112 protein-coding genes (2 of these 112 only partly in view) are annotated in these 114,047 nt (G+C 51.9%); 59 read left to right on the top strand and 53 right to left on the bottom strand.

Going from position 1 to position 114,047, the window contains the following annotated elements; all coding sequences use genetic code 11:
* Positions 1-284, bottom strand: the 5' end (the start) of a protein-coding gene (locus ACTJI9_RS01725) for a sugar-binding transcriptional regulator (RefSeq protein WP_440805622.1). Its footprint begins 772 nt before the window's first position; only the first 284 of its 1,056 coding nucleotides appear in the window; its start codon is at positions 282-284; the stop codon falls past the left edge of the window.
* A gap of 132 nt (positions 285-416) precedes the next feature.
* Between ACTJI9_RS01725 and ACTJI9_RS01720 the strand changes: the two genes are divergently transcribed.
* A complete protein-coding gene (locus ACTJI9_RS01720; RefSeq protein WP_354344221.1) occupies positions 417-1,157 on the top strand; it encodes a hypothetical protein in 741 nt (246 codons plus the stop codon).
* 1 nt (position 1,158) lies between these two features.
* Here the strand turns inward: ACTJI9_RS01720 and ptsP are convergent, their stop codons facing one another.
* From ptsP to ACTJI9_RS01695, 5 genes are read right to left on the bottom strand one after another with little or no spacing between them, the layout of a single operon-like run.
* The gene (ptsP, locus tag ACTJI9_RS01715; protein WP_440805620.1) at positions 1,159-3,108 is read right to left on the bottom strand and encodes a phosphoenolpyruvate--protein phosphotransferase; all 1,950 of its coding nucleotides are present in this window, start codon (positions 3,106-3,108) and stop codon (positions 1,159-1,161) included.
* A gap of 38 nt (positions 3,109-3,146) precedes the next feature.
* The gene (locus ACTJI9_RS01710) at positions 3,147-3,524 is read right to left on the bottom strand and encodes a PTS glucitol/sorbitol transporter subunit IIA (protein WP_115052479.1); all 378 of its coding nucleotides are present in this window, start codon (positions 3,522-3,524) and stop codon (positions 3,147-3,149) included.
* A 29-nt stretch (positions 3,525-3,553) separates the two neighbouring features.
* Positions 3,554-4,576, bottom strand: a complete 1,023-nt coding sequence (srlE, locus tag ACTJI9_RS01705; RefSeq protein WP_115052478.1) for a PTS glucitol/sorbitol transporter subunit IIB — start codon at positions 4,574-4,576, stop codon at positions 3,554-3,556.
* A gap of 17 nt (positions 4,577-4,593) precedes the next feature.
* Entirely contained in the window at positions 4,594-5,352 is a 759-nt protein-coding gene (gene srlA / locus ACTJI9_RS01700; protein ID WP_115052477.1) for a PTS glucitol/sorbitol transporter subunit IIC, read from the bottom strand.
* A gap of 42 nt (positions 5,353-5,394) precedes the next feature.
* Complete coding sequence (locus ACTJI9_RS01695) at positions 5,395-5,829, bottom strand: transcriptional regulator GutM (protein WP_115052476.1); 435 nt, start codon at positions 5,827-5,829, stop codon at positions 5,395-5,397.
* 197 nt (positions 5,830-6,026) lie between these two features.
* Here ACTJI9_RS01695 and ACTJI9_RS01690 point away from each other — a divergent pair, with 197 nt between their 5' ends.
* A complete protein-coding gene (locus ACTJI9_RS01690; RefSeq protein WP_115052475.1) occupies positions 6,027-6,665 on the top strand; it encodes a hypothetical protein in 639 nt (212 codons plus the stop codon).
* On the opposite strand, the gene ACTJI9_RS01685 is transcribed toward ACTJI9_RS01690, so the two are convergent.
* From ACTJI9_RS01685 to ACTJI9_RS01670, 4 genes are all read right to left on the bottom strand, one after another.
* A complete protein-coding gene (locus ACTJI9_RS01685; protein ID WP_440805617.1) occupies positions 6,646-7,962 on the bottom strand; it encodes an acetoin dehydrogenase dihydrolipoyllysine-residue acetyltransferase subunit in 1,317 nt (438 codons plus the stop codon). The two genes, ACTJI9_RS01690 and ACTJI9_RS01685, sit on opposite strands and share 20 nt — an antisense overlap.
* A gap of 3 nt (positions 7,963-7,965) precedes the next feature.
* Positions 7,966-8,964, bottom strand: a complete 999-nt coding sequence (locus ACTJI9_RS01680) for an alpha-ketoacid dehydrogenase subunit beta (protein ID WP_337354487.1) — start codon at positions 8,962-8,964, stop codon at positions 7,966-7,968.
* Positions 8,965-8,968: 4 nt separating this feature from the next.
* Complete coding sequence (locus ACTJI9_RS01675; RefSeq protein WP_440805614.1) at positions 8,969-10,000, bottom strand: thiamine pyrophosphate-dependent dehydrogenase E1 component subunit alpha; 1,032 nt, start codon at positions 9,998-10,000, stop codon at positions 8,969-8,971.
* Between the two features lie 182 nt (positions 10,001-10,182).
* Positions 10,183-10,476 (bottom strand): hypothetical protein, encoded by a 294-nt coding sequence (locus tag ACTJI9_RS01670; RefSeq protein WP_440805612.1) that lies wholly within the window; start codon positions 10,474-10,476, stop codon positions 10,183-10,185.
* Between the two features lie 141 nt (positions 10,477-10,617).
* Here ACTJI9_RS01670 and ACTJI9_RS01665 point away from each other — a divergent pair, with 141 nt between their 5' ends.
* A complete protein-coding gene (locus ACTJI9_RS01665; RefSeq protein ID WP_440805609.1) occupies positions 10,618-11,346 on the top strand; it encodes an SIMPL domain-containing protein in 729 nt (242 codons plus the stop codon).
* A gap of 487 nt (positions 11,347-11,833) precedes the next feature.
* On the opposite strand, the gene ACTJI9_RS01660 is transcribed toward ACTJI9_RS01665, so the two are convergent.
* The gene (locus ACTJI9_RS01660; protein ID WP_307286183.1) at positions 11,834-12,286 is read right to left on the bottom strand and encodes a YcgN family cysteine cluster protein; all 453 of its coding nucleotides are present in this window, start codon (positions 12,284-12,286) and stop codon (positions 11,834-11,836) included.
* Between the two features lie 247 nt (positions 12,287-12,533).
* Between ACTJI9_RS01660 and ACTJI9_RS01655 the strand changes: the two genes are divergently transcribed.
* The 3 genes from ACTJI9_RS01655 (at position 12,534) to ACTJI9_RS01645 (ending at position 15,759) form a co-directional block, all read left to right on the top strand.
* Positions 12,534-14,654, top strand: a complete 2,121-nt coding sequence (locus tag ACTJI9_RS01655) for an OmpA family protein (protein WP_440805607.1) — start codon at positions 12,534-12,536, stop codon at positions 14,652-14,654.
* A 117-nt stretch (positions 14,655-14,771) separates the two neighbouring features.
* Positions 14,772-15,296 carry a TIGR00645 family protein gene (locus ACTJI9_RS01650; RefSeq protein ID WP_336439736.1) on the top strand — a complete coding sequence of 175 codons (525 nt, stop codon included), beginning with the start codon at positions 14,772-14,774 and terminating at the stop codon, positions 15,294-15,296.
* Positions 15,297-15,465: 169 nt separating this feature from the next.
* Positions 15,466-15,759, top strand: a complete 294-nt coding sequence (locus ACTJI9_RS01645) for a DUF2798 domain-containing protein (RefSeq protein ID WP_307279401.1) — start codon at positions 15,466-15,468, stop codon at positions 15,757-15,759.
* A 58-nt stretch (positions 15,760-15,817) separates the two neighbouring features.
* On the opposite strand, the gene rpoD is transcribed toward ACTJI9_RS01645, so the two are convergent.
* Together rpoD and dnaG are read right to left on the bottom strand one after the other, a co-directional pair.
* The gene (rpoD, locus tag ACTJI9_RS01640) at positions 15,818-17,845 is read right to left on the bottom strand and encodes an RNA polymerase sigma factor RpoD (RefSeq protein ID WP_115052466.1); all 2,028 of its coding nucleotides are present in this window, start codon (positions 17,843-17,845) and stop codon (positions 15,818-15,820) included.
* 304 nt (positions 17,846-18,149) lie between these two features.
* Positions 18,150-20,099: a DNA primase gene (dnaG, locus tag ACTJI9_RS01635; RefSeq protein ID WP_440805604.1), complete on the bottom strand. Its 1,950-nt coding sequence runs from the start codon at positions 20,097-20,099 to the stop codon at positions 18,150-18,152.
* A gap of 362 nt (positions 20,100-20,461) precedes the next feature.
* Between dnaG and ACTJI9_RS01630 the strand changes: the two genes are divergently transcribed.
* The gene (locus tag ACTJI9_RS01630; protein WP_115052464.1) at positions 20,462-22,132 is read left to right on the top strand and encodes a Na/Pi cotransporter family protein; all 1,671 of its coding nucleotides are present in this window, start codon (positions 20,462-20,464) and stop codon (positions 22,130-22,132) included.
* 14 nt (positions 22,133-22,146) lie between these two features.
* On the opposite strand, the gene ACTJI9_RS01625 is transcribed toward ACTJI9_RS01630, so the two are convergent.
* Positions 22,147-22,311, bottom strand: a complete 165-nt coding sequence (locus ACTJI9_RS01625; protein WP_162802461.1) for a hypothetical protein — start codon at positions 22,309-22,311, stop codon at positions 22,147-22,149.
* Positions 22,312-22,409: 98 nt separating this feature from the next.
* On the opposite strand from ACTJI9_RS01625, the gene ACTJI9_RS01620 reads away from it, so the two are divergent.
* The 3 genes from ACTJI9_RS01620 to cml all read left to right on the top strand — a co-directional run bounded on the left by ACTJI9_RS01620 (position 22,410) and on the right by cml (position 25,028).
* Entirely contained in the window at positions 22,410-22,913 is a 504-nt protein-coding gene (locus ACTJI9_RS01620) for a GNAT family N-acetyltransferase (RefSeq protein WP_440805601.1), read from the top strand.
* Positions 22,897-23,430, top strand: coding sequence for a DUF1003 domain-containing protein (locus tag ACTJI9_RS01615; RefSeq protein WP_115052462.1), 534 nt, complete (start codon positions 22,897-22,899; stop codon positions 23,428-23,430). The genes ACTJI9_RS01620 and ACTJI9_RS01615 overlap by 17 nt, the downstream gene beginning before the upstream one ends.
* A gap of 395 nt (positions 23,431-23,825) precedes the next feature.
* The gene (cml, locus tag ACTJI9_RS01610; protein WP_440805598.1) at positions 23,826-25,028 is read left to right on the top strand and encodes a CmlA/FloR family chloramphenicol efflux MFS transporter; all 1,203 of its coding nucleotides are present in this window, start codon (positions 23,826-23,828) and stop codon (positions 25,026-25,028) included.
* 73 nt (positions 25,029-25,101) lie between these two features.
* Here cml and ACTJI9_RS01605 read toward each other — a convergent pair whose 3' ends face one another.
* Positions 25,102-25,551: a GatB/YqeY domain-containing protein gene (locus ACTJI9_RS01605; RefSeq protein ID WP_115052460.1), complete on the bottom strand. Its 450-nt coding sequence runs from the start codon at positions 25,549-25,551 to the stop codon at positions 25,102-25,104.
* A 282-nt stretch (positions 25,552-25,833) separates the two neighbouring features.
* Here ACTJI9_RS01605 and carA point away from each other — a divergent pair, with 282 nt between their 5' ends.
* Entirely contained in the window at positions 25,834-27,075 is a 1,242-nt protein-coding gene (gene carA / locus ACTJI9_RS01600; RefSeq protein ID WP_115052459.1) for a glutamine-hydrolyzing carbamoyl-phosphate synthase small subunit, read from the top strand.
* Here the strand turns inward: carA and ACTJI9_RS01595 are convergent.
* Positions 27,072-27,986, bottom strand: coding sequence for an aldo/keto reductase (locus tag ACTJI9_RS01595; RefSeq protein WP_307279421.1), 915 nt, complete (start codon positions 27,984-27,986; stop codon positions 27,072-27,074). The two genes, carA and ACTJI9_RS01595, sit on opposite strands and share 4 nt — an antisense overlap.
* A 141-nt stretch (positions 27,987-28,127) precedes the next feature.
* On the opposite strand from ACTJI9_RS01595, the gene ACTJI9_RS01590 reads away from it, so the two are divergent.
* Complete coding sequence (locus ACTJI9_RS01590; protein WP_354344251.1) at positions 28,128-28,601, top strand: nuclear transport factor 2 family protein; 474 nt, start codon at positions 28,128-28,130, stop codon at positions 28,599-28,601.
* Between the two features lies 1 nt (position 28,602).
* Positions 28,603-29,160: a TetR/AcrR family transcriptional regulator gene (locus tag ACTJI9_RS01585; protein ID WP_354344253.1), complete on the top strand. Its 558-nt coding sequence runs from the start codon at positions 28,603-28,605 to the stop codon at positions 29,158-29,160.
* A 47-nt stretch (positions 29,161-29,207) separates the two neighbouring features.
* Here ACTJI9_RS01585 and ACTJI9_RS01580 read toward each other — a convergent pair whose 3' ends face one another.
* On the bottom strand, positions 29,208-29,672 hold the full coding sequence (locus tag ACTJI9_RS01580) for an Lrp/AsnC family transcriptional regulator (protein WP_307279428.1): 465 nt from the start codon (positions 29,670-29,672) through the stop codon (positions 29,208-29,210).
* 142 nt (positions 29,673-29,814) lie between these two features.
* On the opposite strand from ACTJI9_RS01580, the gene ACTJI9_RS01575 reads away from it, so the two are divergent.
* Entirely contained in the window at positions 29,815-30,537 is a 723-nt protein-coding gene (locus ACTJI9_RS01575; protein ID WP_440805591.1) for an aspartate/glutamate racemase family protein, read from the top strand.
* 16 nt (positions 30,538-30,553) lie between these two features.
* On the opposite strand, the gene ypfJ is transcribed toward ACTJI9_RS01575, so the two are convergent.
* Positions 30,554-31,465, bottom strand: coding sequence for a KPN_02809 family neutral zinc metallopeptidase (ypfJ, locus tag ACTJI9_RS01570; RefSeq protein WP_115052453.1), 912 nt, complete (start codon positions 31,463-31,465; stop codon positions 30,554-30,556).
* 335 nt (positions 31,466-31,800) lie between these two features.
* Here ypfJ and carB point away from each other — a divergent pair, with 335 nt between their 5' ends.
* Positions 31,801-35,286, top strand: coding sequence for a carbamoyl-phosphate synthase large subunit (carB, locus tag ACTJI9_RS01565; protein WP_115052452.1), 3,486 nt, complete (start codon positions 31,801-31,803; stop codon positions 35,284-35,286).
* 19 nt (positions 35,287-35,305) lie between these two features.
* Here carB and ACTJI9_RS01560 read toward each other — a convergent pair whose 3' ends face one another.
* Positions 35,306-37,090, bottom strand: coding sequence for an ABC transporter ATP-binding protein/permease (locus ACTJI9_RS01560; protein WP_115052451.1), 1,785 nt, complete (start codon positions 37,088-37,090; stop codon positions 35,306-35,308).
* Between the two features lie 335 nt (positions 37,091-37,425).
* Between ACTJI9_RS01560 and ACTJI9_RS01555 the strand changes: the two genes are divergently transcribed.
* Positions 37,426-37,638: a cold-shock protein gene (locus ACTJI9_RS01555; protein ID WP_008124164.1), complete on the top strand. Its 213-nt coding sequence runs from the start codon at positions 37,426-37,428 to the stop codon at positions 37,636-37,638.
* A gap of 84 nt (positions 37,639-37,722) precedes the next feature.
* Here the strand turns inward: ACTJI9_RS01555 and ACTJI9_RS01550 are convergent, their stop codons facing one another.
* Complete coding sequence (locus tag ACTJI9_RS01550; protein ID WP_440805586.1) at positions 37,723-38,397, bottom strand: type 1 glutamine amidotransferase domain-containing protein; 675 nt, start codon at positions 38,395-38,397, stop codon at positions 37,723-37,725.
* Between the two features lie 99 nt (positions 38,398-38,496).
* Complete coding sequence (locus ACTJI9_RS01545; RefSeq protein WP_307279451.1) at positions 38,497-39,528, bottom strand: zinc-dependent alcohol dehydrogenase family protein; 1,032 nt, start codon at positions 39,526-39,528, stop codon at positions 38,497-38,499.
* A 110-nt stretch (positions 39,529-39,638) separates the two neighbouring features.
* Between ACTJI9_RS01545 and ACTJI9_RS01540 the strand changes: the two genes are divergently transcribed.
* Entirely contained in the window at positions 39,639-40,556 is a 918-nt protein-coding gene (locus ACTJI9_RS01540; RefSeq protein ID WP_307279453.1) for a LysR family transcriptional regulator, read from the top strand.
* A 9-nt stretch (positions 40,557-40,565) separates the two neighbouring features.
* On the opposite strand, the gene ACTJI9_RS01535 is transcribed toward ACTJI9_RS01540, so the two are convergent.
* Positions 40,566-41,180 carry a glutathione S-transferase family protein gene (locus ACTJI9_RS01535; protein WP_336439726.1) on the bottom strand — a complete coding sequence of 205 codons (615 nt, stop codon included), beginning with the start codon at positions 41,178-41,180 and terminating at the stop codon, positions 40,566-40,568.
* Positions 41,181-41,422: 242 nt separating this feature from the next.
* On the opposite strand from ACTJI9_RS01535, the gene ACTJI9_RS01530 reads away from it, so the two are divergent.
* Positions 41,423-42,625, top strand: a complete 1,203-nt coding sequence (locus ACTJI9_RS01530; RefSeq protein WP_115052446.1) for a pyridoxal phosphate-dependent aminotransferase — start codon at positions 41,423-41,425, stop codon at positions 42,623-42,625.
* A 427-nt stretch (positions 42,626-43,052) separates the two neighbouring features.
* Here the strand turns inward: ACTJI9_RS01530 and ACTJI9_RS01525 are convergent, their stop codons facing one another.
* Positions 43,053-43,949 carry a LysR family transcriptional regulator gene (locus tag ACTJI9_RS01525; RefSeq protein WP_115052445.1) on the bottom strand — a complete coding sequence of 299 codons (897 nt, stop codon included), beginning with the start codon at positions 43,947-43,949 and terminating at the stop codon, positions 43,053-43,055.
* 57 nt (positions 43,950-44,006) lie between these two features.
* Entirely contained in the window at positions 44,007-44,981 is a 975-nt protein-coding gene (gene trxB / locus ACTJI9_RS01520) for a thioredoxin-disulfide reductase (protein WP_115052444.1), read from the bottom strand.
* 281 nt (positions 44,982-45,262) lie between these two features.
* Here trxB and ACTJI9_RS01515 point away from each other — a divergent pair, with 281 nt between their 5' ends.
* Together ACTJI9_RS01515 and ACTJI9_RS01510 are read left to right on the top strand one after the other, a co-directional pair.
* Complete coding sequence (locus ACTJI9_RS01515) at positions 45,263-46,663, top strand: TrkH family potassium uptake protein (RefSeq protein WP_115052443.1); 1,401 nt, start codon at positions 45,263-45,265, stop codon at positions 46,661-46,663.
* A 96-nt stretch (positions 46,664-46,759) separates the two neighbouring features.
* Positions 46,760-47,230 (top strand): Lrp/AsnC family transcriptional regulator, encoded by a 471-nt coding sequence (locus ACTJI9_RS01510; protein WP_307279461.1) that lies wholly within the window; start codon positions 46,760-46,762, stop codon positions 47,228-47,230.
* On the opposite strand, the gene ACTJI9_RS01505 is transcribed toward ACTJI9_RS01510, so the two are convergent.
* Together ACTJI9_RS01505 and greA are read right to left on the bottom strand one after the other, a co-directional pair.
* Complete coding sequence (locus tag ACTJI9_RS01505) at positions 47,227-48,288, bottom strand: glycosyltransferase family 4 protein (protein ID WP_115052441.1); 1,062 nt, start codon at positions 48,286-48,288, stop codon at positions 47,227-47,229. The genes ACTJI9_RS01510 and ACTJI9_RS01505 overlap by 4 nt on opposite strands.
* Positions 48,289-48,293: 5 nt before the next feature.
* A complete protein-coding gene (gene greA / locus ACTJI9_RS01500) occupies positions 48,294-48,767 on the bottom strand; it encodes a transcription elongation factor GreA (RefSeq protein WP_115052440.1) in 474 nt (157 codons plus the stop codon).
* A 285-nt stretch (positions 48,768-49,052) separates the two neighbouring features.
* On the opposite strand from greA, the gene ACTJI9_RS01495 reads away from it, so the two are divergent.
* The 3 genes from ACTJI9_RS01495 to ACTJI9_RS01485 all read left to right on the top strand — a co-directional run bounded on the left by ACTJI9_RS01495 (position 49,053) and on the right by ACTJI9_RS01485 (position 52,206).
* Positions 49,053-50,198, top strand: a complete 1,146-nt coding sequence (locus tag ACTJI9_RS01495; protein ID WP_440805578.1) for a PQQ-dependent sugar dehydrogenase — start codon at positions 49,053-49,055, stop codon at positions 50,196-50,198.
* A 74-nt stretch (positions 50,199-50,272) separates the two neighbouring features.
* Entirely contained in the window at positions 50,273-51,178 is a 906-nt protein-coding gene (locus ACTJI9_RS01490; RefSeq protein ID WP_440805576.1) for a DMT family transporter, read from the top strand.
* 179 nt (positions 51,179-51,357) lie between these two features.
* Positions 51,358-52,206 carry an extensin-like domain-containing protein gene (locus ACTJI9_RS01485; protein WP_370878726.1) on the top strand — a complete coding sequence of 283 codons (849 nt, stop codon included), beginning with the start codon at positions 51,358-51,360 and terminating at the stop codon, positions 52,204-52,206.
* On the opposite strand, the gene ACTJI9_RS01480 is transcribed toward ACTJI9_RS01485, so the two are convergent.
* Positions 52,203-53,387, bottom strand: coding sequence for a low temperature requirement protein A (locus ACTJI9_RS01480; protein ID WP_307279473.1), 1,185 nt, complete (start codon positions 53,385-53,387; stop codon positions 52,203-52,205). The genes ACTJI9_RS01485 and ACTJI9_RS01480 overlap by 4 nt on opposite strands.
* Before the next feature lie 259 nt (positions 53,388-53,646).
* Here ACTJI9_RS01480 and ACTJI9_RS01475 point away from each other — a divergent pair, with 259 nt between their 5' ends.
* Positions 53,647-54,069, top strand: coding sequence for a VOC family protein (locus ACTJI9_RS01475; RefSeq protein ID WP_307279477.1), 423 nt, complete (start codon positions 53,647-53,649; stop codon positions 54,067-54,069).
* Positions 54,070-54,129: 60 nt separating this feature from the next.
* Here ACTJI9_RS01475 and ACTJI9_RS01470 read toward each other — a convergent pair whose 3' ends face one another.
* Positions 54,130-54,519, bottom strand: a complete 390-nt coding sequence (locus ACTJI9_RS01470; RefSeq protein WP_115052435.1) for an acyl-CoA thioesterase — start codon at positions 54,517-54,519, stop codon at positions 54,130-54,132.
* Positions 54,520-54,679: 160 nt separating this feature from the next.
* On the opposite strand from ACTJI9_RS01470, the gene ACTJI9_RS01465 reads away from it, so the two are divergent.
* From ACTJI9_RS01465 to uvrB, 5 genes are all read left to right on the top strand, one after another.
* Entirely contained in the window at positions 54,680-55,876 is a 1,197-nt protein-coding gene (locus ACTJI9_RS01465; protein ID WP_440805571.1) for a mandelate racemase/muconate lactonizing enzyme family protein, read from the top strand.
* Between the two features lie 140 nt (positions 55,877-56,016).
* Positions 56,017-57,186, top strand: coding sequence for an alpha/beta hydrolase (locus ACTJI9_RS01460; protein WP_115052433.1), 1,170 nt, complete (start codon positions 56,017-56,019; stop codon positions 57,184-57,186).
* Positions 57,187-57,266: 80 nt separating this feature from the next.
* Positions 57,267-57,554, top strand: a complete 288-nt coding sequence (locus tag ACTJI9_RS01455) for a SemiSWEET family sugar transporter (protein WP_307279486.1) — start codon at positions 57,267-57,269, stop codon at positions 57,552-57,554.
* A 122-nt stretch (positions 57,555-57,676) separates the two neighbouring features.
* Positions 57,677-58,582 carry an HNH endonuclease gene (locus ACTJI9_RS01450; RefSeq protein ID WP_440805567.1) on the top strand — a complete coding sequence of 302 codons (906 nt, stop codon included), beginning with the start codon at positions 57,677-57,679 and terminating at the stop codon, positions 58,580-58,582.
* A gap of 116 nt (positions 58,583-58,698) precedes the next feature.
* Entirely contained in the window at positions 58,699-61,515 is a 2,817-nt protein-coding gene (gene uvrB / locus ACTJI9_RS01445) for an excinuclease ABC subunit UvrB (RefSeq protein ID WP_115053228.1), read from the top strand.
* 7 nt (positions 61,516-61,522) lie between these two features.
* On the opposite strand, the gene ACTJI9_RS01440 is transcribed toward uvrB, so the two are convergent.
* Positions 61,523-62,107, bottom strand: coding sequence for a TetR/AcrR family transcriptional regulator (locus ACTJI9_RS01440; protein ID WP_440805564.1), 585 nt, complete (start codon positions 62,105-62,107; stop codon positions 61,523-61,525).
* A gap of 119 nt (positions 62,108-62,226) precedes the next feature.
* On the opposite strand from ACTJI9_RS01440, the gene ACTJI9_RS01435 reads away from it, so the two are divergent.
* A complete protein-coding gene (locus tag ACTJI9_RS01435) occupies positions 62,227-63,531 on the top strand; it encodes an MFS transporter (RefSeq protein ID WP_440805562.1) in 1,305 nt (434 codons plus the stop codon).
* Positions 63,532-63,540: 9 nt separating this feature from the next.
* On the opposite strand, the gene ACTJI9_RS01430 is transcribed toward ACTJI9_RS01435, so the two are convergent.
* Positions 63,541-64,125 (bottom strand): TetR/AcrR family transcriptional regulator, encoded by a 585-nt coding sequence (locus ACTJI9_RS01430; protein ID WP_440805558.1) that lies wholly within the window; start codon positions 64,123-64,125, stop codon positions 63,541-63,543.
* Positions 64,126-64,281: 156 nt separating this feature from the next.
* Here ACTJI9_RS01430 and ACTJI9_RS01425 point away from each other — a divergent pair, with 156 nt between their 5' ends.
* Both ACTJI9_RS01425 and ACTJI9_RS01420 read left to right on the top strand, forming a co-directional pair.
* Complete coding sequence (locus ACTJI9_RS01425) at positions 64,282-65,310, top strand: NAD(P)-dependent oxidoreductase (protein WP_440805556.1); 1,029 nt, start codon at positions 64,282-64,284, stop codon at positions 65,308-65,310.
* A gap of 102 nt (positions 65,311-65,412) precedes the next feature.
* Complete coding sequence (locus tag ACTJI9_RS01420) at positions 65,413-66,930, top strand: helicase HerA domain-containing protein (RefSeq protein WP_440805555.1); 1,518 nt, start codon at positions 65,413-65,415, stop codon at positions 66,928-66,930.
* Here ACTJI9_RS01420 and ACTJI9_RS01415 read toward each other — a convergent pair whose 3' ends face one another.
* On the bottom strand, positions 66,931-67,632 hold the full coding sequence (locus tag ACTJI9_RS01415) for an HAD family hydrolase (RefSeq protein ID WP_115052427.1): 702 nt from the start codon (positions 67,630-67,632) through the stop codon (positions 66,931-66,933).
* A gap of 128 nt (positions 67,633-67,760) precedes the next feature.
* Here ACTJI9_RS01415 and ACTJI9_RS01410 point away from each other — a divergent pair, with 128 nt between their 5' ends.
* The 3 genes from ACTJI9_RS01410 to ACTJI9_RS01400 all read left to right on the top strand — a co-directional run bounded on the left by ACTJI9_RS01410 (position 67,761) and on the right by ACTJI9_RS01400 (position 70,092).
* The gene (locus ACTJI9_RS01410) at positions 67,761-68,630 is read left to right on the top strand and encodes a transglycosylase SLT domain-containing protein (RefSeq protein WP_440805550.1); all 870 of its coding nucleotides are present in this window, start codon (positions 67,761-67,763) and stop codon (positions 68,628-68,630) included.
* Between the two features lie 447 nt (positions 68,631-69,077).
* Entirely contained in the window at positions 69,078-69,293 is a 216-nt protein-coding gene (locus ACTJI9_RS01405) for a cold-shock protein (RefSeq protein WP_008124224.1), read from the top strand.
* Positions 69,294-69,666: 373 nt separating this feature from the next.
* Positions 69,667-70,092, top strand: coding sequence for a BA14K family protein (locus ACTJI9_RS01400; RefSeq protein ID WP_115052425.1), 426 nt, complete (start codon positions 69,667-69,669; stop codon positions 70,090-70,092).
* Positions 70,093-70,132: 40 nt separating this feature from the next.
* Here ACTJI9_RS01400 and ACTJI9_RS01395 read toward each other — a convergent pair whose 3' ends face one another.
* From ACTJI9_RS01395 to ACTJI9_RS01385, 3 genes are all read right to left on the bottom strand, one after another.
* Positions 70,133-70,777, bottom strand: coding sequence for an MBL fold metallo-hydrolase (locus ACTJI9_RS01395; protein WP_440805547.1), 645 nt, complete (start codon positions 70,775-70,777; stop codon positions 70,133-70,135).
* Between the two features lie 116 nt (positions 70,778-70,893).
* Entirely contained in the window at positions 70,894-71,205 is a 312-nt protein-coding gene (locus tag ACTJI9_RS01390; RefSeq protein ID WP_115052423.1) for a hypothetical protein, read from the bottom strand.
* Between the two features lie 137 nt (positions 71,206-71,342).
* Positions 71,343-72,233, bottom strand: a complete 891-nt coding sequence (locus tag ACTJI9_RS01385) for a branched-chain amino acid aminotransferase (protein WP_336439711.1) — start codon at positions 72,231-72,233, stop codon at positions 71,343-71,345.
* 245 nt (positions 72,234-72,478) lie between these two features.
* On the opposite strand from ACTJI9_RS01385, the gene ACTJI9_RS01380 reads away from it, so the two are divergent.
* From ACTJI9_RS01380 to ACTJI9_RS01370, 3 genes are all read left to right on the top strand, one after another.
* Entirely contained in the window at positions 72,479-72,982 is a 504-nt protein-coding gene (locus ACTJI9_RS01380) for a MarR family winged helix-turn-helix transcriptional regulator (RefSeq protein WP_440805543.1), read from the top strand.
* A gap of 31 nt (positions 72,983-73,013) precedes the next feature.
* Positions 73,014-73,742, top strand: a complete 729-nt coding sequence (locus ACTJI9_RS01375) for a response regulator (protein WP_115052420.1) — start codon at positions 73,014-73,016, stop codon at positions 73,740-73,742.
* Positions 73,743-73,899: 157 nt separating this feature from the next.
* Complete coding sequence (locus ACTJI9_RS01370; protein WP_370878832.1) at positions 73,900-75,195, top strand: sensor histidine kinase; 1,296 nt, start codon at positions 73,900-73,902, stop codon at positions 75,193-75,195.
* Positions 75,196-75,209: 14 nt separating this feature from the next.
* Here the strand turns inward: ACTJI9_RS01370 and ACTJI9_RS01365 are convergent, their stop codons facing one another.
* Together ACTJI9_RS01365 and ACTJI9_RS01360 are read right to left on the bottom strand one after the other, a co-directional pair.
* On the bottom strand, positions 75,210-75,545 hold the full coding sequence (locus tag ACTJI9_RS01365) for a tRNA-binding protein (RefSeq protein WP_115052419.1): 336 nt from the start codon (positions 75,543-75,545) through the stop codon (positions 75,210-75,212).
* A gap of 38 nt (positions 75,546-75,583) precedes the next feature.
* Positions 75,584-76,084: a YbjN domain-containing protein gene (locus ACTJI9_RS01360; RefSeq protein ID WP_115052418.1), complete on the bottom strand. Its 501-nt coding sequence runs from the start codon at positions 76,082-76,084 to the stop codon at positions 75,584-75,586.
* 549 nt (positions 76,085-76,633) lie between these two features.
* Here ACTJI9_RS01360 and ACTJI9_RS01355 point away from each other — a divergent pair.
* Positions 76,634-76,807 carry a hypothetical protein gene (locus ACTJI9_RS01355; RefSeq protein ID WP_162802460.1) on the top strand — a complete coding sequence of 58 codons (174 nt, stop codon included), beginning with the start codon at positions 76,634-76,636 and terminating at the stop codon, positions 76,805-76,807.
* Positions 76,808-76,824: 17 nt separating this feature from the next.
* Here ACTJI9_RS01355 and ACTJI9_RS01350 read toward each other — a convergent pair whose 3' ends face one another.
* The gene (locus ACTJI9_RS01350) at positions 76,825-77,121 is read right to left on the bottom strand and encodes an accessory factor UbiK family protein (protein ID WP_115053225.1); all 297 of its coding nucleotides are present in this window, start codon (positions 77,119-77,121) and stop codon (positions 76,825-76,827) included.
* Positions 77,122-77,290: 169 nt separating this feature from the next.
* Here ACTJI9_RS01350 and lgt point away from each other — a divergent pair, with 169 nt between their 5' ends.
* The 11 genes from lgt (at position 77,291) to ACTJI9_RS01295 (ending at position 86,637) form a co-directional block, all read left to right on the top strand.
* Positions 77,291-78,142: a prolipoprotein diacylglyceryl transferase gene (lgt, locus tag ACTJI9_RS01345; RefSeq protein WP_307279546.1), complete on the top strand. Its 852-nt coding sequence runs from the start codon at positions 77,291-77,293 to the stop codon at positions 78,140-78,142.
* Positions 78,139-79,221, top strand: a complete 1,083-nt coding sequence (locus tag ACTJI9_RS01340) for a class I SAM-dependent methyltransferase (RefSeq protein WP_336439709.1) — start codon at positions 78,139-78,141, stop codon at positions 79,219-79,221. Before lgt ends, ACTJI9_RS01340 begins: the two co-directional genes overlap by 4 nt.
* Before the next feature lie 67 nt (positions 79,222-79,288).
* Positions 79,289-80,080 (top strand): peptidoglycan editing factor PgeF, encoded by a 792-nt coding sequence (pgeF, locus tag ACTJI9_RS01335; protein WP_440805536.1) that lies wholly within the window; start codon positions 79,289-79,291, stop codon positions 80,078-80,080.
* 4 nt (positions 80,081-80,084) lie between these two features.
* Entirely contained in the window at positions 80,085-81,236 is a 1,152-nt protein-coding gene (locus ACTJI9_RS01330) for a M24 family metallopeptidase (protein ID WP_440805533.1), read from the top strand.
* A 62-nt stretch (positions 81,237-81,298) separates the two neighbouring features.
* Positions 81,299-81,904, top strand: a complete 606-nt coding sequence (locus ACTJI9_RS01325) for a hypothetical protein (protein WP_336439708.1) — start codon at positions 81,299-81,301, stop codon at positions 81,902-81,904.
* A 144-nt stretch (positions 81,905-82,048) separates the two neighbouring features.
* Entirely contained in the window at positions 82,049-82,981 is a 933-nt protein-coding gene (locus tag ACTJI9_RS01320) for a ribose-phosphate pyrophosphokinase (protein ID WP_008124277.1), read from the top strand.
* Positions 82,982-83,195: 214 nt separating this feature from the next.
* The gene (locus tag ACTJI9_RS01315) at positions 83,196-83,834 is read left to right on the top strand and encodes a 50S ribosomal protein L25/general stress protein Ctc (RefSeq protein ID WP_115052412.1); all 639 of its coding nucleotides are present in this window, start codon (positions 83,196-83,198) and stop codon (positions 83,832-83,834) included.
* 24 nt (positions 83,835-83,858) lie between these two features.
* Positions 83,859-84,578, top strand: coding sequence for an aminoacyl-tRNA hydrolase (gene pth, locus ACTJI9_RS01310; protein WP_307279560.1), 720 nt, complete (start codon positions 83,859-83,861; stop codon positions 84,576-84,578).
* A 12-nt stretch (positions 84,579-84,590) separates the two neighbouring features.
* Positions 84,591-85,694 carry a redox-regulated ATPase YchF gene (gene ychF, locus ACTJI9_RS01305; protein WP_115052410.1) on the top strand — a complete coding sequence of 368 codons (1,104 nt, stop codon included), beginning with the start codon at positions 84,591-84,593 and terminating at the stop codon, positions 85,692-85,694.
* Positions 85,695-85,702: 8 nt separating this feature from the next.
* Positions 85,703-86,167 (top strand): MaoC family dehydratase, encoded by a 465-nt coding sequence (locus ACTJI9_RS01300; RefSeq protein WP_336439706.1) that lies wholly within the window; start codon positions 85,703-85,705, stop codon positions 86,165-86,167.
* Positions 86,164-86,637, top strand: coding sequence for a MaoC family dehydratase (locus tag ACTJI9_RS01295; protein WP_440805526.1), 474 nt, complete (start codon positions 86,164-86,166; stop codon positions 86,635-86,637). Before ACTJI9_RS01300 ends, ACTJI9_RS01295 begins: the two co-directional genes overlap by 4 nt.
* Positions 86,638-86,661: 24 nt before the next feature.
* Here the strand turns inward: ACTJI9_RS01295 and ACTJI9_RS01290 are convergent, their stop codons facing one another.
* The 6 genes from ACTJI9_RS01290 to ACTJI9_RS01265 all read right to left on the bottom strand — a co-directional run bounded on the left by ACTJI9_RS01290 (position 86,662) and on the right by ACTJI9_RS01265 (position 94,239).
* A complete protein-coding gene (locus tag ACTJI9_RS01290) occupies positions 86,662-87,207 on the bottom strand; it encodes an adenine phosphoribosyltransferase (RefSeq protein WP_115052408.1) in 546 nt (181 codons plus the stop codon).
* An 83-nt stretch (positions 87,208-87,290) separates the two neighbouring features.
* On the bottom strand, positions 87,291-88,160 hold the full coding sequence (locus ACTJI9_RS01285) for a cytochrome c1 (RefSeq protein WP_115052407.1): 870 nt from the start codon (positions 88,158-88,160) through the stop codon (positions 87,291-87,293).
* Between the two features lie 20 nt (positions 88,161-88,180).
* Complete coding sequence (locus tag ACTJI9_RS01280) at positions 88,181-89,479, bottom strand: cytochrome b (RefSeq protein WP_115052406.1); 1,299 nt, start codon at positions 89,477-89,479, stop codon at positions 88,181-88,183.
* A 21-nt stretch (positions 89,480-89,500) separates the two neighbouring features.
* Positions 89,501-90,064 (bottom strand): ubiquinol-cytochrome c reductase iron-sulfur subunit, encoded by a 564-nt coding sequence (gene petA / locus ACTJI9_RS01275; RefSeq protein ID WP_115052405.1) that lies wholly within the window; start codon positions 90,062-90,064, stop codon positions 89,501-89,503.
* 345 nt (positions 90,065-90,409) lie between these two features.
* Positions 90,410-92,260, bottom strand: coding sequence for an ABC transporter ATP-binding protein (locus tag ACTJI9_RS01270; RefSeq protein WP_440805522.1), 1,851 nt, complete (start codon positions 92,258-92,260; stop codon positions 90,410-90,412).
* Positions 92,261-92,406: 146 nt separating this feature from the next.
* Positions 92,407-94,239 (bottom strand): ABC transporter ATP-binding protein, encoded by a 1,833-nt coding sequence (locus ACTJI9_RS01265; RefSeq protein WP_307279580.1) that lies wholly within the window; start codon positions 94,237-94,239, stop codon positions 92,407-92,409.
* Positions 94,240-94,592: 353 nt separating this feature from the next.
* Between ACTJI9_RS01265 and ACTJI9_RS01260 the strand changes: the two genes are divergently transcribed.
* Positions 94,593-95,069, top strand: a complete 477-nt coding sequence (locus tag ACTJI9_RS01260) for a tRNA (cytidine(34)-2'-O)-methyltransferase (protein WP_440806193.1) — start codon at positions 94,593-94,595, stop codon at positions 95,067-95,069.
* A 21-nt stretch (positions 95,070-95,090) separates the two neighbouring features.
* Here the strand turns inward: ACTJI9_RS01260 and ACTJI9_RS01255 are convergent, their stop codons facing one another.
* The gene (locus ACTJI9_RS01255; RefSeq protein ID WP_440805519.1) at positions 95,091-96,194 is read right to left on the bottom strand and encodes an ABC transporter substrate-binding protein; all 1,104 of its coding nucleotides are present in this window, start codon (positions 96,192-96,194) and stop codon (positions 95,091-95,093) included.
* Between the two features lie 223 nt (positions 96,195-96,417).
* A complete protein-coding gene (locus ACTJI9_RS01250; protein WP_115052401.1) occupies positions 96,418-96,690 on the bottom strand; it encodes a hypothetical protein in 273 nt (90 codons plus the stop codon).
* 155 nt (positions 96,691-96,845) lie between these two features.
* Here ACTJI9_RS01250 and hemF point away from each other — a divergent pair, with 155 nt between their 5' ends.
* Together hemF and ACTJI9_RS01240 are read left to right on the top strand one after the other, a co-directional pair.
* Entirely contained in the window at positions 96,846-97,757 is a 912-nt protein-coding gene (gene hemF, locus ACTJI9_RS01245; protein WP_115052400.1) for an oxygen-dependent coproporphyrinogen oxidase, read from the top strand.
* Between the two features lie 96 nt (positions 97,758-97,853).
* Positions 97,854-98,036: a DUF1059 domain-containing protein gene (locus ACTJI9_RS01240; protein ID WP_115052399.1), complete on the top strand. Its 183-nt coding sequence runs from the start codon at positions 97,854-97,856 to the stop codon at positions 98,034-98,036.
* Between the two features lie 9 nt (positions 98,037-98,045).
* Here the strand turns inward: ACTJI9_RS01240 and ACTJI9_RS01235 are convergent, their stop codons facing one another.
* From ACTJI9_RS01235 to ACTJI9_RS01225, 3 genes are read right to left on the bottom strand one after another with little or no spacing between them, the layout of a single operon-like run.
* Positions 98,046-99,317, bottom strand: coding sequence for a CCA tRNA nucleotidyltransferase (locus ACTJI9_RS01235; RefSeq protein WP_440805516.1), 1,272 nt, complete (start codon positions 99,315-99,317; stop codon positions 98,046-98,048).
* A complete protein-coding gene (locus ACTJI9_RS01230) occupies positions 99,314-99,955 on the bottom strand; it encodes a CoA pyrophosphatase (protein WP_115052397.1) in 642 nt (213 codons plus the stop codon). The genes ACTJI9_RS01235 and ACTJI9_RS01230 overlap by 4 nt, the downstream gene beginning before the upstream one ends.
* Positions 99,952-100,560 (bottom strand): DUF1285 domain-containing protein, encoded by a 609-nt coding sequence (locus ACTJI9_RS01225; RefSeq protein WP_336439700.1) that lies wholly within the window; start codon positions 100,558-100,560, stop codon positions 99,952-99,954. Before ACTJI9_RS01225 ends, ACTJI9_RS01230 begins: the two co-directional genes overlap by 4 nt.
* Positions 100,561-100,683: 123 nt before the next feature.
* Between ACTJI9_RS01225 and ACTJI9_RS01220 the strand changes: the two genes are divergently transcribed.
* The 4 genes from ACTJI9_RS01220 to ACTJI9_RS01205 are packed head-to-tail and all read left to right on the top strand — an operon-like array spanning position 100,684 to position 107,515.
* Positions 100,684-101,691 carry an AAA family ATPase gene (locus ACTJI9_RS01220; RefSeq protein ID WP_440805514.1) on the top strand — a complete coding sequence of 336 codons (1,008 nt, stop codon included), beginning with the start codon at positions 100,684-100,686 and terminating at the stop codon, positions 101,689-101,691.
* Complete coding sequence (locus ACTJI9_RS01215; protein WP_115052394.1) at positions 101,691-102,605, top strand: DUF58 domain-containing protein; 915 nt, start codon at positions 101,691-101,693, stop codon at positions 102,603-102,605. The genes ACTJI9_RS01220 and ACTJI9_RS01215 overlap by 1 nt, the downstream gene beginning before the upstream one ends.
* Entirely contained in the window at positions 102,602-105,430 is a 2,829-nt protein-coding gene (locus ACTJI9_RS01210; protein ID WP_115052393.1) for a DUF4159 domain-containing protein, read from the top strand. The genes ACTJI9_RS01215 and ACTJI9_RS01210 overlap by 4 nt, the downstream gene beginning before the upstream one ends.
* Positions 105,431-105,439: 9 nt before the next feature.
* A complete protein-coding gene (locus ACTJI9_RS01205; protein ID WP_440806192.1) occupies positions 105,440-107,515 on the top strand; it encodes a hypothetical protein in 2,076 nt (691 codons plus the stop codon).
* Positions 107,516-107,517: 2 nt separating this feature from the next.
* On the opposite strand, the gene ACTJI9_RS01200 is transcribed toward ACTJI9_RS01205, so the two are convergent.
* Positions 107,518-108,024: a GNAT family N-acetyltransferase gene (locus ACTJI9_RS01200; RefSeq protein WP_440805510.1), complete on the bottom strand. Its 507-nt coding sequence runs from the start codon at positions 108,022-108,024 to the stop codon at positions 107,518-107,520.
* Positions 108,025-108,396: 372 nt separating this feature from the next.
* Here ACTJI9_RS01200 and ACTJI9_RS01195 point away from each other — a divergent pair, with 372 nt between their 5' ends.
* Positions 108,397-109,377, top strand: coding sequence for a glutathione S-transferase family protein (locus ACTJI9_RS01195; RefSeq protein ID WP_440805508.1), 981 nt, complete (start codon positions 108,397-108,399; stop codon positions 109,375-109,377).
* A gap of 1 nt (position 109,378) precedes the next feature.
* Here ACTJI9_RS01195 and ACTJI9_RS01190 read toward each other — a convergent pair whose 3' ends face one another.
* Positions 109,379-109,849, bottom strand: a complete 471-nt coding sequence (locus ACTJI9_RS01190; RefSeq protein WP_440805506.1) for an NUDIX domain-containing protein — start codon at positions 109,847-109,849, stop codon at positions 109,379-109,381.
* Positions 109,850-109,934: 85 nt separating this feature from the next.
* On the opposite strand from ACTJI9_RS01190, the gene ACTJI9_RS01185 reads away from it, so the two are divergent.
* Positions 109,935-110,846 carry a metallophosphoesterase family protein gene (locus ACTJI9_RS01185; RefSeq protein WP_440806190.1) on the top strand — a complete coding sequence of 304 codons (912 nt, stop codon included), beginning with the start codon at positions 109,935-109,937 and terminating at the stop codon, positions 110,844-110,846.
* A gap of 26 nt (positions 110,847-110,872) precedes the next feature.
* Here the strand turns inward: ACTJI9_RS01185 and ACTJI9_RS01180 are convergent, their stop codons facing one another.
* The 3 genes from ACTJI9_RS01180 to ACTJI9_RS01170 form a co-directional block, all read right to left on the bottom strand.
* The gene (locus tag ACTJI9_RS01180; protein ID WP_337354456.1) at positions 110,873-111,487 is read right to left on the bottom strand and encodes a hypothetical protein; all 615 of its coding nucleotides are present in this window, start codon (positions 111,485-111,487) and stop codon (positions 110,873-110,875) included.
* Between the two features lie 178 nt (positions 111,488-111,665).
* Positions 111,666-113,369: a 2-isopropylmalate synthase gene (gene leuA / locus ACTJI9_RS01175; RefSeq protein WP_307279616.1), complete on the bottom strand. Its 1,704-nt coding sequence runs from the start codon at positions 113,367-113,369 to the stop codon at positions 111,666-111,668.
* Positions 113,370-113,670: 301 nt separating this feature from the next.
* Positions 113,671-114,047: the final stretch of an alpha/beta hydrolase gene (locus ACTJI9_RS01170; protein ID WP_307279618.1), read on the bottom strand. The gene runs 568 nt beyond the window's last position; only the last 377 of its 945 coding nucleotides appear in the window; the start codon falls outside the window, past its right edge — the gene reads right to left on this strand; its stop codon occupies positions 113,671-113,673.

Here is a 114,047-nt window from a genome sequence, read left to right as displayed (position 1 = left end):
TGCTGCTCTACTTCGCGCTCCAACGCGATGAGATCAGAAAGATAACCCTGGATACCGATTTTGACCTCATTGCGCGCCCTCGCCTCTGCCAGCATGCGCACAATTGTCACGCGTCCAACCCCGAGGACCTCGGCAATCTCGTTCTGCGTCATCTGTTCTATGTAATACATCCATGCAGCACGCATGCGCATCCGGCTGATTTTTGTATCAGGCTGGCCCACATCGAGCGCTGCTTTTTTCGGGCTGCCGGCAGCACTATTCGGTCGCTTGCGTCGATCGGTCAATCATCTCCCCCCTATACCTGCAGGCAAATCACCTGCGTGGTCATTATTATACAACTCCACCAGAATGTTATTTAGCAAGCCACGAAAAAAAGATACAAAGTCTTATCCACTTTCCTGCGCGGGATTGCCAATATGCTACGGGACATTCAAAACGATTTCGTCGTCAATCTTAAAGACAGGCTCCGAGATGTTCGCCATCTCATAAGAGCCAGCCGGCAAGATGTGAAATTGACGCCTCAAGAACTCCCGGAATTCATGCTCGATAAGGTCGCGCGCGTTTTGGATAAAGCGTTCACATCAGCAGAAACAGTGTCAATTTCGTTAATTTCACACGATCCGACTGCTCATTCGGGCGCTCCGGAGGCGCGTAGCTTGGCCGCCTACTTCTTTGAGAATGGCGACGCTGGCGAAGCATTGTTCTGCCGCGACGCTTATTACCTGACAAAATATCTTTTGAAGGCACTCCATGAATCCAATGCGCTCGTTCATGAAGCGGGCTTCGCATCCGTCCATGCCACCATGATTCGCCGGCATGCCACCTTGCTTTCCGCAACAAAAAGCGATGATCCGAAGGCGATTGCAAATGCATGCGCCGCATTGGCTATTGAACTGCACGCGCGCTACCGGAGCACCGCTCTGTTCACCCAGCAGGCGACGGATCAAACGAGATCACTTTTGTGCTTCTCTGCACTCGCTCTAGCTATAGGTCTGGCAACATATTCAAATCATCAACCCGACGGGGAGAAGTTGGTAGAAACAACCTTATTGGCCTTACAGGCTCGCCCCGAAAAACTCGAACAGGCTATAATGGCACGGGATAAGCTTCACGCATTATCCGACCTGTTCGCGTTTCTGATACCACACCTGCCTTAAGCTAACCAAAGTCCTGTATGCATTTTTTAGCCCTTTGTATCGACGCAGGACTCATACTCAGCTCGGTTAGGCCCATTTTAATGAAAGTCGGGATGAGATCAGGACGGCCTGCTGCTTCACCGCACATTCCGACCATTATGCCCGCCTGAACACCGGCGGTGGTTGTCATCTCAATTGCGGTCATGACAGCCGGATGGGTTACATCATTCAACTTGGCAACCGTGGGATTGAGACGGTCAGCAGCCATGATATATTGGGTCAGATCATTCGTCCCTATAGAGAAAAATGCCACTTCGCGTGCCAATGCCGGAGCGATCAATACGGCGGCTGGCGTCTCGATCATCACTCCCAAATCAAACAATGCATATTCCTGGCCCTCAGCTTTCAGTTCAGCGATGCACTCATCAATCAGCGCTCGCGTGGCATGCACCTCATCGATGCTTGAGACCATTGGCAACATGACTTTGATATTTCCCTTCGCGGAAGCCCGCAAAAGCGCACGCAGCTGGGGTTTAAACACATCGGGCCGATCAAGACACATGCGAATTCCGCGCCATCCTAAAAATGGATTATCCTCGTCAGGAAAATCAATGCCCGAAACGGCCTTGTCTCCGCCAATATCAAGTGTGCGGACAATAACCGGATAAGGTGCAAAAGCAGTGGCTAACGCTGCATAGGTTTCTGTCTGAAAATCTTCTGATGGCAGATGCATGTGCCGCATAAACAAAAGCTCGGTCCGGAAAAGCCCGACACCCATTGCACCGGCTTCCTGCGCTGCTTCAATTTCCTCAAGCGAGCCTATATTAGCCGCAATTTCGATAATCGTTCCATCTGCGCGTTTGGGAATGAAGTCTTTGAAGACGCTCAGCGCATGTTTCTCGGCTGTAGCTTCTGCGATTTTTCTTTGAAACCTTGCGACAATCTCCTGATCCGGATCTTCAAACACTTCGCCGCTATTACCATCGATTGCAACGGTGCCAATATTGCTTAGTCGTTGCACATCCGATCCAAGTCCGAGCACCGCAGGAACACCGTGAGCGCGCGCAATAATGGCCACATGCGAAGTAGCCCCTCCGCGGCCGCATACAATACCTGCAATGCGCTTCAAGGGCGCACGCGCCAAATCCCAGGCCCCTATATCTTCGGCTATCAGGATTGATCCCTCTGGAATTGCGTCCAAATTGACATCGTTTTGGCCAAGCAGAGCCAGGCATATCTGGCGGCCGACAGCGTTCATGTCGTCAGCGCGCGCGTTCAAATAGGGATCATCGATAGCAGCAAAATCTGAGGCTATTCTGGATGTCGTGCCAATCACGGCCGATATTGCATCCATTCCACTTTCAACAAGTGTTGTGGCACCGTCGACGAGATCTTGGTCACAAGCAATATCTTTTAGCGCCGCAATGATCCCTCTATCGCTTGCGGCAAGATTATCAATTTCAAGCGATGCATTCATGCGATCCTGCACTGTTGCAAAAGCCTGGTTCAACCGGGCGAGTTCGGCTGGTATGGCGTCTTTCGTGATTGTCCGGTTTTCCTGATCAATTACGGCCGGAAAAAAACCAAAGGCCTTCCCGATTGCCAAGCCTTCACTTGCCGCAACACCGCGCAGATGGCTGTGCGACACGGTGTTGTTTGCAACCGGCGCGACCTCAACCGATTTGATTTTTTCGGCTGTATTGATTTCAAATGTGCCTGAGTGTGGATTTTCGAGAAAGCCGATAAGCGCCTCAATGGCCTCGGCCGCATCTGCTCCAGTAGCACGAACAGTTATCTCGTCATTTTCCTTGACGCCAAGCAGCATCAACTTCACTGAGCTTTTCGCATTGATCGACTTGTCAGCCTTGATCAATTCGATATCGCATTCGAAACCTTTGGCAAGATTTACAAATCGAGTGGCTGGTCGGGCATGCAATCCATCATGCACCCGGACGATAGTCGAGCGTTCCATTCAATTCTCTCTTCGGTATTCGATGTGTTTTCCGGCAATCAACCGATGGTAATTACGGTTCCCACTTTCAGGGCGGCTACAAGCCTGTCAGCTGATATTTCAGCAGCACAAATTTCCCCAGGTCGCTCCACCTTGCTGGCGCCATTAAAAGTAATAACAACATGGCCAATTTCCTTGACCTTTTGCCATGCATAATCACCCATTCCGGTAATCTTGGCGGAGATATCGCCGATCTGAATGACTGAGCCGACGGGAGGACTGGAATCAGAAGCCTCTGTTTCCGCAAGATGGAGAACGGAGACCTCGGCAAGCTCGGGAGGAGCGCCGTCGGCAAAAAGAATGACGACGCCTCCTTCCGCAAGATCCGCCACTTCAGGCCCGACGGCTGTTATCCGTGTTTTGAATTGGACTGACATAATGGCGAACCTCTATCTCTTCTTCTGGTTTAAAATACGATCAGGCTGACGACCCAAGCGATCAGCACCGATACGGGTCCCATGATCTGGCGGCTGATCAGAACAGCGGGGACACCAATTTCAATGGTCTTTGGCTTGGCTTCACCCAGCGCCAGGCCAACCGGAACGAAGTCACAGCCAACTTGCGTATTATAGGCAAAGAGCGCTGGCAGAGCCATCGCAGGCGATATAGTGCCATTGGCGATCTGTGGACCGATAATTGCAACCCCGATAACCTGCGCGATTACGGCGCCCGGCCCTAATATTGGTGATAGGAACGGCAAACCGCAAATGGCGGAAAGTATCAGCAAGCCAACAATATTATTGGCAAGAGGGCCCATAGGCTGTGCCAGTACATCGCCAATACCGGTATAGAGGATGAAGCCGATGAGCATCGTAACGAACGCCATGAAAGGCAGAACATTACGAACGACCTGATCAATTGTACGGCGACCGGCATTAAAGAAAATGCCAACGACACGGCCCATCACACGACCGACAGCACTGATCAGGCCAATTAGACCGCCCTCGCTGGACTGTCCTGCATCAGAAGCCCCCATCGAAGCGGCAAGCTCTGCCGGCGTCGGAGGTGCTGATCGTGAAGCTGATGCGCCTGCAACCGTGCTAGACTGAGATCCGTCCGCAAGCTCGATATCGGCTTCTTTCACGCCCGATACATAAATGTCCTCGGTTATGAACTGTGCCAAAGGTCCAGCTTGCCCAACCGATGTCAGATTAACCGTCGGAATGCGCTTGCGAGGATAAACGCCGCAACGCGCCGTACCACCGCAATCGACAACAACAACACCCATTTCACCTTCAACGGGCGGGGCCTTGAAGCCGTCAACCGCCTCACCACCGGTAAGCTCGGCAATTCGCCTTGCGACTGGATGAATACCACCTCCGGTAACGGAAACAACTTTGTTCCGCTCCGGTGTCAGCTGGATCACGAGTGGGCCGCCCCATCCGTTCTTGCCGCGAGAGATTTTAACTGGCGTATAAGTTTTTGACATTATCTGTTCCCCCCAGACTAAAGCTCAATGCCCTGACGGCGCGCCATGATGGCCGTTATCCGCTCAGTCAGCATGCCCTTCAGCAAAATGACTACCAGTCCAACAATCGCGTACCAGATCGCGACGTTGATATGATAGCCGGCGGGGACAGCACCTTTTTTCTCAAGCTCCAGAAGCGCCACCAGAATACCACCCCAAACGAAATACTCGCCCGGGTTGATATGCGGGAAAAGCCCAAGAGGTGGATGCACATAAGAAACAGCCGCATCGTAGAATGCTGGCTTATGCTTTTCCTCAAGGAAGGAGCCGAACGTATAGGCCATTGGATTGGTAAGGAAAAACACCGAAAGGAGCGGCAGAATTGTGTAGCGTGTCAGTGCGATACGCCCAGCGCCACGTGCGATACCGTGGACTCGCTCTTCTCCTACTAGTTCCGTCAGAGCATAGAACGCCGTCATCAGCACGACCAGAGTAGGGATGATACCGGTCACGAAACCGGCGAAAACCTCACCACCCTTTTGAAAAATACCGATGAAATATTTACCGATACTTGTCAGCCAGCCAAGTTGCTCTTCTTGCTGTACATTCTGCAGCTTCTGCTTGAATTCTTCGACGGAAATGTCGCCGGTTGACTGTGCAAGAATGACAAGATCATTTCCCGCATGATCGATTGCATGTTTCCCATGCAAGGCCGCATCCGATACCATCGACCCGGCCACCGATATATGGTGGGCGGCGATATCCGCATGCTGTGCCAAAATTGTTAGAATTGACATGTTTCCCTCCTCCTTTTGGTCACCCCCTCGAAGTGACCATCCCTATGCGTTGACAGCCTTTATACCGGTAAGACCCTTACTCTTCGGCTCAGCCTTTGCTCTATCGATCTGAGCTATCGCAACTTCTGTCGCTTTTGCGAGCGCACGATCTTCCTCTGTCGTCATCAATGAACTTGTTCGCAAAGCCTCAATCGACATATTTTCAAATTCGGGGCGTCGCCTGAACTTCGCAAAAACCGAACGGCCACTCATGACCAGAAATCGTTGAATTGCCAGATCTGCATTTGTTACGATCAGTACGATCATGCCCTTGCCAAGGCGACCGCGAACATTGCCGGCTCCAACAAAACCATCATTATACTTCGACGTGATCCCCTTCATGACGTCGGTATAGTGGCGCATCTGGTACCAGACGCCCAGCGATTGCAAAGCCCACAAAAGACCGAGCGCGAGCAACCCCCATTGCCACATGACCATACCAACTCTCCTCCCTGTTTCACCGTACGATGTGTTATGATTAGCCTATAACCTGAAAAACCGTCACGGGTTTTTGAAAAGGGAATGGCGATGATCGAAAATACCGACAGTGAACAGAAAAAATAGAACATTTGTTCTTTAAAGTGTCAATATGTATAATACATAAGTCCAAGCTAAACGCAGGCAGGTGAACAGGAATGAGCTTTATTTTTAAGGATGAACTTGTCCATGTGCCGGACCTGCGGCATCGCTTGCGTCAATTGCGCTGGTTTCGCATGGCTTTTCGCAAAAACGCTGCGCTTATCACCCAGCATTTTGGCTATCACTTTTCGATCGACGATACCAAATTGACACGAGCCTTTCTCAACTGGATTGAAACCGTCGAATTGCAAAAATCATACGCTGATATCGATCGGAAAGACTTCATCATCTTCGCGGCAGGTATCGCACTTAAGGAACTGATTAAAGAGGAGCCTGCAAAGCTCACCGGAAAGACGAGCGAAAATGCCCTGTCACAACCGGAAATGCGCGAAATTGTTGCGTTTTGGCCGGAGGGCTTTCTCTACACAAACTATTGCGTGGGTGCGATTGCCGCCATCTGCCAACAGGAGTTTGGCACAGCACCGGAGACCAGCAAATGCGCCGAGGATTTACGGACTTGGTGGTCTTATCGCGAGAATGTTGCTGAAATACCCGATTACGCGATTGCTTTTCTCGACAAATTCATCGGCATCGAGCCCAATTGGATCACACCAAATCTCGCATCTGCACGGAGCGCCATCCGGCGCGCCACGCTCGGTAAAAGGACTGCCAATCTTATTTTACCGACTGGCTGACGTCCTTCAATATCCGCATAACAGCCTCACGGCGTTCCAGTTGCGGCATATGACCGGTTTGACCAAACATATGCAAAGCGATCTCGCCCGGTAGGCCAGCGCCATGGCTTGCCGGAATGATACGATCAGCAGCACCGAAAATAATGCGGACCGGAATAGAGAGACGATTCAAGGTCAGCCTTATGTCGAAAACCTGAGTGCCGTCGGCAAAAAAGCGGTCACTGATCAGCCTTTGCGCTTCACGCAGATCATGGTTCTCTGCCTGTTGCAAAGTTGCAGCAACAAAGGGCTTGGTTAGAAGGCTCTCATCTTCAACCAGTTGCTTCATCCACGCAGTCAAGCTGGCTTCAGTCCGGGCGCGTACGAAACCGGCAAGGAATGAACCATTGATCTCCGGGCCTAATCCAGCTGGCGCTATCAAGACCAAAGCTTGAACGTCCAAATTTCCGCGACCAGAAATCAGAGCAGCAATAGCTCCACCGAACGAATGCCCAACGAGTATGAGTGGTCCGGAATGTTGCGCGGCAATGGTCTGCTCAACCATTTCGGCAATCGCTTCAAGTTCGCCGGGAATAGAGCATGTGGACCCGCCATGACCAGGCAGATCGACGGCGAAAATTGCGTTATCAATACTCCCACCGCCGAGCATCGGTCGCCAGCTATTCATATCTGCGCCAAAGCCATGAAGTAGCACAACCGGCGCAAGCGACTTGTCTTTGCCCTCCCGCAACCAAGCGGCCTTGAGCATATCTCCATTGCTGGCTTGTGTCTTGGTGGCTTTAGGCATGGCAGCAGCCTTGACGCAGGTTTTCAGTTCAACGTCTTTCTTTTGCACTCGGCCTTTTGGTCCGGAACCGGCGATTGAGGCCAGATCGACACCTGCTTCGCGCGCAATGCGCCTGGCCAGAGGAGTTGCGCGGATACCGTCGTTTTCATGTGAGGCAGAGGCCACGTCCGTAAGTTTCGCCAGAACAACTTGCGACACTACCTCTGACTGCTGCGGCAACGTAGCTTGCACTTCCGTCTCTACAGGAGCAATGGCCGTGTCGTAGCTTTCATCTTCAGCGTATATCCAGCCAACAGCTTGTCCTACGGGAACGATAGATCCCTCCTCTGCCGTCACATTACGCAAAATACCGGATGCCGGCGCGTCAACTTCCATCGCTGCCTTGTCAGTCTCGATTTCAAAAAGCAATTGACCTTTTGTTATCGAGTCTCCCTCCTTCGCATACCATCGCGAAATTTGGCCGCTTTCCATATCCATATCGACCTTTGGCAGGATAACTTCGACTGGCATAACCTATCGCACCCCTTTTACGAGATCGCGCGCGCTCTGGATAATTCCGGGCACTTGAGGAACTGTCGCCCTCTCCAAATCGGGATTATAAGGAATGGGAGTTTCGGCGCCGCCAAGACGAACGATTGGCGCGTCCAAATAGTCAAATGCTTCACTTTCGGCAATCATGGCGCTCACCTCGGCACCTACGCCAAGTGTTTTCACACCCTCATATACGCACATGAGCTTCGACGTTTTCTTTACGCTGGCAATAATGGTGTCCTTGTCCATCGGACGCACAGTTCGTAAATCGACAACTTCAACGTTAATGCCTTCTTTGGCCAGTTCCTGGGCCGCTTCAAGCGCCTTGTGAACCATGATAGCCGACGCAACAATCGTAAGGTCAGTGCCTTCGCGCACAATAGCCGCCTTGCCTATAGGGACAATGTAATGACCCTCGGGAACCGGCCCCTTCATTTTGTAAAGAAGCTTATGTTCGAAGATCATGACAGGATCAGGATCCTCGATTGCAGCAAGAAGCATGCCCTTGGCATCATAGGGCGTCGAGGGTTGGATAACTTTCAATCCGGGGACATGCCCGAACCATGCTTCGAGGCTTTGGCTGTGTTGTGCTGCCGCTCCCGTGCCGGAGCCCGCAGGAAACCGCATGACCAGCGGAACTGATACCGCACCGCCGAGCATATAGCGCATTTTCGCTGCTTGATTGACGATCTGTTCCATCGCCAGAGCGGCAAAATCAGAAAACTGAAACTCGAATATGGGCCGCATACCTGTCAGAGCAGCGCCCACAGCAACACCCGCCCCACCCAGTTCTGAAATGGGTGTGTCCATGACGCGATCTTCGCCGAAACGTTGCACCAGATCACCGGTTACCTGAAAGGCGCCGCCATAGACGCCTATATCCTCCCCCATAAGGAACACCCGGTCATCAGCCTCCATGGCGATGGCCATCGCCTCCTGGATTGCCTGCGAATAGCTCAGTTCGCGCACTACTTCATTCATGTGATCAGTCCGTATATACGTCACGCGTGAGATTATTGAGGTCCGGTGATGGACTGTCCTTGGCAAATTCGATCGCGTCGGCGATCTCCTTTGCTACACTATCGCGAAGGTCAGCGATCTGGGTGTCATCAAGGAAACCAAACTCTTTCAATTGATCCTCAAATAGATGAATGGGGTCACGATTGCTGATCCACTCCTCGATTTCCTCTTTGGTACGATAGCGGTTGCGGTCACTTTTCGAATGTCCGCGATGCCGATAGGTCTTGCATTCGACAAGAGTGGGCCCTTCGCCGCGCCGCGCCCGCTCCACTGCATTGTGAGAGGCCTCGGCAACGTCTGAAAGATTATTACCGTCGACGATTACACCCGGCATGTTGTAGGCGACAGCCCGGTCCGCCACATTGGCGACGGCAGTAGAACGTGCGGTGGAAGTAGACATGCCATAACCATTATTCTCGCAGACGAAAACAACAGGAAGCTTCCATACCGAAGCCATGTTAAGGGCCTCATGAAAGGCACCCTCATTATTTGCACCATCGCCGAAATAGGAAACAATGACCTTACCGTTTTTCTGTTTCTTGGCTGACAGCGCTGCGCCCACGGCGATAGGAATGCCTCCGCCGACAATGCCATTTGCACCAAGATTGCCTTTGGAAACGTCCGCAATATGCATGGAGCCACCACGCCCCTTACAGTAACCGGTTTCTTTGCCAAAGAACTCAGCAAACATTTTTGCAACGTCCGCACCCTTGGCAATGCAATGACCATGACCACGATGTGTAGAGGTGATCATGTCATTTTCGGCAAGCGGCATGGATATACCGACGGCACTCGCCTCCTGACCGATTGAAAGGTGCATCGTACCGTGGATCAGCCCGCGTGTGTACGATTCCTCAGCGCCCTCTTCAAAACGGCGTATCAGATACATTTTGCGCAAGGCTTCCTTTAACTGATCTGGCGTGTAGTGCCGAAAGGCGAATGGAAGGTTGCTGCCGTCGTCCTTGAGCTTGGCATTTGACGTTCTGGCGGAAGCCATCCCGGGACTCCTTGACTGATTGTCGAATTACGCTGCTCGCGACCCGAAAGACATGGCAGCACTGCATATCGAGTAATGAACATTTGTATCTTAGTCAATACCTATGTCCAAAACTTGCGATGCTGTAGAAAAAGAAAACGCCCCTTAACGAGGCGTTGTCTTTCCAGCAAAGTTACTGCTGTTTAGTCACCAAACCGGCGACCCTCTCGCTCCGGATCAAATGCGATCTCAGCTTCCTCCTCGTCATCAGGCAGAGCTGCATCGCTTTCCTGATATGGATTATCATCGTCGTCTTCGGATAGATCGCCGGCGTCTTCGGATTCGGTTTGCCGCTCACCCAGTATTGCCAGCTCATCATCGGCCTGCACTTCAGCCACACCAACCTCATCCCAATCCTGGGTTTCGATTGGTATTCTGTCAGGCTTTTCCTGCTTTTCCGGCTGTTTGCCGCTAATTTTCTCTCTTTCGTCAGTCATAATGCACTCCTTTGGTTGTTCAGGAACGTCGAACAACGCTTTTGGATGCATTTTATGCAGTCGGAGATTTTTTGCTTTTTGCCCTAATCCACCCATAATGACCTGCGAGTCAGCAGCTTCACGTCATTTGGGGAGATATCCATGACATCTAAAATCCTGACCCTAGCCCTTGCAACGACTGCGATGATTGCTGTTCCTTTTGCTGCTCTTGCGGATGAAACTCCGCGCCCGCGCATCATCGTAACCGGCGAAGGCGAAGCTGCGATTGCACCTGACACAGCGGTTCTTTCGCTGGTTGTTATGGAGGAGAAACCAACGGCACGAGAAGCGCTGACTGCCAACAATGAATCAATGGCCAAGGTTCTGGACGGAATGAAGCAGGCAGGAATCGCAGATCGCGATCTCCAGACCTCCGGCTTCAACATTGAACCGCGTTATGTTTATCCGGAAAACAAGGACGGCAAACAACAGCCTGAAGCACCAAAAATCGTTGGCTATGCAGTGTCCAATTCGCTTTCTGTGCGCGTCCGCGATTTGAAGAAGGTTGGAGAAATTTTGGACCAATCTGTGTCACTTGGCGTTAATCAGGGTGGCAATCTCGTATTCACCAACGACAAGCCGGATGCGATCCTGGAAGAAGCACGAAAAAAAGCCGTTGCCAGTGCTATTTCAAAAGCGAAAACTCTCAGCACAGCTGCGGGCGTTGAACTTGGCAAAATTGTACAGATTAGCGAGCAATCGCGAAACCCTCGTCCCGTGCCAATGGCGCAAAGCAAGATGATGGCAATGGCTGCAGATTCTGTCCCGGTCGCTGCTGGCGAGAACACCTACAACGTAACTGTGGATGTTACTTTTGAACTAAAGAACTGATCAATCTACACAGCCAGCAATAAAAAGGGTGCTTCAAAGCACCCTTTTTATATTTTATCGCTGATCAGCGGATAATCGGGCATCCTCTGGCTCTCGCAAACACCACTGCGCTGCGATGGCCATATCTCCAGCCCGTTACTCGTAAAACGTTTCTGCGCACTGTTACCGTCGGGTTACGCAGCCCCATACGGCGTGCTTTACTTGCTGCTTGGCCAGCTGTGCAGGCGCGCCGATAACCCGGCCCCCAGTGTCCTGGCCGGTGATTGACATTGATGGTTTCCGAATTCGCAATTCCGAGTGTTTGGACCGAAGGCGTAGCAGACGCGACCCCAAGCCCAAATACGGAAGAGATACCAATCGCGGCACCGAGTGCCAGGATTCTTAATGAAACACGAGCCATTGAACGTTTCTCCCTGTCATTTAGTCCGTCAAACCGGACACACCATAAAGGTCCAACAAGTCCACTTTGTTCCCAGGTTACAAATAGTTAATTGCCGGCAACTCTTACCATATGTTCAAAGTAATCTTCGTCAGATTTCAGATCATGATCGAACGCCGTTACTTGGCCCCGAACAGAGATTCCGGCTTCATGGACAGTCTCGCTGGTACCGGAGACGAGGGGATGCCACCAATAGAGATCCTGGCCCTCATCTATTAACCGATAGCCACAGGTTTCAGGGAGCCAGTCGACAGTCCTGACAATTTCAGGCGTCAGAAACACGCAGTCGGGCACCTTCTTTTTCCGATCAACATAGTCGGAACATTGGCATGTGCCCGCATCAAGCAGCGTGCACGCCACTGTCGTGAAGTAGATTTCTTCCGTATCTTCATCTTCAAGTTTGTGAAGGCAACAACGGCCGCAACCGTCGCAGAGGCTTTCCCATTCAGCGCGATTAAGCTCATCAAGTGTTTTGGTTTTCCAGAATGGTTCGCTAGGCATACCATCAAATACAACGCTGATATGCTCCCGTCCATAGTAGCGACCGGTAGTTGTCCATGAATGCAAGATGAACAGCGCCTTCACACCGCATACAGGCGGGTAGTGGAATGCTGCATCTTTCGAATTCGGTCGCCATGGCCGGAAAAACGATGATCGCGCCACAAAAGGTTGCCATAAAATGGGAACAGGTTGCGGTTAAGAACATTTGACGTGTTTCAAGCTTTTGAAATGCGAGACAGGGATGGACATGAAACGGACAGCACTTTTTTTCGCCTCAACAGCAATTCTCTTTTCGTCGCCGCATGCGATGGCGGAGCAACCCGCTTTGAACAGGCCGTATATTTCATCGAACACCAATGATCCCCAAATGTTGCTCGCTCAAGTTGAAGAGCAACAGCCTGAAGCTGAAACAACTGAAGAGCCTGTCAAGAAAAAGCGCCCGGTTGAGGAACAAGTAGACGATGCCAAGCAGCGCGCGACCGAAGAGTCCGATGCAGCTGCCGAGTCACAAAAGCAGGCCGCAGAGCAGGCAAAAGAGCAAGCCGATCAGGCCGCAAAGGATGCCGAAGCGGAAGCCTCTGCCAAGGCAGAACAAGCCCAACGGGATGCCCAAGCCGAATCTGACAAAGCTGCGGAGAAGCAAAAGGCAATCGAATCGGAGGCTAAACAAAAGGCGGCTGATGAAGCTGCGGCCGTCGAATCTGCACAAAAGAAGGCTGCCAAGGATGCCGAACAGGCTAAGCGCGATGCTCAGGCCGAAGCTGATAAGGCGGCCGAAGAGCAGAAAGCTGTAGGAGAAGCTGCACGCGCGAAGGCGGCAGAAGAATCTGAAGCGGTCAAAGCAACTGAGAAAGAAACTGCCAAGGAAGCGGAAAAGGCTAAGAAAGCTGCTCAACAAGAAACTGACAAGGCAGCAGAAGCTCAAAAATTAGCTGAAGAAGAAGCACGGAAAAAAGCAGACAGTGCTCAGAAAGCTGCCGAGAAACAAACAGATCAGGCCGCCGAAGAAGCCAAGAAGGCTGCAGACAAAGCAGCCAAGGAAACGCCCGCCCAGCAAACCTCATCTGAAGCCGTCGAACAGAAATCTCCTGTTGAAACGACGCCTAGCCAGCCTACGGGCGAAACTCCGGCAGTACCCTCGCAGGAGGCTACGCCTGTAACGCCAGATCAAAATGCAAAGCCTGCCGATGGAACTACCGAAGCTCCTTCGGGACAGGCAGCTAAACCGGAACAACAGGAAGCATCACCGCTTCCAGAAAATGCCGCACCTGTGCTCGATAGCGATAAGCCTCGGAAGGGCGGTCGCGGAGAAAAGGGCAGCAAACAGGGCCAAGTGACAGGCGAAGCTTCACAGGAGCAGCCAGCCAGCCAAACACCGGAAACTGCTCCCGTCGCGCCGCCAAAAACTGACGCAGATGTTCAGCAAGAACTTGCTCCGGTCAAGATCGAGCCAGTACGAACAGAAAAAGGCGTACGCACCAAGGAACCTAGACGGGATGAACGTCCCGATGACGTACAGGTTATCAAGCAGTTTGATAATCGCACGATTGTCGAAGTGAATAATAATATCTTCGTTGAAAGTTCGGATCGCCCCCGCATGTCTCGGGACGCACAGGATGTGTATTACGAAGACTTGCCGCGCAATCGCACGCGAGAAACCATTATTCGTGAAAATGGCGTCCAAATCATAACGGTTCGCAATCGGTATGGAGATGTGATCCAACGCTCACGGCTGATGCCTGACGGGCGTGAGGTGGTTCTTAGCTACGCGCCCGACTATGATCGCGAAGAACGCCTCGTGTGGCGCGATCCGGGTGACGATCTGCCACCCCTGCGTCTCACGATCCCTGTACGCGAATACATTATGGACGCGGAAGAAGTGCCCGAGGAAGAAGTCTACGAATTCTTCACTCAGCCTCCGGTCGAACGTGTCGAGCGTCTCTATTCCATAGACGAGGTAAAGCGCTCTGCACGTATCCGCGACAAAGTACGCCGTGTTGATCTCGACACCATCACCTTTCCTTTCGGTTCTGCCGAAATCGGTGAAGATCAGATCGCGCGCATTGAAAGCGTCGCGAAGGCCATGGCCCAGATATTGAAGAAGAATCCTGCAGAGACATTCCTCATCGAAGGCCATACGGATGCCGTGGGTTCGGATCAGGCCAATCTCGTTCTGTCGGATAAACGGGCTGAATCAGTCGCACAGGCATTGACCAATGTCTTCGATATTCCGCCAGAGAACATGGCCACACAAGGTTATGGCGAGAACTATCTGAAGATTAAATCAGAGGGTCCTGAGCAACAGAATCGCCGTGTTGCAATCCGCAGGATCACGCCGTTGGTTGCCCCGATGGCAAGCAATAATTAATCCCTTTCGAAACAATCGGACCCGGGCAAAAGCCCGGGTTTTTTGCGTTTGCGCCTTGAGTTCACGCAGATGCTCGTTATTTGTTGTTTGAACCTGTACTTCTATCGGAATGAGCAAATGAAACGCATAGAAATCTTTATCGAAAACATCATCCTCGCTTCACGTTGGCTTCTGGTCGTCTTTTATCTCGGGCTGGCGATTGCACTGGCGATCTATGCTTTTTCTTTTGCCGGGAAGCTCGTCGATTTCGTCTCCAAAGTCATGATCCTGAACGAAACCGACACGATCCTCAAAATGCTCAGCCTTATCGATGCAGCCCTCGTTGCAAGTCTTGTGGTCATGGTCATCATTTCCGGTTACGAAAATTTCGTATCGCGGTTCGACCAAGCAGATGAAGTGCACTGGCTCGGTACAATCGACGCTGGATCACTTAAAATCAAAGTCGCATCGACCATCGTGGCGATTTCATCGATCCATCTGTTGCAGATATTCTTGAACCTGACGCAGTACAGCCACGAACAACTGATGTGGTTCACAATTATCCACCTTGCCTTCGTGTTTTCGGCCTTGTTCCTCGCCTATATCGACAAACTCATGGTCAAGGATAAAGGCGACAAAAAATCCCACGAGCCATCGCTCTGAACAAAAAAGCCCGGTCAGCCGGGCTTTTTTATTGCCAACACGTCTATGCCGCGTGTAAAGGACAAGCGTAGGTTGAACTTTCAGCCCTACCGTAAGCGTCTTACGTCAGGCAACGCATCTCCTCCGGTCTCTAACCGGCGTGGCTTTTATCGGCCAAGGATCGTTGCACATGAGACCGCATACTTACGGAAAAACCATGAACTATAATCAGAAACTGTCTTTTCGTCGCAAGTTGCCAGCGAAGTACATTGCTGTCATTACACCGCTTATTCTCTCGGTGCTCATGACTTTAGTGGTGTCATTCATTGCGACAGTAAAGAATCTCGGGCTTCACGCCGACCTGCCTTACAATTGGGTAACAGCTTGGGCCTTGTCGTGGGTTGTTGCATTTCCAACACTTTTAATGGTGCTGCCTGTCGTTCGTCGTATCGTCAGCATTATCTGTGACTCGCCCACCCGCTAATGCAAAACGGGATGGGTTTTCGCCCATCCCGTTCTCTATTTTTGCAGATAAGGATCGCTTAGCTGTCGAGGAAGCTGCGCAGCTTGCGCGAACGGCTCGGATGCTTGAGCTTGCGCAATGCTTTGGCCTCGATCTGACGAATGCGCTCACGCGTAACCGAAAACTGCTGTCCAACTTCTTCCAGCGTATGATCCGTATTCATGCCGATACCGAAACGCATACGCAGGACACGTTCTTCACGCGGTGTCAGTGATGCCAGCACCCGCGTAGTGGTATCGCGCAAGTTCGCCTGAATCGCAGCATCGATAGGCAGAAGCGCATTCTTATCCTCGATGAAATCACCGAGGTGCGAATCTTCTTCATCACCTACCGGTGTTTCGAGCGAGATTGGTTCCTTGGCAATCTTCAGGACCTTGCGCACCTTCTCAAGTGGCATAGCCAGCTTTTCAGCCAATTCTTCCGGTGTCGGTTCACGGCCGATTTCGTGCAGCATCTGGCGCGACGTACGAACGATCTTGTTGATCGTTTCAATCATGTGCACCGGAATACGGATTGTACGTGCCTGGTCGGCAATAGAACGGGTAATCGCCTGCCTGATCCACCATGTCGCATAGGTCGAGAACTTGTACCCACGGCGATACTCAAACTTATCGACCGCTTTCATCAAACCAATATTGCCTTCCTGAATAAGATCAAGGAACTGCAACCCGCGATTGGTGTACTTCTTGGCGATGGAAATGACGAGACGCAGATTTGCCTCAACCATTTCTTTCTTGGCAAGAGCGGCTTCGCGCTCACCCTTTTGCACCTGGTTGACGATGCGGCGGAACTCCGAAATGGAAATTGCAGTTTCCTGCGCCATATTCTGAATTTCGGTACGCAGATTTTTGATCGTCTCTTTTTCGTTCTTCGTGAACTCTTTCCAACCGCGTGTCGTCAGGTTGGAAACAGCTTTCAGCCAGTTCGGATCAAGTTCGTTGCCCTGATACTCTTTCAGAAAGTCTTCACGACGTACGCCATAGGACTCCGCAAGACGCAACAACCGGCCCTCGTTCTGCACGAGACGCTTGTTGATGTCATAAAGTTGAGCCACCAGAGCTTCAATACGATTCTGGTTCAGCGACAGCGATTTCACTGCCTTGATCAGCTGGTCCTTGAGCTCCTTATAACGGCGCTCCTGGCTTGGTGACAACGAACCCGATGCAGCAAGGCGATTTTCAACTTGCTGATCCTGAAGCTTGCGAAGCTTTTTGTAAGTGTCAGCAATAACGTCAAGGGTTTCCATGACCTGCGGACGCAATTCGGCTTCCATCGCTGCAAGCGACAGATTGGCCTCATCATCCTCATCATCGTCGTCTTCGACCTGCGTATCGCCACCAACATTTGTAATGTCGTCATCATCGCGGCGGCTGCGCGAACGATCATTTCCTGGAGCAGGTCTTTCTTCTTCGACGCGCTCAATTACCGGTGCCTGCTTGGCTTCAGGGCCAGCATAGGTCGTTTCCAGATCAATGATTTCGCGCAGAAGAATCTGCGATTCATTCAGCGCTTCGCGCCAGATGATGATCGCCTGAAACGTCAGCGGGCTTTCACATAGGCCTGAGATCATAGTCTCACGACCAGCCTCGATACGCTTGGCGATCGCAATCTCGCCTTCACGCGACAAGAGCTCAACAGTGCCCATTTCACGCAAATACATGCGAACAGGGTCATCTGTGCGGTCAGTTGGTTCTTTCTTGGTGACAGTCGGAGCGACAGCCGTACCGGTCGACTCGGCGAGCTCGCGCGCATCGCTTTCATCATCGGCGCTATTATCCGCCTCTTCGGCGTCCGCGTCTTGCTCGTCATCCTCAACAACATTGATGCCCATATCGCTGAGCATCGCCATTGTGTCTTCGATCTGTTCTGAAGTGACCTCTTCGGATGGCAGAACTGCATTGAGTTCGTCCATCGTCACATAGCCGCGCTTCTTAGCGAGCTTGATCATCTTCTTGACAGCGTCATCGGAAAGGTCGAGAAGCGGACCGTCTGGCGCGCCTTCGCGCTCGACTTCTACTTCTTCATTTTCCTTTGCCTTCGTTGCCATATTCTATATCTCCAAGCGACGTTCGCTTTTTTCATGCATGAGAACAACGAGTGCAGCAGCGCACCGGTTCCCCTACATCAATCAAGGTATTAAATGATCGACTAGCCGAAATCCTGTTAATGGCGGATTAACCCTGTTATTCCGGTGGCGAGCACGCTGCATATTTGTCGAATTTGCCGGTATTTCTGCAAAACCCACAAACATCAACGCAATATCTACAATTCTGCGCAATCTGATTCCGTCATTATTGACCCACGTCAACCCCGACTCAACTGATTCGGGTCAAAAAAGCGAATCAATTCGGTCAAAAACCCTTCGCGGAGCGTCCAGAGGGGATTCCAAACCCTTCGATCAGCGCCTCCGTAGCCTGCGCGTTACGGATATCGTTCTGTATATCGAGTAACCTGTTAAAGTTTTCCTCGGTCGCGTCAGCACCCAAAGCTACCCGAGCCAATTCTAGTTCTTTATGTAGTGCGCGAGCGCGCTGATGCAAGTGGATCGCCTGCCGCAAAGCTTCTCTGGCGTCCTCTTCTGCAGCTTCAGCAGAAGCAGACCATTCACGGTTGCGTCGGATAATAGCTTCAAGCGCCTCCACCAGCGTTGCCAATCCCTGATCCGCGATTGCCTTGCGCATCTCTGCTCCACTGGAGACATGATGCTCCGCCATCGCATCGAGCATAGCAGCATGAAAACGCTTCAGGTCCGGATGCTCCAATTCAAGATCAACAACCGTTTCAAAGTCATCTTCAATCAGACGGGGATGGTTGAACAAGGTCATCAGAATAGCTGTTTCTCTAACAGGAAGCTTTGATGACGAGCGAGCGCCCAATGCCGACTTTGTCAGATTATCACTGACAGCAAACCGCCCGGTGGCAGCACCTTTTCCGCGAGAACCATATCTGGGCTGACCATAGGCATTCTGATTGTTGCCGCGCTCACCATTGTTACGTTGGTTAGGCCCGAAAAACTGCTGGATTCGCTCACGTACATCCTGGCCATAATGACGCCGGACATTCTCATCGGCAATCAAAGCAGTCATCTGTTTTAAGCGAGATTCAAGCTCGGCCCGACGTTCAGGCGTATCAAAGACACCGCTTGATGTCTCACGACTCCATAGCATGTCCGCCAAGGGGCGGGCATCATTAAGGACTTCCTGAAAAGCCTGTGGCCCTGACGACTTAACGAGGTCATCGGGATCTTTGCCTTCTGGCAGCACAGCAAAACGGAGCGAATATCCCGGCTTCAAAACCGGCAAAGCCAAGTCGATTGCCCTATGCGCCGCCTTTATGCCGGCACTGTCGCCGTCAAAACAAAGTACGGGCTCGGGTGACATTCGCCAAAGAAGACCCAGCTGATCCTCCGTCAGCGCTGTACCCAACGGCGCAACCGCATGTGTGAACCCCGCCTGCGCCAAGGCGATAACATCCATATATCCTTCCACCGCAATGACAGCTTTGGCTGGCTGTCCCGCTTGCGGCTGTGCTGCCTTGCGGGCGCGCAATGCGTTGAACAGAATTTTTCCTTTGTGGAAAAGCTCGGTTTCATTGGAGTTCATATATTTTGCGATGGCATTGGGAGCCAGCGCTCGCCCGCCAAAGGCAATGATACGCCCCCGTAAATCTTCAATCGGAAACATGATGCGATCACGAAAACGATCAAAGGAAACTGGCTTGTCATCGCCATATACCACCAAGCCGCAGGCTTCTATCTGATCCTTTGTAGCCCCTTTGCTGGCCAGATGTTCTTTCAGGGCATTACGGCTTTCCGGTGCATAGCCGAGACGGTAAGAGTGCTGCGTTGCAGCGCTGAGCCCGCGATCGCGCAAATAAGCCCGCGCTTTTGCACCACCGGCCGTTTGCAACTGGTCCTCGAAAAACTTCGTTGCCATTTCCATGACATCATAGAGCGTGGCGCGCTTTGCCTCGCGTATCTCCATTTCGGCATCGCGCGCGGGCATGGGAACACCCGCCATATCCGCAACACGCTCGACCGCTTCCGGAAAGCTCAGGCCCTCAAGTTCAGTCAGAAAACGAAAATGATCGCCTGTGACCCCGCATCCGAAACAATGATACCGCCCTTTGCGATCCTCACAGTGAAAGCTGGGGGATTTCTCGCCGTGAAATGGACAGCAGGCCCAGAAATCGCCTTTCTGGGCATTTGTCTTCTTGCGATCAAACGAAACGCGTGTCCCGATGACGCTGGATATCGGCACACGCTCCCTGATCTCGTCGAGAAAAGATGGCGGAAATCGCATATGAATGTTCGTTCTAAATTAAACTCTGCTGCGGGATATGGAGTGCTCAACACTCACGTCTGAGGTCCAGGTTCATTGTGCCTTAAATAAGACTGCTATGAAAGGCCTTCAAGCACTTCATCCCCGACTCATACTGTTCGATCAAAGCATGAAGGGATTTGGTTTTTACAAAGCCGGCAAATTATCAGCGTGTCAGGTCTGAATTATCTTCTGCCAGCGTATTTGTGCTAAGAACGACATATTTTTTCTTAGCCGGAACATATTTTTTTCGCTTTTTGAGTGATATCTTATATTAATAAATTGCAATCAAACTTGGCATGGTTGCTATTCTCGCTTCTCTCAACACGACAGGATTGTAGCAAGTGAACGGTTCCGCAATTTTGTTGCATTTGGCAGGTGCTGTAGCGCTCCTGCTCTGGGCAACACGAATGGTTCGAACAGGCGTCGAGCGCGCCTATGGCGAGCGCATGCGTCAAAGTCTACGCGGCGTCCTTCACAATCCCATTCTTGCTGTTCTCTGGGGCTTGATGCTTTCAATCGCATTGCAGAGTTCGACAGCAGTCAGCCTCCTTGTCGGGTCTTTCGTCGGTTCAGGCTTTGTCAGTGGCGTTGCAGGATTGATGGCCGTTCGCGGCGCTGAGGTCGGATCCGCTCTGGTCGTAAAGATTCTCAGCTTTGACCTAACCTTGCTGGTACCGCTCTGCCTTGTCGCGGGCACTGTAATCTTCATGTCCACGGAGCGCAGCAATTGGCGGCAGATTGGCCGCATTCTTGTTGGCATTGGTCTTTTGGTGCTTTCGCTGGAAATGACAGGGCAAGCGACCGAACCGCTACGCAACAGCGACTTGCTGCCCGTTATTGTTGGTTATCTCAGCACCGATCCGGTTACAGCATTTCTGCTTGCGGCGATCATGACCTGGCTATTCCACTCCAGCATTGCTGCCGTGCTTTTGCTGGTCACCTTTGCCTCGCGGGGTCTTATCCAGCCTGAGCTCGGAATTGTGATGATCTTTGGCGTAAATCTCGGGTCATCGTTCATTGCCCCCCTCCTCACTCGATCAGCTGCCCCACAGGCTCGGATCGTGCCGATGGGAAACCTGCTGATGCGGGGCGCTGGATCAATCGTGATCCTCATTCTCTTCATGACATTCAAACCCTCTATTGCCTTCCTTGGCTCGTCACCAGCGGACCAAGTCATCAATGGTCATATCTTGTTCAACATCATCATTCTGCTAGCGGGTGTCCCGCTGTCAGCACTGGTTTTACGCGTAACCAAGGCGGTTGTTGCGTTGAACGCACCTGTCGAGCAAGCGCCCTCTCTTGTTCAAGCAGAGCTCAGTGCTTTGGATGAAAGCGTATTGGACACACCAAGCCTGGCACTGACAAATGCCACCCGGGAAACCGTGATGGTCTGCGAAACTGTGGAAATAATGCTTCGCGGCGTTATCGCGCTTTATGAAAACCCGGAACAGGATCGCATCAACGAACTATCGATGCTTGACGATAAGGTGGACCGCAAACATGCAGCCATCAAACTTTATCTGGCCAAACTAACAACGAGAAAACTGTCCGAATTTGAGGTGGCCCGTGCTCAGGAACTATTGGGTGCCTGCGTCAAGCTTGAACAGGTGGGCGACATCATTGTCCGCAATATGCTCGCCCTCGTTCAGAAAAAAATGGATCGCAAACTTAAATTTACTGATGAAGGCTGGCTGGAACTCAGCAACTTCCACGCAAAAGTATTAGTTAATGCCCGTATGGCTTTCAATGTGCTGGTATCTCGCGATCGGGAAACCGCACATCAGCTGGTTTTGGAAAAGGACCACCTGCGTGACCTGGAAAAGCAGAGCAGTCAACGCCACTTCAGTAGATTGCGTGAAGGGACAGTCCGCAGCCTGGAAACCAGCTCAATTCATCTCGACACCATACGAGACCTCAAGCAGATTAACTCGCTGCTCGCATCCATGGCCTATCCTGTCCTTGAAGAACAGGGTCTGTTGAACACAACACGTCTGCGGGCGTTGCACAGCTGAGCGAATGGAACTTGTTAATAATTACGATGAATGTGGGTATTTGAACCGATGAAAGCTCCCATTGCCGAGCCAATGAGGAGCCCAAGCAACATGTTGCCCATAACAGTTTCGCCAATGCCTGCGCCTATCGACAGGCCCGCAACTATTCCGATTATGGTAGACCAGCTATGTTCTTTCATATCAGCCTCCGTTTTTATTAACCATAAACGTAAGTGCGTCGTTTCGGTTCCATCCGCTTGCGCGCACAGCGCTTAGCACACGCAATAGGAAGCAGCCGATGCTTATGTTTAAACCAATGCGCGCGGACGACTATTCGGATTTTCTGGATTATTTCATCGCCGACTACGCGACGGAGATTGCGGCCAATTATGGCCTTGAGCATTCTGTTGCAAAAGATCGCGCTATCGATGAAATCAATCACGATTTGAAACAGGGCATTGATACGCCCGGGCACAGTTTGGTCTGTCTCGTCGATTTGCAAGCGAACACCGAACGTGTCGTGGGTTATCTTTGGTATAAAGTAGATACAAAAATGGGGGAGATTCATATTTGCGACTTCTACGTTTTTCCATCCGAGCAGGGCAAGGGGCACGGTAAACAAGCACTAAGCCTTCTCGAAAATGAGGCGGTAAAAGCGGGGGTTCGGCAAATCAAATTACGGGTTGCCGCCAATAATCCTCGTGCGAAAAATCTTTATGATGCCTGTGGGTTCTACGTGACAGGCATCAATATGAGCAAACAAATTGCCGCTTTGGAGAGAAGCGATGGCCGAAACGGATGATGTGACGAAGGGCCTTCATGATGCCGAGCGGAAGCTGCTCCAACAGCTACGCACGGTTCGCCGCAGAATACGAAGCCACAAACCGGCGGAAATAGAAGACCAGCTTACTCGTGGTCAAAGAATTGCGGATGCTGTTGCTGCGACCATGGGCTCATGGAAATTCATCATTATCCAGACCACAATATTGTTCTTTTGGATTGTGCTGAACGTTACTGCCTATGTGCGGGAGTGGGATCCTTACCCCTTTATCCTCCTCAATCTGGCTCTGTCATTTCAGGCAGCCTATGCTGCACCATTCATTATGATGAGCCAAAACAGGCAACAGGATATAGACCGGAAAGAAGCCGCCAACGACTATAAGATCAACATCAAGGCTGAGCTCGAAATTGAGCTTCTTCATGAGAAGATTGAACTAATGCACCAGAAAATAGATGAACTTTGCGAGCGGGAAGTCGTGCATTTGAGAAAAGCCGCAAGAGGCCTGCAACCTGGCAAACGCGATTCCGAAGAAGGCTAAAACAAAAAAGGACCGCTGCGGGAGGAGGTGCAGCGGTCCTGATTGTAAATGTACCGCGGGAGGAGGTGCAGTACATTCGACGTTGGGATATCTGGGAGGAAAGAGCCCAACAAGTTCAAGATAGCAAAGCCTAAAATTTTTGCTACCTTCAAATATGCATAATAGCTATGCAAATAGTTGCATACCATATCGCACCGGTTGCGCTTCACACCGCTGACTGCTAGTCAAATAGCGACTACCACGTCTCTTTTGGAGCAGCACAAATGGGTGCACAGAAAACCTCGGACAAGTAAGCCGCAGCAACCTTTCGTTGTTGCGGCGCATCTGTCAGACCATCCATCATTTTGATCGCAGGCAGACGCCGCCAAATGAATTCATTTAGCGGACATATAATCATGCCTATCAAACGACAAATCTGGGCTTACTCGCTCCCGGCTACCCTCCTGCTGATGGCGCCATTTGACATTCTGGCTTCACTTGGAATGGACATTTACCTTCCCGTCGTTCCTGCAATGCCAAGAAATTTGGGAACGACTTCAAACGTCATCCAGCTCTCCCTTAGTCTTTACATGGTTCTTTTAGGACTTGGACAAATCGTGTTCGGACCTTTATCCGACAGGATCGGCAGGCGGCCGATCCTGCTTACAGGTGCCCTGCTTTTTACCGGAGCATCATTTTGCCTCGCCCTCTCGTCCACGCCACTGCCCTTCCTGCTGTTTCGAACTCTACAGGCAATCGGCGCATCGGCGGTATTGGTCGCCACATTTGCCACGGTTCGAGATGTCTATGGTGAACGACCGGAAAGCACGATCATCTATGGGATGTTTACGTCAATGCTCGCATTCGTGCCGGCACTTGGTCCCATCGCAGGCGCCCTCATTGCGAACATGCTCGGCTGGAGGGCTATATTCTTGGCACTGGGTTGTATCGGAATATTTGCGGGCTTGAGGGCTGTTTTCATGTGGCACGAAACCAGCCCGCCTCAACGATCCTCAAAGGACAGGTCGATCTTACCCATCTTGGGCAGTTTGACATTCTGGACCTATACACTGGGATTCAGTGCAGCAATGGGAGCATTCTTTGTATTCTTCTCAACAGCGCCGAGAGTTCTGATCAACAATGCGAAGTATAGCGAAATTCATTTCAGCCTTATCTTCGCAACTGTTGCAGTCGTGATGATCATTACCGGCTATTTCGTTAAACACGTCGTCGCCAGATGGGGCATTGCGGGCTGTTTAATACGAGGAATGCTGACAATTATTACCGGAGCGATTGTGCTTTTTATCAGCCAGCTGTTTTTCCCCCTATCATTTGCGAGCTTTGTTTTGCCGATGTGGATTATCGCTGCTGGCATCGTGCTGACGGGATCGGTTACAGCGAATGGCGCCCTCGCCGATTTTGCTGATAGGGCTGGCTCCGCTGTAGCCTACTACTTCTGCATTCAAAGTCTGATCACGGGGCTTGTAGGAACCAGCGTGGTAGCTTTGTTTGACGGGGGCACCCCCCTGCCATTGGTGGTCTACTGCCTGCTGCTTCCCATAATCGTGCTGTCAGCACTCGTCTTACAGCGCCGTGCATTTCTAAAAAACACCATGTGACCGAAAATAAAAAGGGCGAAAGACCGAAGTCTTTCGCCCTTCATTGGGTCAAACCCAAGCGGTAACTCAATTGCTACTGCAATATTTCCTTCACGATGCCACTGGCTTTGCTGAAATCCATTTGCCCAGCATATTTCTCTTTAAGAGCGTTCATGCACTTACCCATATCGCGCAGCCCACCAGCGCCAATTTCGCCGATTACCTGCGTACAGGCATTGCGTATGTCAGACTCACAAAACTGCTTGGGCATGAAATCACGAATGATCTCGATTTCTTCACGCTCCTGTTCAGCCAGCTCAAGCCTGTTACCTTCTTCGTACATCTTCGCAGATTCTTCGCGCTGCTTGATCATCTTCGCCAGAATTACGCTGATTTCATCACCGCTAACCGGATCTTTCCCGATTCCGCGATTTACAATGTCACGATCTTTGATGGCTGCCATGATCAGGCGTAGCGTCGAGACGCGGCGTTTGTCCTGAGATTTGATGGCTGTATTCAGTGCCCCGGCGATTATATCGCGCATGGCCGTATTCTCCTGTTATGCGCCCACCCTAGTCGTCGCTTCGAGCGAAATCAACAATGGCGCCATGTCATCCACGACATGAATTACCACCAAGTGCTCGTCTTGCAATTGACCGAAGGCGTTGCTTTGTTTATGGACTGGGACTTAGCCAGACATTTTTATTGTTGCTGCGGTGGATGATTACCCAACCATCGCGCTCAGCCACGTCATATGGGATATTCGAGGACATTTTTCAATGGCCCCCTTTATCCAGTGCGACGCTAGCTCATTCAGGAGTACCGCATGACAGCCACATCAATAGAAGCAGGTACGCAAGCAAAAACTGCGGCTTGGTCCGAAGTAAAGCCCACAGCCTTGCTCGTGCTGGCTGACGGCACGGTTATTGAAGGCAAAGGTCTCGGCGCTACGGGCATTTGCGAAGCTGAAGTCTGCTTCAACACTGCTTTGACAGGCTACGAAGAAATCCTCACGGACCCCTCCTATGCCGGTCAGATTGTCACGTTTACGTTTCCGCATATTGGCAATGTCGGCGCAAACAATGAAGACATTGAAGACCTTACGCCGGCAAAGCGCGCCGGTGCTGTTGGAGCAGTATTCAAAGCCGATATCACTTCGCCATCAAGCTATCGATCGGTCGATCATCTGGATGCTTGGTTGAAAGCACGGGGTGTTATCGCCCTTGCCGGTGTCGATACGAGGGCCTTGACGGCGCTCATCCGCGAAAAGGGCATGCCCAACGCCGTAATTGCACATGATCCTGACGGCAAATTCGATATTCCGGCGCTCAAAGCGCGCGCTGCTTCGTGGCATGGATTGTTGGATCTCGATCTCGCCAAGGATGTTACATCTGGACAAAGCTCGGTTTGGACCGAAAAGCCATGGGTTTGGGATCAGGGCTTTGCTGAACAGTCCGCACCAGAGTTTCACGTCGTTGCCATTGATTACGGTATCAAGCGGAATATTCTGCGCCTAATCGCAGGACTTGGTGCAAAGATAACAATTCTCCCCGCGACAGCGACCTCCGAAGATGTCCTTGCCTATAATCCAGATGGAATTTTTCTCTCCAATGGTCCCGGCGATCCTGCGGCAACCGGAAAATACGCTGTCCCAACAATCAAAGAGCTGATTAAAACTGACATCCCGGTTTTTGGTATATGTCTTGGACATCAGATGCTGGCATTGGCGCTTGGTGGCGACACCAAGAAAATGCATCAAGGCCATCACGGGGCGAATCATCCAGTTCGCGATGACACAACCGGCAAGGTTGAGATTGTATCCATGAATCATGGTTTTGCTGTTGATGCAGCCTCCTTCCCCGACAATGTCGAAGAAACCCATGTCTCGCTCTTTGATGGCAGCAATTGCGGTCTGCGGCTAACTGGACGTCCTGTATTTTCGGTTCAGCACCATCCCGAAGCATCTCCCGGTCCCCAGGACTCACACTATCTTTTCCGCCGGTTTTTCAATCTGATCCGGCAGAAGAAGGGCATGGAGTTACTATCGGAGCGTGATCACGCCGCTTAGTCAACGTCCTCTCCGGTACTCGCCTTTAGAATTGCAAACCATTGTTGGCGACTGAGCTCGATATCCAGCGCAGTCGCCATTGTTTTTAGTCTATCAATCTTCAGGCTTCCAAGAACGGGGATTAAGCTGGCGGGGTGACGCAGCAGCCAAGCAATGGCAATTGCCGAAATATCTGTATTATCCAATTGCGAAGCAATATCTCTCAGAGCAGCGCGGAGTCGTACCTCTTGCACGCCCTCGCCTGTGAAAAGACTGCCGCCGCCAAGCGGTGACCAGATCATCGGCGCATATCTCAATCTTTGGGCGTGGTCGAGGCTTCCATCCGTCAAAGGCGAAACATATTTGACAGAAAATTCGATTTGGTTGGTGACCAGCGGGAATGGCAATCTTGATGCCAGAAGATCAAACTGATGCGGCAGAAAGTTTGATACGCCGACCGCACGGACTTTGCCAGCCTTGACTACATCTTCCAGACCCCGGGCTGTATCATCGGCATCCATCAAGGGATCGGGCCGATGCAGTAACAGCACGTCAATATAATCCGTATGTAAGTTTTTCAGCGACCGCTCCACGGAAGCCCGAATGTGCGCCGAGCTCGTATCATAGTGCTTAATGCGATTTTCAGGGCGGGCGCCCGATATCAGCATAATGTCGCATTTGGTAATCAGCTCAATTGTATCACGGCTGCCGCCCCACCTTTGTAATCCGGCACCAAAAGCCTCTTCCACACCATAATTCCCATAAATATCAGCGTGGTCGAAACTCGTAATACCGATGTCAATTGCACCATGAACCAGCCTGGCGACACTATCAGCATCAGATCGTTCAAGGTCGCTGAGCAACCTCCATGCGCCAAGGACCAATCGGGATAGGCTCAAACTACCCAACGAGATACGTGTTTCATAGGACATGCTGATTTCCTGCAAATGATTATGGCTCGTCTAGTTTAAAGCCTCACCACGGGAGGACAAGGGTACAGCGTCCCTTGACTAAGAGCTGATAATGTACCAATAGGTACACACCTTACCATTTGGTACAAAAGGAGAAATCAAATGTCAGAGCAACGTCCGCCTTTTCCACCCTTTACGCACAACACTGCGATCCAAAAGGTTCGGGCTGCGGAAGACGGCTGGAACGGACGCAATCCTGAGCGCGTGGCGCTGGCTTACACACAGGATAGCTATTGGCGGAACAGATCAACATTCTTATGTGGCCGCGCTGAAATCGTCGCCTTCCTGCAAGAAAAGTGGAAGCGAGAATTGGAATACCGCCTGATCAAAGAACTTTGGGCGTTTTCGGGCAACCGGATAGCAGTACGTTTTGCATATGAGTATCACAACGATTCCGGCAATTGGTTTCGCGCCTATGGCAATGAAAACTGGGAGTTTGACGAAAATGGCCTGATGCAGAAACGCTTTGCTTCCATCAATGATCTTGCAATCAAAGAGGCAGATCGGAAGTTCTTGTGGGATCAAACTGGTCCACGCCCGATTGGACATCCGGGATTATCGGAACTCGAGCTGTAATATGGTCAAAACTGTCTCCGAACGCTCTGACGTTGTTCCGGTGCTTGCCGAAATCTTTCGGGAACACGGCTTTGAAGGGGCAAGTCTTTCAATCATCACCGAAAAGACCGGGCTTGGAAAAGGTAGCCTTTACTACTTCTTTCCAGGCGGAAAAACCGAAATGGCACAGGCCGTCCTCGCGGAGATAGAAGGTTGGTTTGAAAAGCAGATTTACAGCCCATTGCGCGAAGCCACCGACTCTCAAACTGCGATACGGATGATGTGCGCCGCGGTAATTGAATACTTCAAGTCCGGTCGCCGCATCTGTCTCGTTGGTGCGCTTGCTCTCGACAATGTCCGTGATCGCTTCGCGTTACAGATCAATAATTACTTCGCGGCATGGATTGCTGCACTCAATAAGGCTTTGCAGAAGCTTGGGCACGATCCAGAAGTGGCCGCAGCTCTCGCTGAAGAAGCTATAATAGACATTCAGGGCGCCTTGGTAATAGCTCGCGCGCTTAACAACCCGTCCGTATTTGAGCGGGCCATGATCCGTATAGAAAAGCAGCTAACCACTTAAAGCAAGTTTGCTTATAGAGATCGGTCAAATTGATACCGCGACAGAAGTCACTTTATGTAATGCGTTGGAACTGCAGTAGTGGATTTCAACGTTTCCATTGAAACTGATGCTGAGATGTCAAAAAATTCCACCTTTTCGACCAATGACTTATATATTTCGTCATAAGCTTCCACACGTGGCAGAACGAGCTTTAATATATAATCGATAGTGCCGGTCATGCGATGCACCTCGACAATTTCCGGTATGTCGGAAATTGCCGCGCGAAACTGTTCCAGCCATTCCGCCGAGTGGCGCGCCGTACGAATGATAACAAACATGGTCGTTGGTAATCCGGCCAGAGGCCGATCTACCAGAGCAACGCGGCGCTGGATATACCCCTCCTCTTCCAGGCGCTGGATGCGACGGGAACACGCGGAAATGGAAAGGTTCACTCTGTTAGCGAGATCGGATACGCCCACAGAGGCATTTTCTTGCAGAATATCCAGAATCTTGCGATCGCGATCGTCGATCATCTATAAATCCCAACAAATTTATCGCGTGGTATTAGATATTTACGCGCAATATTTGCGCCAACATATCTGAATTTTAAAAACTATGCGAACACATTGTGCGCTGCAACCTCTATCCTCTGGCTAGGGAAATGAGGGATCCATCATGCGCACTATTGGACTGATCGGCGGGATGAGCTGGGAAAGCACTGCGGTTTATTATCGTCAGATCAATGAGGAAATCCGCGGACATCTTGGCGGATTGTCCTCTGCAAAAATCGCCCTCCAATCGCTGGATTTTTCCGAAGTTGTCGCCTTGCAAAAGAGCGACCGCTGGAATGATGCTGCTGCGCTTCTGTCGGATGCAGCCAGCCGCCTTGAAGCGGCAGGAGCAGATTGCATCCTAATCTGCACAAACACGATGCATCTTGTTGCCGACGCCGTTGCTGCTGCTGTCAGTATTCCGCTCATTGATATCAGGCACGAAACAGGCCGCACTTTATTCGCCGCAGGCAAGAAGCGCCCGCTTCTATTGGCTACACGCTATACGATGGAGCACGGCTTTTACGCGGATTATTTGCACAATAATTTCCAGATCGACCTCGCCGTCCCCAATGAAATTGACCGGGCCAAGATTCACTCCGTCATTTTTGACGAACTTTGCTGCGGCTTGGTCAAAGACGAGTCTCGCCATGCACTGGAGAAAATCGTTGCCCGTGGCAAAGAGGCTGGCGCTGATTGCGTAATTCTCGGTTGCACCGAAATTTGCTTATCGCTGACCGAAGATAATTTGGCGTTACCGGTCTACGATTCAACAACCATACACTCGCAGGCAGCCGTTGCTTATGCATTGGGCAACAACGTCAGGAACAGAAAGAACGCGATCTAATCGCGTTCTTATCTAATTAAATACTCCCGCTGAACGTATCGCAATTATCCAGCTTGCCGCTATCAAATCCACGCTTAAACCATTTGCTGCGCTGGGCAGACGTTCCATGATTAAAGCTCTCTGGAACGACATAACCTTGAGTCTTGCGTTGCATAGTGTCATCGCCGATCTGTTGCGCAGCATTGAGTGCCTCGTCCAGATCGCCAACGTCAAGAATACCTTTCTGCTCGGTAAAGTGTCCCCATATACCGGCAAAACAGTCTGCCTGCAGTTCAACACGCACTGACATGGCATTGGCTTCCGCTTCGCTCATGTTCTGCCGCATTTGATTGAACTTGGGCAACACGCCAATCAAATTCTGTACGTGATGCCCAACCTCATGCGCCAGCACATAGGCTTGCGCGAAATCGCCCGATGCCCCGAACTTCTTATCCAGCTCGTCATAGAAGCTTAAATCGATATAAAGCTTCCGGTCGCCCGGGCAGTAGAAGGGACCGGACGCTGCGCTGGCAAAGCCACATGCGGAACGCACTTGATCACTGAATAGCACCATCGTTGGCGCTGGATAGGTTTGACCCTCAGCCTTGAAGATACCGCTCCAGACATCTTCCGTCTCTGCAAGAACTGTCTTGGCAAATTGTGTCGTCTCGTCGTTGTTTTTGACCGAGGTATCGCTCTGGGTTTGGCCCGGCACCAATTGCCCGCCACCAGAATCAACCAGTATCTGCATCGGATCAATATTGGTGCAGAATTTCAAAAAAAGAAAAATTGCAGCGAGGATGAGAATGCCGGAAAATCCACCGCCGCCGGCCGTCCGCAATCCGGAACCGCCAGGAATACGAAATCTTCCGCCCCCTGGAAAACCGCCGCCGCCTTCGCCGCGTTGATCTTCAACATTGTCGCTCTGTCTACGCCCCTGCCAACGCATGTTCCGTCTCCCGATCGCTTGCCGATCCAAACCGGCTGATACGCTGTATGCACAACATCAATACGCGGCATTTGTTTCATGCGCGATGTTATTTTTCAACTTTTGCTTGCAGGAAGTGGCACATCAACTTTTGCGATGGAATGTTACGTTGTGGCCGTAATGCGAAACGAAACCCCAAAACCGCCTTAAAATGCGTTAACGTCGCTTTTTGGGGTTACGCAAAGCGTTTCCTTTGCCTATAAGGCAGCCTTAGCCTCGCATTTGAATTCAAGTAGCTACCCGTACGGTGAAACCGTGCGGTTTTTTGTGCAGACCGCTATGATAAGGACCCGAACATGCCAAAACGCACCGACATCAAATCTATTCTGATTATCGGCGCTGGCCCGATCATTATCGGTCAGGCATGCGAGTTCGACTATTCCGGCACCCAGGCCTGCAAGGCACTTAAAGAAGAGGGTTACCGGGTCATCCTCGTCAACTCCAACCCGGCAACGATAATGACTGACCCCGAATTGGCAGACGCGACCTATATTGAGCCAATCACGCCTGAAGTCGTTGCGAAGATCATCGCCAAGGAACGTCCCGACGCGTTGCTACCAACCATGGGTGGTCAGACTGCGCTGAACACCGCCCTTTCGCTGCGTCGCATGGGTGTACTGGATCGTTATAATGTCGAAATGATTGGCGCGAATGCTGAAGCGATCGACAAGGCGGAAGATCGCGCGTTATTCCGCGAGGCCATGGCAAAGATTGGTCTGGAAACACCAAAATCAATGCTCGCAAACGCTACCGAGGTAAAAGATCTCGACCGCAAATTACACCAGGAACAGCGCGAAGCGGTTAAAGCCCAATATTCCGGTGCAGAACTCGATGCGGCTTTAGACAAGCTGGAAACCGAGTGGCAGCTCGGCGAAGGTGACCGCAAGCAGCGCTATGTATCGCATGCCCTCGGCATGGCCGGTGCCGCATTAGACCATGTTGGTCTACCTGCCATCATCCGCCCCTCCTTCACCATGGGCGGTACAGGCGGCGGTATCGCGTATAACCGAACAGAATTTTACGAGATCATCGGCAGTGGTCTTGACGCATCGCCAACCACTGAAGTGCTGATTGAAGAATCCGTTCTCGGCTGGAAAGAATACGAGATGGAGGTCGTTCGCGACAAGGCGGATAATTGCATCATTATCTGCTCCATCGAAAATATAGATCCGATGGGTGTTCATACCGGCGACTCTATTACTGTTGCCCCAGCTTTGACGCTGACCGACAAGGAATACCAGATCATGCGCAACGCATCGATTGCGGTATTGCGCGAGATCGGCGTAGAGACCGGCGGATCGAATGTACAGTTTGCGGTCAATCCGGAAAATGGCCGCCTGATTGTTATCGAAATGAATCCCCGCGTGTCACGCTCATCTGCACTGGCATCGAAGGCCACTGGCTTCCCGATCGCAAAGATTGCAGCCAAGCTTGCTGTGGGCTACACGCTTGATGAACTCGACAATGATATTACCGGCGGCGCTACGCCAGCCTCGTTCGAGCCATCTATTGACTACGTCGTCACCAAAATACCGCGCTTTGCCTTTGAGAAGTTCCCCGGCGCAGAACCTACCCTAACGACAGCCATGAAATCGGTCGGTGAAGTTATGGCCATTGGCCGTACATTCAAAGAATCGCTTCAGAAAGCCTTGCGCGGACTGGAGACTGGCCTTACCGGACTTGATGAGATCACAATTCCAGGCATTGGCGAGGGCAATGACAACAATGCTATTCGCGCCGCTATTGGCACTCCTACCCCAGACCGGCTCCGTATGGTGGGGCAAGCACTAAGGCTTGGACTGACTGTCGAAGAAGTGCATGAAGGCTGCAAGATCGACCCGTGGTTCCTCGAACAAATGGCAGAGATCATTGGCACGGAAGAGCGCGTGCGCGAGCACGGGCTTCCTCAGGACGCGCAAAACCTGCGCGCATTGAAGGGCATGGGTTTTTCCGACGCACGCCTTGCAAGTCTGGCAAAAATCGAGCCCAGCGAAGTTACCAAGCTACGCAACAAGCTTGACGTTCATCCGGTGTTCAAGCGCATTGATACCTGCGCGGCTGAGTTTGCATCGCCAACGGCCTATATGTACTCCACTTATGAAGTTCCATTTGCAGGTGCTTTGGTTTCCGAGGCCCAGATTTCCGACCGCAAGAAGGTTGTGATTCTCGGCGGCGGACCCAATCGTATCGGCCAAGGCATTGAGTTCGATTATTGCTGCTGCCATGCTGCCTTTGCGCTGCGGGATGCTGGCTACGAAGCCATCATGATCAACTGCAACCCTGAAACAGTATCCACAGACTATGACACGTCAGACCGCTTGTACTTTGAGCCACTGACAGCCGAAGACGTGTTGGAAATCCTGCGGGCCGAACAAACGGCAGGAACCTTGCATGGCGTGATCGTGCAATTTGGCGGGCAAACACCGCTGAAACTCGCAGATGCGCTTGAAAAAGCTGGCATTCCTATCCTTGGAACTTCGCCGGACGCCATCGACCTTGCTGAAGACCGCGACCGCTTCCAGAAGTTGCTGATCAAGCTTGATCTCACGCAGCCTAAGAATGGCATTGCTTACTCGGTTGAGCAGGCACGCACCATAGCTGGAGAGCTTGGCTTCCCGCTGGTCGTACGTCCTTCCTATGTCTTGGGTGGTCGCGCGATGCAGATCATCCACAATGAGCGCGGCTTACAGGCCTACCTGCTTGATACGGTTCCTGAGCTCGTGCCGGAAGATATCAAGCAGAAATACCCGAACGACAAGACCGGACAAATCAACACGCTGCTTGGTAAAAATCCTCTGCTGTTTGATCGTTATCTGACCGAAGCCATCGAGGTCGATGTGGACTGCCTCTGCGATGGCAAGGACACTTGGGTCTCCGGCATCATGGAGCACATTGAAGAAGCTGGCATCCACTCCGGCGACAGTGCTTGTTCTTTGCCAGTTCATTCCCTTTCCGCCGAAACTGTATCCGATCTGGAAAAGGAAACCGCCGCGCTTGCCAAATCGCTTAACGTGGTTGGATTGATGAACGTCCAGTACGCCATCAAGGACGGCACGATCTATGTTCTTGAGGTCAATCCACGCGCCTCACGGACAGTACCCTTCGTTGCCAAAACCATAGGCACTCCGATTGCCAAAGTAGCGGCCCGTATCATGGCGGGAGAGACGCTGGAACAAGCTTTGTCGCATTATGGCGGCAAGCCTTCCGCTACAGGGCGCAAACATATTGCAGTCAAGGAGGCTGTGTTCCCGTTCGCTCGTTTCCCCGGTGTCGATACACTGCTCGGACCGGAAATGCGCTCGACGGGCGAAGTCATGGGACTGGATTATGACTACGCGCTGGCCTTTGCCAAAGCTCAGCTGGGCGCAGGTGTTGATCTTCCACGTGACGGTACTTTGTTCGTTTCCGTACGGGACGAAGACAAACAGCGCATTCTCGCGCCTGTAAAACGCCTGGCAGAATTGGGCTTCAAGATACTCGCTACTGGCGGAACTGCTCGCTTCCTTGGCGAAAACGGCGTAGCAGCGCAAAAGATCAACAAGGTGCAAGAGGGTCGTCCGCACGTTGAAGACGCAATCCGCAACCGTCAGGTTCAATTGGTTTTCAACACGACAGACAGTGCCAAGGCGATCTCGGATTCAAAATCGCTTCGCCGCGCGACCCTGATGCAAAAAGTGCCATACTACACCACGCTATCGGGTGCCGATGCTGTTGCAGAAGCAATTGCTGCGCTCAAGGCTGGATCACTGGAAGTACGGCCACTTCAGGATTATTTCGCTTAACTTCGTCTGGCGAAATTGTTTAAACACCTAGCAACCCCTCCTCCTCCAATCCGTGGCCGGAGGGGTCGCTGACAAAATGCAGCACCGTCGAAAAGACATGATCATTCTTGTCTTCTCGCCCAATATGCACAATCGTCGATTTGGCGAGGTGCTCGCGCAAGACTGCCACCACCCGGTCATAAGCATCTGACTCCATCGCGTCGAGCGACTCGTCAATAACCACCCACTCCGGCTTGTGCAGCATCAACCGTGCAAATGCGAGCGACTGTTGCTCATCATCACTAAGCTCGCGATCCCAGCGAGCACTGAAATCCAGCATGGTTTCAAGCCGCTTCAGTCCAAGCTCATGCAAGGCTCCAACCAGTTGCTCGTCAGTAAAACCATCTTTACCGAGCGGATAGGACATCGCTTCACGCAAGCTGCCGGGCGGAAAATAGGGCAGACGCGGCATGTAGATAATGGTTTTGTTGGCAGGTAACGTGACTGTTCCAGCCCCCCAAGGCCAAAGGCCGGCAATGGCCCGAAACAGCAAAGTGCGATCAATACCCGCTTCGCTTGTAATGAGAACGCGATCACCCTCTTTGACAACAGCGTGCTTTTCCTTGAGCCGTACTGTAGCGCGTGGCGCGGTGATCTTCAGCGAATCAAGAATGATTTGATCCCTATCGGACTCGGCAAATTTTATGCGCTGTTCAATGCTGTTCATGGCGTCGGTTGCCTGCACGGCCTGCCTGAAAGACGTCACGCGTAAAAGCGTTGCACGCCAGTCAGCAATCGCGCCGAAATTGTTGACGAACCACTTCAATGCATCGTGGACCTGATTAAATGCCCCGATAGCCATCATAAGACCGCCGAACGAAAGATTGCCTGCGAAGTAAACTGGTGCAGCAACCAGAATAGGTGCGACGATGGTAATCCAGCCATAGCCAGACGTGACCCATGTGAGTTGCGTCAAAGCTCTAACCAGCAATCGGATGGAAGCCAGAAGACTATCGACATCAAAGCCAAGACGACGGTTTTCGTCGGCCTCACCGCGGTAAAGTGAAATCGCATCAATATGTTCGTTCACCCGCATCAGCGAGAAACGCAGTTCAGATTCCTTTTGGTAGCGATCGGCATTGTACTTGATGAGTTTGCGTCCAACAAGCCAACTCAACCATGACGCGAGAGACGCATAAAGAATTGCAGCCCACACCATGTAGCCCGGAATAGAAAAACTGTAGCCATATACATTGAACACGAACCCGCTTGAAAGCGCCCATAACACACCGACAAAGCTGACCATCAGGATCGTGGATTGCAGCAAGCCAAAGCCGAGATCCGTCGACATTTCCGCCAGATGCCGTGCATCCTCATGTAAGCGTTGATCGGGATTAACGCCGATGGGCCCTGAATTGGAAAGTTTGAACGCACGCCGGGGCACCAGCCACTCGCCAATGAGATCTCGCGTCAGGCCTTCCCGCAGTTTCAGGCGCGTCATCTGATTGAGCCACGTCTGGCCCACACTCAAGACAAGAAGCACCGCCGCAATCCCGAAAAACACCATGAGCTGGTCGAGAAAGGCCTGAAAGTCGCGTCGCGACAGAGCATCATAAAACGGCACATTCCAACGATTGAGAAGTACCTGTCCTACCGAGGTCAAAATGATAATGCCGAACACGCCCGAAATGAACAATATCAGACGATTGCGGACTGGAGAGTTCCAATAAATGTCAGCAATAACGCCAAGCTGCGCCAAAAGCCCCGCTTGCACTTCGCCAGCGACGGAGGTTGCTGGCACTCGGTTGGGTTTCTGCTTCGCCATTGGGCTCCCCCGTCGAAGGCCGTGATTCGGCTTTCTCACTCTAACATTGACTCTTTCAAACCACTCAACCGCACCTGCAATTTTTGCGATAGTACAGAAACTTTCGCGCTAGATGCTCAGCGGGATACCCGAAAAGTCGCGTGTAGTTCCGTTTTGAAAACGGCTTGTTTTGCCAGAAATTCTATCATATGTATTTTGCATCGATTTTATCGGTCGAGTGACTTTGCGACCTGCGTAACCTGTTGCGCTTCCTGACGAGCTCCATTGCATAGGTTCGATTCCCTGGGCCGCATATGTGCATGCTGCCTGTTTTATATATCTGAAAGGAACTTCCCATGGCTTCGGGAACAGTGAAATGGTTCAACGGCACTAAGGGCTACGGTTTCATCCAGCCCGATACTGGCGGTGCAGACGTTTTTGTCCATATTTCCGCTGTTGAGCGTGCAGGCTTGCGCGGTCTCAATGACGGCCAGAAGGTCAACTACGAGATCGTTCAGGATCGTCGTTCGGGCAAGTCGTCAGCAGACAACCTTAGCGTTGAAGGCTGATAGCCGCATACGGGAATCGTCTGATTTCTGAACGCACATAAATTAGAAAAGGCGGGATTAATCCCGCCTTTTTGCATTCTTGCCCTATCCCAGCAGCTTGAGAACCTCACTGGCGACCGCTGCCGAAGAAGCGGGATTTTGGCCAGTTACCAGATGACCGTCGGTAACAGCCAGCACCTGCCAGTCATCAACTTTTTCATAATGAGCGCCGAGCCGCTTCAACTCATTTTCAACAAGGAACGGCACGACGCTCGTAAGTTGCACCGCTTCTTCCTCGCTATTTGTGAAACCAGCTACCCGCTTGCCCTTGACGAGCGGTTCGCCGTCAATCTTCGCCTGCAGCAATACCGCAGGCGCATGGCATACAGCCCCGACTGGCTTTCCGTTTTTGTAAAATTGTTCAATGAGTCTGATTGAGGCGAGGTCAGAAGTCAGATCCCAAAGCGGGCCATGGCCGCCAGGATAGAACACAGCGTCGTAATCCGCCTCTTTCAGTTCTGATAGAACTTTTGTATTTGCCAGAACTTGTTGGGCAGCCTTATCCCGCCGGAATCGCTCCGTCATTTCAGTTTGGCTGTCGGGTTCATCGCTTTTGGGATCAAGCGGCGGCTGCCCACCCTTCGGCGAAGCAACCGTTATTTCTGCGCCCGCATCCAAAAATACGTAGTAAGGCGCGGCAAATTCCTCGAGCCAGAAGCCCGTTTTCTTGCCTGTATCGCCGAGCTTGTCGTGGGAGGTGAGGACGATGAGTATCTTCATGATTCGGTCCTTAAAAACTGGCGCTGATATCCCCTGATATGATTGTGGCGGCCATTGGTTTCAATGGTCGCCCCATTTTTGATCTGTGGCTGGATGTATTTAGTTCAGCTCCACGACGATCTTGCCGAATGCACCCCGCTTTAAATGATCCAAAGCATCATTTAACTCATTGAAGGAATAAACCGCATCTATAATGGGTTTGATTTCAGTTCGATCAAAAGCTCTTACCAAGTCTTCCAACCCTTTCCGATGACCAACCTGAATACCTTCCAAAACCACGCGTTTAACCGCGAGAGGCACAAAGCCGCCAGAAACCTCCAAACCATCCAGAATACCGATCATTGAAATGCGTCCAGTTACCGCTGAGGCCCGCAATGATTTGTCCAGATGTGGGCCACCTACTGTTTCCAGAATATGATCGGCTCCATGATCATTGGTAATCTGGTAAAGGGTTTCGACCCAATCTTCTTTCTTCCGGTTTATAGTGTGATGAACTCCAAGCTGTTGCACACGATGCAATTTTGCATCGTCTCCGGAAACCACAATAACCTCTGCTCCATGCATCAGGGCAATTTGTGCTCCAAAGAGGGAAACGCCTCCAGTGCCGAGCACGACTACTCTATCACCGGCTTTGATATTTCCGCGCTCCACCAGCGCTGTCCAGGCAGTCAGTCCGGCGCATGGCAATGTACTCGCCTCTACCTGATTTAGTTTTGCAGGAGCATGAGTTGCCCAATCTTCGCTCATCGTCACGTATTCTGCCAGGACACCTTGCAGCGGACCGCCTAACGTTCGGCCATTGGGGGTTCGTGCAGTACCCGGTCCGGCACCCTCGATCCAATCCGGAATAAAGGTTGATATCACTCTATCGCCCGCTGCAAATCGGCTAACGTCTTCGCCGGTTGCTACGACAGTTCCGGCAAGATCTGAAGCGGGAACGAGCGGCTCGCCCATGTTTTCAGGCATGCCAAATCCGGTATCAATCAGCAGCCCGTCACGATAGTTCAGGGAGACCGCGGCGACCTTGATAAGTATCTCCCCTCGCCTGGGCTCCCGAGCCGCGGTTTCAACCAGCTTCAGATTAGTTCGTCCGGGCATTGCAATCTGCCACTGTTTCATTGTTTTGCTCATGTGAAATCCTCGCTTTAAATCAAGGATTCCGTATTTATATGAGATGAGAGCAAAGCAGTTGCGCCGATTTTACCCATGATTGTATCGTTAAACTCTACAAAGGACTTAAAATGGACAGGCTGATTGGCATCGAAGAATTTGTTGCGGTGGTGGACGCGGGCAGCTTTTCTGCGGCGGCTGACAAGTTACATCTATCGCGTTCAGCCGTTGGGAAGACAATTGCGCGGTTGGAAGAACGACTTGGCACTCGGCTTTGCCAAAGAACAACGCGTTCATTCAAACTCACCGATGACGGTCACACTTTTTACGAACATTGCCGATCGATACTGATGACAGTTGAAGCGGCGGAAAATGCCATCACGTCCGGCAAGGACATAATATCCGGGCGACTTCGCCTAAGTCTGCCTGTGCTATTCGGCCGACGTTGTGTCGCTCCAGTTTTGTTTGATCTCGCCCGCCAATATCCGTTGTTACGCTTCGAAGTGTCTTTTACAGACCGCCCGGTGGATCTCGTTGCAGAAGGATATGACCTCGTTGTTCGCAATGCTGGATTGCCGGATACAACCAATCTGGCGGCAAGGCGCATTGCCCGGCAGCGGATGACGGTATGCGCCTCGCCATCCTATCTTGAAAAACATGGCACGCCCGAAACGATTGAAGATATCGCCTCACACCAAGCCATTCTTTATGGTCAGGATGGCAATATACGTTCTTGGCTTTTTCCAAACAAACGGAGGGGATTTGACAGTGCCAAGACCGTAAGCCGTGTCATTTTTGATGATCTGGAAACGGTAGCGGATGCAGCCGCCAGCGGCATGGGCGTTGCTTGGTTGCCTTGCTGGCTTATACGCAATCAGGTGGAATCAGGGACGCTGAAGAGGCTCCTGCCCGACGTTGAACAGATGATATTCGACACACATGCGGTCTGGCCGAAGCAACCCTATATGCCAGGTCGCATCAGAGTTCTCATTGACGCTCTAGCCGCGTGGCTACCCGGCATGACCGGTGCAGATCGCGAAGTTAAATAAATCACGCCATTATGCCGGCAGCCATGTTATCGGCACATGCCCTTCATCTCCGGCAACGCGGCTTAGCCATTTTGCGACTGATGGATATGCCGAAAGATCAAAGCCGCCTTGGTTGGCTTCGTGCGTATAGGCATAGAGTGCTATATCGGCAATCGTCAGATTTGTACCGACCAAGTAGGGTGTTTTCTGTAGCTGGTTTTCCATCACCAGCAATGCCTTGTTGCCGCCTTCCAGAGTGGCAGCCAATCTTTCTGGCGTGGCATCCTTGGCTCGTTCCGGATAGACGAGCAACGCCCGCCGAACAGCAATATTAGGCTCGTGTGTATACTGCTCGAAAAACAACCATTGATACATTAGAGCACGTTCATAGGCATCCTCAGGAATAAACCTGCTGCCTTCTGCTAGATGCAGCAATATCGCATTCGATTCCGCCAGAAGGCGTCCGTCATCAAATTCCAACAGAGGAACCTTGCCATTGGGGTTCTTGGCCATGAAATCCGGTTTGCGGGTTGAGCCATCGACAGATGACATCGAAATGTGCTCGAACGGCAAGCTCAATTTAGCCATCAAAAGCCGGGGCTTATAGCAATTTCCGGATTCAATTTGCGAGTATAGTTTCGGCATGGTCCGTCTCTCCTGTGGCGGGCAGTGTTTTCCCGCAACCGTTGACAATGTCCAATCAGTTCTATTGACGCTTTACACAACCGACACTGATGTTTTTGACATGGGATGTCACACCCTGCACAGAAAGCGCAGGAAGTGAAGCCTTTGCGCACGCTTTTACTTGCGATTCTGCAGGTCTTGGGACATAGCAGTCCCGCAAACCGGCTACCGGTCATCAACGCTCGCTTCAGGAGAACGATACCATGGCATTCCTCGCCGACACCCTTTCCCGTGTGAAGACATCCGCAACGATTGCGATCACCCAGAAAGCGCGTGATTTGAAAGCCGAGGGTCGTGATGTCATTTCTCTTTCCGTAGGGGAACCGGACTTCGACACACCTGACAATGTCAAGGAAGCTGCTATTGCTGCAATTCGCCGCGGCGAAACCAAATATACGCCGGTCTCTGGCATACCGCAGTTGCGCGAAGCCATTACGCGCAAGTTCAAGCGTGAGAACGAACTGGAATACAAGGCCAATCAGACCATCGTTTCCACAGGTGGCAAGCACGTCATTTACAATGCCCTTCTATCGACGTTGAACCCCGGCGATGAAGTTATTTGTGTTGCGCCATATTGGGTCAGCTATCCGGAGATGGTTTCTCTTTGCGGGGGAACACCGGTAATTGTGTCTGCCATTCAGGCAAACGATTTCAAGTTGCAGCCAGAGGATCTGGAACGCGTTATTACGCCGAAGACCAAATGGATCATCATGAACTCGCCTTCGAATCCATCTGGAGCGGCTTACACCTGGGATGAGATGAAGAAGTTGACCGATGTTCTCGTTCGTCATCCGCACGTGTGGATTCTGACCGATGATATGTATGAGCATCTGACTTACGGTGATTTCAAATTCGTCACACCAGCGCAAGTCGAACCAAATCTTTATGATCGCACGCTGACCATGAACGGCGTCTCGAAGGCCTATGCCATGACTGGTTGGCGTATTGGCTATGCGGCCGGACCCATTGAGCTGATCAAGGCAATGGATATGGTTCAGGGACAACAGACTTCAGGAACAAGTTCCATTTCACAATGGGCTGCCGTTGAAGCGCTGGATGGCACGCAAGAACATTTGCCGGTTTTCAAAAAAGCTTTTGAAGGACGTCGCGATCTAATCGTTTCAATGCTGAATCAGACGAATATGCTGGATTGCCCCAAGCCGGAAGGTGCGTTCTACGTTTATCCTTCCTGTGCTGCTGCTATCGGCAAGACTGCACCATCAGGCAAAATCATTCAAAATGACGAAGACTTCGTCAGCGAACTGCTGGCCACTGAAGCTGTGGCAGCAGTGCACGGCTCTGCCTTCGGCCTTGGTCCAAATTTCCGCATTTCCTATGCAACCTCCGATGCAAACCTCGAAGAAGCAGGCAAGCGGATACAGCGCTTCTGCGCTAATCTTCGCTAAACACATAGTTATAAGGATTGAAAAAGGGCCGAGATGGCCCTTTTTTTGTGTCGCTATCGGACTCGGCCAAATATCTAAGTTGGGCCAGATCAAGCCTATTGGATAAATGTGAGTAAATGAAAAAAAGGCCGGACAAGTGCCCGGCCTATAAGTTTTGAAGGTGCCGTTTCCAGCAAAACCTCCAGAGGGGAACACTTGGTGGTGCGCAAATGGGAGGAGGAGACGCACGACCAAGTGATGTGGATATGTTCTCTCCCGATCCGACTTACAACCCTGCAAAAATGCATAGCTGCTATGCACAAAGCTCATAACCACTCAATTGTTTCGCCGATCAGAATTTGAACCCTCTATCGCCTTTCCTTGAGCAATTTGCTTTCAAGATAAAACCGATTTCTGGAAAGAAAATCTTCCCAAATAAATTTCCTGACTAGTAAGACCAGGTACGAGCCTTGTTGAAAAGAAAATCTCTGAACACATGCAACTTTGCAGCATTCTTTATCCCCTCAGGATAACAGAAAAACGTATCGAATGAGGGGAGCTCCATCTCAGGTAACAATCGCACCAGCGTGGAGTCCTTTTCGATCATATAATCCGGCAAGACCCCGATACCTACACCCTTTTGGATTGCACGTTTAATCGAGAGCAGATTATTGATCTGAAGTACCGCCGGGCGAAGATTACCGTCGGAACGCCCTATGACTTCAAGCCAGTTAAGGTTCGTAAGATATGAGGGTGCCGGCTCACCGAAACTCACAATGCGGTGCGAGTCGATCTCGTCTATATTTTCAATCTTGCCATACTTGGCAATGTAACTTGGCGACGCGTATACGTGCATATGCACCGTAAACAATCGGCGCTGGATCAGGTCCGGTTGTTGCGGCTGACGCAAACGGATAGCACAATCCGCGTGACGCATAGTCAGATCAAGTTCTTCATTGTCAAAGAGCAATTGCAGCTGCACTTCCGGGAACAGCTCGATAAACTCTTGAACGCGCTCAACCAGCCAACCGGAGCCGAGGCCAACCGTAGTGGTCACCCGCAGCTTACCTGAAGGCCTATCCTTGCTTTCGGTAAGACGGGAGCGAACATTCTCCAGCTTCATCAGCACCTCATGTGCTGTGCGGTAGAGTACCTCGCCCTGCTCAGTCAGAATCAGACCGCGAGCATGCCTATGGAAAAGGGGAACCCCGACATCTTGCTCCAGCGCACTGACCTGACGGGAGATAGCTGATTGCGATAGATGCAGTGTCTCGGCGGCATGAGTGAACGACCCAGCCTCGGCAGCAGCATGAAATATTCGCAACTTGTCCCAATCAAGCGACATCGCGCGGTCTCTCCCCCTTTGTCGGTCCCGAAAATCGAGACCGGCCTCTTATACAGCCTATTCTGCTGCCTGACGCACCGGTTCCTGTGCCGCCAACCAACGTTCGGCTTCGAGAGCTGCCATGCAGCCCATTCCAGCAGCGGTGACGGCCTGACGATAAATATCATCGGTTACATCACCCGCAGCAAAAACACCCGGAACGTCCGTGGCGGTTGAATCCGCCGCAGTCCACAAATAGCCATTCGGCTTATGCTTGAGTTTCCCCTTGAACAGTTCCACCGCAGGTGCATGTCCTATGGCTATGAATACGCCATGCGTTTCAAGTTCTGTGGTTTCGCCGCTCTTTATATTTTTCAACCGTACACCAGTAACCGATGCAGCCATTGGGGGCTTCGCTTCGATCCCGGTAATCTCATCAATGACATTGTCCCAGATAACTTTGACATTTTCTTTGCCAAAGAGCCGATCCTGTAGAATTTTTTCCGCGCGGAAGTGGTCTTTGCGATGCACGATCGTGACCGACTTGGCGATATTTGAAAGATACAGCGCCTCTTCAACAGCGGTATTGCCGCCGCCAACGACAACAACATCCTTGTTACGATAGAAAAAGCCATCGCATGTAGCACAGGCGGAAACGCCAAAGCCCATGAATGTCTGCTCAGTCGGCAAGCCAAGCCATTTCGCTTGCGCACCTGTCGCAATAATCAAGGCATCGCAAGTATATTGCGTTCCACCGTCGCCAGTCAGACGAAATGGGCGGATCGACAGATCAACTTCGGTAATGATGTCGTGAATAATCTCAGTGCCGACATGTTCGGCCTGAAGCCGCATCTGCTCCATCATCCACGGACCTTGAACCGGATCGGCATAGCCGGGATAGTTTTCCACATCGGTCGTGATCATAAGCTGACCGCCCTGCTGAAGGCCTGCAACAATGACAGGTTTCAGATTGGCACGAGCCGCATAGATTGCGGCGGTATAACCGGCTGGACCGGAACCGATAATAAGGACGGGCACATGGCGCTGTGTCATAACTAGACCTTGATGGTGCACTTTTAGAACTATGCGATAGTTGGCACACCCCACCATCGCTTTCAATGGCTTTAAAGTAGTGTTTCAGCCCCCCTCCTTGCAAGGTCTGCAACCAATATAGCAAGGTTAGCCACAGCTTGTGCAAGTCAGACTGGTGTTTCAGGGCGGATTGTGTCAATTCCGAGATAAGTCTATGAAATACCAGCAGTCAAAATCGCGAGCACGAGGCCAGTCCGATCCTTCGTACCATTACCAATATTTGCGCAAGATTTGGCTTGGTCATGGCTGGAACCATGCTTATTCCAGCTTTAGTTGACCTGCATATAGGCAACAGAGATTGGCTGGTGTTCGTGCAGTCAGCTATATTCACTGGTGTCTTGAGCGGGCTAGTGGTGCTCGCGACCCACAACTCCGATATTCGCTTCAGTCCACGATTGGGATTTCTGCTGATCGTTGCCATCTGGTTGACAGCAGCGCTATTGGGCGCGCTTCCGCTCTATTTTTCGACCCTCCCCATCAGCTTTTCAAAAGCGCTCTTCGAATCAATGTCTGGTATTACTTCGACTGGAGCGACGGTTTTGACGGGACTGGATACAATGCCACGCGGAATACTGATGTGGCGATCGCTCCTGTGCTGGTTTGGCGGCCTCGGCTTTGTCGGATTGGGTCTTTTGCTACTGCCATCCTTGCGCGTGGGAGGCATTCAATTGCTGCACATGGAGTCGTCCGACAAGTCTGAAAAAATACTGCCCCGCATCCACCAGATCGCACAGGGTATCGTCCTTGCCTATCTCACCCTGACGCTGCTTTGCACGCTGCTCTATTTTGTTGCGGGCATGGGAATGTTCGACGCCATCAATCACGGCATGACGACTGTCGCCACAGCCGGTTTTTCTACACATGATTCCTCATTGGGTTTTTATGCCCATAACCGCGCCATTCTGGTGATCGCGACAATTTTCATGATCTTGGGTGCCCTACCCTTCGTGCTCTACATCAAAGCCTTGATGCCGCAGCGCCTCTCATCGCTAGCGGACCCACAGCTGATTCTGTTTTTCAGTATTGTTGTTGGTTTCAGCTTTTTCTTAGCGATCGGGCTGAAGCTGGAGACAAGTATCGGCTTTGGTGATGCGCTGATCGCCACCTCATTCAATCTCGTTTCGGTATTATCAACAACCGGCTTTGCAACCGAGGACTATACGCTCTGGGGCGCGGAAGCGCTGGGCATATTCTTCCTTGTCACATTTCTCGGTGGTTGCTCCGGCTCGACCTCCGGGGGCATCAAGCTTAATCGCATCATCATCCTTTGGCAGCTTGCATCCGCAAGCCTCACTCGCCTGATCATACCCAATGCCATTATAAAAATGCGCTATGGCCGTACCGAAATAACGCAGGATGTTTCTCAGTCGGCTCTGCTTTTCATATTTCTCTACATGGCCTCCTTGGTCATCGGTGCGACCGCGCTCACCATGCTCGGCAACGACCTTGGCACCTCCATCACAGGCGCGCTGACAGCACTTTCCAATGTCGGACCGGGCTTTGGCGACACGATAGGACCCGTCGGCAACTTTTCGACACTCAGCGATCCTTCCTTGCTCGTTCTTAGCTATCTCATGCTCGCCGGACGCCTTGAGATCATCACAATCGTCATTCTCTTCACGCGCCGTTTTTGGAGCCGATAGAATGAACCTGTTTGCAACCGCCGCGCGATGCATTACACAGCGTCAGGAATCGCCTATGGTGATCGTCAAGCTTTGGGATGGGGATAGATAAAAATCATGCCTTTGAAGGCGGACCTCGACGCTATCGACTGGAAAATCCTGAAACAGCTGCAGGAGAATGGCCGTATCACCAATGTTGAATTGGCTGAACGGGTTGGTATTTCTGCGCCACCCTGCTTGCGTCGCGTTCGCAAGCTGGAGGAAAGCGGCATCATCCAAGGCTACCGGGCGATCTTGAACGGGTCGATACTTGGACAGGATATTGTAGCATTCTGCATGATCCGGCTGCATCGCCAGTCTGATGCCGATTTAAAAAGCTTCGCAGAGAAAACCAAGAGTTGGACCATCGTTCGACGGGCTTGGATGGTTTCTGGCGAATCCGATTTTCTGCTGCATTGCGTATCAGCCGATCTTAGTACTTTCCAAAATTTCGTTATTGAAGAGCTGACATCGACGCCCAATGTCGACAGCGTGCGCACATCACTGACGATCCGGTCTGTCAAAAACGAACCATTAATGGTGCTTTAGACTACCTGATTACCGGAAAAAATCTCTTCATAGGCTTCAAGAATATTTGAGGCTTCCTTCTGCAGCGGAAAATTTGCCCGCACGTGAGCAAGCCCGGCTTTTGCTGCCTCTTCGCATTTTGCGGGATCAGCCAGATATGGCTTGATGGCTTGCTCAAGAGCGCGCCCGTTACCAGCAGGTACAACCGCACCGGTTTCGGGCGTTACCATTTCCGCATAGGCTCCTGCATCACTGGCAATGATGGCCGTCTGCGAAGACATGGCTTCGAGCGGCGTCAGGCCAAAGCCCTCATTACGCGACGGGGCAACATAGAGCGTCATTCTTCTGTACCAGATACGTACGTCCGGAACTTCACCGAGAAACAATATCCGATCGTGCAGATTTGCAGCGGCTATGCGCCCACGCAGTTCTTTCTCGAAGCCAGCGAACTCATGGGTTGTCCGGCCAGTCATCACTGCCGTCCATTCGGGATATTGAGGTAAAAGACTGATCATCGCATCAACGAAAAGGTCAGTGCCTTTCGACGGGCGAATGCGACCAGAGCACCCCACGAGATATTTACCCGGCAAGCCAGAAGCCGAAAAACGATCCTCCGCGTTTTGTGGCGGATGAAACTTTTCGGTGTCGACCCCGTGCATAATGACTCGGTGCGGAACCTTGAGAAAGCTTCCTGATCTACCGCTTGTTGCGATAACACCGTCCATCTGCCGGATAAGCCATTTGGTAAAGGGCCTATGATCACGCTGAGCAGCTGACGTAAATAACAGCTTGAACTTCATACGTAGAACAGAGCGTAGAATGATGCCTGCGACCATCTCGGTATTGCGCCGTGCGTGCCAGATGCGGAATGGTCGATTATGCGGTTTGGACCAAGCGCCCAGCAAATCGACCCAGCCAATATGCGGCAGCGTAGAGGGAAGACCCGGCCCTATTGTAACAATTCCAAGACCGTTGGCTCGTTGCAGCGGAACAAGCTGAACGATTGTCGAGGTGACCCCAGAGAGCTTGCGCTTCAAATTTGGGGCTATCACCTCGACATTGTTCAATGATTCAGGCACGTGCTTCAGATAAATTTAAATCCGACGATCTCATAAGACCGCGCACCACCAGGGGCATTCACTTCAATCGTATCGCCTTCGCTCTTACCAATCAGGGCACGAGCAATTGGTGACGAAATGGATATGCGACCAGCCTTTGGATCTGCTTCTTGATCACCGACGATCTGATAGACTTTCTTGTCTTCAGTATCTTCATCGATAAGCTCAACGGTAGCGCCAAATTTGATCTTGTCGCCCGACAGCTTGGAAATATCGATGATTTCGGCGCGGGCCGTATAATCCTCAAGTTCGCCGACGCGTCCCTCGTTGTGGCTCTGCGCTTCCTTGGCGGCATGATATTCTGCATTTTCCGACAGGTCGCCATGGGCGCGCGCTTCAGAAATCGCCAGAATAATCCGTGGCCGCTCTTCCTGTTGTCGAAAGCGCAGCTCCTCCTTGAGCTTATCAAAACCAGCTTGAGTCATCGGGACCTTTTCCATGCCCTCTCCTTTCGTAGTCAATGTTGGGTTGCCCTTTCCCGGGCCTCGCAACACAAAAAGAAAACGGTCGCCAAAGTTCAAAGACTTCGGAACCGTTCAGTCAGTCGTTCTTTAATATAGCACTGTTTGCCGCAATTTCACGAAGAAAGTGGAAAAAGTCGCACCCACGTTACGCTTACATGATTTCAGGCACGAAACGAGCCAATTCACACCACTGTGAGACGACGGTGACCTGGATTACATGCAAAATCGCAACGCAATGCCAAATTTAGAGGAGGTCGAGGCATGAGACGGAATTATAAAGTAATGACCGCAAGCCTGTCGGCACTTCTTTTCGCGCTATCACTACCGGCAGAAGCAAAGGATTTCAAAACCCAGACTGTCACCGTCTCCGCAGAAACCATCGCCGATGGTCTCGATCACCCATGGGGCCTCGCATTTTTGCCTGACGGCTCGCTGCTCGTGACCGAACGTTCGGGAACAATGAGGCTAGTCAAGCAAGGGAAACTCTCCGAGCCTATCGAAAATGTTCCGGAAATCTGGGCAAATGGCCAAGGCGGACTGCTTGACGTAGCCTTGGCCCCAGATTTTTCGACCAGTAATACGATCTACTTCACTTACTCCCAGCCCGGCCAAGGTGGCGCGGGCACGGCCCTTGCCAGCGCGAAGCTCGTGTACGGTTCTGATGGTACTGAACTTGAAAACGTTCGCATCCTGGTGTCGATGAGCAAAAGAACAAACAAGGGTCAACATTTTGGCTCTCGGATCGTGATCTCGCCCGAGGGCAAACTGTTTGTCACGATGGGTGAACGGGGCGAGCAAAAGCGGGCACAGGATTACATGGACCATGCCGGCTCCGTATTGCGCGTCAATGCGGATGGGACAATTCCCTCTGACAATCCTTATGCAGACGGAAAAAAGGCTTTGCCGGAAATCTGGTCCAAGGGCCATCGCAATCCGCAGGGCGCAACATGGGATCCAATAACCCACTCTTTGCTCACCCTCGAGCATGGCGCAAAGGGAGGGGATGAAATCAATCAGCCGCAAGCCGGAAAGAACTATGGCTGGCCGGTAATAACCTATGGGGTGGACTATTCGGGAGCAAAAATCGGCCAAGGCACCGCAGCCGAAGGTTACGAACAGCCCTTATACTATTGGGATCCGTCAATCGCGCCATCGGGCCTAGTCGCTTACAGTGGCGATATGTTTCCAGAGTGGAAGGGTGATTTGCTTGCAGGCGCCCTCAAATTTGAAATGCTTGTACGTCTTGACCGCGACGAGAAGGGCAAGATGAAGGGCGAAGAACGGCTCTTCGAGGGAGAGTTCGGACGTATCCGGGATGTGCGCGCAGCGCCGGATGGATCAGTCTATCTGCTTACAGATGCGAGCAATGGAAAAATTATCAGGCTGACCCGCGCTTCTGATGGATGATGCGCTTGCCGTGTTCCATCCCAGTGGATAGAGATGGCGTCGACGCTTTAGCCGTTACAATCAATGGGGATATCATGACGCGCGGGCGTGCCAATTTACTTCTTCTTGCAGCCGGAGCCATCTGGGGTCTTGGTTTCGTCGCTCAATCAAGTGCTATGCGGGGCGTGGAAGCTTTTATGTTCATCGGACTGCGGTTTCTTCTGGCTGCTCTTACCGTGACACCGCTTGCATTTCGCGAGGCACGCCTTGCAACCGGGAAGCTGGAACCAAAGGATTATTTGGGATTCATTTTCATCGGGACACTGCTTTTCACTGGTGCCGCGCTGCAGCAGGTTGGTTTGGAAACAACCTCCGTCACAAACTCAGGCTTTCTCACTGGTCTTTATGTGGTGATGGTGCCCTTCCTAGCGGTTGTCCTGTTCTGGCAATGGCCTCACCCGATCGTTTGGCCTTGCGCATTGACTGCTCTAGCCGGAATTTACTTGCTATCGGGAGGCAATGTAGAAGGACTGTCTGTCGGCGATTGGCTGACCATAGCTTGCGCGGCCTTCTGGGCGCTGCAGATTATCTTCATCAACCGGCTCGCTGTTAAAAGCGGTCGACCGATTATGTTGTCGCTCGTGCAATTTCTCGTCTGCGCTGCGCTTGGCTTGATTATTTCAAGTGGCACCGAGCACAGCAATGTTTCCGATATTCTTTCGGTTGCGCCTCTCATTATCTTTGCCGGCATTTTTTCTTCCGGTATCGCCTTTACCCTGCAGGCAGTTGGCCAGCGCTTCACAACATCCGCGCAGGCCGCGATCATGCTGTCATCCGAAGCACTTTTCGCGGCGCTTTTCGGGGCAATGCTTCTTGGCGAGACAATATCGTTTCGTGGAGCAATTGGCTGTGCGCTCATCTTCACCGCCATGATCGCCGTAGAGCTTATTCCAGCTTTGCGGAACCGATCTTCAATGGATCGAGCCTCAGTCTCGCCATAAGCCTTAACGGGGACGCTGACTATTCCTTTACAATTTGACGCTATTTTTGCGTGCAATTGACCCGATTTCGGGCAAAAGGAAGTGGTGACATGAGTTGTGCGTTGTCGTCCCCCAAGCGCTCCTGGCGTCTTTTGACTTTTGCCGCTTTAACGCTTTCGGCTTCTTTAAGTGCGTGCGGAATGGGGGATGTCAGACGCCCCTCCGCAGATGTCGGCAATCCGCAAGACGTGATCGCCACACAACCGCAGCAGGATATGCAGCCCCAAGCTGAAGAGAACTATGAGCAGGTCGTAACTGTTGCTCCTGCGCCCCCCGAAACGGAACAAACCGAGCAACCTGAAGATGGAATGCAACCGCTTTCCCGGGCTGAAGAGCTGCCCGTGCAAAACAGTGAAAACGCTTCCGAAGAAAGTTATGGTTATCCCGGCAGCATCAGTGATCCGATATCGCGCGGTGAAAGCACATTTGCAATGTCAGGCAGCGAGGTTTCATGCCGAACACAGCTTAAACGGCTCGGCGTGGTTTTTCAGGAACGAGAGCCGATCAATGATGGCGGTGTTTGCCGCATCGACCATCCTCTAAAGGTCAGCGGATTTGCCAGCGGGCGAATAAAACTGAAACCAGCCGCCACCCTGAATTGTCAAATGACACTCGCCTTCGCCAAATGGGTTAAAGGCGATCTGTCACCCTCCACTCGTTTGCGTTACCTCTCAGGCATCAATACGATTCATCAAGCATCCAGTTATTCCTGCCGTACAATGAGCAATCAGCGTGGACGGGCCATGTCGGAGCATTCAAAGGGAAATGCGTTGGATATTGCCAAGGTCACTTTGAACAATGGGAAGGACATTAAAGTTCAAAAGCCGGGGTTGTTCTCATTTCGCCAGCGCGGCTTGCTCAATAGCGTGCGCTCGGACGCCTGTAATTACTTCACCACGGTCCTTGGGCCAGGCTACGACATTTTCCACCGCGACCATTTCCATTTTGACCTTATGGATCGTCGCAGTGGAAAGCGTTCCTGTCGTTAGACGTGGTGTTGGTCGTTGGGTCTGCCTTTCAATTCCCAGATCGTCACAATAATCAAAATGAGGCTGGTGAGAAGGCCTAGCATGAGCGGCGACATATGGCTGGCAAAACAAGCAAGTACTGCACACAAGCCCAGCCCCACCATATGGGACAATGGCGGGCGCCCAGCAATATAGAATTTGAACAGCAAGTTTCCCAACAGATAGAGAGCTGTTCCGCCGATTGATGTCCATATGGTCGCTGTCTCAATGTGACCGGATGGATGAGCAAGTATCAGTTCATCAGACACAGCAACCACGATGATTCCTGCAACCAGAAGGACGTGAATGTAGGTATAAGCAATGCGGGCAACACGACCTGGATCGTCCGTTGCCGTGATCTTATGGTGAGCCGCTGATTGCCCGACATTGAAATAGACCAGCCACATTGCGACTGACGCCGTGAATGTCGTCAGAAATGCGGAGAAAGAAATGAGATTCCAGTGTTGTTCGGCAAAGGTCGCCCCTGAAACAAGAATGGATTCTCCGAGCGCGATAATGATGAACAGAGCTGCGCGTTCAGCCATGTGATCGCCATCAATGTCCCAATCCGCTGTAGTGGATGAACCCAATCCCGGCGTACGGAAACCAAGTGCCGGTCCGCCAAGTTCAACCGCCAACGCCAAGCCCCAAAAGAATATTCGATGTTCAGGGTCAGCGAGTCCGCCAGCGATCCAGAACATTCCCGATATTGCCAGCCATATCGAAATACGCAGAAAATTGCGGAAATTGCTTTGGTTATGACGGCGAACCGCCCATAACATAAACAGCGACCTTCCAAGTTGCATGAATACAAAAGCAATCGCAAAAATCAGGCCGCGCTCGCCAAAAGCTGTTGGAATGGACGTGGAAAGCACCAGCCCGGCAAGCATAAGAACAAACAACATGGCGCGTATCGGGGGTTTGGAAGGGTCCATCCAGTTTGTCACCCATGTGGTGTAAACCCAAACCCACCACACTGCCGCGAGCAGGAGCGCGCTTTCAACGAGGCCTTTCAATGTCAGATCGTGCAGAAGCAAGTGCGAAATCTGCGTGATGGCGAATACGAATACCAGATCAAAGAACAGCTCTACGAAATCGACCTTTGAACTATCTTTCGCATTCTTCTTGCGGGAGTAGTCACGAATTGCACCCGAAAAAACCACTCTTCACCTCATGAAATCAAAAAAAGAACACGCCACTACAATCACAGTTTACGGCAACGGCTCTTGTATGCCGCAAAAATCTTATAATACCTTATTGCAGAGACATTTTCCTCTGTCACCAGCACACTCTTTGACCAATAAAGCCGAACATTCTTTCAAAAAGAGTTCATTCGACAAACGCTCCTGACAAACAGGGCTTGCTCCGGCTTTTGCCTATCGTGTTAAATGCCAGCTGACTCGTAACATCGCGGAGAATGCAATGAATTTTACCGACCGCTATCCCATTATTATCACTTCTCAAAAAGAAGCGTGCCGGGATTTCTGGATTAAACATCTGGGCTTCGTCAGCGGTTTTGACAGCACATGGTTTTCATGGCTTTCAGCAGAGGAAGGCTCAGCGTCCATTGCCTTCATGACCCCTGATCATCCATCATCGCCTCCGGGCTCGGAGAGTTTTAGCGGGACCGGAATATGCTTTGAACTGCAGGTTGACGATGCTCAAGCGGCCTTTGAAAAAATTAGCGCTACCGGCCTGAAAATCGAATATCCAATTACCGACGAACCATTCGGCCAACGGCGTTTCGGTTTCCACGATCCATCGGGTCTGTGGATTGACGTGGTTGAACAGATCGAAGCCCAGGCCGGTTTCTGGGATAAATATATGATCGGCAGTCAAGGCTAGCAAATTTGACATTTGCATGCCATCCGATCGCAAATTACGTGGTCAGAACCCACGCAGCCATCAGATTTCTGCTGGCACGGGCGTGGGGTGACCCTCTTTGTCGAGCGCAACCATCACAAAGTCGGCATAAGTAACCCGTTCCATTAAATCGGAAAGATAGCGCTGTGCCCAAGCCTCGACCTTAAGAGTGATTGATGTCCGCCCGACATGAGAAATATGGGTATAAACGCAAAGCGTATCCCCGATCTTGACCGGCTTGGCGAAGGCCATTTCCTTAACAGCAGCGGTTACGACGCGGCCCCTCGCCCGTTCCGCCGCCCGGATACCGCAGGATAAATCCATCTGCGCCATAACCCAACCGCCAAAAATATCGCCTGCTGCATTGGCGTCTGCGGGCATAGCCAGTGTACGAAGCGTCAACTCGCCGATAGGCTGGGTCTGTTCGGTCATTTACAGTCTCCAAGGCAATTTAATTATGTATCTTCTCTGTTCTGGTTGCCGCCATCTTGTCCGGAAACTGTCGGAAACCTGATATCCCGGGTCGTTACGCGGTTTCCGCAATAGGTCAAGCCTCGCATAGTCTCTTGTAAGGCAAATGTCTGGAGAAGCCATGAAAATTACCGATGTCAAAACTTTCGTTGTCGGCAATCCACCGCCTTCATTTGGAGGCACATGGTTTCTTTTCGTCAAATTAGTCACAGATTCCGGTGTTATAGGCTATGGCGAGGCATATAACTCCACGATCAGCCCGCAAATTATGCGGAAAGTGGTGGAGGATATAGCCGAACGCTGGCTTATTGGCGAAGACCCGCATCACATTGAGAAATTCTTCAGACGTGCCTATTCCGGCGGATTTACACAGCGCCCGGACGTTACTGTCATGGGGGCTGTGTCAGCACTTGAGATGGCCTGTTGGGATATCGTTGGCAAAGAAGCCGATAAACCTGTTTACGAACTGCTCGGCGGTCGAGTCCACGATAAATTGCGCAGCTATACCTATATCTATCCAAAGCCGGAGCTTGGCGAAACTGCCGATATATACTGGAACGCCGAGGCTTCCGCAGAACGGGCAGCGGAGTATGTCGCGCAAGGCTATACGGCAGTGAAATTTGACCCCGTTGCCCCCTATACATCGTTCGACCCACGCCAGCTGTCTCTGGAACATCTCGAACTAGGTGAAAAATTTGTGCGGCTTGTGCGTGATGCAGTCGGTGCAAAGGCCGATCTCCTGTTCGGGACCCATGGACAGATGACCCCCACCAGCGCTGTGCGGCTTGCCAAGCGGCTTGAGCCCTATGATCCATTGTGGCTGGAAGAGCCCGTGCCGCCCGATATGCCGGAAAATATGGGATATGTTCAGCAACACACCTCTATCCCGATCGCCGCCGGTGAACGTCTGACTACCAAGTATGAGTTTCAACGCTTACTGGTGAACCGCGCGGCCAATATCCTCCAGATGAATCTCGGGCGTGTTGGTGGTCTACTCGAAGCGAAAAAGATCGCCGGTATGGCCGAGACCTTTCATGCGCAAATTGCCCCGCATCTTTATTGCGGGCCAATTGTGGGCGCAGCAAATATCCAGCTAGCAACCTGCAGCCCCAACTTCTTGATCCTGGAGTGCATCCAGGCCTTTGGCGGATTTCATGCAAAAATCTTGAAAAAACCTATTCTATGGGAAAACGGCTACGTCATTCCCTCGTCCGAGCCCGGGCTTGGTGTGGAATTGGACGAAGCGGTCGCGGAAGAGTATGCCTATCATGGGCATGAACTCCATTTAAATATGGGACGCAATCCATTGATAGTCTGAGTTTTTGCAATTTTAAATGTTGGAAATTTGTCACGCTGGTGAGCAATTACGGGTTTAATTTATAAGATAATATGGGATTTCAGTTGCAGTAATCGGCGATTGCTGTTTCAAGCTCGGTGATGGTAGTCCGGAGTTCAGCCATGACACTTTCGCGCTTGTCGGCATTACTGCTTCTCATGTTTGTTTTGTCTGGTTGCGGCGGACGCGCGGTGCTTGGGCTGGATGCAAGTGGCGTGGTCAAAGCCAATGCTGCCATTCCTGCCCCGGTTCTCAACGACAAGACTGGTCCAAAAGCCGTTATACCGGTGTTTGTTGCGACGAGTCGCGAGCGCTCAGACAATCTTTCTTTGCCTTATTCGGCCAAACGCTCGCCGAAATTGAATTTCTCCCGGATTGATATTGGTATTCCTCCTACCCACAAGAACGGGCAGGTAGAAAAATCGAGCACCAAGCCTAATCCGGCACGCAACTTTGCCGCCACGACATTCCAGCCTTACGATACAGGGGCGGTCTTCGTTGACAGGATCAATGCTGAACTTGCAAAACGTCCAGCAAACCAGCGCGAACTTTTTATCTTTGTGCACGGCTACAACAACAACTTTGCGGACAGCGTCTTTCGCGCAGCTCAAATGAGCTATGATTTTGGCATTCCAGCCGTCACAGTTCACTATTCATGGCCCTCCGCTGGCTCGCTTGGCCTTTACGTCTATGATCGCGATAGCGCGACTTTTGGACGGGACGGATTGGCTGAAACCTTGCGACTTGCCGCCAAAACCAAAGCCAGCAAGATTCTGCTTGTCGGACATTCCATGGGTACATTTGTCGTTATGGAAGCTCTTCGCGAGTTGGCAGAGAATGGTCAAACAGATGTTTTCCGTCGGATGTCAGGTGTAATGCTCGCGGCACCTGATATAGATATCGACGTTTTCCAGGCTCAAGTTGCCGACATAGGCCAGTTGCCAAAGCCTTTCACTGTATTGGTGTCACGCGCTGATCGGGCACTGAACGTATCAGGACGAATTGTTGGCGGGCACCCGCGCGTTGGTGATGGCTCAAGTATTCCCATGCTGCAAAAACTAGGTATCGTTGTACTTGATGCTTCTGATCTTGATGGGGGCGCGCACGGTGTTTTTGCAAGCTCTCCTACGCTCATGAATATGGCTCGAAGCGGTCAGCTTTCCGAACGCGTTCTTGATGGCGATGAACGCTCGGCAGGACAGGCTGTGTTGGCCGACGGCACATCGGTAATCACGGGTGCAGCGTCACTGGTGATCTACTTGCCGGGACGACTTTTAGGTGTTGTACGATAACAGAAAAAATTGTTATGCACGGGCAACTCTAACGTCACGATTCCGCTATATTTCGCAGTGAGTCCTCGCATATATATTCTTTGCAAAAAACTCTTTTGAAAGTACGCGCCGTGCCGCTTCATATTGAACTCATTGGCAGCCTTGCTGCTGTCATAACCACCATGGGTTGGATTCCACAGATCATAAAAATCGTGAGACACAGGGATGCGGCAAGTATTTCCCTCGTGACAAATATCACCTTGGCCTTGGGTGTGTTTCTCTGGCTTTGCTATGGCATCATGATCATGTCATGGCCCGTTATGGCCGCGAACGGAATGACGCTGCTGCTGATTCTCGCAATTCTTGGCCTCAAGCTGCGGTATGGCTGAGCGCTCAACCGATGTATGGATTGCATGCCTATATAAAATACAATTGCAAGTAAGTTTCGCTTGTCGCGTGACACCATAAGTTTGGAACATATCAATGTTTCAACAGGTTATTTTCAAATCGCATGCCCGCAATATTCCAGATCAGATCAAACCAAGAGTCCATAACTTCAATTCACGAATTTTTTTACTTTGAGAAGAAGTACTTACCTATAGTAGAGCTAGTTCTGAATGACTGGATAATTTACTATTCGCCAGCCAAGCGAGCTGGTGAATTTGGCAATAGAACGACAGGATATTTCGCAACTGCCCGTATCGTCTCCGTGGAATTCTCCGTCGGCAAGGATGGGTATTGCGCTGCCAAATTGGTTGATTTTTGCGAATTCCCAAGCGTTCCCTTTAGCGTCACATCGCCAGACGCTCTCACCAAGTTTTACTTTGAGCAAAATATGCAGCAATCAGATGGCAGTTTGAACAAACATGCCAGTCAACAGCGCGTACGTCTTCTGTCCGTTGAAGAGTACAACAGAATTATGGAATCGGCTTTCAATGAGCACATGAACCAAAAGAAGGCAGAAGTCCCCACCGCCCCCCACTCTGGCTTCGCAGAAGATCCATCTGAACCTTTGTTGCGAAGCCGTTTCATAACCTCACGTGCGCTGCGTGACCGCACATTCAGCAAAGCTGTGGGGGAAGCCTACGGATGGAGATGCGCAATGACGGGAATTCATCTGCGTGCAGCGGATGGCGGTCACGAAGTCGAATGCGCCCATATCAAGCCAGTTAAAGATTCTGGGCCGGACGCGGTTAGCAATGGAATACCATTACTACGGACCTTTCACTGGCTTTTCGACAAAGGCTTTATCTCGGTTGAATCCGACTACCGAATTGTGAAGTCATCGCGATATTATCACCCGAAGATAGACAATTTGATCAATGAATCCGGCAGAATCATGCTGCCGAAAGACGTGCTCGTACGTCCGCATCCCGATTTTCTTCGCTACCATCGCGAGCATGTATTCAAACCGTAAAGTAGCGCTCTATCCTGACATGCTACTGACAGCCTTATGTCAGTAGCATGTTCCAATATATCGCTTTTGAGGGCGTGCCTCTTTCCATTTGTATAGACTCTCACCATATTAAGCCTATGGCAAAATCCCCTGACAAATATAAGCTCGACGGTTTCGGCGAAGCGCCCCAACCTGAACTGGAAGGCACCCCGCTGACTGGCTCAATTGGTGACTGGGCTGCCCAAATCACCGAGGAAACCAAAAAATCACAACCTAAAGCTGCCAAGGTCAAAAAGACGTCAGGCGACAAATCAAACGCGAGCAGGACATCTCGCGGAACCTCCATTGGCGGATCATCCGATCCTAAAATCCGCGCAGCAGCAGGTCTTAATCCGGTTGCCGGGCTTGATATTAATCTGGAGGACGCATCCAGCATTGCACCGGGCGGTGCCACCGCGACCGTTGCCGCGCTTTCTGCTCTGATCGAAAGCGGTAATCCGCTGTTTAAGAACGGCACGGCATGGCAGCCGCATCGACCGGCTAGACCAGACAAATCTGAAGGTGGCATATCCATTCAGATGGAAACTGAATTCGTGCCGTCTGGTGATCAGCCAACGGCGATACGCGACCTGGTGGCTGGCATTAGCGATAATGATAAAACCCAGGTTCTTCTCGGTGTTACTGGCTCGGGTAAAACTTTCACCATGGCGAAGGTGATTGAAGAAACCCAACGCCCTGCCCTTATTCTAGCGCCGAATAAAACCTTGGCAGCTCAACTTTACGGTGAGTTCAAGTCCTTCTTTCCCAACAATGCGGTCGAGTATTTCGTTTCATACTACGACTACTATCAGCCGGAAGCCTATGTGCCGCGTTCCGACACCTATATTGAGAAAGAATCGTCGATCAACGAACAGATTGATCGTATGCGCCATTCGGCAACCCGGTCGCTTCTCGAGCGCGATGATGTGATTATCGTCGCCTCGGTCTCGTGCATCTATGGTATCGGTTCAGTTGAAACCTATACTGCAATGACCTTCGAAATGAAGATCGGTGACCGATTGGATCAGCGTGCGTTGCTCGCTGATCTGGTTGCACAGCAATATAAGCGGCGCGACATGGATTTCACCCGCGGTTCGTTCCGCGTACGCGGCGACACGATTGAGCTTTTTCCGGCCCACTTGGAAGACCGTGCTTGGCGTATTTCGATGTTCGGCGATGAAATTGAAACGATAACAGAGTTCGATCCACTCACCGGCCAGAAAACCGGCGATCTGCGTTCCGTTAAGATTTACGCCAATTCGCATTATGTTACACCGCGTCCAACGCTCAATCAGGCGATAAAATCGATCAAGGAAGAACTAAAACACCGCCTGGTGGAATTGAATGCTGCCGGACGGCTGCTTGAAGCCCAACGTCTGGAGCAACGTTGTACCTTCGACATCGAGATGCTTGAGGCAACAGGATCCTGTGCGGGCATTGAAAACTATTCCCGTTACTTGACTGGCCGCCAGCCGGGTGAACCACCGCCCACGCTTTTCGAGTATATTCCTGACAATGCGTTGGTTTTCATCGACGAAAGCCATGTCACGGTTCCGCAGATTGGCGCGATGTATAAGGGCGACTTCCGCCGTAAAGCGACCTTGGCCGAGTATGGTTTCCGCTTGCCCTCCTGCATGGACAATCGCCCATTGCGGTTTGAGGAGTGGGATGCGATGCGTCCGCAAACCGTTGCTGTTTCGGCGACGCCGAGCAAATGGGAAATGGAAGAATCTGGCGGTGTGTTTGCCGAACAGGTTATCCGCCCGACCGGCCTTATTGACCCTCCGGTGGAAGTACGTCCAGCCAAATCACAGGTGGATGATGTACTGGGAGAAATCCGCGAAACCTCTGCCAAAGGCTATCGTACCCTCGTAACGGTTCTCACCAAGCGCATGGCAGAGGACCTGACCGAATATTTGCATGAACAGGGGATACGCGTCCGCTACATGCACTCTGATATTGATACGTTGGAGCGTATTGAGATTTTGCGGGATTTGCGCCTTGGTGCATTTGACGTATTGGTTGGCATCAACCTGCTTCGCGAAGGTCTCGATATTCCGGAATGCGGGTTCGTTGCCATTCTTGATGCGGACAAGGAAGGGTTTCTGCGTTCGGAGACTTCATTGATTCAGACGATCGGTCGCGCTGCACGTAATGTCGACGGCAAAGTCGTGCTTTATGCCGATAATATCACCGGCTCCATGGAGCGGGCGATGGCGGAAACCAATCGTCGCCGCGAAAAGCAGGAAGCATATAATACGGAACACGGCATAACGCCTGCCAGTATCAAGAAGAATATCGGCGATATTCTCAATAGCGTCTATGAACGCGATCACGTCCGCGCTGACATCTCCGGTTTTGCCGAAGAGGGTGCAATGATGGGCAATAATCTCAAGGCCCATCTTGAACATCTCATGAAACAAATGCGGGATGCGGCGGACGATCTGGACTTTGAAGTGGCTGCCCGACTGCGCGACGAAATTAAGCGCTTGCGGGAAATGGAGCTTGCCATTTCGGACGATCCAATGGCTCGAGAAGTGGAGATGGAAAGTCCTGTCACTGGCCGCACCAAGGGCAGACATAATGCCGGTCGCTCGGTGCATCGCGTGGTCACCGATGAAAGCGAGGCGAACACTGCGCTCTTTCGCAAACCGCACCTCGACGAAATGGGTGGTGATACAACTCGCCCTCTTGGACCTGGAGTTTTCCGTAAAAATTCACTGGATGAAATGACCGTCGGGCGCACCGAAAAGCCTGTCATCGGTAATGTTCCGGAGAAACCCGCTTTCACGGGCACGAACCGGAATGACCAGACGATCATTCGCCGCGAACGTACCGGAGCGGGTTCATATGAGGACTCTAGCGATGCGCGTAAAAAGCGTCGCCCCGGAAAAACAGGTCGGCCAGGTCGATAAGGACGACCTATCGGTCGTCGCTTTCCGGTCCAAAAATCACACTGCCTGCGCTTAATATTTCATCGGCAAAAGCCGGATCATTAACGGCGCGGGCCAAGACGACGGCACCAACCAAACCGGCCATGGTGGCAATAGCCTTTTCCCGCTTGTCCTTGTCAGTCTTACCCGCAGTTACGCTTGCAAGGATTTCGAGCAATTTCTTGGTGCCATCAGTGAAATTCGTCTGAACATCACCACCGTGCCGCGCAATATCCGGCGCTAACATCGCCATGGTGCAGCTATTGGCAAGTCCACCCGAATGATATTTTGCTAGATATGATGATACAATCGCAGCTAGCGCATCCTCAGGTTCTCGCTGTTCAGTCAAGGCGGACCATTTTTCCGCAGATCGCTTCATCGCCTCATCGCAGGAAACTGCGATCAGGTCATCCTTTGATGCAAAATGGCCATAGAACCCCCCATGGGTCAGCCCGGCACTTTTCATTAAATCAGCTACCCCAATTCCATCAAAGCCTTTCTGACGGAACTGCTGGCTTGCAACTTCTATGATACGGGCGCGGTTTTCCGCTGCCTGATCTTTACTGACACGCATGCTGCGGTCCCCTTCAAAACAACTATTGACAAAATATATGATGATCGTCATGAATAGTCAAACATGATGCCCATCATTTAAGCGGCAGCAATCAGCAGCCCATTGTTGAAAGACCTGACATGATCTCCAATCCGCTCGCAGCCGCCCTGGCGAAGCGTAACTTCCACTACGGCTGGGTGGTTGTTGCCGTTACTTTTTTGACAATGCTCGTAACGGCGGCCGCTGTCGGCGCTCCCGGCGTACTGATTGTCCCGCTCGAAAAAGAGTTCGGTTGGGAGACAAAGGAAATTGCAACAGCATTTTCAATCCGGCTCCTGCTGTTCGGCCTGATGGGTCCGTTTGCAGCGGCGTTCATGAACTATTTTGGTGTCAGGAAGGTCGTTTGCGTCGCGCTAATCCTTATCACTGGCGGTCTCTTTGCATCGCTTGCAATGACGGAAATCTGGCAACTCATCCTGTTGTGGGGCGTAGTCGTTGGTTTCGGTACAGGTCTTACCGCAATGGTACTGGGCGCAACGGTTGCAGCTCGGTGGTTCACTGAGCGCAGAGGACTTGCCCTTGGTATGCTGACGGCGAGCTCCGCTACGGGCCAGCTAGCTTTCATGCCGCTTATGGCTTCTCTTAGCGAAAATTATGGTTGGCGAACTGCCATTATGCTGATCTGTGGCTTGTTGATTGTTGCAGTTCTTGCGGTCTTTTTCCTCATGCGTGATCGACCTGCGGATGTTGGTCTGCCCGCCTATGGCGACAAAGAGGTTGTCCCCACGCCTCCGGTCACGGGAGGGCTTATCACCCTTATCACCATGCCGTTGATCGCCCTGAAGGACGCCTCAAGTAGCAGCACCTTTTGGGTTCTATTTGCGACCTTCTTCGTCTGCGGGGCGAGTACCAATGGTCTTGTCGGAACACATTTCGTTGCCATGTGCGGTGATTTCGGCATGGTACCGATAATGGCAGCCAGCGTTCTGGCAATGATGGGCTTCTTTGATTTTTTCGGTACAATCGGCTCCGGCTGGCTTTCCGATCGCGTAGACAATCGTTGGTTGCTTTTCTGGTATTATGGCCTGCGTGGTCTTTCGCTCCTGTACCTACCTTACTCGAACTTTTCATTCTATGGCCTGTCACTTTTTGCCATGTTCTATGGGCTGGACTGGATTGCGACAGTGCCCCCGACAGTCAAACTGGCAACTGATCGCTTTGGCCGCGAAAAGGCGGGGCTGATCTTTGGCTGGGTTTTTGCGGGCCACCAATTGGGCGCCGCTTCCGCGGCCTATGGTGGCGGGTTCGTTCGCACCGAATACCAGACCTATATGCCCGCATTTTTCGTAGCAGGCATATTGTGTTTGATCGCCGCTCTGTTGGTGTTAACTCTTAGCAAGCACGGCAAGCCAAATCCTGTTCTGGAGACTGTTCCTGTTAATTAACGGGCAAGTCTATTTGGATAACCAAGTGACGATGAGCGACTGCAGCACCGCAGCAGCCGCTTTTTCTTCAAGCTTATCGCGGATCATTTCGCGTGAAATTGCTTCTGCCGCGCCAACGATTCCAACACAGCGCAAGCGAAGATCGTCTGCAGTGATTTTTGTATATGGCGCGAGTATGGAATAATAGAGATCGACGTAGCTGTCGATTAGGCCGCATTGGATTTCATCCATAACCTCGTCGCCTCTAAGAGCCGCAGAAATGGATGACCATTCTGCTCCAATGGCCTGATAGCATGCCATATAAGCATCGCTCACGACACGGGCGACATCTTCCAACCGCTTGGGCGCTTCTGCAATCGCAGCGGCAAGCTGGTCGATTTGCTGCTGATCAAGTCGCTCGAACAAAGCAATGAGCAATCCACTACGCGTCCCGAAGTGCTCGTAGGCAATCGGCTTGCTCACACCTGCCTTTTTAGCAACGTGGCCAAGGGTCAAGGCATCAGTACCTTCGTCTCGAACGATATCGAGAGCAATCGATAAAAGCTGATCGCGGCGTTGCGCCTTTGGCATCTTCTTGGCAGCGGCTAGTCCCATTTCACATTCAACCCTGATTTAACAAACGGCAATATTGGTCCTTAGGCATCTTGCAATATTACTAATAGTAACTTACTAATAGTAACATGCGTTATCGGGAAAGAAAATTCCAGCCAACGTTTAACCATTGTCCAGTTTAAAGCAGGAGTCGAGGCCATGCCGCTATCCATCACCGATCCCGTATTAATCATCGGCGGATCAGGAGTTGTCGGTGCAAAAGCAGCGCAAATACTACGCAAACTATATCCGGATCTGCCCATTGCCATCGGTGGTCGTAACCTGGCCAAAGCGCAACGCGTCGCTGACGGGATCGGTCACGCGCAAGCTGTCAAAATTCACTTGGAACGCGATGATCTGGGCCAGATCGATGGTGCCAAATACAGCGCAATTGCAGTCTTCGTAAAAGACGCGACGCTCAATAGCATGAAATATGCTCAGGCGCATGGTTTACCCTACCTCAGTGTGTCGAGCGGAGTTTTCGAAGTAGGACCTGAAATGGCACTCGCTATCAGTAAGCCGAACGCAGCTCCAATATTAATGGCGAGCAATTGGCTTGCGGGTGCTGCAACATTTCCGACTTTGCAGGCCGTACGTAAGTTTAAAACTATTGACAACATCTCAATCACAGTCGTGCTTGACGAAGAAGACATGGGCGGACCAGCCGCTCTTGCGGACTACCAACGGCTTACAGAATCGGCACCCAATCCACTCCTCCTAGTGGATGGACACTGGCAATGGATAAATGATGACGATGCCAAGCGGCAATTTGTGGATATTGACGGCACAATATTAGAATCCACGGCCTATTCGCCGCTGGATGTCCTCAGCCTATCGGCAGCTACAAATGCCAAATCCATCCGTGTTGGCCTTGTCTATGGCACTTCGGCCAGCCGCAGACGCGGAGAAGCTTTTTCAACTGAGATCGCTATCGAGATCACTGGTGAATTGGTTACCGGCGAGCGTGCTGCGATTCGGCTTGATATTGTGCACCCGGAGGGACAGGCTCCTCTCACTGCGCTGCACGTGGCGCTTAGCGTTGAACGTCTTCTTGGGCTGCATGGCGGCAAACCCGTAAAAGCCGGACTCTATCTGCCGGACTCTCTGATAGATGCTGATTATATCGTTGATCGGATGAAAGAATTCGGCGCAATTTTTCAGGAGAACGTCAAACCAGCTGTGGGTTAAATCTGCAAAATACGAGAACGCTCAAGCATCCGGCGTGAAGGAGTGCTAGACAAGCCGCGCGCGAAATTTCGCGCGCGGAATCATATCAAGACTGGAGAAGCGATGAAGGTCGATATCGACATGGGAGCAGCGCCAGCAGGCGCAAAGGCCATGCTCGACCTTGAAGAGCTTTTGGCAACACGCTTGCTTGTTCAGGGCAATTCGGGTTCTGGAAAGTCTCATCTCCTGCGCCGCCTTCTTGAACAGAGCGCGCAATGGGTTCAGCAATGCGTCATTGACCCAGAAGGCGATTTTGTCACGCTGGCGGACAAATATGGTCATGTCGTTGTTGATGGAGCTCGTACGGAGAACGAGCTGACACGGATCGCCGCCCGCATCCGGCAGCACCGCGTATCGGTGGTTCTGGATCTTGAGGGTCTGGATGTAGAACAGCAAATGAGATGCGCCGCAGCCTTTCTTGGCGGGCTATTCGATGCAGAGCGAGACTATTGGTATCCAATGCTGGTCGTCGTGGACGAGGCCCAGCTATTTGCACCAGCCGTAGCTGGTGAAGTTTCGGACGAAGCTCGTAAACTTTCGTTGGGCGCGATGACCAATCTCATGTGCCGTGGACGCAAACGCGGCCTAGCCGGAGTGATCGCAACCCAGCGACTGGCGAAGCTTGCAAAGAACGTAGCTGCAGAAGCATCCAATTTTCTAATGGGGCGCACATTTCTCGATATTGATATGGCGCGGGCAGCAGATTTGTTGGGTATGGAACGTCGCCAGGCAGAGCAGTTTCGTGATCTGGCTCGGGGTCATTTCGTGGCGCTAGGGCCTGCTTTATCACGCCGACCGCTTCCGGTTACCATTGGAGCCGTCGAGACATCAGCGCGCTCTTCCAGCCCCAAGCTTACCCCTCTTCCCCAACCGGGTGACGATGCCCGTGATCTTATATTCATACCAGCTCCGGAGGAGCGTCGCGCTGTGGTGCGCAAGACGCACACGCCACCTGCCCCCACCCCCACAGCCGATATCCTCAACCAGCTGACCCAGGCCAAGGCTATGGCGCAGGCAGAGTCGCCCGCGCCAACCTTGTTTCCTGAAATCGACGAGGCCGAACGCAACAGTCTTATCGAGGCGGTCATGCATGAAATGCTCAATGATCCCGACGCGTCCTTCCGCACCGACGCCGTATTGTACCAAGATTTTCTTGTCCGCTGCCGCATTCGCCGCGTTCCGGGAGATCAGCTCTCACTCCCCGCATTTCGGCGCAAATTGGCTGTCGCACGCGCTGGAATTGATGGAGAGACCGCTCAAAGCGAGCCCTGGCAGCAGGCACTGGAACTTTCAAAGAGCCTGCCAGACGATGTTCAAGGCGTTTTCTTCATTGTGGCCCAAGCGGCCGTCACCACGAGTCCATGCCCTTCTGATGCAACGATAGCGCGAGCCTATGGTACGCACTCGGCCCGCCGCGCGCGACGGCTGCTAACCTATTTTGAGGAACAGGGCTTGGTCGTTGTACGTACTGATTTTACGGGTAACCGCGTGGTGGCGTTCCCGGATTTAGGCTGCGAGACAGCGGCGGGCGATCCCAACGGACCGGACGAACAGACCCAAGAACAATACGCGGCCGAATAATCAGCCTATCTCCTCAAGGAGAGTAGTGAGCTGGCCTAGATGTTCTATCTGGCGAAATCGCGGATTCTCGATCGGGGCTTCAACATGCTCCAGTACCCAAGTAAGTTCGTGGGGCACGAATATGCCCCACGCTCCAGCTTCAATCGCGGGAACGATGTCGGATTTTAGTGAATTGCCGATCATCAAACCCCGCTCGGCACCGTTGCCATGCCGGCTGAACACACGCTCATATGTACCGGTGTCCTTGTTACTGACGATTTCAATTGCATCAAAGAAATCTCCCAGTCCGGATTGAGCCAGCTTGCGCTCCTGATCGAATAGATCCCCTTTCGTGACCAACACCAGCTTGTAGCGCCCAGTCAGTTGCTCAAGTGTTTCCGCCACATGGGGTAAAGTTTGAACCGGATGACGCAGCATTTCACGCCCGGCATCAAGGATTTCGGCGATAATTGTTGCGGGCACCTTTCCCTCAGTTACCTCTACGGCTGTTTCGACCAATGAAAGTGTAAAGCCCTTGATCCCAAATCCATAGGACTCCAGATTGCGTTTCTCGACCTCAAGCAGCCTCTGAGGTAGATCGGCGATATCAGCATAGGGCGCCAGGAGATTTGCAAAATGCTTTTCTGACGAACGAAAAAACTGCTCATTCTCCCAGAGCGTATCGTCTGCATCAAAACCAATCGTTGTAACGGAGAGCGGCATAACATTTCTCTTCAATCTGGATGGCTACACTGGCCATCCGGTAGCAACGGAATCGTAAACCAGTACCTTTTATCAGAAATATAAGCGTGCTTAATGCTCAATATCGTTCTCCAGGTTGAAAGGCCATTGTGACCCGTTACAGATTGATTGCCGTACTTGTGGCAGGCGGTGTTTTAGCCGCCTTTGATGCATTTGCTGCGGACAATCCGTCTGTTTCAATTCCGGCTGCACCGTTACCACCCAGCGTTACCCAGATTTGCGCAGCCATAGCGACGAATGCGGATGGTCATGGTGTTCCTCGGGACTTTTTTGCCAGACTGATCTGGAAAGAGAGCCGGTTTGACGTGTCCGCAACAAGCCCAGTCGGAGCGCAAGGGATCGCACAGTTCATGCCCGGAACCGCAAAAGAGCGCGGCCTCGCCGACCCTTATGATTTTTTGCAGGCGCTTCCGGCTTCAGCTAAACTATTGAAAGACCTACGAAAAGCATTTGGAAACTGGGGTTTGGCTGCCGCTGCCTATAATGCAGGCCCCACAAGAGTTTCCCGTTGGATATCCAGTGGAGGCTTCCTCCCCCTGGAAACCGAAGAATATGTGCTCGATATAACCGGAATTTCGGCAGACGATTTTTCAACCGGTGCCGAAATCAAGAAGCTTCCGCTCAACAGCAAACTCAATTTTGACGCTGCTTGCAGACAGCTGCCAATCGTACGGTTTGCGACAGTCTCGATGGCGCAGATCAAGCCAAAGCCTTGGGGTATCCAGATCGCCGGAAATTTCAGGCAATCTGCGGCCATACGTCAGATGCAGCGATTAAAGCGAAACTTTCCCGCTATTCTCGACAAGCATGAACCGATCATCAGCCGCAAACGTTCAGCTATGGGCAGGCGCGGAATTTACGCGGTCCGCATCGGTGCCGATAGCCGCGGGGAAGCCAATCAAATCTGCGCACAACTGCAAAGTGCTGGTGGCGCCTGCATCGTTACGCGTAATCGTTGACGCCGAAGCAATTTTATTGGCTAGCCGTTAGCCGAAAATGCGGAGCACCGCGAGATACTCTCTATAAGCAAAACTTGCTCTAGCTCGCCATGTAACAGGCATAGGTTTGCAACATACATATAACGACGTAATTTCTACATGCCTTGCTCAGAGCGGCAACGCATTTCTACCTATTCACTCAAGTGGTAGAAAAACTTTTGCTTGCCAAAAAACACTTATTCTAGCAGTCTCAAAGCGTTCGGGCATCTATGAACACTGGAAGACTGGAAGAACGGCGCGCCGGAACCGCAAGAATACCGGGTCGGGAGTAATCCCGGCAATGATCGGCTCCTTTCCTGAATTCGAGAATTGCCTGCATGACCTCCGTCGGAAGTAAGTACAGAAGACGGCACTACCAATCCCGCAAACCCGGAGGGGAACGCGGTAATTTAGAAAAAGGAACTGAGCATGGCACAGACCGGTACGGTCAAATTCTTCAACAGCGAAAAAGGTTTTGGCTTTATCAAGCCGGATGACGGAGCAGCGGATATTTTCGTTCACATCTCTGCAGTACAGGCATCCGGGCTTACAGATCTTGCAGACAATCAGAAAGTTTCGTTCGATACAGAGCCAGATCGCCGTGGTAAGGGCCCAAAAGCAGTGAATATCTCGATTACAGAGTAAATTCTGTAACCGCACTGCCATTTTAGCCCGCCAAACGGGGCGGGCCTGAGCGATCTATGCTTGAATAACATTTGTTGAAATCCCCTTTTCGCACGGGGATTTCAATCTATTTGACCAAGAATTTGAAACCAACTCGTCAGATTGGTTTCAAGTATCTTTATCGCGCCTTGGAATTGCTGAAATCATGTGTCCTGTTCCCCCCTCCGGAACAATGTTTGACTGGATCAGCAAGGAACAAACTGCCTTGGTCGCCGTTCAGCCTGCATTCATTCTGAGATGGTTAAAACAACATTACGGTTGGCGGTCCAGGTGATCGCGACCCAAAATAATCAAGCGGCGTAGAAAATCGCCAAGATGCTTCAAGGAGGCACAGATGAATAAGGGTATGAAAATTGCCATTCTTGCAACTGCTGTAGCTGCGACCGTCATCGCACCACTGTCGTCAGCGTCAGCTGATCATCGCTGGCGTCATTATGATCGTGGTTATCGTCATCATCACCGCGGCGGTGACGCTCTGGCTGCCGGGGCTATTGGGCTTGCAGCCGGTGCGCTGATTGGTGGTGCACTTGCGCAACCGCGCGAACCGGAAGTGATTTATCGTGACTATGACGACCGTCCCACATACAGGGCTCCGGTTCGAGTGTACCGCCAGGTCGAAGCACCGCGCTATTATGGATCGGCTCAGCCTTGGACTCGCGCTTGGTATCGCTATTGCACGGATCGTTATCGGTCTTTCAATCCGGAAACAGGAACATTCCGCGGCTATGACGGACGTGACTATTTCTGTAACGCAAACTAAATTTTGAACTAAAACCGCCGGTCATTCCGGCGGTTTTCATTTAGTCGTTCAAAAACGGGTTGGTACGACGCTCTTCCCCAAATCTTCCACCCGGACCGTGACCGCAGATAAACCCGATATCATCCCCCAGCGGCAGAAGTTTTGTCGTGATTGAATTGATTAACACAGCGTGATCGCCGCCAGGCAGATCAGTCCGTCCAACGGAACCGTTAAAAAGCACATCTCCAACGTGAGCGAACTTGGCTTTCTTATTGTAATATACAACGTGACCAGGAGCATGTCCCGGACAATGCAGGACTTCAAACAAATGATCACCAAACGACACTGTGTCTCCGTCGCTTAGCCAGCGATCCGGTGTGCAATTGCGCACATTCCCCGAGATTCCGTATTGAAGCGCCTTTTCTTCCAAGCTTTCCAATAAAAAACGGTCGGCCTCATGCGGTCCAACAATATCAACAGCCAGTGCTTCTTTCATATCCATGGCACCAGCGGCATGATCAATATGACCATGGGTCAGCCAGATTGCCTCGATTATGATCCCATTTGACTGAATGGCGTGAAGCACCTGATCATTGTCCCCACCCGGGTCAATAAGCACACCCCGCTTGTCATCGCTGTCGAAAAGAATGGTGCAGTTTTGTTGAAAGGCCGTGACGGGAATAATACCGGCCTGCAATTGTCCCATAATATCTAAATCCTATGTCATTCACTGATCAAACCGCAAAGAACCTAATGTAACAGCATACCAAATGAAAAGGGCGGTCTAAGCGACCGCCCCAACAAATCTTCATCTAGCAATGATCAGGTCTTGGCCATTGAGTTCTTTATGGCTCCCACAATTGCGGTCAAGATGATACCGCCAATACCACCGCCTGCAATTTGGCCGACAATAGCACCAATATCGAGCCCGGAAGATGCAACCGCATCCGCAACGACTGCTGCGCCACCTGCACCCAGATATTGGGTTAGATAACCGCCAATCAATCCGCCAACACCGCCTGCGACAGTATTACCGGTTGTACCAAGGCTGAGATTTTTAAGAAGACCGCCGACAATATTGCCGCCGACACCACCAGAGATAAGCTGGATAACGATAGGAAGAAGCGCTTCCATAATGGACACCCCGTCAACGTTTCAACGTCAGACTCATGCCTGACATACATCATGATGACTAAGTTTTAAGCAATGTCAAACAGCCTGATACCACAATCGATTTGTATCAGGCTTGTAATGTTGACCGAAAATTGCGGTTATTCTGCTGCGACTTTCTTGGGCGTTACTTCTGCAGCGTAGTCATTCATCAAGTTAATGGCGATTTCGCCTACCGTGAATTTGTATGAACCAATCTCAGATACGGGCGTAACTTCAGCAGCAGTTCCTGTCAGGAAACATTGCTCAAAGTCTGCCATCTCTTCGGGCATGATTACCCGCTCGATAACTTCATAACCTCTGCGCTTGGCAAGATCGATAACCGTACGCCGCGTAATCCCGTCCAGGAAACAGTCAGGTTTTGGCGTATGAATTACGCCGTTCTTCACGAAGAACACATTGGCCCCCGTCGCCTCAGCCACCTGCCCGCGCCAATCCAGCATCAATGCATCTGCATAGCCTTTTGCTTCAGCCGCATGCTTTGAGATCGTGCAGATCATGTAAAGACCGGCAGCCTTTGATTTAGAAGGCGCGGTCTTGGGATCTGGACGGCGGTATTCAGCCATATCGAGCCTGATACCTTTCAGCTTTTGCGCTGGATCAAAGTAGCTCGGCCATTGCCAGATCGCGATCGCAACATTGATCTTGTTCGCTTGCGCCGAAACGCCCATGGACTCGCTTCCGCGCCATGCAATCGGACGCACATAAGCATCTTGAAAACCCTGCTTCGCCAAAAGCTTCCGGCAGGCATCGTTAAGCTCGTCAACAGAATAGGGAATCGTAAAGCCAAGAATTCGCGCGGATTCGTGCAACCGTTCCGTATGTTCGTTCAGCTTGAAAATTTCGCCACCATAGGCACGCTCACCTTCAAACACAGAGCTTGCATAGTGGAGGCCATGTGTAAGTACATGGACCTTTGCATCTGCCCAGCGAACAAATTCGCCATTCATCCAGATGTAACCTTCAAGCTGATCGAATGGAACGGATGCCATGTTTTCCTCCAGGCCTTATCCTGATGTTTTACGGGGATTTGCCTTCCGCCAACTGGTCCCGCTTCCCAATTGGTGTACCATTGCCCTTCAGCACCAATAGGCGTTTCATTACGGAAAGTTTCCAGAAACACGTATTGGCTTTTCGATTCATTCAAAATGCAGCCAACAGCTTGCCAAAAATTATCAGCAGTCTAAAATTAAGTCAACAACGCTGACATAATCTTTTCCAAGACCGGGGACCTTGCATGAAATCTTATACACCAGATAGGCACATTGAGACAGCCCTGACCGAGCAGCACGCCAAGGAACTCGATATTATCGAGCTGTTCTTCTTTGCCTATCGCGACTTTACCGCCGACCCGGATATGATACTGGAGAAGCTTACTTTCGGGCGGGCGCACCACCGTGTTCTCTATTTCGTCAATCGAAAGCCCGGCATGACCGTTGCAGAATTGCTGGAAGTTTTAAAGATCACCAAGCAAAGCTTGGCGCGCGTCCTCAAGCAATTGATCGACACCGGCCACATTGTGCAGATACAAGGGCCGCGCGATCGACGGCAGCGCGAACTCTACCCCACGCATCAGGGGCGTGCGCTTGCACTTGAATTGGCAGCACCGCAATCACGCCGCATTGCCAATGCATTGGAACAGCTCGATCCAAGCGACCGGGCGGTGATTGAGCATTTTCTCAAAGCCATGGTAAATCCCGCACAGTGGCAACAGATCGACAGCCTGCCGAAGTCAGGATAGATATAGGTTCCACTTGGTGAAGAGGGGATGCATGGTACAGGATACAGAAAAAACACCCGTTAGCAGCGATCTCACGCTGTCGGACGATGCCCCACATTTGCTGATCGTTGATGACGATACCAGAATTCGAAATCTACTGTCCCAATATCTGACAGGCAGCGGCTTTCGCATTACGGTAGCGGCCAATGCCGACGAGGCAAGACGAAAGCTTGCCGGCATAGATTATGATCTGCTCATCCTCGATGTTATGATGCCGGGCGAAAGCGGTATCGCTTTGACTCAGGCTCTGCGTCAGGAAAAAAACGTTCCGATTCTCATGCTTACCGCGCTCTCGGAAACAGACAGCCGCATTACCGGTCTCGAAGCGGGCGCAGACGATTATCTGCCCAAGCCATTCGATCCGCGTGAACTGATACTCCGCATCAACAATATTCTGCGGCGTGGCGCTCCCGCTACACAGGCGAAGATCGAGCAGATCGTATTTGGACCCTACACATTCGTCATAGCAAAACGCGAGCTGAAACGGTCAGGGGATTTGATTCGTCTCACCGATCGCGAACAGGACATCATGGCGATTTTCGCTGCCCGCGCGGGTGAAACTGTTCCACGTCACGAACTGACCGGACAGGAAGGAGACGTAGGTGAGCGGACAATCGACGTTCAGATAAATCGCCTGCGTCGCAAGATCGAGAACGATCCTGCAAATCCGGTTTGGTTGCAGACAGTACGAGGCGTTGGCTATAAGTTGAGTGTTGAATAACGAACACGCAAAGCAGGAAGCGCAAGCGGATATCGATGTAATGAGCCCCCCGGACGCCGCAGATCGCGCATTGGCCGTAAAGAAACGCCATTGGCGGCGCAAACGAAGCACATTGCTTGGTCCTTGGCGAAAGCTGACGCGTTGGCTGGCCCGCTGGATGCCCAAAAGGCTCTATGCCCGTTCGTTGATCATCATCATTGCGCCAATGGTGCTGTTACAATCGCTTATTGCGTTTGTGTTCATGGAACGCCATTGGCAGACAGTGACTCAGCGTCTTTCGACTGCCGTGGTGCGGGATATTTCCGGCATCATTGATCTGATGGACACGTTTCCCCAAGATTCGGGCTACGAGAACCTGATCCGCATTTCGCGCGAACGTTTAGCTCTTAACATATCCATATTGCCACCCGACCCGCTCCCCGCGCCCGGTCCCAAACCGTTCTATTCCATTCTCGACAATATTCTGAGTGAAGAAATCACCAAGCAGATTAATCGACCGTTCTGGATCGATACGATCGGGGATTCGGATTTGGTAGAAATTCGAATACAACTCGAGGACAAGGTTTTGCGCGTCTTTGCACGACGTAGTCAGGCTTATGCATCCAACACGTTGATCTTCCTGGTATGGATGGCTGGTTCAGCCCTTGTGTTGCTGGCTATTGCGATCCTGTTTCTGCGCAATCAGATTAAACCAATCCAGCAATTGGCCACTGCCGCAGACAGTTTCGGTAAAGGACGAGCACCGCCGCCAAACTTCAAGCCCCGCGGCGCCGAAGAAGTGAGGCGCGCTGGTGCGGCCTTTATTGTCATGCGTGAACGTATCGAAAGGCAAATTGAGCAGCGTACAACAATGCTCAGCGGCGTCAGTCATGACCTGCGAACCATTTTGACCCGCTTTAAGCTTCAACTGGCACTGGTGAGCAACAGGGTCGATACCGAAGCGATGGAACAAGACATAGACGACATGCAGTCAATGCTAGAAGGCTACCTTTCATTCGCACGGGGCGAGGCTGACGAAGAGACCGGCGTCTTCAATCTTGAGCGCCTATTCGCCAAACTCAAGGAAGAAGCGATACTGCTCAAACGGGGATTCACCTCTACCATTCGCGGACAACCGGAAATTCATGTCCGCCCCAACGCGTTTTCGCGATTGATCACCAATCTTGTTTCAAATTCCTTCCGCTATGCGCAGAATGTTTTTGTCGCAGCCGATCATCGCGATGGCTGGCTGATACTGACCATCGATGACGATGGGCCAGGTATCCCGAAAGAAATGCGTGATGAGGTCTTCAAACCATTCTTCAGGCTTGACCAGGCCCGCAACCAGGACGCAGGCGGCACTGGCCTGGGACTTGCAATCGCCTTGGATATCGCTCGTAGTCATGGCGGCGATATTACGCTTGAAGACAGCCCTAAGAACGGCTTACGTGCGATAGTCAAAGTTCCAGCCTGACGAGAACACGTTGCTTAAAACAATTTGCCGCCATTCGGAACCGTATGGCTCACGGTAGCTAGAACAACGTCACCGGCTTCATCGGGAAAACCAAGCGTCAATACCTCTGACATGAAGGGACCGATCTGGCGTGGCGGGAAATTGACCACAGCCATGACCTGCTTTCCCCTTAGCTCTTCCAATGTGTGTCGCTTGGTAATTTGGGCGGAGGATTTTTTGATACCGATCTCTGAACCAAAATCGATCCGTAATTTGAATGCGGGCTTACGCGCTTCGGGGAATATTTCCGCCTCTATAATAGTCCCGACGCGAATATCGACTTTCTCGAAATCATCAAAACTGATGGTCATGATTTCTCAACTCCACCGCCTAGCCCATTTCAGGAAAATCAGGCTGATCCAACGGTTTCGAACAAAATGCTGTCGAGCGATTCCCGCGCTGTTGAGCCGGACCAGACGACAAACTGGAAAGCCTGAAAATAGGTTTCGCATGCATCGAGCGCACTCGAAAGCAAAACTTCAACCTGTTTACTGGTAGGCTCGGCACCGCCGGAAAGAAGCAGGGACTGGCGATACATGACCGCACCCTCCTGCCTCCAGAGATCAAAATGTCCCATCAGCAATTGCTCATTGACCAATGAGAGAAGCCGCATCACTTCATTGATGCGAGGCTCGCTGATGGCGATATCGAAAGCACAGGCCAGATGCAGGGCTTCAAAGTCTTCCATCCAAGAAAAGGATATCTGGTAATCGGTCCAGCTACCTTCGACCGTAATCGCAATCTCATCTTCACCGGTGCGCTCAAATGCCCATTCGTTTGCATGGGCAACGTGCTCGATCACATCTACGGGATGTAAGTCACGCGCAATCTCTAGTTCCAGAAGGCTCATCGCCATTACCTGCTAAATCGAATCTCGTATAACGCTGCGGGAGATACAGCGCACCCAAACCAAGCACACCAAATGTTTTCTGCACGTCAACATAGACCCACGCTGAATGCGGTAACATTTTTTAAACTCACCGGCAGGCAGAACACACCAACCGGGTTGCGGCCATGAACTTACGGACCGCTGCATGAACACTGAAACGAATCATGCAGTAATTTCAGTGTATTGATGCTGAGTCACAGCGCCAGTCCCCTTTTGACCAATTGACGAGAATGGGTGTGGACAGAAGTTAGGAAAAAGATTCACTTGGTCGCTTTAACTGACTCTAAGGAAACAGTTTTCGGCGATTTCCACCTGTTGATAAATACTTAAGATTTATTTTGGGGATAGTGGTCCGCGGGAGAGAAAAACGGCCAAAGCGGGACTATCAGCGGACCCGAATGGATTAGGGCCTAAAAAACTTCGTCATATAGTCGATATCAAAACGTCTTAGCTTGTCATTTCCAACGCGGCTCTCGCGGGAGTCTGGAACGGTCAAACAGGAGAACGAGCATGTCCGATGCAACTGAACCAACAGTCAAAGCCGTACAAAAAAACGATGATGGCAACTGGTATTATGTCGTCACTAAAGACGGCGTAGAAGGACCGAAGGTCGGCCCTTATGGTACGGAAGAAGAGGCAATCGCCGACGGTGAAGAAAGCTTGGCCGAAGACGACATTGCCTAGATAATTTCAAAAAGGCACTAAGCCTTTTTGGCACGCGATGAGGTGGGCTTCGCCGATTCGTCCTTTTTGCCAACCAGCGCCTCCAAGGCCTCGATACGTGCTTGGAGGGCTGTATTCTCCGCCCGGGCCCTTATTGCCATTTCACGCACAGCTTCAAAATCTTCACGCTGGACAACGTCCATTGTATTGAGCAGACGCTCCGCCTGACCTCGAAATGCGGTTTCAACTTCGCGGCGCACGCCTTGGGCAGCACCGGCAGCATCTGTAACGAGCTTTGCCAGTTCATCGAGAACGCGATTTGATCCATTGGTCATTGCAGATACCTTTCTGGTTTCACCATTCAAATAATGACCACTTATAATGATTGCAAGCAAGTTAGCGCTAAGCCAGCCCGCACAAATGTTACCGCAGATGCGGCTTGACGCCTATCACGCCCTCGCGCATGGTCCCGCAAAATCGAGAAAACCGAGACGGAGTGTCCTTGTGAGCGAGCTACTTGTACCGACATTTGCTGCGATAGCTTTCCCCGAGATCGATCCGGTTATCTTTTCCATAGGTCCCATAGCGGTACACTGGTATGGACTTGGCTATGTGGTCGGTATTCTTTTTGCTTGGTGGTACGCCAAGAAACTCATCAGCAAGCCACGACTTTGGGCAAACAATACCCCGCCAATGAAGCCCATAGATCTCGACGATTTCGTCTTGTGGGCCGCACTGGGTGTAGTTCTGGGTGGCCGTATTGGCTACATTCTCTTCTACGATTTTGCCAAATACATCGCCAATCCTTTGGACATATTCAAGGTTTGGGAAGGCGGAATGTCATTTCATGGCGGCATGCTGGGCACGACACTCGCAATGGTACTTTTTGCCCGCTCGCGCAAAATCAATATATCCAGCATGCTTGATACTGTTGCCGCCGGTGTACCGGTCGGCCTTGGTCTCGTTCGCGTAGCAAACTTTATCAATAGTGAGTTGTGGGGCCGAGAGACAGATGTGCCGTGGGGAATGGTTTTTCCGACGGGAGGACCTGTAGTACGTCATCCAAGCCAGCTTTATGAAGCCGCACTTGAAGGTATCGTGCTGTTTGCGGTGCTTGCAGTACTGATCTTCTATGGCCGCAAACTAAAAAGCCCCCGTTTTATCTCGGGCACATTTGTGGCGCTCTATGGATTGTCTCGTATTTTTGTCGAGTTTTTCCGCGAGCCGGATGCTCAACTCGGCTATCTTTTTGGCGGCTGGTTGACGATGGGCATGGTGCTTTCAATCCCAATGGTCATTATTGGTCTGGCGTTTATCTTGTCCGCGCGCAACCCTGAGGTAAAAACGCAACGATGAGTTTAAAGCAGCGCATTATCCGGCAGATCGAGACAACGGGTCCGATCAGCGTGGCAGATTACATGGCTTTGTGCCTGTTCGATCGGGATAATGGCTACTACACAACACAAGAACCCTTCGGCAGAAGTGGCGATTTTATCACCGCCCCGGAAGTCAGCCAAATGTTCGGCGAACTCATTGGTGTCTGGTGCGTTGGAGCCTGGCAAGCACTAGGGTCTCCGCAACATTTCAGCCTTTGTGAAGTGGGGCCCGGCCGCGGGACCTTAATGAACGATCTTTTACGCACCGCCGGAAAAATTTCGCCCGCCTTTATGAAGGCGGCCAAGGTAATAATGGTTGAACTTAGCGAGCGGTTGACCAAAATTCAGCAAGAAGCGCTGGCGCAGCACACAGCAGACATCGAATGGCGTAAAACTATCGCCGAAATTCCGGCGAACCCGCTCATCCTTGTTGCCAATGAACTTTTCGACGCAATCCCATCAAGGCAATATGTGAAATCAAATGGTCGCTTTGTCGAAAGAATGGTTTCTGCCGACAGTGAGGGCAATCTGTTTTTTGCTGCAGGCTCTGGTTCTCTTGAAAAGGCCCTGTTGCCCGGCAGCAGCGATACTGCGGCAGATGGCAGTATTTTTGAAATCGCTCCCGCTCGCAACGCGCTCATGCATCAGATCGCCAACCATATTTGCCGCGAACGCGGAGCAGCATTGCTTGTTGATTATGGCCACCTGGAACAAGGTTATGGCGACACTTTGCAGGCATTGAGCCAGCACAGGCCGATCAATGCCCTTAGCACGCCGGGCGCAGCGGACATAACGACCCACGTCGACTTTCATAGTCTCGCGCAATCTGCCCGTGCTGAAGGGTGCAAATCCAGCGCAATGACACAAGGCGATTTTCTCATTGCCATGGGGTTGTTGGACCGCGCCGGTGCTTTAGGGCAAGGCAAATCTCCCGACGTTCAGGAGCAACTGCATATTGATGTTGAACGTCTAGCCGGACCCACCGAGATGGGAACTTTATTCAAGGTTCTGTGTATAACAGATCCTGCCACCCATACATTTCCTTTTCAGACAAAATGAAACGGAAGATTGACTTCGTCCGAGAGCTAAATCACCATCCGCAGCCTTTGGGAGAAACCACTCCACGATGAACACGTACGAAAAACCAGCACCACTGCGTTCTTCCCTGCTGGGCTCACCCGGGCAAAACCGAATCGATCATGGATTTTTCACCAGAAGAGGTGGCGTCTCTGATGGTATCTATCGCGGCCTGAACGTCGGTAGCGGCTCCAATGACAATCAAGTCAATGTCACGGAAAACCGACGGCGGGTTGCAGAAACGTTAGGCGTGCCACTTTCTAAACTTGTGACAGTGCATCAGGTGCATTCGCCGGACGTCATAACCGTGACGTCTCCCCTCACTGGAGACCGGCCCAAAGCCGACGCTATGGTAACGGCCACGCCCGGTATAGTGATAGGCGCATTGTCGGCCGACTGCGGTCCAATTCTTTTCGCCGACCCGGACGCTGGGGTCATCGGCGCGGCTCATGCCGGTTGGCGTGGCGCCATTGGTGGCGTGCTGGGCAACACGGTCGAGGCCATGATCGGGCTTGGTGCCAAACGTGATCGTATCCAAGCTGTTCTGGGACCTACCATTGGTCCCGACAATTACGAAGTGGGCCAGGAATTCTACGAGCAATTCGTCTTAACGAATTCGTCATTCAGTAAATTTTTCCGCGAATCAACCAATGAAAACCATAAGATGTTTGATCTTTGGGCATTCATAATCACACAGCTTGAGCAGGCAGGTGTAAATGCTTCAGCACTTGAACTGTGTACCTATGCTGATGAAGACCAGTTCTTTTCCTATCGCCGCACCACGCACCGCAACGAACCAGATTATGGCCGGCAGATATCGGCCATTACAATTACGGAGTAGCATTATGGGCCTTCATTTCGAACCGGAAGAATGCAATGCGCGCCGTGATCGTTTGATGATGGTCATGGCCGAGCAAAAGCTTGATGCGATCCTGCTCTTTGCACAGGAAAGCATGTATTGGTTGACCGGCTACGATACTTTTGGCTTTTGCTTCTTCCAATGCCTCGTTGTCAAAGCCGATGGTAGTAATGTGCTGATGACCCGCTCGGCCGATTTGCGGCAGGCGCGGCAGACCTCCAATATTGAAAACATCATTGTTTGGGCAGATCGGGACAATGCCAATCCGGCGGCGGATTTGCGCGAACTGCTCAATGACCTTGATCTGCTGGGCTGTCGCATCGGTATTGAATATCAAACGCACGGTTTAACAGCGGCCAATGGTCGAAAGTTGGATGAGCAGCTTGCCGCCTTTGGCCAACTCGTGGATGCATCCGGACTTGTGGACAAGCTTCGTGTTCTCAAGAGTCCAGCTGAAATCGTCTATAGCCGCAAGGCTGCCGAACTCGGCGACGATGCTCTCACCGCAGCTTTGAAACTAATAAAGGCAGGCGCGGATGAAGGCGCCATTCTAGCTGCCATGCAGGGAGCAATTTTTGCTGGCGGCGGCGATTATCCGGCCAACGAATTCATCATCGGTTCCGGCGATGATGCATTGCTCTGCCGTTATAAGGCTGGCAGGCGCAAGCTTACGAAAAATGACCAGCTGACGCTCGAATGGTCGGGTGTCTATCGACATTATCATGCGCCAATGATGCGCACCGTCCTGACGGGCAAGGCATCGAAACGCCACCAGGAGCTTTACGACGCTGCACTCGAAGCGCTGCAGGCTGTTGAAGCGGCCATGACGCCGGATTCCACCTTTGGTGATGTGTTTGATGCGCATGCCAAGGTAATGGAAGAGCACGAGCTGACCCGCCACCGCCTCAATGCATGCGGCTATTCAGTCGGCGCCCGCTTCACGCCGTCTTGGATGGACATGCCCATGTTCTATTCGGGCAACCCTGAACGTATCCAGCCGGATATGACCTTGTTCGCCCATATGATTATCATGGACTCCGACAGCAATACGGCCATGACATTGGGCCAGACCTACCTTACAACCAATGGCAAGGCGGAAACGCTTTCACGCCAACCTCTTGACTTGATCGTGAAATAAAACTTTTGTCAGCTTTGCTTATCAAGCCGCTTTTGCGGTTGCTTAATGGGGTTTGAGTGAAGATGAAGTTGCGTAACGCACTGACTTGCACCGTCACCGCTTTCATGATGATCGTTTTGAGTGGGTGCAACAGCTCTGAAAATACCTTGGGCGTCACCAAATCCGATCTGCCACCGACGCAAGGTGGTGCAACAGGAGCGCCGGGAACTGACCCGGCAGCGGCTCCTGTGCCAGGCAATACGCCAACCACAGGTACGGCTCCGGCCGCCACCGGAACTGCAATGCCTACAGGGGTGTCGCAGACCGCTAAACTGCGTTTTGCGCCTATTGTTGGCGCACCTATTGCCGCTGCTACACCACTGTCCCAACGCCTCTCGGCACTTGCCAAGCAAAAAGGTATCGTTTTGGGCACCGCTGGCGATACGGACAATACCCACATTATGAAGGGCTATTTCTCTGCCCTGCCCGATGGCAATCTGACAACGATAATCTACGTGTGGGACATCCTTGATCCGGCGGGAACACGCCTTCATCGCATACAAGGGCAAGAAAAAGTGCCCGGCGGTGCGGCTGATCCATGGAGTTCCGTGCCAGCAGCAACGATGGAAGGCATAGCTGACAAAGCAATCGGCGGCTATCTATCGTGGGTTTCAGGCTCCAAGACGTGACATATTTACACGTTTGAGGGCTTAACCTTGTCCAACTGTGCATGAATCGACTCTGCCCGCTTGCAATGTGCGTCAGTCACAGTAAAAGGCGCGCCATACCCTTATTTTGGCTGACGCTCTGAAAAAGACGTGAGGAAATACAGCATGAAACTCTTCGCGGGCAATTCCAATCGCGTTCTCGCTGAATCTGTAGCCAAGTATCTTAATATTCCACTCGGCAAAGCAAGTGTACGGCGTTTCGCCGATGAAGAGATTTTCGTCGAGATTCAAGAGAATGTTCGAGGCGAAGATGTCTTCGTCATGCAATCCACGTCCTACCCGGCAAATGATCATCTGATGGAACTGCTCATCATGATCGATGCCTTCCGTCGTTCGTCGGCAAAACGTATCACGGCGGTTCTCCCCTATTTCGGTTATGCCCGCCAAGACCGTAAACCCGGTCCGCGCACGCCAATCTCCGCGAAGCTCGTGGCTAATCTGATCACCGAAGCTGGTGCAAATAGAGTTCTGACGCTTGATCTGCATGCTGGCCAGATCCAGGGCTTCTTCGATATCCCGACTGACAATCTTTACGCCGTGCCAGTTATTGCCCGTGATGTTCGCTCCCACTACGGCACTTCAAACGTGATGGTCGTATCTCCTGATGTCGGCGGTGTGGTCCGCGCCCGCTCATTGGCAAAGCGCATTGATGCGCAGTTGGCTATTGTTGACAAGCGCCGCGATCGTCCGGGCGAATCCGAAGTGATGAATGTCATTGGTGATGTCAGCGGCAAGGACTGCCTGCTGTTCGACGATATTGTTGATTCGGGCGGCACGCTTTGCAACGCTGCCGAAGCGCTACTCGCAAAAGGCGCAACAAGCGTTACTGCTTATATAACGCATGGCGTACTTTCAGGCGGCGCGGTTGCCCGCATCACCGGCTCCAAGCTGAAGGAACTGGTTATAACTGATTCCATTCAGCCAACCCCTGCCGTCAATGCTGCCCATAATATCCGTGTATTGCCCATTTCTGATCTGATCGGCGAAGCAATTGCACGTACCGCATCGGAAGAGTCGGTTTCCAGCCTGTTTGATTGAGGTTGCTACGCTCATAACTTGCACAATCGTGATCTTTCCGTTATAGAGCCGCCATCCGCGTAGACACCCTTGGAGGCAACGCGGAATGAGGCGGCCAATCATCTGTTACGGGATCTCTCGTTGGGATGGCCTTTGGGCCGCTTCATGTTTTTTGGATTGTCATTCATTTGACCTTGCAGGAACACTCCAGATTTGAACCTCGAAAGGAAATGCCATGAGCGAAGCATACGAGCTCAAGGCCGAGGCGCGCGAACGGGTTGGTAAGGGGTCCGCCCGAGAAATTCGCCGCAACGGTAAAGTGCCAGCAGTCATCTATGGTGACAAAAAGGCGCCAATCTCGATTACCCTCGACTACAAGACGCTGTACTACAAGATCCATGGCGGCGGTTTCAAAACCACCATTGCCAACATCATTCTTGACGGCAAGTCGATCCAGGTCCTGCCAAAGGACTACCAGCTTGATCCGGTCAGCGACAAACCAGTTCACGTTGACTTCCTGCGTGTATCGGCCAAATCGGTCGTAAACGTACATGTGCCGATTCACTTTCTTAATGACGAGCTTTCGCCTGGCATTAAGCGCGGCGGCGTTCTCAACATCGTTCGTCACGACGTTGAGCTTCATGCGCCAGCCAATGCCATTCCGGAAGCAATCGAAATTGATTTGACCGGCAAGGTTATCGGCGATTCGATTCACATTTCTGATGTTACCCTGCCAAAGGGTGTGACACCGGTTATTCAGGATCGTGACTTCACCATTGCTACCATTGCTGCTCCTGCCGTTCTCGCTGCTGAAGACGAGACAACGGAAGCCGCAGTTGAAAGCACTGAAGCAGAAGAAAAAGAAGGCGAATAATCGCCTTTACAGGGAGCTGGTCGCGTGCTGCTCATTGCAGGTCTTGGCAATCCCGGCTCTCAATATGCCTATAACAGGCATAATATTGGTTTTATGGCGGCGGATGAAATACACCGCCGCCATAATTTTTCGCCTTGGGCGAAAAAGTTTCAGGCACTCATCGCCGACGGCATGATCGACGGCGAAAAGATAATTCTGATCAAACCGCAAACCTTCATGAATCTTTCCGGTCAGTCGATTGGTGAAGCCATGCGCTTCTACAAACTTGGCCTTGGCGATCTTACCGTTATTTATGACGAACTTGATCTCGCCGCCGGGAAAGTTCGTGTGAAGGTTGGGGGCGGTTCTGGCGGACACAATGGAATAAAGTCCATTGATGCACATATTGGCAAAGATTATCGCCGCGTTCGTATTGGTATAGATCATCCGGGTGTCAAGGAACTGGTCACACATCACGTGCTTGGCAATTTTGTGAAGTCGGACTCCGAGTGGCTGGAGCCAGTGCTCGATGCGATTGCTGTCAATGCAGACTATATCGTCAAAAAAGACGATGCTGGCTTTATGAATCGCGTTGCTCTGGCCACCGGCGGAAAGCCTGAGAAAACACAAGTTGAAAAGTCTGTTGCAAAACCGGCCAGTCAAAGCCATATCCGGCAGGCTCGGGTTCAAAAACCGACAGTTAACATTCCAAAATCCGGCCCTATGGCCGACATGCTGAACAAGCTCTTCGGCAAGAAAGAATAAGGATCGCACATTATGGGTTTCAAATGCGGCATCGTTGGCCTGCCAAATGTTGGCAAATCCACGCTTTTCAACGCGCTGACAAAGACCGCCGCTGCCCAGGCTGCGAATTATCCCTTCTGCACCATCGAACCCAACACGGGTGAAGTTGCTGTGCCGGACCCGCGCCTGCAAGCAATCGCCAAGATTGGCAAGTCAGCGAATATAGTACCAACTCGTATCAGCTTTGTAGATATTGCAGGCCTCGTGCGTGGTGCTTCCAAGGGTGAAGGACTTGGCAATCAATTCCTCGCCAATATCCGCGAAGTCGATGCGGTCGTGCACGTGCTGCGTTGTTTCGAAGATGACGATATTACGCATGTTGAAGGCCGCATTGATCCCGTTTCCGATGCGGAAACTGTCGAAACAGAACTGATGCTCTCGGATCTCGAAAGCCTTGAGCGCCGCATCGTCCAATTCAGGAAGCGCGCGAGCAGCAAAGATAAGGAAGCAATGACATTGCTTCCCGTGATGGAAGAGGCGCTCGCATTGCTTCAGGATGGCAAACCCGTCCGTTTCATGCTGAATGGCATAGCTGCCGAAGACCTTGAAATATTGCAGGGCCTGAATCTCCTCACGTCCAAGCCAGTGCTTTATGTTTGTAACGTAGCCGAGGAAGACGCGGCCACTGGCAATGAACACACCGAAGCGGTCGAAGAGATGGCCACTGCGCAGGGCGCAGAAACCGTCGTCATATCCGCAGCCATTGAAGCAGAAGTCGCTCAACTTCCCGAGGAAGAGGCCAAGGAATATCTGGACGCTATGAACCTTGATGAGCCTGGCTTGGACCGCCTTATCCGGGCCGGCTACAAGCTTTTGCATCTCATTACCTATTTCACAGTTGGTCCAAAGGAAGCGCGTGCCTGGACCGTTGAACGCGGTTCCAAAGCGCCTCAAGCGGCTGGCGTCATCCACACGGATTTCGAGCGGGGCTTCATTCGCGCGCAGACGATCGCCTATAATGACTATGTGACGCTTGGTGGCGAAGTCGCAGCCAAGGAAGCCGGTAAAGCCCGTGACGAAGGTAAGGAATATATCGTGCAGGACGGCGACATCATGCTGTTCCGCTTCAACACATAGAGGCAATGATGAGTGAACCCCGCTACGCATTTGAAGATTTTGCTGTTGGCAGCGAATGGCCGCTGGGTTCAAAGATAGTCGAAGCTGGCGAGATCATCGATTTTGCCAGCCAGTTCGATCCTCAACCATTCCATTTGGACGAAGCAGCAGGCAAAGCAAGCATCTTAGGCGGCCTTGCAGCGTCGGGTTGGCATACAGTCTCAATGTTCATGCGTATGATGTGTGACGCCTATCTCCTCGACTCGACCTCGCAAGGAGCACCAGGAATAGACTATGCGAGATGGCGTGCACCAGTACTTGCCGGTGACACGCTGACCGGCAAGACAACCGTCATCGAAAGCCGGGTATCCAAGTCCAAGCCTTCACTTGGCTTTGTGGTTTTACACCATGAAGTTTTCAATCAGGATGGCGTGCTCGTGTGTGAACTGCAAAACACCGGCATGTTTTCCTTGCGGGAGCCATTGGCATCATGAGCAACGACATTGAAGCCCACATCGGTGTCGAAATGGACCTGGGCAGCCATACATTCGGTGCGGAAGAAATTATTACCTTTGCCAAAAAATACGATCCGCAGCGATTTCACGTTGATCACGAAGCTGCCAAGCATAGCAATTTCGGCGCGCTTTGTGCATCAGGTTGGCACACGACAGCCATCTGGATGCGGCTTAACGTGGAGAGCATGAAAGCCCTTATTAAAGAGGCTATGAAGCGCGGCGAACAACCGCCAACATTCGGCCCCTCGCCCGGATTTGAGAACCTGAAATGGTTGAAGCCGGTCTATGCCGGAGACACAATCCGTTTTACCCGAACCGTGAACAGCGTGCGTACACTTCAATCACGTCCCGGCTGGTCGATGATGCAGATGTCCTCAGCGGCCTATAATCAGAATGGCATCCGCGTGATGGAATTCGACAGCGCCGCTCTTATTGCCCTGCCTGACTAATTCGCCACCAACATAAGACTTTTGTTAGTGGCCGTCAAAATCGATCAATGTGCGAACGTTTACGCCAAGCGCCTCTAGTTTCTTTCGGCCGCCCAGCTCCGGCAGATCAATAACAAAACAGGCAGCGACGATATCGGCGCCCAGTTGTTGCAAGAGCTTTACTGCCGCTTCTGCGGTGCCGCCGGTTGCAATGAGATCATCGACAAGCAAAACTTTTTCGCCGGGGATAATGGCGTCCCTGTGCATTTCCATCTCGTCCAGCCCATATTCAAGGCTATAGGCAATGCGCACAGTATCATGGGGCAGCTTGCCCTTCTTGCGGATAGGTACGAAGCCAGCTGATAACTGATGCGCCATCGCCCCGCCTATGATGAAGCCCCGCGCTTCGATGCCTGCAATCTTGTCGACTTTGCCGCCGGCATAGGGATGGACCAATTCATCAACGGCGCGGCGGAAGGCTCGCGCATTGCCAAGGAGGGTTGTAATGTCACGAAACATGACACCCTGTTTTGGATAGTCCGGAATGTTCCGGATGGAATTGACCAAGGTCTGCTTCAGACTTGAATCCATCTCATGATTCCTTTGCTTCTTTGCCATACCCACAAAAGAAAAGGGCGCATTGCGCCCCTTCCACGATCAATACTATCAACCGCTCAATGCGGAACGTCAGACCAAATCCGGCGCTTGGCCAGATAAACCAGACCCGCAAACAAGATCAGAAAGATCATGACGCGGAAGCCGGTCTTCTTGCGCTCTTCCAGATGCGGCTCAGCAGCCCACATGAGGAACGCTGCGATATCTTGTGAATATTGCGACAAGGTCGCTGGCGAACCATCATCATAGGTCACCTGTCCGTCTTGCAGAGGCTGTGCCATTGCAAGCGATTTGGCGGCAATGAAGTAGGGATTATAGTGCGTTCCCTCTGGAATCTGCATGCCTTCCGGCGGCGTCTGACCATAACCCGTCAAAAGCGCGTGGATATAATCCGGACCACCTTCCTGATATTGAACCCACGGTGCGATGTCATACAGGAATTGCGGGAAACCGCGTTCAACTGAACGGGCCTTTGCGATCAGCGAAAAATCGGGCGGAGCAGCGCCACCATTAGCGGCGGCGGCAGCTTGAACATTTGGAAATGGCGATGGAAAATGGTCGGCAGGAATGGCCTTGCGGTTAACAATCTCACCATCGGCATTCGGTGCATCCGGCACTTCATATTCGGCAGCGAAGGCTTTTACCTGAGCTTCGTTGTAACCCAACTCTTCCAAAGCGCGGAATGGAACCAAGCTCATGGAATGGCAGGCCGAGCAAACTTCCTTATATATTTTCAAGCCGCGCTGCAGTTGCTGCTTGTCATAATATCCAAAGGGGCCGGAAAAGGTCCACTTCATTTCTTCCGGATGCTTGATCGGGAAATGCGTTGGCTCCGCTGCGTGGTTAGCTTCTTCTGCCGCCTTCGCACCACTGAAAGCCAGCATTGTACCGAGACCGGCAGCGGCAAGACCGAGGAGGATTTTTTTCATGGTTGAGTCCTTCACGATTCTCAGGCCCTGGTTTCCGAAGCAGTGGTTGCACCAGCTAGCTGCTCACCACTCTTGGTTTTGGCAAGTACGGCTTCCGTAATTGAATTCGGCAAGCGGCGCGGCGTCTCAATCAACCCCAGCAAAGGCATGATGATGATGAAGAAGCCAAAGTAGTATGCCGTTCCGATCTGTGAGAAGACCGTATAGAGGCCTTCAGCAGGACGTGAACCGAGCCAGCCGAGAATGATTGCGTCAATGACGAACAGCCAGAAGAATAGCTTGTACCAAGGACGGTAGACAGCAGAGCGAACTTTAGACGTATCCAGCCAAGGCACCAGGAACAGGATCGCAATGGAACCGAACATGGTCAACACGCCGCCGAGCTTCGAGTCGATTGGTCCGATGTTGAAGGTGATGGCACGAAGCATCGCGTAGAATGGCAGGAAGTACCACTCAGGAACGATATGCGCAGGCGTCTTCAACGAGTCCGCTGGAATGTAATTATCCGGATGACCGAGATAGTTAGGCATGTAGAATACGAAGTAAGCGAAGAGGATAAAGAAGATGCAAAGACCGAAAGCATCCTTGACCGTCGCATATGGCGTGAACGCGACTGTATCGGTCTTTGACTTGACTTCGATACCCGTGGGGTTCGTCTGACCGGTAACATGCAGCGCCCATACGTGCAGAACGACTACACCGGCAATCATGAACGGCAGAAGGTAATGCAGTGAGAAAAACCGGTTCAGTGTAGGGTTATCGACAGCAAAACCACCAAGCAGCAGCTCCTGAATAGGATTGCCGATAACCGGGAAAGCCGTGAAGAAGCCGGTGATAACCGTAGCACCCCAGAACGACATCTGCCCCCAGGGTAGAACATACCCCATGAAAGCTGTTGCCATCATCAAAAGCAGGATGATGACACCAAGTATCCACAATAGCTCGCGCGGAGCCTTGTAAGACCCGTAGTAAAGACCGCGAAATATATGAATGAACACCGCAAGAAAGAACATCGAAGCGCCGTTCGAATGCAGATAGCGCAGAAGCCAGCCAGAATTGACATCGCGCATGATCTTTTCAACGGAGTTGAACGCAAGCCCCGTATCTGCGGCATAATGCATGGCCAGCACGATGCCTGTAATGATCTGCGATACCAGCATCAATGCCAGAATACCGCCAAAGGCATAAGCATAGTTGAGATTGCGCGGAACCGGGTAAGCTACAAAGCTATCATAAAGCAGACGCGGCAACGGCAGTCGCGCATCAAACCATTTTTCGATACCGGTGTTAGGCGTATAGGATGAATGTCCACCGCTCATGTCGTGTCTCCCCGTAAAACCTTAGCCGATTTTGATGACGGTGTCGGAAATGAATGAAAGCGGCGGAACCGGCAGGTTCTCCGGCGCAGGGCCCTTACGGATACGTCCGGCCGTGTCGTAGTGCGAACCATGGCATGGGCAGAACCATCCACCAAAGTCGCCCTGCTGGCCAAGTGGAATACAGCCGAGATGGGTGCAAACCCCCACCATCACCAGCCAGTTTTCCTTTTCCTTGACTGCAGTACGATCAGCATCTGTCGCCTGTGCGTCACTCGGCAGATTGGCGTTGCGCGCAATTGGATCCTTAAGCTCGCTGAGCTGTACAGCTTTGGCCTCTTCGACTTCCTTGGGCGTACGATTACGAATGAAGATCGGCTTGCCGCGCCATTTTACTGTCAGCGACATACCCGGCGTTAAGGCTGAAACATCAACTTCGATGGACGAGACTGCCAGCGTGGAGGCGTCCGGGCGCATCTGGTCGATAAAGGGCCAAGCAAAGGCGCCTACACCGACCGCACCGGCCATACCTGTCGCAATATAGAGGAAGTCACGCCGTGTCGGCTCGGTCGTATCGTGTGCGCTCACGGGGCCTGGTCCTTTCCGAATAACAACGCAGCTGGAGCCCCCGCTTTATCAACAATAGCAGACTGGCCCATATTAATGAGCCTCGCGGAATCCCCAACATATCGGGTGGTTTCTAAGCGTGTCGCAGGGGCTTGTCCAGCCTGACAAAGCCACAAGGGCAGGATGTCGCAGGGATAAGCTTGGTGGTCTTATTCTAACATTCGCATCTCATTTCGATCATGCTTGTTGCGAATGTTGGAATCGGCAAGACCACCGATAAGCATATGATTCCAGTAGAGTGATTTGATATTCGCACCGGAGTTTGCAGCTGTACCGGATGCAAATATCAAATTCATCCCACAAGCGTTAATCATGAGCGATAAACCCGCCTGACTGCCGCGCCCAGAGACTGGCATAAATCCCATTCGCCGCGATGAGTTCTTCGTGCTTGCCTGTTTCCACAATGCGCCCCTCGTCCATCACGACCAAGCGATCCAATGCGGCAATGGTCGAGAGTCTATGGGCGATAGCGATGACCGTTTTTCCCTGCATCAATTGGTAAAGACTCTCCTGAATGGCCGCCTCAACCTCGGAATCAAGCGCGGAGGTGGCCTCGTCCAGCACCAAAATGGGAGCGTCCTTCAGCATGACACGCGCAATTGCGATGCGCTGCCGTTGCCCGCCGGAAAGCTTCACGCCACGCTCTCCAACATGTGCGTCCAGACCCTTTCGACCCTTCTGGTCACTTAAATCATCAATGAAAATATCGGCTTGTGCATTTTTAACTGCCTTTTGCAAAAGCTCTTCGGATGCGTCCGGCCTGCCATACAGAATATTGTCTCGCACGGAACGATGCAGTAGCGATGTGTCTTGCGTGACCATACCGATATTGGCGCGCAGGGAATCCTGCGTAATGTTCGCTATGTCCTGCCCGTCAACGATAATTTTACCGCCTTCGAGATCATAAAAACGCAAAAGCAAATTAACGAGCGTGGACTTTCCCGCTCCCGAGCGCCCTACCAGCCCCACTTTCTCACCCGGTCGAATGGACAGTGACAGGTCATTAATGACCGATCTGGCGCTGTCATAGTGAAACCGGATATTTTCGAAGTTAATCGAACCTTGCGGCACCACCAATTCTTGTGCATCTTGTTTGTCGAGCACAGTCACAGGCTTTGCCAGTAGCTCTTTGGAATTTTGTATCGTGCCGTAGTTGCGCAAAAGGCCATTCAGATTAGCCATCATCCGGGTCAGCAACATGCTCAGGCGCAGCACCAGCCCCAGAGTAAAAGCCACTTCGCCCGATGAGATTTCCCCGGCCAGCCACAGGTCTATCGACACATAGGCAACTGTGCAGATCATAATTCCGCTGGTAGAGGCCAATGAAATGCGAATGCCGCTCAAGCCACGCGTCAGCGTGGTGATAGCCTGTAACCAACGATCCATGCCCTGACGGATATAGGCATCGTCGCGGCTTGCAGTACCAAACAGTTTCAATGTCTGGATATTGCTATAACCATCCACGAGTTGACCCATCGCAACTGAGCTGCTTTCCGCCGTTTCACGGGCCGCCCGGCGCACACGCGGCAGGAAATAACGCGCGGTCAAACCAAAAACAGCAAGCCATGCGATCACCACAGATGCAAGGCGCCAATCCAGCCGCCCGATCAGAAAGAGCGTAGTGGCGCAGTAGACCACGCTGAACCAGACGGCTTGGAGCAGCGTCACCATGAAATCGCCAAGCGCCTGCCCGGTAGCCCAGACCTTCGTAACAATACGACCGGAAAAATCATTCTGGAAAAACGACAGGCTCTGACGGTAGACTATGCTGTGAGCTTGCCACCTCACGAGATTGTTGAAGCCGGGAACAATTGCCTGCTCCTCAACAAGCGCCGCAAGTGAAAGTACCAGCGTACGACCAATCAACACCGCCAAAAGCATGAGAAAAAGCGCTATCCCATGTTTGTCGATTAATCCGTCCCATCCTTCAACGCGATCCGCCGAAGAGAGGATATCGATGATTTTGCCGACAAACCAGAAAAGCCCTGCTTCAAAAAAGGCGATAAGCCCGCCACAGACAAGCATCGCAAGAAACACATATTTCTGCTGCCGGACGTAGAACCACATAAATGCCAATGTGTGGTTTGGAACACGGTCCGCCGGAGCTTTGGCGTAGGGATCAACCCAGCTTTCGAAAAGGGCGAACAGACGCTTCATGCAAACCACATCAGTTTGGAATCCTTGCGGTTTGTTAAAACCAAACAGCCGTAACAAATGACGACCGGCGGAGTACTTTCCGTTGAGTCCCGGCGGTCGTCAAATTAAACTTGGTTCACTCTACTGTCTGCCAGAGCGAATTTGCTCTAATCATCCATTCCCAGGAAGCCTCCGGACTGGCGCGCCCACAGATCGGCATAAATACCGCCAGCTGCGATAAGCTCATCATGACTGCCGCTTTCTACAATCTGCCCTTTGTCCATGACAACGAGACGGTCGAGTGCTGCAATGGTAGAAAGCCTATGCGCGATGGCAATAACTGTCTTGCCCTGCATCAGGCGATAGAGATTGTCCTGAATTGCGGCTTCCACTTCTGAATCAAGAGCCGATGTCGCCTCGTCCATGATAAGAATAGGTGCGTCTTTGAGCATTACGCGGGCAATTGCAATGCGCTGACGCTGTCCGCCAGAAAGCTTGACGCCGCGCTCGCCCACATGAGCGTCGAAACCACGACGCCCCTTCGGATCGGAAGCCGCTTCAATAAACGAATCTGCCTGCGCGTTCCTGACCGCTTGCCTCATCAGTTCTTCCGAAGCATCTGGTCTTCCGTAAAGCACATTGTCTCTGATTGAGCGATGCAGCAATGATGTGTCCTGAGTGATCATCCCGATATGTTCGCGCAGCGAATCTTGTCGGACTTTCGAAATATCCTGCCCATCAATCGTGATTCTGCCGCTTTCAAGATCGTAGAATCGCAACAGGAGATTGACGAGCGTGGACTTGCCCGCGCCGGAACGTCCGACCAATCCGATTTTCTCACCTGGCTTGATATCAAGAGACAGCCGATCAATAACGCCGGCTCCCTTGCCATAGTGGAAACCGATTTTATCAAAGGTGATAGCGCCGGCTCGTACATCAAGGTTGGGAGCATCAGGCACATCCATGACCAATCGGGGGAGCGATATGGACGTAATACCGTCTTCCACAGTACCGATGTTTTCGAACAGTGCCGACATTTCCCACATGATCCACTGCGACATGCCGTTAAGGCGAAGCACGAGACCTATACCCACTGCCACAGCACCGACTGTGATCGCTGCCCCAAGCCAAAGCCAGATCGCTATGGCGCTTACGGAGAACAATAACAGGCAGTTCATCGCATACAGAGTCACATGAAAGCCGGTCACCATGCGCATCTGGCGATAAGCTGTCGACAGGAAATCCTGCATCCCTTCGCGGGCGTAGCTTTCCTCCCGTTTGGAATGGGAGAAAAGCTTGACCGTCGCAATATTGGTATAACTGTCGACAATCCGGCCCGTCATTGACGAACGGGAATCTGCTTGTGCTTTAGATGCAACCTGCAATTTTGGGATGAAATACCACATCAGGCCTATATAGGCCATCAACCAGAGTAGAAACGGCACCATCAGTCGCAAGTCGGCCGCAGCAGCGATAATGAGGGTCCCGGTGAAGTAGACGATTACATAATTAAGCACATCGAGCAGTTTCATCACCGCTTCACGGACCGCCAGAGAGGTCTGCATCAGCTTGGTCGAAATACGTCCAGCAAACTCATCCTGAAAAAAAGTCATTGATTGGCGAACCACATAGCGGTGCACCATCCACCGGATTCGCATTGGATAGTTGCTCAAAAGGGTCTGATGAATAACCAGCGAATCCAGAAGTACGATACCTGGCATTGCTATAAGCACAACACCCGCAAGCAATGCGAGTTTCCACCCCTCATCCGCGATGAATGTTTCCCGCGAATGATTCGACAACCAATCGACGATGTTGCCCAGAAATGCGTACATGGACACTTCGAGAACGGCGATCAGCGATGTGCACACCGCCATAACGGCAAGCCATGGCCAGACACCACGTGTATAGTGCAGACAGAACGCAATTAGTGTTTTGGGCGGCTCACTCGGCTCAGCAGCGGGAAATGGCTCAAGCCTGTCTTCAAACCAGCGGAACATTGTCGGACCTCTTTTGGGATCGGCAAGAAATTATACCGGCATGAATTGCCGGAGCTGACTGGTCAGTAAATCGCCAACCATGAGAACGAATGCGGTTTGTGTCTTAAAAACTAGATCGTATAAATTGACCCCACGCCGCCTGCGAAACCGGCCACAGCTTCCATTGGTGAAACTATCCGGCTTGGAAGAAGTCGGAAAAATTCGGTCATCGACACCTCCAAATTTTGCTCAAGCGTTGCGGTGCAACCCCTATAGCGATTATGAACGTCAAAAGCGAGAGGCCAATCTGCGTGACGGCACTTCGTTCAGCCAATTGTTGCCCATGGAGCACGCCACACTTGACCGATAATAGTTTGAACCTGCGAGTAGCGCTCTATCAGCCTGACATTCCCGGTAATACCGGTACCATATTGCGGATGGCCGCTTGTTTTGGCATCGGCGTTGACGTGATCGAGCCTGCAGGCTTTGACATTTCCGACCGTTCACTCAAACGCGCAGGTATGGATTATCTGGAACAGGCAGCTCTGACCCGCCACTCGAACTGGCAGGCATTTCAAGCATGGCGGCTGGGTGAAAATCGCCGATTGCTTCTATTCTCGACCAAAGCGGCCACGCCCTACACAGAATTTTCATTTCAACCCGGTGACATTCTGCTGCTGGGGCGAGAATCATCGGGTGTCCCGGATGAGGTTCACCAAGCGGCAAATTCGCGACTAATAATTCCCATGGTTGAAGGCGCTCGGTCGTTGAACCTCGCATTGTCCGCCGCAATTGCCACAAGTGAAGCGCTCCGGCAATTACAGTCCGGATTGAAAACCGCCGGTCACTAAGACCGGCGGTTTACTCAGAGATTAATCCAGCTGAACCGGCTTACCGCCTTCCCACTTGTAGAAAACGAAAGCTGGTGTCGTCAGATCGCCAGTTGCCGAGTAGGCAAGATCGCCAACAACTGTCGGCAGTGCTTCGCCCGACTTTATCTTGGCAGCAACTTCCGTTGGTTCTGACGAACCTGCCTTTTCAATGCCAGCAGTTATAACCTGCAAGGCAGCATAGGCGTTGAGCGTGAATGCTTCAGCCGGGATATTCTTGGCTGTAAGTGCTTCTACAATTTTTGCGGCGGCAGGATTCTTTGTTGGATCAGCACTATTCGTGAATAGTGTACCAGCAGCAGCCTCACCGCCAATGGCCCAATATTCAGTGTTTGAGAGGCCATCGGGGCCAATGAGCTGTGCTTTGATGCCCTGATCCGACAACTGGCGGGCAATCAGACCGCCTTCCGCGTGATAACCACCGAAGTAAATCACATCGGCTTTCTCAGACTTGATACGGGTAATGAGTGCGCTGTAGTCCTTCTCACCGGCATTGATGCCTTCGAAAACGACCTCGGTTACACCGCCTTTATTGAGAACAGCCTTCAGACCGTTGCCAATACCAGTGCCGTAAGGCGTCTTGTCATAGATAATGGCAATGCGCTTGTCTTTGAAGTTGTCGAGAATGTATTTGCCAGCGACATCGGCCTGCTGATCATCCCGTCCGCAGGTACGGAATACGGTCTCCAAACCACGGGTTGTCAGTTCCGGCGTCGTGGCAGTCGGTGTAACCATCACAATGCCGTTTTCGGCCAGCACATCGGATACGGGCATTGCCACGCCGGATGTTACCGGACCAACAACAAACTTGATGCCTTCACCCACCACCTGGTTGGCCACAGAAACGCCCTGCTTCGGCTCGCCTGCGTCATCAAACACCTTGGTTACAATCTTTTCACCCTTGATGCCGCCAGCCGCGTTGATTGCCTCGGCCGCGCTCTCAACGCCATTTTTGACCTGCAAACCGTAAGCGGCAACGGGGCCCGTGACCGGCGCGATGATACCCACAATGATGTCAGCGCGGGCAAATGATGTCATTGCCATCACGGCTGCCAGAGCCACTCCAGAGATTAATGATAAACGCATATTATCCTCCAATTATTGTGCGTCCCGGAAGATTCTCCGGTGCTGGAAAAAGTTCTACTGGCTTTAAAATAGACTGTCAGCACGATTCATTGGAATTAGCGAGAAATCGCCTAAAAACTCGAAATAATTTGAAAATACGGATGATTTTGGTCAAAACCCGATCAATTTATTGAAGAATCCATCAATTTTATTGTTGTTTGGTGCCAAAATGCCAAAATGTGACTTAGTCAGCATTCGGCAGTCGCCGCATGGTAAACTCAATTATATCTCCCGGACGCTCATACCAGCTTTCGATCTCGGTCCAATATGCAGCCTTTGGATATTGAGCGAACCACTCCTTCGCTTTTTCGCGCGCTGCCAGTCGCGGAAGCTTAAAACTCTCGCGAACGAACGCACCGCGCTGCAACCCAACATCTTCACGGCTTTGCCTCAATCTCTTGCGCAGCCCGTCGAGAGGCGGTTTCGGAAACTGCGATTTGGGTGCTCTGGAAACCATACTCGTATCCTCACTGAGCCCTACACCTGATAGATTAAGTGGAGGGCCGCCGAAAAACGAGTCATTTTTTGTGCATTTGCGAATTGGGTAAACGGCTTTGTCTTTTGGCTGTAATCTGTTGTGCTATTGTTCGGGCAAACAAGGATTCTCATCTCATGGACCGTCCCGACATACCCGCCATCCTTCCCGAAAAGCTCGAAGAGAAGAAAACTGCAGCAACGGCCTGGTTTACCGAACTACGCGACAAGATTTGCGCAAGTTTTGAGTTGTTGGAAGACGAGTTGGAAGGCCCCCTGTCCGATCGCACGCCTGGCCGCTTTAAACAAACGCCCTGGAAGCGTGAAGGCGATGGCGGCGGCGGAACCATGTCGGTCATGCATGGCCGTGTTTTCGAAAAGGTCGGCGTTCATATTTCAACAGTTCATGGCGAATTCAGTCAAGAATTCCGCAAACAAATCCCGGGCGCTGACGAGGACCCGCGTTTTTGGGCGTCGGGAATTTCATTGATTGCCCATCCGCAAAGTCCTCTCGTGCCTGCCGTGCACATGAACACGAGAATGGTAGTGACCACCCGCCAATGGTTCGGTGGAGGGGCGGATCTGACGCCTGTTCTGGAACGTAAGCGGCAATCAGATGATTCTGACACTGTGGCGTTTCACAAAGCGATGAAATTTGTTTGCGACAAGCATTCCGCAGTCGCCAACCATGAAAAATTCAAATCCTGGTGTGACGAGTATTTCTACCTGCCGCACCGTAACGAACCCCGTGGCACCGGTGGTATTTTCTATGACTGGTTGCATTCATCCGACGAGAACGGCGGATGGGACGCGGACTTCAATTTCACGCGCGATGTTGGTCGGGCATTCTCGGTTGTTTATCCCTATCTCGTAAGGCAAAACTTCAATCAGGATTGGACTGATGCTGATCGACAGGAGCAACTTGTCCGGCGTGGTCGCTATGTCGAGTTCAATCTGCTTTATGATCGCGGAACAATCTTTGGATTGAAGACCGGAGGTAATGTCGACTCTATTCTTTCATCCATGCCCCCAACGGTGAAATGGCCATAATAGGAGTTTTGGGGGATCAATTCGGGTTTTGATGCGTTATAATCCTCACCGTTGTGAAAAGAGTGCCTGTGAGCACTCGCAATAGGGAGAGAGGCCATGAAAGAACTTCATTGTATTGTTCCCGGCTGCCAGTGGCACACACGTCACGACACGGATGCTGAAATCATACGTCGAACCACTGACCATCTGCGCGAAACCCATGGTGAGACAACCATTCGCGAGTCTATGCTGGAAACAATCAAAGCCAATATCCAGCCTGAAAAGGGCAAGGCGGCCTGACCATCTTGCTTACTCTGTAGCGGCAATCTCCGGTATGCGTGCTAAAAGTGCGTCGCGGTCCAGCGCGAAGCCGGAGTTGACCCACTCTTCTTCGAGCTGCCGTTGAATTTGACCAATTGCCGGTCCCTTGAGTCCGCTTGCAGCAACAATGTCCCCGCCGGAGAGCGGAAATTTAGGCCGATTATAGTCCGCAATATAGTCGAGCTGTTTGGACAATAGCCCAGCGCGCATCATTGCGCCGTTATCTGCCATTGCTTGAGCACGTGCGCTGACGATTGCCAAGCGCAGCCTGTCTTCCATGCCTTGGACGCTGCTGCGATACAGTTTTTTGGCAAAACCGGTTTCAGATATTTCCGCAGCAGGCAGGGTCGTATCTGCCCAGTTTTCGAGCCGCTCACGCTCGCTATTTGACAGCTTAAGCCTTGCTGCCATCTCGGCTATACGGCCCGCATCTGGCGGAACAATGCTGGCTAGGCGCAATATAGGATCGACCTCCCACCGCAAATCCTGCTCGGTATCAACAAGGCCGTGGATCGTATCAATGCCCCATTTCTCACTTTCCGGTAGCACCGCCGTCAAAACACCGGCCTGCCGCATCCACAATAAAGCCCGCGAGGGATCCGGAGCCGCAAAAAGTTTCTTGAGTTCTGACCAGGTTCGCTCAGCCGACAATTGTGCGAGGCCATCCTTCAAACGCGCACAGGCTTTCAATCCTTCGCTTTCAGGACGACCTTTTCCATACCACGCAAAGAAACGGAAAAACCGTAATATACGGAGATAGTCCTCGCGGATACGTTGCTCAGGATCCCCGATAAAACGAAGCGTCTGGCTTTCTATATCTGCAATACCGCCCACCAAATCTGTAATTGTGCCGTCGGCGTCAGCATAAAGCGCGTTGATACTGAAATCACGGCGCTGGGCATCTACGAGCCAGTCGCGACCAAACGCTACCTCGGCATGTCGCCCATTCGTACTCACGTCGGCGCGCAGACTTGTCACTTCATAGGGCTTGCCGTGACTTACAACCGTTATCGTTCCGTGATCAATGCCGGTTGGGATCGCTTTGAAGCCTGCACTCGTTGCTCGTTCAATCGTCATTTGCGGTAAACATGTCGTCGCAATGTCAATATCGGATACGGTTTGATTGAGCAGGGTGTTACGCACAGCGCCACCAACAATGCGCGCTTCTTCGCCACCGGAAGACAGCACAGCCAGCAATGATTGCAATGAAGGTTCATTCAGCCAATCTGCCTTACCGGCGATGGAAATCATCTTGCTCACGCATAGAGCCTTTCATAAAGCGTTCTAATAATACCTGCGGTCACGCCCCATATAAAGCGGTCTCCAAACGGCATTGTATAGTAATAGCGTTCCTTGCCCTGCCACATTCGGCTCTCACGGCGATGATTGGCAGGGTTCATCAAGAATGACAAAGGTACCTCGAAAACATCCGCCACTTCATCCGGGTTGGGAATGAGGTCAAAGGGCGGATAGACCAACCCGATTACAGGCGTGATCGAATAGCCTGTCGTGGTCAAATAACGGGGAAGACGACCTATCAACTCCACGTTGCGGCGTTCCAATCCAATTTCTTCTTGGGCCTCGCGCAACGCCGCCGTCTCTGCTTCATAATTGTCTTCCGGGTCGATTGCTCCTCCCGGAAACGCGACCTGTCCGGAGTGTTTTCGCATATTTGCATTTCGCAATGTCAGAATAACATTGGCCTCCGCACCGCGATCGACAATCGGCACAAGCACTGCCGCATCCCGCAACGGATTGGCAGCAATCAGCACATCAAGTTCGGGATTGAGAATATGGTCGCCATGGTCGACGTTCACATCCTGATTGCCCTTGAGACCCACGCGCTGTGCAAACGACTGCGCTGAAAACCCTTCAATAAAAGCCGTTTGTTCAGTCATAGGCTTTGTTTCTCAAGTTCATCGGCAGGCATGATGGGGAAGACTGCGCCGTTCGAACGAACTGCAAACATGGTCTTGCCGTCAATTTCGATCTCTTCGCCATAATTCACCAATTCGTACATTACAGGCCGCGCAAGCAGCGCCTCAAGGCGCCCCCGCACAAGCAAATAGGGTTTCAACCCACCATTATCCTCATCGATAACAAAGCGAAGCGGATTGTTCGGGCCAGCCTCCACTACATCGCCGACATTGGTGCGGAACGTCATGATTTGAGCGCCCGCTGCGCTCGCCACATTCAGTTCAACCGCGAGAAAATGTGCATCCTCAACGCGAATGCCAACCTTCTCTACAGGGGTAACGAGATAGGTTTTGCCATCTTCATCTTTGCGCAAAACTGTAGAAAACAACCGGACGAGCGGTTGCCTTCCAATAGGCGTCCCCAAATAGAACCACGTCCCATCGGCCTTTATCTCCATGTCAAGATCGCCGCAAAAATCCGGGTTCCATTTGTCAACGGGTGGCAGTCCCTTTTCTGAAACCGCCGCACGCGAGATCAAAGCTTCGAGCCCTGCAGCGTCTCCCGGTAGGTTCGTAGATTTTGCCATGGCCGGACCTTTTTTCTGTATACGTCACGAAATAGTCAACGTTGGACCGCTTGTCAGCATGTCATAGTGATTTAGATTCATTTAAGAAAGAGTCTGAGCAGATACCAGTTAAGAGGTGACCCCATGAGTGTGATTAAACCTGAGGTATCGGTCGACCCGAAAGAGATGGTCGCAGAGGCTGAAAAGGCGCTCGCAGATATCGCCAGCGTAAAAGCGGGTATTGGCAAAGTCATATTCGGGCAGGAAAGCGTCATCGAACGAACACTTGTTGCGCTTTTGGCCGGTGGACATGCTCTTCTTGTCGGGGTGCCGGGCCTCGCAAAAACAAAATTGGTCGAGACATTGGGCACTGTGCTTGGACTTGACGAGCGCCGCATTCAATTCACACCAGACCTCATGCCTTCTGATATTCTTGGTTCAGAAATCATGGAACAGGACGAGCACGGCAAACGGACTTTCCGCTATGTTAAAGGTCCAGTTTTTGCGCAATTGCTCATGGCAGACGAAATCAATCGCGCATCGCCCCGTACGCAATCTGCGCTGCTGCAAGCAATGCAGGAATATCATGTAACGATTGCAGGCGAACGCTATGACTTGCCGCAGCCCTTTCATGTGCTGGCAACGCAGAACCCATTGGAGCAGGAAGGCACCTATCCGCTTCCGGAAGCTCAGCTCGATCGGTTCCTCATGCAAATCGATATTCTTTATCCGGAACTTGAGGCTGAGAGGCAAATCCTTCTCGCGACAACCGGCACAACGGAAGCTGTTGCGGCCAAAATCATTGATGCCGAGCGCCTCCGCGCCATGCAAAACCTTATTCGGCGGATGCCGGTTCCCGAAGGCGTGGTCAATGCAATCCTCACTCTCGTTCGGGCTGCACGCCCGGGTGCGGATAATGAGATAGCAAAGAAATTCATCTCGTGGGGACCCGGCCCTCGTGCGAGCCAGGCCTTGATGCTCTGTGCAAGAGCACGGGCACTTTACGATGGTCGTCTTGCGCCATCGGTTGATGATGTAAAGGCGCTAGCTGAGCCAGTACTACAGCATCGCATGGCGCTGACCTTTGCCGCCCGCGCCGATGGTATGAATGTCCGGGACGTCATTGTAAACCTGACAAAGGCCACGCTCTGATGGCAGCAATTGGCGCGCAGGTCCAAAAGACTGGCACGGGCGATGCGCTTGCGCGCGCCCGTCAGCGCGCCGCGCTTCTGCCTGATCTGCTGGTTGAAGCCCGCCGGATTCTCAATACCGTCAATACTGGATGGCATGGCCGTCGCAAGAGCGGGGTTGGTGAAAGCTTCTGGCAATTCCGGCCCTATACGGAAGGAGAAGCCATATCGCGCATCGACTGGCGCCGCTCAGCTCGTGATGACCGCACTTACATTCGTGATCAGGAATGGGAAGCAGCCCATACGGTTTGGTTATGGGCAGACCCCTCACCTTCGATGCTGTTCAAATCCGAGCAGGCTCAAGCATCAAAAGAATCGCGTGCGCTTGTCATGATATTGGCTCTGGCGGAGCTGTTGTCACGCAGCGGCGAGCGGATCGGCTTTCCGGGTGTGACCGACCCGACTTCCGCACGAAACGGCGCTGAACGTTTGGCTACCTCCCTTGCGCATGCGGGTAATCTCAGCGCCAAGCCAGATCTCAGTCGTATCAAACGCTTTTCGGAAGTCGTGCTCGTCAGCGATTTTCTTGATCCTGTCGATGAAACAATCGCTACTCTGGAAAAGCTGGCTCATTCAGGTGCACGTGCTCATTTGATCGAAGTTTATGATCCTGCCGAAGAGGATTTTCCTTATCGGCGCAGAACCGAATTCGTCGATCCAGAAACGGGGTCCTCACTGACATTTGGCAGAGCGGAGGATTATGCCGACGGATACCGCCGCCTGTTTTTTGCCCGACGCGCAGCATTAAGCGATTTTTGCAAGCGCATTGGCTGGAGCTATACTACCAATCGCACAGACAGGCTGGCATCCGAAGCACTCGTATCAGTCCATATGAATATGACTGCCAATGTGGGCTATCAAGGGGGGGCATCATGAATGCGCTTCCCTTGGCTTTTGGCGCGCCGTACCTTCTGGCTGGCCTCTTGGTTCTTCCTGTTATCTGGTGGCTGTTACGGGTGACGCCGCCGCGTCCGGTCCTAGAAATATTTCCACCGCTAAAGATACTCGCACAGCTAAAGCAAAAAGAAGAAACGCCCAACAAAAGCCCTTGGTGGATGACGCTTTTGCGTCTTTTGCTTGCCGCATTCATTATTCTGGCACTCTCCGAACCCGTATGGAACCCACGGCTTGAGACCATGTCAGGAAAGGAACCTGTTGCCATTGTGCTTGATAATGGCTGGTCTTCAAATGAGGAATGGACTGCCCGCAAGGAGACTGCTGAAAGACTGATTTCCGATACACAAAGCGATGGCGCACTGATCTATATCGTTGGGACGGCTGAAAAAGCGAATACCGATATCGGCCCCTTTGATGCCAATACTGCCTTGGAGCGGCTTCGTGCCTTGACTGTGCGGCCTATCCCCGTTGATCGCTCACAAGCTTTTGCCCGGCTTAAGGCAGTTTTGGCAGATACCAAAGGGACACGGCTGGCATATCTTAATGATGGTGTGGATGAACCGCGAGCGGCAGAAGCAATCAAGTCACTTGAAGGCTCCGGCATTGCTTCCATGATCTGGTATCAACCATCGATAGCTTCCCTTGTTGCGATAAGGCAAGCGACGAATAATGCAAATGGCCTCACCGTCCGTATTGTCCGTTCAAGCATTGATACTAGCCGCAATGTGGTTACCGTTGGAGCATTTGACGAAAAAGGCCGGCGCATTGCCGACACCGGAATCGCATTCAACGCAGGTGAAACTGCTGCCGAAGGCGTAATAGCTGCGCCTTATGAGCTACGAAATGATTTTCATAGCTTGAGGATCGATGGCACTGCACAGGCTGGGGCTACTTATCTGATCGACGATAACAATAAGCGTCGCCGGGTTGCGTTACTTTCTGGATCTGAAGCAGACCTGTCGCAGCCCTTGTTATCACCGCTTTATTATATCTCTCGCGCGCTTGAGCCATTTGCCGATCTGCTTCGGCCGCGAAATTCCGAGCTGATCCGCGCTGTGCCGGAATTGCTGGAACAGAAGCCTTCTGTGATTATAATGGCTGATATTGGCAAGCTCCCGGCTGAAACTGAACAGACCTTGTCAGACTGGGTGAACAAGGGCGGCACGCTGATCCGCTTTGCCGGTCCGCGCCTTGCTGGTGGAAGCGAAGAAGACCCGCTGCTCCCAGTCAGGCTGCGCAAGGGCGAACGCTCCTTGGGCGGCGCATTATCGTGGAAAGAGGCTCAGCCTGTCGCATCTTTTCCGTCAAATGGTCCTTTCGCCGGTTTGCCTACACCACAAGACGTAACCGTGTCGCGGCAGGTGCTCGCCGATCCATCTTCCGACCTCTTTGAAAAAAGCTGGGCCAATCTTGCCGATGGAACGCCACTCGTTACCGGGGAAACACGAGGACGTGGGCAGCTTGTTCTTTTTCACGTTACTCCCGAAGCAACTTGGTCCAATCTTCCCATTAGCGGCAGCTTTGTAGATATGTTGCACAGGATTGTCTCTCTTTCGTCAAACGCCGGTACCATCGCACAGGATAGTGGCGCGAACAGCGCTCGAGCTTTGCCACCTTATTTGACGCTCAATGGCGATGGTGCGTTGATGCCTCCAAATCAGGACACCAAGCCGCTCATTACATCGGGTTCAAATCTGTCGGTGACATTTGAAAATCCGCCGGGCTTCTACGGTGTGGAAGACGCAATGACCGCGCTCAACCTTTTCAAACCTGACAGCGAGATCAATCCGCTCGCTCGTCCGGAACTTAACTTTCCCGTCACGACCGCACGCTATGCTGTCGATGAATCCATACCCTTGCGCGGACCACTTTTTGCTCTTGCCGCAGCTCTGTTGGCGCTTGATGCTCTGGCCATAATCTGGCTCGGGGGACATTTGCGCCGCCGACTTCGGACAACCGCTGCCGCATCACTGGCAATCCTCTTGCTGCCCGCTCTTATTGCCTTTGCACCTTCGCCTGCGCAGGCTCAACAAAATGACAGTAAGCCAGGTGACCAAGCCATCCTTGATGCTATCAATGTAACGCACCTGGCCTACGTCATTACCGGGGATGGGCCGACCGACGACATCAGCAAGGCGGGCTTGCTTGGTCTTTCCAAGGCTCTGGCTGACAGTACGGCATTGGAACCTGGCGATCCCATCGGTGTTGATCCTGCCCGAGACGAGCTTGCTGTCTATCCATTGATTTACTGGCCTGTCGATGCCGACGCTAATATGCCTTCCTCTGAGGCAATCGCTAAAATCAATGCTTACATGCAGCAAGGCGGTACTGTCCTGTTTGACACGCGCGATCAGGACGCGGCTGCATTCAATCTCGATAACTCAACGACGCCGTCCACCCAGAGGCTGCGGGACATTCTCTCAGGCCTGAATATACCGCCACTGGAACCCGTGCCCGGTGATCATGTTTTGACCAAAACATTCTACATTTTGCAGGATTTCCCCGGACGTTACCGCGGTAGCCCTCTTTGGGTTCAGGCATCGCTTAATGAGGATCGGCGTTCCGACCGGCCTGTCCGCGCTGGTGACGGCGTATCGCCTATTATCATCACCGGTAATGATTTTGCCGGAGCTTGGGCAATTGATGCTAATGGCGCGCCTTTATTGCCAACGATTCCAAACGATCCTGTGCAACGTGTGCATGCTTTTCGGACCGGCATTAACATTGTCATGTATATGCTGACCGGGAACTATAAATCCGACCAGGTACATGTGCCAGACCTCCTCCTGCGACTGGGGAATTAGGCAATGTATATTTCAGTCGATTTCCAGCCACTCGTCTCCAATACTCTACTCATCCTTCTCATCGTGCCACTTGTAGCGCTGGCTTTGGCGGGCATATTCTTTCGCCAGCGCGGAAGTCTGATCCGGAGTTTGGCGGTAGCCGCTCTGATAGCAGCCCTTTTTAATCCGATCGTAGTCAACGAGGAACGCGAGCCGCTTAAAAGCGTGGTGGCGGTCATTGCGGACCGAAGCCAAAGTCAGGATATCGGCGTTAGATCCGCCGACACCGACGCTGCGCTTGCTCAAGTGCAGGCAGCATTGGCGAGATTACCGCAATTTGAGGTCCGCACGGTCGAATCCGGACGCTCTGCTGAGAATGATGATGCCACGTCGACGCGTCTTTTTGGAGCCTTGAACGGCGCATTCCGCGATGTACCGCCTGCCCGCATCGGTGGCGCGATAATGATTACCGATGGGCAAATCCATGATATTCCAGCCAACAAAAGCGGTCTCGGTTTTAATGCTCCCGTGCATGGTTTGATTACCGGTACGCCCAATGAGATCGATAGGCGCATTCAATTTGTACGCGCTCCGCGTTTTGGACTTACCGGAAAGCCTCAACAGATTACCTATAGGGTAACTGGCGCCGGTGAGCCTCTGGGCGGTCGCGCAGGTGTGCGTGTGCGCGTCAATGGAACAGAAGTAAGCAGCCAGGACGCGATTATTGGCGAAGATATGCTGTTGGAAGTCACGCTTCCCCGTGCTGGCGTCAATATCGTCGAAATCATCGTCGATACCGTTCCGGGGGAGCTGACCGAGGTCAATAATCGCGCTGTAGCAATGATTGATGGTATTCGCGAGAACCTTCGCGTTTTGCTCGTTTCGGGCGAACCGCACAATGGCGAGCGCACGTGGCGTAATTTGCTCAAGTCAGATGCATCGGTGGATCTGGTGCATTTTACCATCCTGCGTCCCCCGGAAAAGCAGGACTCGACGCCGATCAACGAACTATCCCTGATAGCTTTCCCGACGCGTGAGCTGTTTGTTGAACGTATCACTGATTTTGATTTGATTATTTTCGACCGCTATCAGCATCGCGATGTGCTGCCGCTGCTCTATTACGATTATATCAATGATTATGTTCAGCGCGGCGGCGCGCTCCTGATTGCAGCCGGGCCAGAATATGCCGGCAACATGTCTATCGCCAATACACCGCTGCTTTCAGTTCTTCCAGCTGTTCCAACCGGCAATATTGAGGAAAGAGCATTCTATCCTCGTCTCAGTGAACAAGGAAAACGTCACCCCGTAACAAGGGGGCTTGAAGGCAGCACGCAAGAGCCACCAAACTGGAGTCGCTGGTTCCGCGTTATCGACGTGAATAAGCCCGAGGGCGAAGTGGTGATGAATGCTGGCGACCGGCCACTCCTCGTGTTGAACCGATTGGGCGAAGGGCGTGTCGGCATGTTCCTTTCCGATCAAGGCTGGCTTTGGGCGCGTGGCTTTGAAGGTGGCGGGCCTCACGCGGCGCTTTACCGGCGTATCGCCCATTGGCTGATGAAAGAACCCGAGTTGGAAGAGGAAGCGCTGACGGCAAAGGGCTCTGGGCGCAATTTGGAGATTCGCCGCCAGACAATGGCAAAAACAGCCGATCCCGCCAGCATTATCACTCCCTCGGGCAAGACCCAGTCTGTGCCTTTGGCCGAAACAGAACCGGGCGTTTTCACCGCATCTGTGCCCATGGAGGAAATTGGGCTTTACCAGGTGGCCAATGGTGATCTGACAACACTTGCGCATGTTGGTCCCGTCGACGCCCCTGAATTTGCAGACAACGTGTCCACAACAGCCAAACTTGATCCGCTGACCCGCGAAACTGGTGGTGGCGCTCGCCGTCTGCGTGAGAGCGCGGATCAAGCGTCAGTTGAAATTCCGAACATTGTCGCCTCTCGCGGCGCAGCCAGTGCCAGCGGTGATAACTGGATCGGACTTCGCCCAACCAATGAAACAGTTCTTAAAAGCGTAGACCGGCTACCGCTGTTTTCCGGATTTCTTGGACTTGCTGCAATGATATTTCTGCTCGGCGGAATGTGGTATCGCGAGGGAAAGTAGCGTCAGGCCACCGAAGCATGCCTGACCCTTCCCTGCACGTCTTTCAATGCGTGCGGAACAAGTTCACATGCTAAAAAGCGTGACGGCTCAACCGGCGCGGGCATAACAATTTGATGGCCTTCGATCCGCCTGAAACCAAAGGGCGCATAATAGGGCTCGTCTCCGACCAGAATTACCAACTTGTGATTGGCACGCCGTGCAGCCTCCATGCTTGTGCGCATCAAGGCCGCACCGATGCCTTGCTTTTTCCAGGCAGGACGCACTGCAAGCGGGCCAAGCAACATAGCCTTGGTTTGCCCAATCAGAATGGGAGTGAGCCGTACCGAACCCACGACGTGCCCGCCACTTGTGGCGACAAAAGAAAGGCTGCGATCATGCGGCCCACCCTCGCGAATACGATAAGCGGCACGAGTAAAGCGTCCCGGACCGAAGGCTTCTTTGTTGATGTCTTCAATGGCAGTGTCATGCTCCGGTTCTTCCGGTGCGTAGGTTACGACATGGGACAGCATTCTGGGCATCTTCATATGGGAGTGGGACAGAACCTTCATGTTCAGAAGGCAAGACAGGACGTCCGCCGCTATTAGCGCCGGTCAGGGTTTCATCGTCGGATGAACAAAGTACCTGTCACAATTGTCTCCATTTTTCCTCGCTAACATTAAACCGGGGCGGCGTAAACCGGAAAAGTGTCATGGTTTCCGGCTATTGGCCGATTGTGACATTCCCGTCCCTAGCGATCGCCGGAGGAATGCGAATATCAGTTCCATGCATTAGCGACACACTGTTTACATTCATCGTTCTGGTTGCACGGTAAAAAATGCCTAGGTAAGCATCGTAATGCGAATATCCCGTGTCGTTACGGGCAACCTTGAAGGATGAACGAGATGGGTTTGTTAATTGACGGCGTTTGGCATGATCAATGGTATGACACCAAGGAAAGCGGAGGTCGCTTCATCCGCTCGGAGTCCCAGTTTCGCAACTGGGTAACGCCTGATGGCAGTGCGGGCCCAACCGGCGAAGCAGGATTCCAAGCCGAGCGTGGCCGTTATCATCTCTATGTTTCATATGCGTGCCCTTGGGCCCATCGCACTCTGATCTTTCGCGCCTTGAAGAAATTGCAGGACGTCATTTCTGTTTCTGTTGTGGATTACTACATGGGCAGCGAAGGCTGGACATTCTCCGAAAAAGACGGAGCCACGGCCGACCACCTTTTCGGCTACAGGCGTCTTCACGAAGTCTATACGCGCGCAGATATCAATTACTCCGGACGCGTTACTGTGCCCGTGCTGTGGGACAAAAAACAGAACACAATCGTCTCGAACGAGTCCTCTGAAATTATCCGCATGCTCAATTCTGCTTTCAATGAGTATGGTGATCCGGATTCTGATTTCTATCCGGAAGAATTACGCGGCGAGATCGATGCCATCAATGCGATTGTTTACCCCAACATCAATAATGGCGTCTATCGAGCCGGATTTGCCACAACACAAGAAGCATATGAAGAAGCATTCGCTCAGTTGTTTGGTGCACTGGACAAAATAGAGGTCAAACTCTCAAAGCAGCGCTATCTCGCTGGCAATCGCCTGACCGAAGCTGACTGGCGGTTATTTACAACGCTTCTACGCTTTGATCCGGTTTATGTCGGCCACTTCAAATGCAATCGACAACGGATTGCCGATTATCCCAATCTCTCAAATTTCACACGTGAACTCTATCAGGTTCCCGGCGTCGCACAGACGGTCAATATGGAGCACATAAAAGGGCATTATTACAGGAGCCATAGTACAATAAATCCGACGGGTATCGTCCCGCTTGGGCCTGAAATTGACTATGCGGCACCACATAATCGCAATCAGATGGCCTGAACTACCAGAGCAGGGGCGGCTCCAAGCCGTCAAATATTTCTGCGAGCCTTTGCCGTGTTGAGGGCGTAGTGTCTTGCGGCAAATCATCAAGCTTAAAAAACCCTGCCTCGGCAATTTCACGATTGGCGAGGAAGGGCGTCGCCTGCCGAAATGACCGGCAAACATAAAGTGCGACATGATCGCGCTTTGAGGCATGAGCATTATGATAGATGGCAAAAAGCTCGGGGCGCCCCGTCAGCTCAATATTGCCTTCCTCCATAAGCTCCTTGGCGAGGGTTTGTTCAACAGTATGGCCCGTTTCAACGCCGCCACCTGGAAATTGCCAGCCCGCAACATAGGTATGGCGGATAAGGAAAACTGAGTTGGTTGCCTCATCGAAAACGACTCCGCGCGCGCCCAGCGTCATGGGGCGGCGAAATAAAAAATAGGTGTGAAAGAGGCGGAACCGCCATCTAAAGTGTTTTTGTGCCATGCCATCCGGTTTTCAATGAGACTGTCAGTCCGTGCGACGGTTCTATCACTGGATTCCTGTCTAATAGTCTCATAAAGCTGGAATGATGTTCCGTCTTGCACATATCTCCGATATCCATCTGTCACCCCTGCCCGCGCTTACCCTGCGTGAGCTGATTTCAAAACGTATCACCGGCTATATCAACTGGCGCTCAAATCGCAAAGGCATGATGACAGGTGGCACCTTGGAGGCGCTGACAGATGACCTCCTGACACAGCACCCGGACCATATCGCCGTCACTGGTGACCTGGTCAATCTTGCCTTGGATGAAGAACTCGAAACAGCACAGCGTTGGCTCAAAACACTGGGTCGGCCGGAGGACGTTTCTGTAGTTCCCGGTAATCATGACGCATATGTTCCAGGTGCGTTGAAAAAGACGCGCCGCTACTGGGAAGCATGGATGCGAGGCGACAAGCAAGCCGCCGAAAACCTGCCTGTCGAATTTCCTTACCTACGCGTGCGCGGCGACGTCGCGCTTATCGGCGTATCTTCGGCACGCGCTACCGCCCCCTTCATGGCAACGGGCGATCTGAGATCAAAACAGGCAACGAAACTGGCCGAAATTCTTACAGAGACGGGTCAGCGTGGTCTGTTTCGTGTCATCATGATCCATCATCCGCCTATTCGCGGCGCAGCCCCTTCCCATAAGAGATTGCTTGGAATCGGACTTTTCCAGCGCATTGTCCGTCAGCACGGCGCTGAACTTGTTTTACATGGCCATACCCATCTTGCCACTCGTTACGAAATTAACGGGCCAAACTGGACCGTTCCCGTCATATGTGTCCCTTCGGCAAGCCAGAGCTTCGCCGGCAGCCATAAGCCACCAGCTGCATATAATCTGTTTACGATCGAAAAAACCAATGTAGGCTGGTCATGCCACATGAAGCAACGAAGCATTATCGATGCCCAGATGACGATCCAAACTATACGTGACGATGACTTGTTAGCAGGAAGCTAGTTTCAAATGGGGTTGACTGGGTTGAACTAGAAGTAGTTCGAAACGCGGTCCCAAAAAAACACCACGAATGCTCCTGATCCAATGGCTGCTCCAATAAGGAACCAGTATGCCGCTGTAATAAATGAACTCAGACGAGATGGTTGTTTGATAGCAGGAATGGTTACCGCAGGCTGCATGGATTGTTCGATCTGCCGTGTTTCTTTTACAGGTTTCGGCTCGATCAACCCGACCCGGCTGCCTTCCATCATTTGCCGTCTCTCGACAATTCGCTCGGCAATATAACGCGTTACCGCATCGGCGACAGGTCTTACCTCGGTGGACTCTGCAACGAGAATTCGGCCATTCCTCGTATCGCGAACAAAGCGATATGTACGTCGATCCCGGGCCATGGTGACATGCGACGTGACGTCGATCCATAAGCGCGGCTGCTGGCCTTTTGAAACAGCAAATTGCCACTGCGGATCATCAACTGGCACTTCGTCGAAAACCTCCTGCAAATCCTGGGCAAGAACTTCAATCCGGGCAAGATCAGCTTCTTTCGTATCGGTTAGAACATCGTTCCTATCCGCAGACGCAAGCTGCGCGCCACGCACTGCTTCTGAAAGGCTCAACCTGTCGCGTGGATTCGAATTCTCTTTCATCAATTCCTTCAAGCTGAAAATCGATCGGCGTGTGAACAAAATCCGGGCTCAATTATTAGCAATCATGCCACGCCAATGCACCTGAAACTTGTCAAAACAAGGCCAACCCTTTGACTTAAGCAAAGGATTGGCCCGAATTCATTAGCTGATAAAATTAAGCCGAAAAGGCTCTGTTCCGCTATTTTGCAATAATGCGATTTGCTGCAGAAACAATACCTTCCAGCGAAGCCGTCACAATGTTCTTATTGATACCGGCCCCAAAGATTTTTCCTGCTGGATGCTCGATTTCCATGTAGCTGATAGCCGCCGCATCTGAGCCATGCTGCAGCGAATGTTCAGAATAGTTCACCACCGACATTTTGAAACCGAGATAATGCGAAAGAGCATCGATGAAGCCATCAACAGGTCCGGTTCCCCTGCCCTCGATACGCTTGGTTTCACCATTGTCGGTTATCTCAGCTGAAAGAATGCGAACACCCTTTCTTTCCGTGTCCGGATAGGTGTGGTGATCGACAAACTTGAGTCTGGCGTTGGGCTGATCGACATAGAGTTCCTGAAAGCGATCATAAATACGCTTGGAAGGCATTTCCTTGCCTTCGCCGTCCGTGATGTTTTGAATATCTTCACGGAACTCCACCTGCATGCCGCGTGGCAGGTTCAACCCGTAATCCGCCTGCAAGATATAGGCGATGCCACCCTTGCCCGATTGCGAATTGATGCGAATAATCGCTTCGTAGCTGCGCCCGACGTCTTGCGGGTCAATCGGCAAATACGGCACTTCCCACAAGCTTTTATTGGCTTGTTTAATGGCCTTCATGCCCTTGTTGATCGCATCCTGATGAGAGCCCGAAAAGGCCGTGTAGACCAACTCTCCAACATAGGGATGCCGTTCCGGAATCACCAATTGGTTGGAATATTCATAGACTTCCTTCATGCGATTAATGTCGGAACAGTCAATTTCTGGATCCACGCCTTGCGTAAACATGTTCAGTGCCAATGTGACGATATCAACATTGCCAGTACGTTCGCCATTGCCGAACAAAGTACCCTCAACACGGTCTGCTCCGGCCATCAGGCCGAGCTCCGTTGCCGCGATGCCAGTTCCGCGATCATTGTGCGGATGCAATGAAACAATCAAATTTTCACGGTTATCCAGCTGACGGCACATCCACTCAATACGATCAGCGTAGATATTGGGCGTCGACATCTCGACCGTAGACGGCAGATTGATAATCAACTTGTTGTCCGGCGTCGGTTTGACGATCTCGGTTACAGCATTGCAGATTTCCAAGGCCACTTCGAGTTCAGTGCCAGTGAAACTTTCCGGCGAATACTCGAACCGGAAGCCACCACCCGCTTTGGCAGCCATGTCAGTAATCATCTTTGCGGCATCGGTTGCGATAGCCTTGATGCCATTTACATCTTTGTTGAAAACCACGCGGCGCTGCAATTCACTGGTGGAATTATAAAAATGGATGATGGGTTTATGCGCACCTTGCAGCGATTCAAATGTACGCGTAATCAATTCCGGACGGCACTGGACGAGCACCTGTAACGAGACATCCGCTCCGGGATTGCCTTCTTCCACACACCAGCGTGCAAAATCGAAATCTGTCTGCGATGCTGACGGAAATCCGATCTCGATTTCCTTGAAACCCATATCAAGCAACAGCGCAAACATGCGCACCTTGCGATCATGCCCCATTGGATCAACAAGCGCCTGATTGCCGTCTCGCAGATCCACAGAACACCAGATCGGTGCCTTTTCGATGCGTTTGGATGGCCATTGACGATCTTTGAGATCGACGAAGGCATATGGTTCATATTTCTTGGCTGCGTCAGGCATTCCTGCGACAGGTCGGGATGTTATAATGTCAGTCATCTGCTTCTCGTTTCCGGCCAAGTGCGCAGCTGAACTGGCGCAATCATGGCACTATTTTAGGCTTGGAGCTAAAGTTGTAAATGGATAAGGAGCGAGAGCCACGTGGCGGTTTCGACCGCCGGACGCTCCTTCAACGAGCCCGGCGATCGCCAATAAGGTCGAGTAGAAGCGGTAGAAGAAAGGCGCGATTGGCCAGCCCTGCAAAGGCAGACTGAGCATTGGACATCTGTGTCGGGCGCATTTTCATGAGCAAACACCTAAACGAGTGTCGGCTCGGATGCAAGAGCTCTTAAGAAAGCCGTTATTTTTTTAGCGAAGCCGTTGCGCCAGAAAGCCACTCGCTGACAACCTTCACGTCATCCTTGCCAAGGCCATGGTCAGACTTGATCGAGCGCGCCTCCACACGAGCACCGTGCGAGCGCAACATATCTTCCAGTGCAGGAGCATAAGGGGCATAAAGCTGATCGGATGCGCCAGATACCGTCAGCACCCGGGCCTTGCCCAGATTGGCATCTATAGAGCCAGTCAAGACCGGCATTGAACGCAATAGCACTGCCTGCTTCACGAGGTCCGGATAGAGCATCATGACCGAATTGACGAGATTTGCACCGTTTGAATAACCAAGAAACGTGGTGCGGTTGATGTCGATCTTATATTTTGATGCAGCTTGGGTGAAGA

Source organism: Phyllobacterium sp. 22552, assembly GCF_052044585.1.
Taxonomy (GTDB): Bacteria; Pseudomonadota; Alphaproteobacteria; order Rhizobiales; family Rhizobiaceae; genus Phyllobacterium; species Phyllobacterium ifriqiyense.
Note: the sequence above shows the minus strand (reverse complement) of the source record. Positions and strands in the feature narration are given on the sequence as shown.

Bases quoted from the DNA above. Each gene is read 5' to 3' on its own strand.
- ACTJI9_RS01720 (WP_354344221.1), top strand. From the start codon at position 417: ATGCTACGGGACATTCAAAACGATTTCGTCGTCAATCTTAAAGACAGG.
- ptsP (WP_440805620.1), bottom strand. From the start codon at position 3,108: ATGGAACGCTCGACTATCGTCCGGGTGCATGATGGATTGCATGCCCGA.
- ACTJI9_RS01710 (WP_115052479.1), bottom strand. From the start codon at position 3,524: ATGTCAGTCCAATTCAAAACACGGATAACAGCCGTCGGGCCTGAAGTG.
- srlE (WP_115052478.1), bottom strand. From the start codon at position 4,576: ATGTCAAAAACTTATACGCCAGTTAAAATCTCTCGCGGCAAGAACGGA.
- srlA (WP_115052477.1), bottom strand. From the start codon at position 5,352: ATGTCAATTCTAACAATTTTGGCACAGCATGCGGATATCGCCGCCCAC.
- ACTJI9_RS01695 (WP_115052476.1), bottom strand. From the start codon at position 5,829: ATGGTCATGTGGCAATGGGGGTTGCTCGCGCTCGGTCTTTTGTGGGCT.
- ACTJI9_RS01690 (WP_115052475.1), top strand. From the start codon at position 6,027: ATGAGCTTTATTTTTAAGGATGAACTTGTCCATGTGCCGGACCTGCGG.
- ACTJI9_RS01685 (WP_440805617.1), bottom strand. From the start codon at position 7,962: ATGCCAGTCGAAGTTATCCTGCCAAAGGTCGATATGGATATGGAAAGC.
- ACTJI9_RS01680 (WP_337354487.1), bottom strand. From the start codon at position 8,964: ATGAATGAAGTAGTGCGCGAACTGAGCTATTCGCAGGCAATCCAGGAG.
- ACTJI9_RS01675 (WP_440805614.1), bottom strand. From the start codon at position 10,000: ATGGCTTCCGCCAGAACGTCAAATGCCAAGCTCAAGGACGACGGCAGC.
- ACTJI9_RS01670 (WP_440805612.1), bottom strand. From the start codon at position 10,476: ATGACTGACGAAAGAGAGAAAATTAGCGGCAAACAGCCGGAAAAGCAG.
- ACTJI9_RS01665 (WP_440805609.1), top strand. From the start codon at position 10,618: ATGACATCTAAAATCCTGACCCTAGCCCTTGCAACGACTGCGATGATT.
- ACTJI9_RS01660 (WP_307286183.1), bottom strand. From the start codon at position 12,286: ATGCCTAGCGAACCATTCTGGAAAACCAAAACACTTGATGAGCTTAAT.
- ACTJI9_RS01655 (WP_440805607.1), top strand. From the start codon at position 12,534: ATGAAACGGACAGCACTTTTTTTCGCCTCAACAGCAATTCTCTTTTCG.
- ACTJI9_RS01650 (WP_336439736.1), top strand. From the start codon at position 14,772: ATGAAACGCATAGAAATCTTTATCGAAAACATCATCCTCGCTTCACGT.
- ACTJI9_RS01645 (WP_307279401.1), top strand. From the start codon at position 15,466: ATGAGACCGCATACTTACGGAAAAACCATGAACTATAATCAGAAACTG.
- rpoD (WP_115052466.1), bottom strand. From the start codon at position 17,845: ATGGCAACGAAGGCAAAGGAAAATGAAGAAGTAGAAGTCGAGCGCGAA.
- dnaG (WP_440805604.1), bottom strand. From the start codon at position 20,099: ATGCGATTTCCGCCATCTTTTCTCGACGAGATCAGGGAGCGTGTGCCG.
- ACTJI9_RS01625 (WP_162802461.1), bottom strand. From the start codon at position 22,311: ATGAAAGAACATAGCTGGTCTACCATAATCGGAATAGTTGCGGGCCTG.
- ACTJI9_RS01620 (WP_440805601.1), top strand. From the start codon at position 22,410: ATGCTTATGTTTAAACCAATGCGCGCGGACGACTATTCGGATTTTCTG.
- ACTJI9_RS01615 (WP_115052462.1), top strand. From the start codon at position 22,897: ATGGCCGAAACGGATGATGTGACGAAGGGCCTTCATGATGCCGAGCGG.
- cml (WP_440805598.1), top strand. From the start codon at position 23,826: ATGCCTATCAAACGACAAATCTGGGCTTACTCGCTCCCGGCTACCCTC.
- ACTJI9_RS01605 (WP_115052460.1), bottom strand. From the start codon at position 25,551: ATGCGCGATATAATCGCCGGGGCACTGAATACAGCCATCAAATCTCAG.
- carA (WP_115052459.1), top strand. From the start codon at position 25,834: ATGACAGCCACATCAATAGAAGCAGGTACGCAAGCAAAAACTGCGGCT.
- ACTJI9_RS01595 (WP_307279421.1), bottom strand. From the start codon at position 27,986: ATGTCCTATGAAACACGTATCTCGTTGGGTAGTTTGAGCCTATCCCGA.
- ACTJI9_RS01590 (WP_354344251.1), top strand. From the start codon at position 28,128: ATGTCAGAGCAACGTCCGCCTTTTCCACCCTTTACGCACAACACTGCG.
- ACTJI9_RS01585 (WP_354344253.1), top strand. From the start codon at position 28,603: ATGGTCAAAACTGTCTCCGAACGCTCTGACGTTGTTCCGGTGCTTGCC.
- ACTJI9_RS01580 (WP_307279428.1), bottom strand. From the start codon at position 29,672: ATGATCGACGATCGCGATCGCAAGATTCTGGATATTCTGCAAGAAAAT.
- ACTJI9_RS01575 (WP_440805591.1), top strand. From the start codon at position 29,815: ATGCGCACTATTGGACTGATCGGCGGGATGAGCTGGGAAAGCACTGCG.
- ypfJ (WP_115052453.1), bottom strand. From the start codon at position 31,465: ATGCGTTGGCAGGGGCGTAGACAGAGCGACAATGTTGAAGATCAACGC.
- carB (WP_115052452.1), top strand. From the start codon at position 31,801: ATGCCAAAACGCACCGACATCAAATCTATTCTGATTATCGGCGCTGGC.
- ACTJI9_RS01560 (WP_115052451.1), bottom strand. From the start codon at position 37,090: ATGGCGAAGCAGAAACCCAACCGAGTGCCAGCAACCTCCGTCGCTGGC.
- ACTJI9_RS01555 (WP_008124164.1), top strand. From the start codon at position 37,426: ATGGCTTCGGGAACAGTGAAATGGTTCAACGGCACTAAGGGCTACGGT.
- ACTJI9_RS01550 (WP_440805586.1), bottom strand. From the start codon at position 38,397: ATGAAGATACTCATCGTCCTCACCTCCCACGACAAGCTCGGCGATACA.
- ACTJI9_RS01545 (WP_307279451.1), bottom strand. From the start codon at position 39,528: ATGAGCAAAACAATGAAACAGTGGCAGATTGCAATGCCCGGACGAACT.
- ACTJI9_RS01540 (WP_307279453.1), top strand. From the start codon at position 39,639: ATGGACAGGCTGATTGGCATCGAAGAATTTGTTGCGGTGGTGGACGCG.
- ACTJI9_RS01535 (WP_336439726.1), bottom strand. From the start codon at position 41,180: ATGCCGAAACTATACTCGCAAATTGAATCCGGAAATTGCTATAAGCCC.
- ACTJI9_RS01530 (WP_115052446.1), top strand. From the start codon at position 41,423: ATGGCATTCCTCGCCGACACCCTTTCCCGTGTGAAGACATCCGCAACG.
- ACTJI9_RS01525 (WP_115052445.1), bottom strand. From the start codon at position 43,949: ATGTCGCTTGATTGGGACAAGTTGCGAATATTTCATGCTGCTGCCGAG.
- trxB (WP_115052444.1), bottom strand. From the start codon at position 44,981: ATGACACAGCGCCATGTGCCCGTCCTTATTATCGGTTCCGGTCCAGCC.
- ACTJI9_RS01515 (WP_115052443.1), top strand. From the start codon at position 45,263: ATGGCTGGAACCATGCTTATTCCAGCTTTAGTTGACCTGCATATAGGC.
- ACTJI9_RS01510 (WP_307279461.1), top strand. From the start codon at position 46,760: ATGCCTTTGAAGGCGGACCTCGACGCTATCGACTGGAAAATCCTGAAA.
- greA (WP_115052440.1), bottom strand. From the start codon at position 48,767: ATGGAAAAGGTCCCGATGACTCAAGCTGGTTTTGATAAGCTCAAGGAG.
- ACTJI9_RS01495 (WP_440805578.1), top strand. From the start codon at position 49,053: ATGAGACGGAATTATAAAGTAATGACCGCAAGCCTGTCGGCACTTCTT.
- ACTJI9_RS01490 (WP_440805576.1), top strand. From the start codon at position 50,273: ATGACGCGCGGGCGTGCCAATTTACTTCTTCTTGCAGCCGGAGCCATC.
- ACTJI9_RS01485 (WP_370878726.1), top strand. From the start codon at position 51,358: ATGGGGGATGTCAGACGCCCCTCCGCAGATGTCGGCAATCCGCAAGAC.
- ACTJI9_RS01475 (WP_307279477.1), top strand. From the start codon at position 53,647: ATGAATTTTACCGACCGCTATCCCATTATTATCACTTCTCAAAAAGAA.
- ACTJI9_RS01470 (WP_115052435.1), bottom strand. From the start codon at position 54,519: ATGACCGAACAGACCCAGCCTATCGGCGAGTTGACGCTTCGTACACTG.
- ACTJI9_RS01465 (WP_440805571.1), top strand. From the start codon at position 54,680: ATGAAAATTACCGATGTCAAAACTTTCGTTGTCGGCAATCCACCGCCT.
- ACTJI9_RS01460 (WP_115052433.1), top strand. From the start codon at position 56,017: ATGACACTTTCGCGCTTGTCGGCATTACTGCTTCTCATGTTTGTTTTG.
- ACTJI9_RS01450 (WP_440805567.1), top strand. From the start codon at position 57,677: ATGCCCGCAATATTCCAGATCAGATCAAACCAAGAGTCCATAACTTCA.
- uvrB (WP_115053228.1), top strand. From the start codon at position 58,699: ATGGCAAAATCCCCTGACAAATATAAGCTCGACGGTTTCGGCGAAGCG.
- ACTJI9_RS01440 (WP_440805564.1), bottom strand. From the start codon at position 62,107: ATGCGTGTCAGTAAAGATCAGGCAGCGGAAAACCGCGCCCGTATCATA.
- ACTJI9_RS01435 (WP_440805562.1), top strand. From the start codon at position 62,227: ATGATCTCCAATCCGCTCGCAGCCGCCCTGGCGAAGCGTAACTTCCAC.
- ACTJI9_RS01430 (WP_440805558.1), bottom strand. From the start codon at position 64,125: ATGGGACTAGCCGCTGCCAAGAAGATGCCAAAGGCGCAACGCCGCGAT.
- ACTJI9_RS01425 (WP_440805556.1), top strand. From the start codon at position 64,282: ATGCCGCTATCCATCACCGATCCCGTATTAATCATCGGCGGATCAGGA.
- ACTJI9_RS01420 (WP_440805555.1), top strand. From the start codon at position 65,413: ATGAAGGTCGATATCGACATGGGAGCAGCGCCAGCAGGCGCAAAGGCC.
- ACTJI9_RS01415 (WP_115052427.1), bottom strand. From the start codon at position 67,632: ATGCCGCTCTCCGTTACAACGATTGGTTTTGATGCAGACGATACGCTC.
- ACTJI9_RS01405 (WP_008124224.1), top strand. From the start codon at position 69,078: ATGGCACAGACCGGTACGGTCAAATTCTTCAACAGCGAAAAAGGTTTT.
- ACTJI9_RS01400 (WP_115052425.1), top strand. From the start codon at position 69,667: ATGAATAAGGGTATGAAAATTGCCATTCTTGCAACTGCTGTAGCTGCG.
- ACTJI9_RS01395 (WP_440805547.1), bottom strand. From the start codon at position 70,777: ATGGGACAATTGCAGGCCGGTATTATTCCCGTCACGGCCTTTCAACAA.
- ACTJI9_RS01390 (WP_115052423.1), bottom strand. From the start codon at position 71,205: ATGGAAGCGCTTCTTCCTATCGTTATCCAGCTTATCTCTGGTGGTGTC.
- ACTJI9_RS01385 (WP_336439711.1), bottom strand. From the start codon at position 72,233: ATGGCATCCGTTCCATTCGATCAGCTTGAAGGTTACATCTGGATGAAT.
- ACTJI9_RS01380 (WP_440805543.1), top strand. From the start codon at position 72,479: ATGAAATCTTATACACCAGATAGGCACATTGAGACAGCCCTGACCGAG.
- ACTJI9_RS01375 (WP_115052420.1), top strand. From the start codon at position 73,014: ATGGTACAGGATACAGAAAAAACACCCGTTAGCAGCGATCTCACGCTG.
- ACTJI9_RS01370 (WP_370878832.1), top strand. From the start codon at position 73,900: ATGCCCAAAAGGCTCTATGCCCGTTCGTTGATCATCATCATTGCGCCA.
- ACTJI9_RS01365 (WP_115052419.1), bottom strand. From the start codon at position 75,545: ATGACCATCAGTTTTGATGATTTCGAGAAAGTCGATATTCGCGTCGGG.
- ACTJI9_RS01360 (WP_115052418.1), bottom strand. From the start codon at position 76,084: ATGAGCCTTCTGGAACTAGAGATTGCGCGTGACTTACATCCCGTAGAT.
- ACTJI9_RS01355 (WP_162802460.1), top strand. From the start codon at position 76,634: ATGTCCGATGCAACTGAACCAACAGTCAAAGCCGTACAAAAAAACGAT.
- ACTJI9_RS01350 (WP_115053225.1), bottom strand. From the start codon at position 77,121: ATGACCAATGGATCAAATCGCGTTCTCGATGAACTGGCAAAGCTCGTT.
- ACTJI9_RS01340 (WP_336439709.1), top strand. From the start codon at position 78,139: ATGAGTTTAAAGCAGCGCATTATCCGGCAGATCGAGACAACGGGTCCG.
- pgeF (WP_440805536.1), top strand. From the start codon at position 79,289: ATGAACACGTACGAAAAACCAGCACCACTGCGTTCTTCCCTGCTGGGC.
- ACTJI9_RS01330 (WP_440805533.1), top strand. From the start codon at position 80,085: ATGGGCCTTCATTTCGAACCGGAAGAATGCAATGCGCGCCGTGATCGT.
- ACTJI9_RS01325 (WP_336439708.1), top strand. From the start codon at position 81,299: ATGAAGTTGCGTAACGCACTGACTTGCACCGTCACCGCTTTCATGATG.
- ACTJI9_RS01320 (WP_008124277.1), top strand. From the start codon at position 82,049: ATGAAACTCTTCGCGGGCAATTCCAATCGCGTTCTCGCTGAATCTGTA.
- ACTJI9_RS01315 (WP_115052412.1), top strand. From the start codon at position 83,196: ATGAGCGAAGCATACGAGCTCAAGGCCGAGGCGCGCGAACGGGTTGGT.
- ychF (WP_115052410.1), top strand. From the start codon at position 84,591: ATGGGTTTCAAATGCGGCATCGTTGGCCTGCCAAATGTTGGCAAATCC.
- ACTJI9_RS01300 (WP_336439706.1), top strand. From the start codon at position 85,703: ATGAGTGAACCCCGCTACGCATTTGAAGATTTTGCTGTTGGCAGCGAA.
- ACTJI9_RS01295 (WP_440805526.1), top strand. From the start codon at position 86,164: ATGAGCAACGACATTGAAGCCCACATCGGTGTCGAAATGGACCTGGGC.
- ACTJI9_RS01290 (WP_115052408.1), bottom strand. From the start codon at position 87,207: ATGGATTCAAGTCTGAAGCAGACCTTGGTCAATTCCATCCGGAACATT.
- ACTJI9_RS01285 (WP_115052407.1), bottom strand. From the start codon at position 88,160: ATGAAAAAAATCCTCCTCGGTCTTGCCGCTGCCGGTCTCGGTACAATG.
- ACTJI9_RS01280 (WP_115052406.1), bottom strand. From the start codon at position 89,479: ATGAGCGGTGGACATTCATCCTATACGCCTAACACCGGTATCGAAAAA.
- ACTJI9_RS01270 (WP_440805522.1), bottom strand. From the start codon at position 92,260: ATGAAGCGTCTGTTCGCCCTTTTCGAAAGCTGGGTTGATCCCTACGCC.
- ACTJI9_RS01265 (WP_307279580.1), bottom strand. From the start codon at position 94,239: ATGTTCCGCTGGTTTGAAGACAGGCTTGAGCCATTTCCCGCTGCTGAG.
- ACTJI9_RS01255 (WP_440805519.1), bottom strand. From the start codon at position 96,194: ATGCGTTTATCATTAATCTCTGGAGTGGCTCTGGCAGCCGTGATGGCA.
- ACTJI9_RS01250 (WP_115052401.1), bottom strand. From the start codon at position 96,690: ATGGTTTCCAGAGCACCCAAATCGCAGTTTCCGAAACCGCCTCTCGAC.
- hemF (WP_115052400.1), top strand. From the start codon at position 96,846: ATGGACCGTCCCGACATACCCGCCATCCTTCCCGAAAAGCTCGAAGAG.
- ACTJI9_RS01240 (WP_115052399.1), top strand. From the start codon at position 97,854: ATGAAAGAACTTCATTGTATTGTTCCCGGCTGCCAGTGGCACACACGT.
- ACTJI9_RS01230 (WP_115052397.1), bottom strand. From the start codon at position 99,955: ATGACTGAACAAACGGCTTTTATTGAAGGGTTTTCAGCGCAGTCGTTT.
- ACTJI9_RS01225 (WP_336439700.1), bottom strand. From the start codon at position 100,560: ATGGCAAAATCTACGAACCTACCGGGAGACGCTGCAGGGCTCGAAGCT.
- ACTJI9_RS01220 (WP_440805514.1), top strand. From the start codon at position 100,684: ATGAGTGTGATTAAACCTGAGGTATCGGTCGACCCGAAAGAGATGGTC.
- ACTJI9_RS01215 (WP_115052394.1), top strand. From the start codon at position 101,691: ATGGCAGCAATTGGCGCGCAGGTCCAAAAGACTGGCACGGGCGATGCG.
- ACTJI9_RS01210 (WP_115052393.1), top strand. From the start codon at position 102,602: ATGAATGCGCTTCCCTTGGCTTTTGGCGCGCCGTACCTTCTGGCTGGC.
- ACTJI9_RS01200 (WP_440805510.1), bottom strand. From the start codon at position 108,024: ATGCTGTCCCATGTCGTAACCTACGCACCGGAAGAACCGGAGCATGAC.
- ACTJI9_RS01195 (WP_440805508.1), top strand. From the start codon at position 108,397: ATGGGTTTGTTAATTGACGGCGTTTGGCATGATCAATGGTATGACACC.
- ACTJI9_RS01190 (WP_440805506.1), bottom strand. From the start codon at position 109,849: ATGGCACAAAAACACTTTAGATGGCGGTTCCGCCTCTTTCACACCTAT.
- ACTJI9_RS01185 (WP_440806190.1), top strand. From the start codon at position 109,935: ATGTTCCGTCTTGCACATATCTCCGATATCCATCTGTCACCCCTGCCC.
- ACTJI9_RS01180 (WP_337354456.1), bottom strand. From the start codon at position 111,487: ATGAAAGAGAATTCGAATCCACGCGACAGGTTGAGCCTTTCAGAAGCA.
- leuA (WP_307279616.1), bottom strand. From the start codon at position 113,369: ATGACTGACATTATAACATCCCGACCTGTCGCAGGAATGCCTGACGCA.